This is a genomic window from Cytobacillus spartinae, assembly GCF_042865285.1.
Classification (GTDB): Bacteria; Bacillota; Bacilli; order Bacillales; family Cytobacillaceae; genus Robertmurraya_A; species Robertmurraya_A spartinae.
The window spans coordinates 1-115343 of sequence record NZ_JBIACK010000007.1 but is presented as its reverse complement, the minus strand read 5'-3'; the positions used below and the strand labels follow the sequence as shown (position 1 = coordinate 115343).

Genomic DNA, 115343 nt, shown 5'->3' with positions numbered 1-115343 from the left:
AGAGTGCGAAGAGCTTGTTAAACGCACGGGAATTGACTGTCTTGCACCAGCTCTAGGTTCTGTTCACGGCCCTTACAAAGGGGAACCAAACCTAGGTTTCAAAGAGATGGAAGAAATCGGGAATGCTACTGGTGTACCATTAGTGTTACATGGTGGAACTGGGATCCCAACGAAAGATATCCAAAAAGCGATTTCTTTTGGAACAGCAAAAATTAATGTTAACACAGAGAACCAAATTGCATCTGCAAAGCGTGTTCGTGAAGTGTTAGCAGCTGATACTGAAGTGTATGATCCACGTAAATATTTAGGACCTGCTCGTGAAGCGATTAAAGAAACTGTTATGGGCAAAATGCGCGAGTTTGGTTCATCTAATAAAGCGTAATAACCTGTCGAAAGAAACAGACACATAAGAGAAACCGCCTTTTTAATAGAGGCGGTTTCAATGCATTTTTAACATTTTAAAAAAATGGTCGAAATAACGCGTAAAATAATTTTGCCTCATTCTAACCCAATGGACCGAAATCTTCTGACAGTTAAAACTAAAATTTTTATAAAGAAAGGGATGTACATAATGAAATTTTTTATTGATACAGCGAATATGGAAGAAATCAAAGATGCGTTTGCATTAGGAGTGGTTGCGGGTGTAACAACAAACCCTTCTCTTGTTGCAAAAGAAAAAAACGTTTCTTTCGAAGATCGTCTACGCGAGATTACATCCTTAGTGCCTGGTTCTGTCAGTGCAGAAGTAATTGCCCTTGATGCAGAAGGGATGATTAAGGAAGGGAAGGAATTAGCCTCTATTGCTCCAAACATTACCATCAAAGTTCCTATGACCCCAGATGGATTAAAAGCCGTCCACGCATTTTCTAAAGAAGGTATTAAAACAAATGTCACATTGATATTCAGTGCAAATCAAGCATTACTAGCTGCAAGAGCTGGTGCAACATATGTATCACCATTTGTAGGCCGTCTGGATGATATCGGTCATAATGGATCTGATCTAATTTCGACTATTGCTGAAATGTTTGCGGTTCATAACATTGAAACAGAAATTATTGCTGCTTCTATTCGTCATCCTCAACATGTAACAGATGCTGCGCTTAGAGGTGCCCATATTGCTACCATTCCATATAAGGTGCTCATGCAATTGTTCAATCACCCACTAACAGACAAGGGAATTGCTGCATTCTTAGAAGACTGGAAGAATCGAGATAAGTAATTACTGATAAAAGGTAGTGGTTTTAGTCTTTTTTTCGGAAACTTTGTTGCTTCCTTCGGGTTTGATGATTACTAGTACGGTTCTCTTAAATTCGAATTGAGGCATAATCCATGTGCGAAAAATAGTGTTTTTTCCAATAAAAGGCTTATAGTAAAAATGACTTAATTTAAACTTTTTTTAAATCACATACATGAAATATGTATTTTCGTGTAAACTATATAAATAAGCAAAAAAATGTCGGAATTTGCCTTTCTTTATTGGAAAATATTTCTTCGTATAAAAGTTTATTAGAAGGATACAGTTCAGTAATAAGGCAAACTCTGCCGTAAAATAAGACAAGCCTACTGTTCTACAATCGAAAGCGAGTAGAATCGACATACTTTTGAAATAAGATGCAACTCTACATGTATGGTTTGCACTTAATAACTTCAAGGCTTAGAAGGGAGTCATAAATGGAAAAACTTATGATCGCAGGCGGATATCCTCTCAAAGGAACTGTAAGAATTAGTGGCGCAAAGAATAGTGCAGTTGCATTAATTCCTGCTACCATCCTTGCAGATTCACCTGTTACGATTGAAGGTTTACCCGATATTTCTGATGTTCAGATTTTGAAAGGATTACTAGAAGAAATAGGTGGAACCGTTCAACTGTCAGAAAATGACATGACCGTTGATCCTTCTAGTATGATTTCGATGCCCTTGCCAAATGGAAAAGTAAAAAAGCTTCGTGCATCTTATTATTTAATGGGTGCGATGCTTGGACGTTTCAAAAAAGCTGTTATCGGTCTTCCGGGAGGCTGTCATTTAGGACCTAGACCGATCGACCAACATATTAAAGGTTTTGAGGCGCTAGGAGCAACTGTCACAAATGAACAAGGTGCTATTTATTTGCGTGCAGATGAACTGCGTGGTGCTAGAATTTATTTAGACGTTGTCAGTGTGGGTGCAACCATTAATATCATGCTTGCAGCGGTGCGAGCAAAAGGTCGTACCATCATTGAAAATGCTGCTAAAGAACCAGAAATCATTGATGTAGCAACATTGCTGTCTAATATGGGAGCAAAAATCAAAGGTGCAGGTACAGATGTCATCCGTATTGATGGCGTTGAAGAATTACATGGCTGCCGACATACGATTATCCCAGACAGAATAGAAGCAGGTACGTATTTAATTTTAGGTGCTGCAGTAGGAGAAGGTTTACTTCTAGATAATATCATTCCTCAACATCTGGAATCCCTTATTGCGAAGTTAAGAGAAATGGGAGTAGAAGTAGAAACGAAAGACGATCAAGTATTTGTGGGTAAATCAAGTGGCTTAAAAGCAGTAGATATAAAAACACTTGTTTATCCAGGGTTTCCAACGGACTTACAGCAACCATTTACTTCGTTGTTAACAAAAGCAGAAGGAACGAGTATGGTTACAGATACGATTTATGGCGCTCGTTTTAAACATATCGATGAATTAAGAAGAATGAATGCGAATATTAAAGTTGAGGGTCGCTCTGCTATCATCAATGGTCCTGTAAAATTACAAGGAGCAAAAGTGAAAGCTAGTGACTTACGCGCTGGAGCTGCATTAGTGATTGCAGGTCTTATGTCAGAGGGAATCACAGAAGTTACAGGTCTCGAACATATAGATAGAGGATACAGTCACCTCGTAGAGAAATTAAATGGACTTGGAGCTACGATCTGGAGAGAAGGCTTAACAAAAGAGGAAATTGAGCAATTAAAAAATGCTTAATGGTATAGTGTGGCAAGGCTATTTTTGCATGGGTTGATTTGGCTTTGAATTTTTAGGGAATTTTTTAGAAAAAACATGTTAAAATCAAAGTGCAAAGGGATTCGAAAATAGCCTAGGGCAACTAGATCGATCGGGGGAGGAAAAAAGCGGATGGAAAGAAGTTTATCAATGGAACTTGTCCGTGTAACAGAAGGAGCAGCGTTAGCATCAGCACGCTGGATGGGTAGAGGATTAAAAGATGAAGCAGATGAAGCAGCAACTTCTGCTATGAGAGACGTATTTGACACGGTTCCGATGAAAGGAACGGTTGTGATTGGTGAAGGCGAGATGGACGAGGCACCAATGCTATACATTGGGGAGAAGCTGGGAACAGGATACGGTCCTAGAGTTGACGTAGCTGTTGATCCCCTTGAAGGAACCAATATCGTCGCATCGGGTGGCTGGAATGCTTTAGCTGTACTAGCTGTAGCTGACCACGGTAATCTTCTTCATGCACCTGATATGTATATGGACAAAATTGCAGTAGGTCCAGAAGCGGTTGGAAAGATCGATATCAATGCTTCTGTTCTAGATAATTTAAAGGCTGTAGCGAAAGCAAAAAATAAAGATATTGAAGATGTTGTTGCAACTGTATTAAACCGTGAACGCCATGCTGATATTATTCGTCAATTAAGAGAAGCTGGAGCTAGAATTAAGCTGATCAACGATGGTGATGTTGCAGGCGCTATCAATACAGCTTTCGATCATACTGGGGTTGATATTCTCTTTGGATCGGGTGGAGCACCTGAAGGAGTATTGGCTGCGGTAGCTTTAAAATGTTTAGGTGGAGAGATTCAAGGGAAACTACTTCCACAGAATGATGAAGAAATCCAACGCTGCATAAAAATGGGCTTAGATGTTAACAAAGTACTTCTTATGGAAGACTTGGTTAAAGGTGATGACGCAATTTTTGCGGCAACAGGTGTTACAGACGGTGAACTATTAAGAGGGGTCCAGTTTAAAGGCTCTTACGGTTCTACTCACTCTCTTGTTATGCGAGCTAAATCAGGAACGGTTCGTTTCGTTGAAGGCCGCCATAGCTTGAAAAAGAAACCTAATTTAGTCATTAAATAATTTTTGATAAATGGTTTTGCAAACCCTTACACTGCTCCTATACTTGATCATGTATGGGAGTAGTTATATCCTTCCAAAAAATACACATCCTTATGTGTGAAAAAATCTGTTGATTATTTTTTGTAAAAAGGGGTAAAATAGAGATTGTTTTTGAAATAGTCTTTCATCTTACCTAAGTAACAAGAATGATTACTATATAAAAACTAGAAAAAGAGAAATTGCTTCGTATAATCTTTTATGCCAATTCAACATTCTCTTCTACTACTTCAAGAAACCTCAAATCATATTCTTTCCTTTTTCCAACCATATGCTAAAAATAAATAGATCGTCTATGGTCGGAATAACTTAAACTTTTAAAGAGTGGTGTCAAAATGGATTTAACGATATCGAGTTTAGAAAACATGAAACTAAAGGATTTATACGAGCTTGCAAAAACGTATAAGGTATCCTACTACAGCAAACTAACAAAAAAAGAACTTATTTTTGCGATTTTAAAAGCAAGAGCAGAACAAGAAGGGTACTTCTTCATGGAAGGCGTACTTGAGATTATCCAATCGGAAGGCTTCGGATTCTTAAGACCTATCAACTACTCCCCTAGCTCTGAAGATATCTATATTTCTGCTTCCCAAATTAGAAGATTTGATTTACGTAACGGAGATAAAGTATCAGGTAAAGTTCGCCCTCCAAAAGAGAATGAACGTTATTTTGGACTGCTTCATGTTGAGGCAGTAAACGGTGATGATCCTGAGTCAGCGAAGGAAAGGGTTCACTTTCCAGCATTAACGCCACTATATCCTGACCGTCAAATGAAACTTGAAACAACGCCTAAGCATTTTTCAACAAGAATAATGGATTTGATTGCACCCGTTGGATTTGGACAACGTGGTCTTATCGTTGCGCCTCCAAAGGCTGGTAAAACGATGCTATTGAAGCAGATTGCGAATAGCATAACAACAAATCATCCAGAAGCAGAATTGATTGTGCTTTTAATCGATGAGCGTCCTGAAGAGGTAACCGATATTGAACGTTCGGTTGCTGGAGATGTTGTTAGCTCAACATTTGATGAAGTACCTGAAAATCATATTAAGGTAGCCGAGTTGGTTCTAGAGCGTGCGATGCGTCTAGTAGAGCACAAAAGAGACGTAATCATTCTAATGGATAGTATTACTCGTCTTGCTCGTGCATATAACCTGGTTATTCCGCCAAGTGGTCGTACACTTTCTGGTGGTATTGACCCTGCTGCTTTCCATCGACCAAAGCGATTCTTTGGAGCAGCCCGTAATATCGAAGAGGGTGGTAGCTTAACAATTTTAGCGACTGCACTTGTTGATACAGGTTCGAGAATGGACGATGTCATTTACGAGGAGTTCAAAGGTACTGGTAACATGGAACTTCACCTAGACCGTGCGCTTGCAGAAAGAAGAATCTTCCCTGCATTAGATATTCGCAGATCAGGTACTCGTAAAGAAGAGCTACTCATTCCAAAAGATCATTTAGACAAGCTATGGGCCATTCGTAAATCGATGTCTGACAATCCAGATTTCGGTGAGAAATTCTTGCGTAAGTTAAAACAAACAAAATCAAACGAAGAGTTTTTTGCTCAATTGGCTGAAGAAATGAAAGCAAAAAGAAGCGGGCAAAGCCAGTCTTAAGATGATTGGTTTTTAAAAGGGATAAAATCCCATGTTGCAAAACAAAACCTAGCTTGTTATAATAGCTTCAGTGTGTTTTTTGAATTTTGCAGTGCTGAATAAAGCATTGTAATATATAACTCTGTTTCGAAAGATTCAGGGCGGAAGGAGATGAAAAGAATGAAAGCAGGAATTCATCCAAATTACAAAAAGGTACAAGTTACTTGTGCTTGCGGTAACGTATTTGAAACTGGTTCTGTAAAACAAGAAATACGTATTGAGACTTGTTCAGAGTGTCACCCATTCTATACTGGTCGTCAAAAATTCGCTGAAGCTGGCGGACGTGTTGACCGTTTCAACAAAAAATACGGCATCAAATCAGAACTACAACAATAATTACTATAAAACAGGCAAAAAGCTACCATTCTTTGCCTGTTTTTTAATTTTAACCCCATTGAACTTTCTTTCGGACTTTTAAGATGTCCAGTCTACATAAACGAAGTCCGTTTTATATATATTCTTTTTTGATTCCCTAATAAAAGAGCCCCTAATAGATTTAACGTAAGCGAGAGGAGAGGCCGTTCATGTATGTGATGAAACATCACGGTTGGGTAGAAGTAATCTGTGGCAGCATGTTCTCTGGAAAATCAGAAGAATTGATTCGCCGTGTAAGAAGAGCCCAATTCGCCAAACAAAAAATTTCCGTGTTCAAGCCTAAAATTGATAATCGATACAGCGATGATGCTGTTGTTTCTCATAATGGTACTTCATTTATAGCAATGCCAATATCTCATTCAACAGATATTTTTCAGCATATCGATTCAGATGTAGAAGTAATTGCCATCGATGAGGTACAATTCTTTGATACGGAAGTAGTGAAGGTGATACAGCATCTTGCTAACAGCGGTCACCGGGTAATTGCGGCAGGACTTGATCAAGATTTTAGAGGCGAACCTTTTGGCCAGATGCCTGCGATTATGGCAATAGCTGAGTCGGTCACTAAGCTTCAAGCTGTTTGTGCCGTTTGTGGCTCACCAGCAAGTCGTACACAACGCCTAATTAACGGCAATCCTGCAAGTTATGATGACCCGATTATCCTAGTAGGTGCTTCTGAAGCTTACGAACCACGTTGTCGTCATCACCATGAAGTTCCAAAGTCTCCAAATGTAATTGATGAAGCCATTATTACAGCTACACAAAACTAATTTTGACACCCGCTTTTATGGTAAGGCGGGTTTTTTGTTGTCTTCTAAGAATTGGTTGAATTTCACTCGTACATAATTCACTCCACTGGAAATGATAAAAAGGAAAACTTAATTTAGTCGGAGGTGTAAGTGTGAAAAAACTTTATTCCTTCTTTTGTCTTTCTTTTTTACTATTGGCGGGTTGTGCTCAAAATGAAAATGCAGATGGTTGGTTTGATAATAATCAAGATGTGAGCGGGAAAGATTTTATCCAAAACAAAAATGTTGGTTTTGAAGATGATTATTCGATGGGAAGAACGATGTCAGATCAAAATCCAAACTTTCCTGACTTTGACGGAAATAGAATGGACCAACAAGAATATGTTGATAAAATTAGAACCGTTATAAACGATACTGGAAAATATGAAGCAGATGCCGTTTGGTTTAATGGAAATCACGTGTGGGTGACAGCAGTGAAAAAAGGAGAATTATCTAGACGTGACCGAATTAATGCTGAAGCCGAATTGCACAAAATATTGATGAAGGCAGTACCGGGATTTGATTTAGAAGTAAAAGTTGAAGAGGATAGAAGCTAAAAACATGCTCTCTAAGAGGGCATGTTTTTTTCACTTTGACGCCATGCACGACCTATACTATAATTATAATGTTATGGGTAAAATTTGACCTAAAATCGTTTAACAGAACAAACCTTTTATAATAAATATAGATTAAACCCTTTTACGAATGTTAAAAATGATGATATTGGATAAAAATATGAGGTGAATAACGTGTTTGATCGTCTTCAATCGGTAGAAGATCGTTACGAAAGGCTTAATGAGCTATTGAGCGATCCAGAAATAGTAAATGATTCAAAAAAATTACGTGAGTATTCAAAGGAACAATCAGATATCCAAGAAACGGTTCATACTTATCGCGAATATAAAGAAGTAGTGGAGCAATTCCAGGATGCAAAAGCAATGCTCGAAGAAAAGCTGGATGCTGAAATGCGCGAAATGGTAAAAGAAGAGCTTAATGAGTTAGAAGAAAGAAAAGAAGCACTAGAAGATCGATTAAAAATCTTACTAATTCCTAAAGACCCTAATGATGATAAAAACGTTATTATGGAGATTCGTGGAGCTGCAGGTGGAGATGAAGCGGCACTATTTGCTGGCGACTTATACCGTATGTACAGCCGTTTTGCAGAATCACAAGGTTGGAAAACGGAAGTCATTGAAGCTAGTTCAACTGGTGTAGGTGGCTTTAAAGAGATTATTTTTATGATTAACGGAACAGGTGCCTTCTCAAAATTAAAATATGAAAACGGAGCACATCGTGTTCAACGTGTTCCTGAAACAGAATCTGGTGGACGTATTCATACTTCTACGGCTACGGTTGCTGTACTACCTGAAGCAGAAGAAGTAGAGGTTGAGATTCACGATAAAGATATCCGCTTTGATACGTATGCTTCCTCTGGTGCAGGTGGGCAAAGTGTTAACACGACGATGTCAGCTGTTCGATTAACGCATATTCCTACAGGGATCGTAGTTACGTGTCAGGATGAAAAATCTCAGCATAAAAACAGAGACAAGGCAATGAAAGTATTACGTGCTCGTGTGTACGATAAATTCCAACAAGAAGCACAAGCTGAATACGACCAAAATCGTAAATCAGCCGTTGGTACTGGAGACCGTTCAGAACGTATCCGTACGTATAATTTCCCGCAAAACCGTGTAACGGACCACCGTGTCGGTTTAACGATTCAAAAACTTGACCAAATTCTTCAAGGAAAAATTGACGAAGTAATTGATGTTCTAATTATGGAAGATCAAGCGAGCAAGTTAAAGGATGCAACAGATGAGTAAGAAAGTATATGAAGCCCTCAAATGGGCTTCTTCTTTTTTAACGGAGCGAGAACGTGATGAAAATGCGGGAGAACTATTGTTACGTTACTATTTGAAGATGAGTCGGTCGCAGCTTTTAGCAAGCATGCATGACGTTATTGAACGTAGAGTCTTGGATGATTTTGAAAAAGCAGTCTTACTGCATGGGGAAGGAAAGCCGATTCAGTATATCATGGGCTTCGAAGAATTTTACGGAAGAACGTTTACTGTCAATGAAGAGGTTTTAATTCCACGTCCTGAAACGGAAGAGCTTGTGTATCATGCATTGAAAAAAATGGAGAGACTTTTTGGTGAGAACGATGTACAGCTTGTCGATATCGGAACAGGTAGCGGGGCGATTGCAGTCACGATGAAATTAGAGCGTCCGTCTATGTCTGTAACGGCTACGGATATTGCAGAAGAGTCGTTGTTAGTTGCTAGGAAAAATGCGGAGGAGCTTGGAGCAGACGTTGAGTTCGTTTTAGGTGATCTCTTGCAACCCCTCATTGCAAGCGGAAAAAAGTTCGATGTTGTGTTATCGAATCCGCCCTATATTCCTGATGGAGACATAAAAGAAATGTCCGTCGTGGTTACAGAGCATGAGCCACACCGAGCATTGTTTGCGGGAGTGGATGGGCTAGTGATCTATAAAAGACTAATTAGCGACCTTCCCTTTGTGTTGAAGGAAAAAGCTTTGGTTGGCTTTGAAGTGGGTGCTGGTCAAAGTGAGGCAGTGTCGGAGATTTTGAAACTAACCTTTCCTCAAGCCAGAGTGGAAGTTATATATGATATTAATGGGAAAGACCGAATGGTGTTTGCTGAGATTGGGTAAGGGGCCTTCTGTGGTGTAGAAGGTCTTTTTTTGTTATACGCGGAAATATGGTGGCTTTTCGCGGAAAAAACTCATTAAACGTGGGAATAAAATTTTTAGCGCGGAATTATAGAGTTGAACGCGGAAAAACGGAGCGTAAACACGGAATTCCCAGCTTTAGAAGTCACTGTGGTGGAGATTTTGGTCTCGGCGTAGTATCTATTAAAAAAATTTAAATTTACTAGTTTAAGATTGTAACATTCTGTCCACAATGTTTAGTAGAAAAGGGGCGTGTTACAAATGAACTTAAACAAATTAGCGAAATTATATATTTTAATTCTATCAATCGGTACGATTTTAAGCTTATATATTCCTAAAAACGAAGTTACAGCAAATGATATGATTGTCATTCCAAATGAAGCGATTAGGCTACGAATTTTAGCCAATAGCGATAACCAAAATGATCAAGAGCTGAAGAGAAAAGTTCGAGATGCCGTTAATGCTGAAATCACTGAGTGGGTAGCAGAATTAACATCGGTAGAAGATGCTAGAAAACTGATTCAATCACGTTTACCAGAGATTAAATCCATTGCAGAAGAAGTATTAGAAGGTGAGCAATCTACACAAGAGGTTCAAACAGACTTTGGTAGAGTTGAATTCCCAACTAAGCTTTACGGTGAGTTTTTATACCCGGCAGGAGAATATGAAGCAATCCTCATTACTTTAGGTGAAGGAAAAGGTGCAAACTGGTGGTGTGTATTATTTCCTCCATTATGCTTCCTAGACTTTTCAAATAGTGTTGCAGTAAGCGAAGGTGTAGAAGAAGAGCCTAAAGCAGAAGTTCAGGCCGTAGAAGCAAAGTCAGAAAAAGAAACGAAAAAAGAAAAACAAGACCCAGTCTATGTGGAAAACGATGAAGAGCCTGTAAGAGTGAAATTCTTCATAGTAGAGATTTGGGAGAAAATTTTTGGGTAATGTATTCTTAAAGAACCTTGTATTCATACAGGGTTCTTTTTTTCATAAATTGCCGATGTTATTACTCACTACTGAGATTAGTACAAGGTAATTGAAGCGGAAGGCAAGAGCCTGTGCGGAAATCAACTTTTATCAAATGTGCATTTTCTTTTGAAAGAAAAATCTATCAAATTCAGTTCTACTTTCTCTACTTTTTCATATTAATAGAATTAGAAAATGAAAAAATAGAGGTGGATAACATGGAAAAGATCGTACGTTGTGGACAAGTTGAGGATATCAATAAGTTGGTCGCATTTTTAGAAAAAGCAGGCTTAAGTACTGAAGGTGTTGCAGAATCTATCGATTATTTTTTAATACTTGAGGATGAACAAGGGAATATTAATGCTACTTTGGGAATTGAGCCACTCGGAAACATTGGATTACTAAGATCTCTAGTGATGACAACCAAAGCATCTGAGAATGAGTTGTTCACAATCTTTGAACAAATGCTTTTATTAGCAAGAGAGAAACAAATTCAATCATTATATTTAGCAACCAATAAAGCAGGTTCATTACAATTCTTTGATTTAATGGGATTTGTAAAAGAAGAGAAAGCACAGTTGCCAGAAGAATTACTTCATTCTGAGCATGTGAGACACATTTTAACTGTGGATAACTCGGTATTTATGAAACTAAACATGGAAACTGTGGATATATCCACAAAGTTATCCACTAAATAAGATAGTTTATACACATTTTGTGGATAATACTTGAGTTATCCTCCATCTTCTTTTATACTTTCATACGTAATGGAGTCGAAAGTGGCTAGATTTTAACATATTTCGACACTAATAGTCGTTTTGTTGAAGGTGGATTAAAAATGAATACAAACTATTGGTCTGTGGATAAAGATGTGGGTAATCTTAATGACTATCCACAAATTGCACAAGCTGCAGATCTTTTATCAAAAAATGAAGTAGTCGCATTCCCTACAGAAACCGTTTACGGATTAGGTGGTAATGCTAAATCGGATGAGGCTGTGTTAAAGATTTTTGAAGCAAAAGGGCGTCCCAGTGATAATCCACTAATTATCCACATCGGGCGTGTTGAACATATTAAAGAGTTTGTAACGGAGATTCCCGAAAAAGCTAGAATTTTGATGAATGAATTCTGGCCCGGTCCGCTTACGATTATCTTAAACAAAAAAGAAGGAACTCTTTCAGATAAAGCCACTGCTGGATTATCCACGGTTGCGGTTAGAATGCCTGACCATCCTGTTGCTTTATCCATCATTAATAATGCGGGGGTTCCCATTGCGGCTCCAAGTGCGAATCGCTCAGGAAAGCCTAGTCCCACAACGGCCAAGCATGTTTTTGAGGATTTAAATGAAAGAATTGCTGGCATTGTTGATGGGGGTCCAACAGGAGTAGGAGTAGAGTCAACGGTCATTGACTGTACAGAGGAGATTCCTGTTATTTTAAGACCTGGTGGAGTAACAGAAGAGCAGATTAAAAAAGTAATCGGGGAAATACATCTTGATCCTTCCCTTATAGATGAAGAACATGCACCTAAATCTCCTGGAATGAAGTATACTCATTATGCTCCAGACGCACCACTTTTTTTAGTCGAAGGAAGCCGAGAATACATCCAGCAACTAATCCTAGAAAAACAGAAGGAAGGTAAAGAGGTTGGTGTGTTAACAACAGAAGAAAATGAGTCCTTCTATAAAGCGGATTTTATTTTTACATGTGGAAAAAGACAGGATCTTGATTCAGTCGCAAGTAGTCTATATGAAGCATTAAGGAGTTTCAATCATTCGAACGTTAATATCATCTTTAGTGAAGTATTTCCTTATGAAGGTGTTGGTCAGGCGATTATGAATCGATTATTAAAAGCAGCCGGACACCGAATACTAAGTGAATAATGGAGGGAGCTCCTCTTTTAATGAAGAGGTGCTTTTTTTCGCGAAAAAAGTAATCTTTCTTTGACGAGGAAGTGCTTTTTTTATGGAAAAAAGTAATTTTTCTTTGACGAGGAATACTGTTTTTATGGCAAAAAGTAATCTTTCTTTAACGAGGAAGTACTTTTTTTATACGAAAAGTAATCCATCTTTTAACGAAGAAATGCTTTTTTAAGCAAAAAAGAAACCTAGGTAATGTCTCCATGTGCTTTTTAGTGTTCTTACTTCTAAAGTCTTTTCCCTGTGCATATGCTGAAATAGCAAGTCCAAGGGGGCGAAAATCATTGACAGCAATCATTGGGGAACTACTTACACTGATATTAATGGCGTTTGCACTAGGAATGGATGCATTCTCCGTTGGCTTGGGGATGGGAATGTTTCAACTCAGGCTCAGACAAATTTTTAAAATAGGAATTACAATAGGCCTTTTCCATGTTTGGATGCCGCTGTTAGGAATGATAGCAGGAAGATTCCTATCAGATCAATTTGGGGCAATTGCATCCTACTTAGGAGGCGGACTTTTAATCCTGCTTGGTGTGCAGATGATTTGGTCAAGCTTTAAGGATGATGATAGCACTTTGATTACTCCAGTAGGGATGGGATTAATTATTTTTGCCTTAAGTGTAAGCTTGGATAGTTTTTCTGTGGGGCTTACGTTAGGGATTTATAAGGCAAAAACGATACTAGTTCTTATCTGCTTTGGAGTTGGAGCAACCATTTTAACTTGGTTAGGCTTATTAATTGGAAGGCGAGTTCAAGGAATTTTAGGTACATACAGTGAAGCACTAGGTGGGAGTATATTATTAGCTTTTGGGATAAAATTATTATTACCTTTTTAGAGGCACCTCATCGGAGGATGCTTTTTAAATGGAATAAAGGCTATTTAACTAGAACTATTTTACTGATTTTGTAAAAACTATCGCAACCTTAAAAATTTTGCAACTTTTGTATGACAGGTCTATTGAATCAGTTCGAATTGTCATATAATGTAGAAAGAGGAGGAATCAACCATGACCCGCATTTTATTTGTGTGTACAGGAAATACATGTAGAAGTCCTATGGCAGAAGCGATTTTAAAAAGTAAATCGGTTCCGGGAATCGAAGTTAGATCTGCAGGAGTATTTGCTACAAACGGAGATGAAGCATCACAACATACAAAGAAGGTTTTAGAGGATGAAAAAATAACCCTCTCTCATCAATCTACCCTCCTAACAGAAAAGGAAGTAGACTGGGCAACCTTTATCTTAACGATGACATCCGGTCATAAAGCATCCATCCTGTCTATGTTTCCGTCTGCACATGGAAAAACATTTACGTTAAAAGAGTTTGCAGGGAGTGGTGACAACTTAGATATTATGGATCCATTTGGTGGTCCTCTGGAAGTTTACCAATTTACATACAACGAGATTAATGAAAACATAAATAAAATCTTAGACAAGTTAGAAAAACAAAGAGGCTAACTGGGAAGGGAGAAACATGGAAGGAAAAAAGAAGTACAAATTCGGATTAAGAAAAAAACTTGTATTTTTTACAACGGCTTTAGCAATTATTACGTATACTACTAGTGCATTATTCATTTATATGCTTTACCCGATGATTAAGGATAGCTTACCGTTCGGAGAGTTGGCTTTTTCAGGGATTACATTGGGGCTTGGGGTAATTTGGTCAGGAATCCTAGCATTTATTGCTGCAGGATTTATTATTAAACCGCTTCAGAAGCTAGAAAAAGTCGCTTTAAAAGCAGCTCAAGGCGAAATTGGAGAAGATGCTGAACTATCTAAGTCGGATGACGAGATTCGCTCTCTAGGGATTGCTTTTAATCATATGCTTTTCAATTTAAGAGATATGGTTCAGAAAATAGATGAGAATTTCCGCGAAACGAATGACAAGGTTATTGCCATTTCAAAGGAATCATCCATGGCTTCGGAACAAGCGGAGGCTATTGCAAGAACCATTGGAGAGATTTCACTAGGTGCTGACAATTCAGCAGTATCAATCCAGTCAACAGCAGAATCTGTTGAAGATGTTATTCGTATCGCTGAAGAAGTCCAAGAAACAGCAAAAGACTCAGAAAAAGTCTCTAACGCCATGGTGAATGACTTACAAGAATCTAAGAAGGTTATTCACTCGCTAATTTCTGGAATTCAAAACTTAGCTAGTGATAATCAACAATCTCTACAAACGGTTAAGAGACTTGAAGAGAATGCGGTAAAAGTTGAGCAAATCATCCAACTGGTTGGAGATATTGCAGCTCAAACAAACCTATTAGCATTGAATGCTTCGATTGAGGCGGCGCGCGCAGGTGAACATGGAAAAGGCTTTGCTGTAGTAGCTGAGGAAGTTCGTACACTTGCAGATGAAAGCGGTAAGGCAGTTCAAGGAATTTCGAACCTAATTAAAAATATCCAACAAGAAGTACAAAATGTAGTTCAACAAATCTCTGAGCAAGTGGAAACAGCGAATAAAGAAGCAACAAAAGGCGCTGAGACCAATCATGTCATTGAGGAAATGACAAAAACGGTTCATGAGATGGCAAGCTCTGTCTCTAAGATTACTGGTCTCGTCGATCGTCAAATGGAAAGCATCCACCACACTTCTACCCAATCACAAGAGGTAGCGGCAATCGCAGAAGAAACGTCTGCAGGTGCACAAGAAGTAACAACCGCAACCCATCAACAAGCAGCAGTAATCGAAAATGTCGAGAAGCTAGCATTTGAATTAAAAGATCAAGCCGAGCAGCTTAAGAGTACGATTACTAGGTTTAAATTATAGGTTTTAGTAAGGGAAGGGCCAGATGAGATGTTGTCTGGCTCTTTTATTTTGGGCTTTTTTTGTGGGAAGCTTAGTTTGCGTAAAAGAGTGAGCTTTGGAAAAAAATAGATGGAAAAGGTAATTGATGTTGGAAGGTAGGGTAAGTTCTGACAGTAGAAGCGGAGAAAATTGAGTTAAAGTCAGAAGGTGGGGTAACTTCTGACAGGAGAAGAGGAAGAAGCTGAGCTAGAGTCAGAAGGTGGGGTAACTTCTGACAGGAGAAAGAGGAAGAAGTTGAGCTAGAGTCAGAAGGTGAGGTAAGTTCTGACAGGAGAAGCGAGGAAGATTGAGTTAGAGTCAGAAGGTGAGGTAAGTTCTGACAGGAGAAGCGAAGAAGAAAGAGGTAGAGTCAGAAGACGAGGTAAGTTCTGACAGAAGAAGCGAAGAAGAAAGATGTAGAGTCAGAAGCGAGGTAAGTTCTGACAGTAGAAGCGAACAAGCTAGAGTTTGAGTCAGAAGACGAGTCAACTTCTGACAGTAGAAGAGGAAGAAGCTGAGGTAGAGTCAGAAGGTGAGGTAACTTCTGACAGTAGAAGCGAAGAAGATCGAGCTAGAGTCAGAAGGAGAGGTAAGTTCTGACAGGAGAAGCGAAGAAGAATGAGGTAGAGTCAGAAGACGAGGTAAGTTCTGACAGAAGAAGAGAAGAAGAATGAGGTAGAGTCAGAAGGTGAGGTAAGTTCTGACAGTAGAAGCTAACAAGCAAGAGTTTGAGTCAGAAGACGAGTCAACTTCTGACAGGAGAAGAGGAAGAAGTTGAGCTATAGTCAGAAGGTGAGGTAACTTATGACAGGAGAGGTGAAGAAGCTCGAACTAGAGTCAGAAGACGAGGGAACTTCTGACAGGAGAAGTGAAGAAGATTGAGGTAAGGTGAGGGAACTTCTGACAGGAGAAGAGGAAGAAGCTGAGCTTTAGTCAGAAGGTGAGGTAAGTTCTGAAAGTAGAAGCGAGGAAGATTGAGTTAGAGTCAGAAGACAAGTCAACTTTTGACAGTAGAAGAGGAAGAAGTTGAGCAAGAGTCAGAAGGTGAGGTAACTTCTGACAGTAGAAGCGAAGAAGATTGAGCTAGAGTCAGAAGACGAGTCAACTTCTGACAGGAGAAGAGGAAGAAGTTGAGCTAGAGTCAGAAGGTGAGGGAACTTCTGACAGAAGAAGCGAAGAAGATTGAGTTAAAGTCAGAAGGTGAGGTAAGTTCTGACAGTAGAAGCGGAAAGAGTTGAGTTAGAGTTCGAAGTAGAGGCAACTTCGGACAGGAGAAGCGGAAAGAGTTGAGTTAGAGTTCGAAGTAGAGGCAACTTCGGAGAGGAGAAGCAGGAAGAGTAGAGGTAGAGTCTAAAGTGGAAGCGACTTTTGACAGGAGAATCAGTTAGAATAGTGGGCAGAAGCAGCTGCAGCCTCAAGCTCACTGCTATTTACCCACTTCAAACAAATCATTCTTTATATTTCAACACGAATATGACAAAATAAAATCGAAGAAGAATATCGGATTGGTATAGGAGGAAAAATAATGAAGGTAGCAATTGCGTCTGATCACGGTGGGGTTAACATTCGTGAAGAGATAAAGAAATTAATGGATGAGTTAGGAATTCAGTACGAAGATTTTGGATGTGAGTGTGGGACATCTGTTGATTATCCAGACTATGCTTTACCAGTTGCGGAAAAAGTAGCAAATGGTGAATATGATAAAGGGATTTTAATATGCGGTACTGGAATTGGTATGAGCATTGCAGCTAATAAAGTAAAAGGGATTCGCTGTGCTCTTGTTCATGATGTTTTCAGTGCAAAAGCAACTAGAGAACATAATGATAGCAATATGCTTGCTATGGGAGAGCGTGTGGTCGGTGCAGGACTTGCGCGTGAAATTGCAAAGGCATGGTTAACTACGGAATATGAGGGTGGACGTCACGAGAACCGTGTAGGGAAGATCAAAGAATACGAAAATAAAAACCTTTAATATCACCATTTCGCTTCCAGAAGGAGGTACAGGAATGTCTACCGAAATACAAATTTGGGAGCAACAGCTTAGCACCATTTTAAAAGAGTTTAAAGAGCAAGTAGAATTACATGAACGTAGTCTCTTTGTGATCGGCTGTAGCACGAGTGAAGTCATTGGTAAAAAGATAGGAACCTCTGGGACAGAAGAAGTTGCCGAAATGATTTTCAAGCAACTTGATAAATTTAAAGAAGAAACAGGTGTGCAGCTCGCATTTCAGTGCTGTGAACACTTGAATCGAGCGCTGGTAGTTGAAAAATCAACAGCAATCGAAAAGGGATTTGAGGAAGTGACTGTGATCCCTGTTCGAACAGCTGGTGGGGCAATGGCTACGTACGCGTTCCAGCATTTCAAAAACCCAGTGGTGATAGAACATGTTCGTGCTGATGCAGGCATTGACATCGGTGACACCTTAATTGGGATGCATTTAAAACATGTAGCAGTGCCGATCAGAGTTTCTGAAAAGAATGTAGGAAGTGCCCATGTTACCCTTGCTAAAACTCGACCAAAATTAATTGGTGGAGCAAGAGCAGTCTATGAACATAAGAGAGAAAATGAATCGTGCAGATAGAACGGTAGGCCTTCTTTTCCCAAGAAGGCTTATTCTCTTTTCGACAATCCACATATTTACCCCTCGTACTTTTATATCAATCACCCATAATCTTTAAGTAGAATTCCCCATCCTTTTAGGATTAAAAAAGTCCCTATTAAAGATTTTTCTAAGTGTTCTATGCCCCTAATAAACATTGCTTCGTCATGTTTTGTTTTAGTTCGACAAAATCACAAGTGGTTTTATAAACTCCTTAGTTATATCTACACCCTTTCTATTATTTCTAGACTCGAAATATGTTGGAATGATAGACACTATACCCTATTAAAGACTCCCGCTATTTTCTGTACGATTTTATTAGTAGGAAAAATAATACTATCATTTTTCAAGGAGGAGTCTTATGAAGAAAAAAATTCTCTCTATTTCGTTATCGGGTATGATGGCTCTAGGTACATTTGCAGCGGTTGCTCCAAACGTAGGGGCTGTAGGGGAAGGGCCCAATTATAATGGCAATGAGTCTGTAAGAACGTCGATTCTACATACGTATGAAAGCATGGTAGATTATCTAAAAACTCAGGATGCAAAGCAACAGGCACTTGAGCTTGAAGTAATTGGTCAAACAGTTAAAGGTAGAGATATTTATATGGCAAAGTATATCTCTAATCCTGAGAACCCAACGATTTTATTTTTAACACAACAGCATGGAAACGAACAGCTCGCTACTGAAGGTGCTTTAGAGTTTATTAAACATTTAGGTACAAATAAAACTAAGGGAGTACTAGATAAGGTTAACGTCCTAGTTATTCCGATGTTAAACGCAGATGGTGCGATGGGAGACGTGAATTTCTCACTTGATGACTATCATGCAGATGGTGGGAGACATTTAACTCGTTATAATGCTGATGGTTTTGATATTAATCGTGAGCACGATAAGGATACGAAAGATATGGTTGCTGAAGCACGCGCTTTACATGAGAATGTTTTAGCTAAATATGACATTGATTATATGATTGACCTTCACCACCAAGGTACACAAAGCGAAATTAACGGTGAGTATGTGTCGGGCTCGATCCTTTACCCAACAACACCTAATGTGGACCCAGAAGTACAAGAAAAGTCTAAGAAACTAGGTGCGGTTGTATATAATGCAGTAGATTCTAAAGGCTGGGGGCTACTAGGTAAATATAGAGGTGGTACCGGAGAGAACATCGGTCGGAACGGGATTGCTGTAGAGTACGGAATCTCTACTCTCCTATTCGAAATGAGAGGAATGTCTGATCATTTTTATGAGTCCTATGTTCTTGGTCAGAAGAGTAATGGATATTTGATTAAGCAGTCCGTTGTTACTCTAGATGCATCAGTGAGAGCTATTGCTGATGGCTCTATTGAAACAGTTGATACTAGTTTCTGGGAGACACTACCTTTCCAGACAACTAGAACAGGTGAAGAAGAGGATGAATAAGAAATGAGACGAAGTGTGGTCTGCCAAAAAGGCGGGCCACACTTTTGTATGTTGTTGAAAATTAAAATTATGTCTGTCTATAATAGAAAATAGTGTTTTCACCATACATAACGGAAGGGTGTTTTTTTATGGAATGGCAGCAGGAAGCAAAGGAATTACTAGATGAGCTTTTAAAACCAATCCCAGTCTTTGCTAGACCCATGGCAAAGAAGGGAATTGAAAGAAGTATACTAGGATTTGCAGAAGGTAAAGATTCAGTAGGTAAGGATGAAGTGGTGGAAGGATATATTGCAGCTTCCTCAGGACCCATGCGTGAAAAAGCTTTCAAAATGTTAACAGCAAAAGGAATCGACGTTTCAAAGCTACAAGAAAAATATAGCTAATCAATCCCGCCATAATGGCGGTTCTTTTTTTACAAGAAGCCTTTCGAAAAAGTGATAAAATCTTTTCTTTTTTTAAAAATATAAAGGTGATTGTCACCATATGTGTGTGATAAAATAAAAAAGAATTTTTAAAATCGGAAAAATATTACATAGTTAATTCATCAGTTAAAATATGAGGGGGATTACAATGAAGCATTTAGCACAGCAGGATGAACAAGTTTTTAAAGCCATTCAACAAGAGTTAGGACGTCAAAGAACGAAAATTGAATTGATCGCTTCTGAAAACTTTGTAAGCGAAGCGGTTATGGAAGCTCAAGGATCAGTATTAACGAACAAGTATGCCGAGGGCTATCCTGGAAGACGCTATTACGGTGGCTGTGAATATGTAGATGTGGCCGAAGATCTTGCTCGCGATCGTGCAAAACAAATTTTCGGAGCAGAACACGCGAATGTTCAACCTCACTCTGGTGCACAAGCAAACATGGCGGTTTATTTTACGATCCTAGAGCAAGGTGATACTGTACTTGGGATGAATTTATCACACGGTGGACATTTAACACATGGTAGCCCAGTTAACTTCAGTGGAATTCAATACAATTTCGTAGAGTATGGTGTGGATGAAGTTACACATACTATTAATTATGAAGATGTAGCGGATAAAGCTCGCCAGCATAAGCCTAAGCTAATCGTTGCTGGAGCAAGTGCGTATCCTCGTGAAATTGATTTCAAACGCTTTAGAGAAATTGCTGATGAAGTTGGAGCTTACTTAATGGTGGATATGGCTCATATCGCTGGTCTTGTTGCTGCTGGACTTCATCCGAATCCTGTCCCTTATGCTGATTTTGTAACTACAACAACTCATAAAACTCTTCGTGGACCTCGTGGTGGAATGATTCTATGTAAAGAAGAATTCGCGAAGAAAATTGATAAATCGATCTTCCCCGGAATCCAAGGTGGTCCATTAATGCATGTTATCGCTGCAAAAGCAGTAGCATTTGGCGAAGCTCTTCAAGATAGCTTTAAAGAATATGCAGCTAACATTATTAAAAATGCTAAAGACCTAGCAGAAGGCCTACAAAAGGAAGGCTTAAGTCTAGTTTCAGGTGGTACTGACAACCATTTACTATTAGTAGACTTACGCTCACTTGGTTTAACGGGTAAAGTAGCAGAAAAAGTACTTGATGAAGTCGGAATTACGGTCAATAAAAACACGATTCCATTCGACCCAGAAAGCCCGTTTGTTACAAGCGGTGTTCGTATCGGTACTGCTGCGGTAACTTCTCGTGGTTTCGGAGCTGAAGAAATGGCAGAAATCGCTTCTATTATTGGCTTTACACTTAAAAATCATGAAAATGAAGCGAAGTTAGAAGAAGCTAAACAACGTGTAGAAGCTTTAACAAGCCGTTTCACTTTGTATCCTGAAAGATAATAACTAAGTCAGCTCCTTTTACGGGGCTGATTTTTTGTGTGTAATTGTAAGATTTGACGTTTCCTTTACATTTTCTGTTCTAGGTTGCTCTCTAAATGTTTTTTCTGTAAAATTAGACGAAGTGTAGTTGGGAACTATTTTTTACATACTAATATAGGTAGGATTTTTAGATAAAAAGGAGAGATTATTGATGGCAAAAGTATACGTATTTGACCACCCACTTATTCAGCATAAGCTTACATACATTCGTGAAAAAGACACTGGAACGAAGGAGTTCCGTGAGTTAGTAGATGAAGTGGCAACATTAATGGCATTTGAAATTACTAGAGACATGCCACTAGAAGATATTGAAATTGAAACTCCTGTTAGCAAAACAACGTCTAAAGTTCTATCAGGGAAAAAGTTAGGAATCATTCCAATTCTACGTGCAGGTATCGGAATGGTAGATGGAATTTTAAAATTAATCCCTGCTGCAAAAGTTGGTCACATCGGCTTATACCGCGACCCGGAAACTTTACAGCCTGTTGAATATTACGTAAAACTTCCTAGTGATGTAGAAGAGAGAGACTTTATCGTAGTTGACCCAATGCTAGCAACTGGAGGCTCTGCAGTTGAAGCGATCAACTCTCTGAAAAAACGTGGCGCTAAAAATATCAAATTCATGTGCTTAATTGCAGCTCCAGAAGGTGTTGATGCGGTTAAGGCTGCACACCCGGATGTTGATATCTATATCGCTGCATTAGATGAGAAGCTGAACGAAAAAGGCTACATCGTACCAGGTCTAGGTGATGCTGGTGACCGTTTGTTTGGAACGAAATAATGATTGTGGTAGCTAGCCCTTTGCTGAGGGCTGGCTTTTTATTTGAGGAGTTTAATATCCGCATAAAAGATGAAAACTGCCGCATAAACCTCCCATTTTCCCGCATAAAGGTTAGAAATTGCAGCATAATTCTAGATAATGCCGCAGAAACTTCTGAAACCGCCACATAAAACAAAAATGATATGCTCCTCTTCAAAATGATGCAGGAAAAAATAATATATTGTTGAAGTAAATACTAACTAAAATAGTAGGAGTGATGCGTTTGATCATAAAAGAAAGAAAAATTCCTATAATTATTCACCAATTACAAGCGCTTTTACGAAGGCTTCCTGTAAACCATCCTAAAAGGCCAATGATTGAAGAGGATTTAGCTAAAAGGTTGGCTGGATATCGTGGTGAACAATCGCTAGATTACCACCTTCGATTTTTAGACCAAGATCAATATAAAATCTTTCATGACTTGAGGCTCATTAATCAAGATGCATTCCAAATCGATGTCCTCCTACTTTCCTCGTATTTCGTCCTCCTCTTAGAAGTTAAGAATATATCAGGGACCCTCTTTTTTGATAAGTACTCTAACCAACTAATTAGAACACTTGATGGTATCGAAACTGGTTTTTCAAATCCTGTCAGCCAAGTGAAAAGGCAAACGTTACAATTTCAAAATTGGTTAGAAAAGAATAAGTATAAAAACCTCCCTGTCGAGTATCTTATCATTATTAGTAACCCCAGCACTGTTCTAAAAAAAAACCCTGGCAATCATCAGCTCTTTAAGCGCGTCGTTCATAGTGAATTGTTGATGGATAGAATTAAAGATTTTGAACTCATCTACAAAAATGAACAACTTGAAAAAAAGGATCTTAGAAAACTTAGTAAACTTCTTCTTCAAGCAAATATTCCATTACACCAAGATATTTTCCAATATTACAACCTAACACCAGATCAACTTATTTTAGGAGTTCAATGCCCATCATGCCGATATGCACCTATGGAGCGAGCTTTTGCACGATGGTATTGTACAAAGTGTCAAACCTCAAACAAAGATGCCCATATTCAAGTAATTAATGACTATTTTTACTTAATAAAAAGAACGATAACAAATCGTGAATGTCAGCAATTCTTAAAAATATCATCTCGAAATATAGCCCATACTCTACTTACCTCCATGAACCTCCCCACCACAGGCTCAAAAAAATCAACCCAATACCATCAACAACCCCAATAATGCATACTTTTTCCACTACATGAAAACCCTATTTGAAAGGTAGAAAAATTTAGGTTGTAGAGGGATAAGTATAGCTTAATCAGTTTATATCCAACACAATCATCACTTCCGGGGGTGCACACAACTTGAAAAAAATCCTATTCCTTCTATTAATAATAGCAAATCTTTTTTCATCCTCAGTCTATGGGCAATCCAGGTTAGAACACCCTCCGATTCCAGAAGAGTCACCTGCAGAAGAAAAAGTAGCAATTGTGACTTTGCCAACCAAATTAACCCAATCTGAAATTCAAAGGCTCCTTGAACCATATCCTGACGTAAAGCTTCGCTACATATTTGAACATGCTTTAACTGGTTTTTCAATCAAGGGCTCAAACGAATCCATTCGAGAGCTGAGTAAATCTAATCAAGTAGCTACCATTTCGCCAGTAAACACCTACAAAGTTGAAAAGGTGGAGGAAAATATCCGCATTATTGGAGGAGAAACCGTAAGAGGCTATTTTGACCTAAAGGATCATAGGTTAACCGGGAAAGGAATTAAGGTGGGAGTAATTGATACAGGTATCGATTATACACATCCTGACCTCAGACGTAGTTATGGTGGTGGGCGTGATTTAGTAGATAGTGACGATGATCCGATGGAGACGAAAAGCTATATTGGCCAAAATACACTTCACGGTACCCATGTTGCCGGAGTCATTGCGGCTAACGGAAGAATTACCGGTGTAGCTCCTGATGCAAAAATTATTGCTTACCGAGCGTTAGGGCCTGGAGGGACAGGGACAACGGAGCAAGTGATTGCAGCAATTGATGCGGCTATAAAGGACAAAGTCGATATTCTAAACTTATCACTTGGAAACACGATAAATGGTCCAGACCTGCCCATAAGCTTGGCTTTAAACAAAGCCGTCGACAGTGGGATAGTCGCTGTAACGTCCTCAGGAAATTCTGGACCCAATATGTGGACAGTTGGATCGCCGGGAACAGCAAGCAAAGCTATTTCGGTCGGGGCATCGACTCCACCGCTAAAGATCCCATATGTAAACATCGACGGCGTAGAAGAGGCCATTCGCTTGGAACCGATGCAAGGCGCCATCCTTTGGGATTTAGATCGCTCCTATCAAATTGCTTTTGGTGGATTGGGAAAAAAAGAAGAGTTAAAGAATGTAAAAGGCAAAGTGGCATTAATAGAACGCGGAGAGATTACATTTACTGAAAAAGCAATGAACGCACATGAAGCAGGTGCAAAAGCCGTTATCATCTACAACAATACAAAAGGAAGTTTTATTGGGAATTTGGAGGGAAAAGTAGATATACCGGTCGCAACAGTATCTAAAAATATAGGGCTCAGCATAAAAAAATTAATTAAAAATAGTACCCCATATGTCCGTACCCATTTAATAGAAGAGAAAGATTTAATGGCAGATTTCAGCTCGCGTGGTCCCGTAACCTCAACTTGGGAGATTAAGCCTGACGTTGTCGCACCGGGTGTAGCGATAAATAGCACGATTCCAGGAGGATATTTAGCGTTACAGGGAACTAGTATGGCTGCTCCTCATGTAGCTGGAGCGTGTGCATTAATTAAGCAAGCACATCCTGATTGGGGACCAGATGAAATTAAAGCATCCATCATGAATACAGCCAAACCTATTCGTGATGAAAAAGGAAATCCCTACAGCACATACGTTCAGGGGGCTGGTAGGATACAAGTAGATGCTGCCATAAACACTAACACCCTTGTTAGTCCAGCTTCATTGCAATTTGGAAAGTTCAAGATTTCTGACCAGCAGCACGAGCATACGCAATATATAACGATACGCAATGTTGGTGAAAGGGCAGAGAAATACTCCATATCTGTTCCTAAAAGTGCAAAAGGAATCAAATGGGAGGTTCCGTTATCCTTTACGGTTGGGCCTAACGAAAAAAAGAAAATAGCTATCAATATGTCTGTTGATCCAAGTGTTTTTAATAAAAAAATCCAGGATGGTCATTTGGAACTTCAGGCGGGGTCCCAATCTATTTCAATCCCTTACTTATATGTATTAGAAGAACCAAACTATCCAAGGGTCATGGGGTTTGATTTTGGATTGGGAGATCAGAAGGGGACTTACCGGTATGAAGTATATTTACCAGGTGGGGCTGAAGAATTTGGAATCGCATTATTTGATCCAGACAATTTTCGGTTTATAGGATTTCTAGATTGGAAGAGAAATGTAAGTAAAGGTATGGTTAAAGAGGAAGTAAAGCCGGAAAACTTGCCGATGCCAGGAGTATACTTGGCGAAAGTCTTTGCAATAAAGGCAGGACAAGAGGACACAATTGAAACAGCAATAATGATAATTAACCGTTAAGAAAGCTGAATAGAACAAGTATCTTCACTTTTTCAATATGAAAAAAAAAGAAAAAGTGAAGATATTGTGAACGACTTTCTGATAGAAAAATTTAACGGATTTAATTGTGAACTTTTTCACTCGAAACGCATTGACATTGACATTTGCCTATTGTATGCTTACAAAGGGCATAAATGATAGGGTTTACAAACCTTGTGTAGTGTAAATTACAACATCAGCATATTGCTTATGTTGGGAGTGAAAATCCTACCATTACCTCTAAGGCCCATCACCATTCTCTTATAGAGAGGATGCGTTCAAAATGAAACAAAGAAACCGTCATCCATTGCAAGCAATGGCACTGATGTCCGCGATACTTTCTCAATTAGTCGGGTCTGTCTTAGTGGGAATTTTCCTAGGAAGATGGCTTGACCGAACCGCAGGAACCGAACCACTATTTTTAATTATCGGATTGCTAATGGGGTTAGCAGCAGGTGTTTTCGCTATGATCCGTCTAGTCCAACATTTTTTCTCAGGAGATTAAACAACAATGCCGGAATTAAAAGCAATCTATATCAGGCAACGTAAATACATATTCTTATTGTTGTCACTGTACGTTCTTGGCTGGGGTTTCACTTCATATCAAACTATTTTTTTAGGGCTTATTCTCGGTACAAGCTTAAGCCTATTTAACTTGTGGTTGCTCGCAAGAAAGACGGACAAGTTTGGTGAAGCAGTTGCGAAAGGTGAAAAAGTACGATCACTAGGTATGCTATCAAGGATGGCTACAGCAGTTTTAGCTGTAATGCTTGCGCTTGAATATCCTGATAAGCTTCATTTATATAGTGTTATTTTTGGATTAATGACATCTTATATTGTCATTATGATAGATTTTTTTCTGCAAGCTTTTAATTCACGTAGTAAATAGCGGGAAGAGAGGTGAATACTGTGCATCATAAAGCTCCATTAGTAGATTTTATGGGCTTAACCTTTAACTTATCAAACATATTGATGATTACTGTTGCAAGTGCAATCGTTTTTATCATTGCTGTTCTTTCTACTCGTACGTTGGCCATGAAACCAACAGGATTGCAAAACTTCTTTGAATGGATCATGGACTTTGTAAAGAATATCATCAATAGTACGATGGATTGGAAAGATGGCGGAAGATTTCACATTCTAGGTATAACTTTAATGATGTATATCTTCGTATCAAATATGTTAGGACTACCGTTTGCGGTCGTTTATGACGATTACTTATGGTGGAAATCACCAACAGCCGATCCAGTCGTAACGTTAACTCTAGCGGCGATGGTTGTAGCGTTATCACATTATTATGGTGTGAAACTTAAGGGAGCAAAAGAATACGGTCGAGAGTTTGCAAGACCTATGTGGTTCTTATTCCCGCTTAAAATTATTGAAGAGTTTGCAAACACTTTAACTCTTGGACTTCGTCTTTACGGTAACATCTATGCAGGAGAAATCCTTCTAACGTTACTTGCAGGAAGTCTTGCTGTAGGAATAGGCGGTCATTTAGCAGCCATAATTCCAATGTTAGCTTGGCAAGGATTCTCGATTTTCATCGGGGCAATCCAAGCGTTTATCTTTACCATGTTAACGATGGTTTACTTGGCTCACAAAGTGAGTCATGACCATTAATATATACCTGTTCATTTAATGAACAAACATTTTCAAAAAAATAATTTTTTTATACATTAAGGAGGAACTTTATAATGGGTCTTTTAGCAGCAGCAATCGCAATCGGTTTAGCAGCACTAGGTGCTGGTATCGGTAACGGTCTTATCGTATCAAAAACAGTTGAAGGTATCGCTCGTCAACCAGAAGCACGTGGTATGCTTCAAACTACAATGTTCATCGGGGTAGCGTTAGTTGAGGCGATTCCGATCATTGGAGTAGTTATCGCGTTCATGGTTATTGGTGGATAATTAGTACTGTAACAAGATGACTAAAAATGGCGAAGATCATTTAATGAGTTCCTTCGCCATTCCTTTATGTTCATATTCTAACAATATCGTTTTTCGGTAAATTGTTTTTTTATAAGTGAACGACTCTTGAAGGGAGTGAATCGAGGGTGTTAACAAGCAATCTAGTATTAGGTGCAGCTGGTGGTGGCTTTAATGGAGGAGATATTCTTTTCCAATTAGCAATGTTCATCATCTTGTTAGCATTGTTAAAAAAGTACGCATGGGGTCCATTAATGGGCATCATGAAACAACGTGAAGAACATATTGCAAATGAAATAAATGCGGCTGAACAAAGTCGTGCTGAAACACAAAAACTTTTAGAAGACCAACGTAACCTTCTAAAAGAAGCTCGTACTGAAGCACAAGGATTAATTGAAAACGCGAAAAAGCAAGGCGACGTACAACGTGATGAAATCATTACATTGGCACGTAGCGAAGCTGAGCGTATTAAAGAATCTGCTAAGCTAGAAATCGAGCAACAGAAAGAAAAAGCCGTTGCAGCTATTCGCGAACAAGTGGCTACACTTTCTGTCATGATCGCTTCTAAAGTGATTGAAAAAGAACTTTCAGTACAAGATCAAGAGAAGCTAATTAACGATTATATTCAAGAGGCAGGAGAAGGCCGATGAGCAACTCAACTGTAGGTAAGCGCTATGCGTTGGCTCTTTTCCACCTTGCTAAAGAACATCAGCTTCTTGATCAAATGGAAGGCGAGCTACGTGTAGTTAAAGAAGTAGTAAGCCAAAACAATGAATTAAAGGCAGTCCTTAAATCTCCAAAGCTTACAAGCGTTAAGAAAAAAGAGATTTTAAAAGACTCTTTTGCAGCTTTAAATCCGTATGTGTTAAATACACTTATGATACTAGTTGATCGTCATAGAGAAGATCATATCATCGGTATGGCAGATCACTTTGTAGATCTTGCAAATGATGAAAGAGGAATTGCAGACGCTCTTGTTTACACAACTCGTCCGTTAACGGATGCTGAGAGTGAAGCACTATCTTCTTCGTTTGCAGCTAAAGTTGGAAAAAAATCTCTTCGTATTGAAAATATAGTTGATACCAATTTACTGGGTGGAATCAAGCTTCGAATCGGAAATAGAATTTTCGACGGAAGCTTACGCGGTAAGCTTGATCGCCTTGAAAATCAATTACTAAGCTAAGCTCTTTTCGTAAGGAACGTTCTTTTACGAAAATGAAAATATGCTAAGATTCGTAGATAGGGGTGAAACTCATGAGCATCAAAGCTGAAGAAATTAGTGCGCTGATAAAAAAGCAAATTGAAAACTATCAGTCGGAAATTCAAGTGAGTGATGTAGGTACGGTTATCCAAATTGGTGACGGTATCGCTCGTGCTCATGGCCTCGACAATGTCATGGCTGGAGAACTTGTTGAATTTTCAAACGGCGTTATGGGTATGGCACAAAACCTTGAAGAAAATAACGTCGGTATTATCATTTTAGGACCATATACAGAAATCCGTGAAGGTGACGAAGTTCGCCGTACGGGCCGCATCATGGAGGTTCCAGTTGGGGAAGAGCTTATCGGCCGCGTAGTAAACCCACTAGGACAACCAGTAGATGGCATGGGACCTATCAATACTTCTAAAACTCGTCCAATTGAAAGTCCAGCTCCTGGTGTTATGGATCGTAAATCTGTACACGAGCCACTTCAAACTGGTATTAAAGCGATTGACGCTCTTGTACCAATCGGACGTGGTCAACGTGAGTTAATCATCGGTGACCGTCAAACTGGTAAAACATCTGTTGCAGTAGATACAATCCTTAACCAAAAGGACCAAAACATGGTATGTATCTATGTGGCTATCGGACAAAAAGAATCTACAGTTCGTAATGCTGTTGAAACATTACGTAAAATGGGTGCATTAGATTACACAATCGTTGTAACTGCTTCTGCATCACAACCTGCTCCATTACTATTCTTAGCTCCTTATGCTGGGGTAACAATGGCAGAAGAATTCATGTATAACGGCAAGCACGTTTTAGTTGTGTATGATGACTTAACAAAACAAGCTGCGGCTTATCGTGAGCTTTCATTACTACTTCGTCGTCCTCCAGGTCGTGAAGCATATCCAGGGGATGTATTCTACTTACACAGCCGTCTTTTAGAGCGTGCTGCTAAGTTGAGTGACGCTAAAGGTGCTGGTTCAATCACAGCATTACCATTTATCGAAACACAAGCAGGTGACGTTTCTGCTTATATCCCAACAAACGTTATTTCCATCACTGATGGACAAATCTTCTTACAATCTGACCTATTCTTCTCTGGCGTACGTCCAGCGATCAACGCAGGTCTTTCTGTATCACGTGTAGGTGGATCAGCGCAAATTAAAGCGATGAAGAAGGTATCTGGTACATTACGTCTAGACCTTGCATCTTACCGTGAGCTAGAAGCATTTGCTCAGTTCGGTTCTGATCTTGATAAAGCAACACAAGCAAAACTAAACCGTGGTGCTCGTACAGTAGAAGTTTTAAAACAGGATCTTAACAAGCCGTTAAAAGTAGAAAAGCAAGTAGCGATTCTATATGCATTAACGCGCGGCTTCTTAGATGATATTCCTGTACAGGATATTCGTCGTTTCGAGTCTGAATTCCTTTCATGGTTAGACCACAATCATAAGAGCGTGTTAGACCATATTGCTACTACGAAAGAGCTTCCTTCTGATGATGACATGACGGCGGCAATTAACGAATTTAAAAAATCTTTCGCAGTGTCTGAGTAATCAGGGTCTGACAAGGAAAGCGTAAGTTCCTATTATCCTTTAATATCATAAGACCATCCCTAGATGAAGTACTGCTTCTGCAGGGATTGTCTTATGAATCTAGATAAATAGGTCCTGAAGCTGACAATCTTTGAGAAGGTGGTGAGAACCTGTGGCATCATTACGCGATATAAAAAATAAGATTACTTCTACAAAGAAAACAAGTCAAATTACCAAAGCGATGGAGATGGTATCTGCTGCAAACTTTAACCGTGCAGAGTCAAATGCAAAGGCATTTGTCCCTTACATGGAAAAGATTCAGGAGGTTACGGCTTCTATAGCTTTAGGTAGTAAAGATGTAGCACATCCTATGTTAAGCTCTCGTCCTGTAAAAAAGACTGCTTATTTAGTGATTACAGCTGAGCGTGGTCTTGCTGGAGCTTTTAATAGTAACGTGTTACGTTTAGCATTCCAAACCATTCAAAAGCGCCATAAGTCTAAGGATGAGTATGTCATTATCGCGTTAGGGAAAATGGGTCGTGAATTCTTTAGAAAGCGCGACATGAACGTTGTTCTCGACATTACTGGAATAGCTGATCAACCGTCTTTTGCAGACATTAAGGATACTGTTAGTAAAACAGTAAACATGTTTGCTGACGGTACTTTCGATGAGTTATACATGTACTACAATCACTTTGTTAGTGCAATTCAACAGGATGTTACAGAGAAGAAAGTTCTTCCACTTACCGATATTGCAACATCTAATAAACTTACATCTTATGAGTTTGAGCCATCTGCAGAAGAGATTTTAAACGTATTATTACCTCAATATGCAGAGAGTTTAATCTTTGGTGCTGTTTTAGATAGTAAAGCTAGTGAGCATGCTGCAAGGATGACAGCGATGAGAAACGCTACTGATAATGCAAAAGAGCTCATTAACTCTTACAGCTTAAGCTATAACCGTGCTCGTCAAGCAGCAATCACTCAAGAGATCACTGAGATCGTTGGTGGAGCAGCTGCTCTAGAGTAGAGATAAATTCTAAGTTTATGCCTAAAAAGGTATAAACTGTATTTTTGAAATGCTATGTGTAACATAGCTTCCAGAACAATCTGGAAAAGAGAAAGTTAGGAGGGAAAAAGATGAACAAAGGACGCGTTCTTCAAGTTATGGGTCCGGTAGTTGACGTAAAGTTTGAAAGCGGACATCTACCAGCTATCTATAACGCATTAACGATTCAGAACAATGCGCGTAGCGAATCTGATGTTGAAATCAACTTAACCCTTGAAGTTGCCCTTCACTTAGGTGATGATACAGTTCGTACAATCGCAATGGCTTCTACTGACGGTTTAACTCGTGGTAGTGAAGTTACTGACACTGGTGCTCCTATCTCCGTTCCTGTTGGAGATGTAACACTTGGACGTGTATTCAACGTACTAGGTGAATCAATTGACTTGGATGCTCAGATTCCTGCGGATGCTCGTCGTGATTCAATTCACAGAGAAGCACCAACTTTTGAACAACTTTCTACTGAAGTAGAAATTCTTGAAACTGGTATTAAAGTAGTAGACTTACTTGCTCCATATATTAAAGGTGGAAAAATCGGTCTATTCGGTGGTGCCGGTGTAGGTAAAACCGTTTTAATCCAGGAGTTAATTAACAATATCGCTCAAGAGCACAGTGGTATTTCGGTATTCGCTGGTGTTGGTGAGCGTACACGTGAAGGTAACGACCTTTATCATGAAATGACTGATTCTGGCGTTATTAAACAAACTGCGATGGTATTCGGACAAATGAACGAACCACCTGGAGCACGTATGCGTGTTGCTCTAACTGGTCTTACAATGGCTGAATATTTCCGTGATGAGCAAGGACAAGACGTTCTATTCTTCATGGATAACATCTTCCGTTTCACACAAGCAGGTTCTGAGGTTTCTGCCCTATTAGGTCGTATGCCTTCAGCGGTAGGTTACCAACCAACTCTTGCTACTGAAATGGGTAAATTACAAGAGCGTATCACATCTACTAACGTAGGTTCTGTTACATCTATCCAAGCGATTTACGTACCAGCCGATGACTATACGGATCCGGCTCCTGCTACAACTTTCGCTCACTTAGATGCTACAACAAACCTTGAGCGTAAGCTTTCTGAGATGGGTATCTACCCTGCGGTGGATCCACTTGCTTCAACTTCTCGTGCTTTATCACCTGAAATCGTTGGAGAAGAACACTACTCAGTAGCTCGTCAAGTACAGTCAACGTTACAACGTTATAAAGAATTACAAGATATCATCGCAATCCTAGGTATGGATGAGCTTTCTGACGAAGATAAGCTTGTTGTACACCGTGCGCGTCGTATCCAGTTCTTCTTATCTCAAAACTTCCACGTTGCTGAACAGTTCACTGGACAGGCTGGGTCTTACGTACCTGTTAAAGAAACTGTTAAAGGCTTTAAAGAAATCCTTGAAGGTAAATATGACCATCTTCCAGAAGATGCATTCCGTCTTGTAGGTAAAATCGAAGACGTTATCGAGAGTGCAAAACGTATGGGTGTAGAGGTCTAATTTCGGACCAGGAGGGTAAAAAATGAAGACGATTAAAGTCAGTGTTGTTACTCCTGATGGCCCGGTGTTTGAATCAGATGTGGAAATGGTAAGTACAAAAGCTCAAAGCGGTGAGCTTGGAATTTTACCTGGACACATTCCAATGGTTGCACCGTTGCAAATTGGCGCTGTTCGTTTAAAGAACGGCGGCAAGACAGAATACGTTGCAGTAAGTGGCGGCTTTATTGAAGTTCGTGGCGAACAAGTATCTATTTTAGCTCAATCTGCTGAGGTATCAAACAGTATCGACGTGGATCGTGCTCTACGTGCAAAAGAACGTGCAGAGCAACGCCTTCGCGAGCAGAAACAAGAAAATGTAGATATGAAACGTGCAGAACTTGCCCTACAACGTGCAATTAACCGTATCTCTGTTGCTGGAAACAAATAATACTCTAATACAAGCACCTTTCGATTTTAACCAATAAAGTCGGAGGGTGTTTTTTATGTTTTATTTCGGATAGCCGAGTTCGTTTTGTCGAATAATCGATAAATAGAAAAATTCGATTATAAACCTTGTCGAATAATCGATAAATGGAAAAATTCAATCATAAATCATGTCGAATAATTGATAATGCGTATATTCAATGTGAAATTATGTTAAATGCCCCTCCTAATGAGGCTTTATCGTCAATTTTTCAATTACTTGGTAGCAAAAGATATAAGATCACCTTGCTTTTTCCGTCATGCAAGACCATTTTAATAAAAACAATATCGTTATGTTCTTCTTACGAACAAAACGATTCTATCAATATCTACCAGAAAAACAGTAGAAATAATTTAAAAAGTGAACATTTGTTGACAATTCTCACTTACAAATCATAATTTTTGTTATTTAATGATAGATGGATAAGAGGGAAGTGAGATTTGCCCTCTCTCTTTAATACCGTTGCAAAACCATTGTGAAACAATCTTAAATACTGGCAAACAATTATTTGGAAAAGCAACTACGAGTGTCTTAAGAAGCGAGCGCTCAGTCGACCTAAACAATTTTTCACAAAAGATTAGTGTTTTTCCTTTATTACTCTAGGCTTTGTCGACACAATTTTGTAACAATGGTATAATGTATTCGGTTACAAATAGAAAAAGTATTTAAAAAAATTACTACAATTGGAGGGGATGGACATGGAACTACTAAACTTATACCAGAATAACTATCTGATTGTATTTGTGTTCCTATGTCTAGGGGTATTATTACCTGTGGTGGCACTGTTTTTCGGTAAGCTTTTAAGGCCATATAAGCCTTATGATGCAAAGTACACCACATACGAGAGCGGGATTGAACCATTCCATGATTCAAGGGTGCAGTTCAATGTCCGCTATTATATTTTTGCCCTAATGTTTGTTATTTTTGATGTAGAAACTGTGTTTCTTTACCCATGGGCTGTAGCCTATGAAAAATTAGGTATTTTTGCGTTGATTGAAATGTTAATTTTCGTATTCATGCTTCTTATTGGACTGATCTACGCATGGAAGAAGAAGGTGCTAAAATGGATTTAAAACTAGACTTAGACAATATCTCTCCAGAAGAGATGGAAGAGCTAAGACGAAATGTTTTTTTAACAACTTTAGAACAAATTAAAGCCTGGGCAAGAAGTAACTCATTATGGCCGATGACGTTTGGGCTTGCTTGTTGTGCCATCGAAATGATGGGTGTTGGTTCTTCTCACTACGATTTAGACCGTTTCGGATCATTCTTCCGTACATCTCCACGCCAATCAGACGTCATGATTGTTTCAGGAACAGTGACGAAGAAAATGGCTCCAATTGTACGTCGACTATATGATCAAATGCCTGAACCAAAATGGGTTATTGCAATGGGTTCATGTGCAACAGCTGGTGGCCCTTATGTTAAATCGTACGCAGTTGTTAAAGGGGTTGACCAAATCGTACCTGTTGATGTTTACATTCCTGGATGCCCACCAAACCCGGCAGCTTTAATTTATGGAATCAATAAATTAAAGGAAAAAATCCGTTACGAGGCTAAGACAGGGAAGAAGGTGATTTAATCCATGAGCGGAGAAAAAGACCTTGAACAACTAAAAAAGGAAGCAGCTGAAAAAGCAAAAGCAGCAGCCCTAGCAAAAATGAAGGCAAAAGAGCAAGCAGAATCCTCAACAACTGAAGAACCAGCAGCGGAGGAAGAAAGCTTAGATATAGCCAAACAAAAAGCAGCGGCAGCAGCGAAAGCGAAAGCAGCAGCCCTGGCAAAAATGAAGGCAAAAGAACAGGCAGAATCCTCATCAACCGAAGAACCAGCAGCGGAGGAAGAAAGCCTAGATGTTGCTAAACAAAAAGCAGCGGCAGCAGCGAAGGCGAAAGCGGCAGCCTTAGCAAAAATGAAGGCAAAAGAGCAAGCAGAATCCTCATCGAACGAAGAACCATCAGCAGAGGAAGAAGGCTTAGATTTAGCAAAGGCAAAGGCAGCGGCTGCAGCGAAGGCTAAGGCAGCAGCTCTAGCAAAAATGAAGAGAGATCAGTCAGAATCTTCATCAACAGAAGAACCAGCAGCAGAGGAAGAAAGCCTAGATATCGCCAAACAAAAAGCAGCGGCAGCAGCAAAGGCAAAAGCAGCAGCTGCAGCAAAAGCGAAGGCAGCGGCAATGGCGAAACAATCCGGCGGTGAATCAGGCGATGCTGCAGGTGGAGATGACGAGAAAGCGAAAGCTATCGCAGCAGCAAAGGCAAAAGCGGCAGCAGCAGCGAAAGCAAAGGCAGCAGCTCTAGCGAAACAAGCAGGTGGAGCAGCAGACGGTGATGATGAAAAAGCGAAAGCCATCGCGGCAGCCAAAGCAAAAGCAGCGGCAGCAGCGAAAGCAAAACTAGCAGCTCAAGGAAAAGATACGGGTGGAGCAGGTGACGATGAAAAGGCGAAAGCCATTGCAGCAGCGAAGGCGAAAGCAGCAGCGGCCGCAGCAGCGAAAGCAAAGGCAGGGGCAACAGCTGGTGCAGATGCTCCAGTTGAAGAGAAAAAGCCATCACCGAACCAACCATATCTTGATAAGTATGTGAAAGTTATTGAAGAGCACTTAGGGAAAGAAGTTTTGGAAGACTATTATATTAATAACCTTTCCAAAGATGTTCCTACTTTAGTTGCTAAAAAAGAAACTTACTATAAAATTGCTGAATTCCTGAAGTTCAATGAGCAATTAGGTTTTGATTACTTATCAGAGATCCATGGGGGAGATTTTGAAACTCACATGGAAGTCTATGCTCATCTATACTCATACAAAAATCGACAATCTGTTGCTTTAAAAGTGAAGATTGATCGTGATGAACCAACGATTGATTCATTACAGCCACTTTGGGCAGGTGCAGACTGGCCTGAATGTGAAGCTTACGACTTGTTAGGGATCAAGTTCACAGGACATCCTAACCTCAACCGTATTATGCTTGGTGAAGATTGGGTTGGTCATCCTCTACGCAAAGATTATGAACCATATGATGTGGAGGTGTAACCAATGTTACGAACGGAAGAAATGCTGTTGAACGTAGGACCTCAGCATCCAAGTACCCACGGAGTGTTTCGTATCGTTTTAAAAATTGACGGAGAAATCATTAAAGAAGCGAAGCCAGTAATCGGCTACCTTCACCGTGGAACAGAAAAGCTTGCGGAGGATCTACAGTATACACAAATTATTCCTTACACGGATCGTATGGATTACCTTGCTGCTATGACCAATAACTATGTTCTTGTCCACTCAGTTGAGACAATGATGGGGTTAGAAATACCAGAGCGTGCTGAATACCTGCGTGTTATCGCGATGGAATTAGGTCGTGTTGCCAGCCACTTAGTTTGGTGGGGTACATATCTATTAGATATTGGGGCCGTTTCCCCATTCCTATATGCATTCCGTGAGAGAGAAATGATTATTAACATGCTAAATGAACTTTCTGGTGCCCGCTTAACATTCAACTACATGCGCGTAGGTGGAGTGAAATGGGATGCTCCTGAAGGTTGGATTCAAAAGGTAGAACAGTTCATTCCTTATATGAGAGAGCAGCTTAAAGGTTATCACGACCTTGTAACAGGAAATGAAATTTTCATGAATCGTGTAAAAGGGGTCGGTAAGTACACGAAAGAAGATGCACTTAACTACTCTCTGAGTGGTGCGAATCTTCGTTGTACAGGAGTAAAATGGGATCTTCGTAAAGACGAACCTTACTCAATCTATGACCGCTTTGATTTCGATGTGCCTGTTCAAGAGGGTGGAGATGCTTGGGCTCGTTACCACGTTCGTCTGGCAGAAATCGAGGAATCACTAAAAATACTAGAACAAGCAGTACAACAATTCCCTGCGGAAGGTGAAATACTAGCAAAAGTACCTAAAATAATTAAAGCTCCAAAAGGAGAAGCTTTTGTTCGAATTGAATCACCACGTGGAGAAATTGGTTGCTATATTGCCAGTGACGGTAAAAAAGAACCTTATCGTTTGAAATTTAGAAGACCATCTTTCTATAACCTTCAAATTCTCCCTAAGTTATTAGAAGGCGAGAATATTGCAAACTTAATTGCGATCCTTGGTGCAATTGACATCGTCTTAGGGGAGGTTGATGGTTAATGATACAGGATTTATTGTATTCTCAACCCGGATTATTAAACTTTGGAATTTTCTTTTTACTAGCAACCGTTTTACTATTAGTTGTACTAGGATTCGTAACGTATGGGATTCTAGCAGAACGTAAAGTCATGGGTTTCATGCAGTTGCGTCATGGTCCTAACCAAGTGGGAGGTCCTTGGGGTTTACTTCAAACAGTAGCTGACGTATTAAAGTTACTACTAAAAGAGGATACAATTCCTAAGTTAGCTGACCGACCTCTATATATTTTAGCGCCAGTTATCGCCTTTACACCTGCATTTATGGTACTTGCAACCATACCATTTACCGACAAATTTCAATTTGCGGACATTGGTGTAGGACTGCTATATTACATTGCTATTTCTGGTCTAACAACGATCGGGATTGTAACGGGGGGATGGGCTTCAAATAATAAATATGCCCTTCTTGGTGGAATGCGTGCAGCGGCCCAAATGATTTCTTATGAAATCCCACTCGTTATGTCAGTAATCGGGGTTATCCTTCTTTCTGGAAGCTTAAACCTAAATGAGATCGTAGCTGCACAACAAGATATGGGATGGTTTATTTTATTACAGCCAATTGGTTTTATTATTTTCCTTATCGCTTCTGTAGCCGAACTGAATCGTGCACCATTTGACCTTCCAGAGGCAGAATCTGAGTTAGTAGCAGGTTTCCATGTAGAGTATTCAGGATTCCGCTGGGCATTTTTCATGCTTGCAGAATACGTGTATTTCTTTGCAATGGCATCTCTAACTACAGTTCTATTCCTAGGAGGCTGGTTACCACCATTTGCATTCCTAGACTTTATCCCAGGAGCAGTATGGTTCGCACTTAAATTTACTGCAGTTGTCTTCCTATTAATCTGGTTCCGTGTAACACTACCACGTTTACGCGCCGACCAATTAATGGAATTCGGCTGGAAAGTACTATTACCAGTAGCATTAGGAAACATCTTCTTAACAGCCATTATTAAAGAATTGTTGAAGTTGTTTTAATAAGTGAAGCTTGTTGTTTTTAAATGAGTGCCTTTGAACAAAATTATGGTTGGTTGAAGCGGAAGGTGCGAGACTCCTACGGGAGTAGCGGGACAGATGAGACCCCACAGGCGCTTTGCGCCGAGGAGGCTCAGCGCACGCCCCGTGGAAAGCGAGCATCCTGGAGCGGAAACCAACAATCCCAATACTCGTTATTTAGCAATAAGGTTACGAAGATAGTTTAAATATCAAAGGGTGTTTGGAAAAAACAGCCCTAAATAAGTCCCACTTTTATAAACAAGGGGTGAAAAAACATGCTTGGATTTACGAAAGGTTTAAAATATACCCTAAAACAATTAACAAAAGAAAAAGTTACCTATGATTATCCGAAAAAACCTCTTCCGCTTCCGGATCGTTTTCGAGGAATTCAAAAATTCTATCCTGAAAAATGTATCGTTTGTAATCAGTGTGCCAATATTTGTCCAACAGATTGCATTCAATTAACCGGAAAAAAACATCCAGACCCAACGAAAAAAGGGAAAATCATAGATACGTATGATATTAATTTTGAAATCTGCATTCTTTGTGATTTGTGTACTGAAGTTTGTCCGACAGAAGCCATCATTATGACGAACAACTTCGAGCTAGCCGAATATAGCCGAGATGAATTGTTTAAAAATCTCGAGTGGTTAGATGAGAATGACGAGAATGTGCGGAAGGTGAATAAAGCATGACGTTTTCAGGAGAATTACTAGCGTTTTTTTCTCTCGCTGTTGTAGCTGTGTTGGGCGGCGTCTTGTTATTAAATCTTTCTAAAGTCATGCATATGGTCTTAGCTCTAGTTTTTACATTTGTAAGTATTGCAGGTATCTATGTAATGCTTTCGGCAGAGTTTGTAGCTGCTGTTCAAATTTTAATTTACTCAGGTGCTATCACCATTATCATGTTATTTGGAATTATGTTAACACGCCATGACGACCGAAGTGAACCTGAGAAGGGACGTCTACGAAAATTCCTTCTCTTTCTAGGGGTTCTTGGGTTTGCGTTTGCAGTGTATATTGGGATTTATGATTTAGATCTTGGTGCAGCACCAAACAATCTACATGAAAACAATACAGAACAGATCGGGATTGCTATCTATTCAAAGTTCATAATCCCGTTTGAGCTAACATCCGTTTTATTATTAGTCGCGCTTATCGGATCAATCGTTTTAGCGAAAAAAGACGACGATGAAAAGGAGGCGAATAAGGAATGAGTTCAGTTCCAGTTTCTGCCTACCTTACATTGGCATTAATTTTATTCTGCATTGGTCTTTATGGTGCTTTAACAAAAAGAAATACAGTTATTGTTCTTATTTCAATTGAGTTAATGCTTAATGCAGTCAACATTAACCTAGTAGCTTTTAGTAAGTTTGGGATAGCACCTTCAATCACGGGGCAAGTTTTTGCATTGTTTGCAATTACAGTCGCGGCTGCAGAAGCTGCTGTCGGTTTGGCCATCCTAATCGCACTATACCGGAATAGAAAGTCGGTTAATATTGACGAAATGAATACAATGAAGCATTAAAACATAGAAGGCTAATGGGCCTTTAAACTGTGGGTTAGTGATCATTTTAAAAAGTCTACTCTTTTTAGAAACCGGTGAGGATTCAAGAGTAAACTCTTTTGAATGTTTCTCGAGTTACAACGTCTAAATACATCTTTTACTAGACTCTTCCGAACTTAAGACCTTCATCAGAAGATGTAATACGAAGTATCTCAATCTAACACGCAAGTACAGATGGACGGTATCGCGAATTCGCGCGTTCAAAAAGGGGATTGTGATATTGATGGAAAATGCATGGATCATACCGCTTTTCCCGCTTGTATCATTCTTGTTCCTCCTTCTATTTGGTAAACGGTTGAAAGAAGCTAGTGCGTTCGTAGGGATGTTCTTAACCCTAGCTTCATTAGTCTACTCAGTGTTGGTGCTATTCGATCGATTCTCTTCACCAACATATAAAGCAGAAGGCGTATGGCTTCAAATAGGGGATGTCCAATTAACAGCGGGTTTTGAAGTAAATCAATTAAATGCATTGATGCTAGTAATCGTGTCACTTGTAAGCTTCTTGGTACATACGTATTCCAAGGGTTACATGCACGGTGATGAGCGGATGCCAGTGTTCTATGCCTACCTAGGGTTGTTTACCTTTGCGATGTTAGGGTTGGTGTTATCACCAAACCTACTACAAACGTATATTTTCTGGGAATTAGTAGGGGTAGGTTCATTCCTATTAATTGGATTCTATTTTTATAAAGAAGAAGCAAAAGCTGCAGCTAAAAAAGCATTCATTATGACTCGTATCGGTGACGTCGGTCTTCTTATTGGGATGATTCTTTTATTTTGGCAAGTAGGAAGCTTCGAATACGATGTGATTTTTCAAGCTGTGCAAGATGGGGCTATTTCTGGGGAAATGATTACATTAACAGCGATCCTCATTTTTATTGGGGCAGTCGGTAAATCCGGTCAATTCCCATTACATACGTGGTTACCTGACGCGATGGAAGGTCCAACTCCTGTATCAGCTTTAATCCATGCCGCAACGATGGTTGCAGCGGGTGTTTATTTAGTAGCTGCGATGTTCCCGTTATTTAATGCGAGTGAAACAGCTATGTTAACGGTAGCCATTATTGGAGCAGTTACAGCCATTTTTGCTGCTAGTATTGGTTTAGTACAAACAGATATTAAAAGAGTTCTAGCCTATTCAACTGTCAGCCAGCTTGGTTATATGATGCTTGCTTTAGGTTCAGCTGGATATGTTGCAGGTGTGTTCCACTTAATGACACATGCCTTTTTCAAAGCTTTGCTATTCTTGGCAGCGGGTAGTGTTATTCATGCGGTTCACAACCAAAACATCGAAAAAATGGGTGGATTGTGGAAAAAGTTAAAAATTACTGGTCCACTTTTCTTAATTGGTACATTAGCGATTAGTGGTGTTCCATTGTTCTCTGGTTTCTTCAGTAAAGAAGAAATTTTACTTGCAACTTGGGCACACGGAAATGTCGTGTTATTTTGGTTAGCGGTTATTGCTGCGTTCTTTACAGCATTCTATATGTTCCGTCTATTCTTCATGGTGTTTACTGGTGAGTCAAGAAGCGACATGAAAAACGTTCATGAGTCGCCAAGCATTATGACTTTACCTATGATCGTTCTTGGTGTTCTAGCTGTTTTTGCTGGATATGTAAATACACCTTGGTTTGGAACGTTCTTAGGTGATTGGTTAGTGGATGGTAATGAAGCATTAGGTCATGGTCATATTGAAGGACCAATGTGGATTATGATTGTTGCAACGGTTGTTTCCTTATTAGGAATTTACCTAGCATATCTAATCTACGGAAAACGCTCAATTAAAAGAGACTGGTTATCAAGCGGTGCGCCAGTTACTTACAACATTCTATATAATAAATACTTTATCGATGAGTTCTACCAAATGACTGTTGTTTATGCAACAAGGGTATTTAGTTTATTTTTACGCTACATCGAGCTATTTATTGTCGAAGGCTTAGTAAAGAGTATCGTAGCAATTGTGCAAGGACTTGGAAAAACAGGTTCGAAAGTTCAAAACGGGCAGACTCAAATGTATGGAACGGTTGCATTCCTTGGCCTAGCGGTCTTGGTGGTAATCTTTGCTTTAACAGGGGGGTACTTTGAATGAATTTAGCATATTTCTTATCCATCTTAGTGTTCTCCCCTTTACTTGGGATTATTGTTTTATCTTTAATACCGAAAACGCAAGAATCAACTATTAAACTAGTTGGGTTTTTATCAACATTACCTGCATTGATTCTTTCATTAGTGGCTTACTTCCAATACCGTGGCGGCGCTAATCTTGATCAATACAGTGTAAACTTAGACTGGATTCACTTTGGAAATTATAAAGAAATGGGCTTATTTACGATTCAATATGAGCTAGGGTTAGACGGATTCTCCTTAATCATGATCGTATTAACAGCAGTTCTTTCAACACTTGCAGCCATTGCATCTATTCATATTAAAAAGGAATGGAAAGGCTATTTTATGCTTTTTCTACTTCTAGAAATAGGAATGCTTGGTGTGTTTGCAGCTGAGAACTTAATCCTATTCTTTATTTTCTTTGAGATTACGTTAATTCCAATGTTTTTCCTTATTGGAAAATGGGGTTACCATGAGAAAGAGAAAGCGGCATACAGCTTCCTAATCTACAATGGACTAGGTTCTGCTGTGCTACTAATTGTAATCATGGTCCTATTTGCGCGTACGGGAACTTCGAATATCGAGGCTCTACAGCAGATTATGCTGATGGATAATCCAAGCATTGTGGCGCCAATATCGGATTCATTAAAGTTTGGATTATTAATTGCTTTACTAGTGGCATTTGGTGTAAAGCTTCCGATTTTTCCACTCCATAGCTGGATGTTACGAGTGCACGTACAAGCACCACCATCCATCGTAATGCTTCACTCTGGTATTCTTTTAAAAATTGGGGCATTCGGTTTAATCCGTTTTGGAATGGGAATCTTCCCTGAACAATTCCAATCGCTAGCATTCTTGTTGGCACTTCTTGGGGTTATAAACTTACTGTATGGGGCATTCTTAGCTTTCGTACAAAAAGATTTCAAAATGGTATTAGCTTATTCATCTATTTCACACATGGGGATTGTCCTAATTGGATTAGGTGCTATGAACGAAGCGGGAGTTCAAGGTGCGATTTTCCAAGTCGTTTCACACGGTTTAATCTCAGCACTGCTATTCTTCCTAGTGGGAGTATTCTATGAGCGTTTCCATACGTCTCAGATTACGAAACTTGGCGGAATGGCAAAAGGAATGCCATTAACGGCTGGATTTCTACTAGCAGGAGCGATGGCATCGTTAGGCTTACCAGGAATGTCAGGGTTCGTAAGTGAGTTTATGGCTTTCTTAGGTTTATTTGAAGAAATGCCAGTGCTTGCAGTGATCGGTTGTATCGGTATTATTATGACAGCTGTTTACTTACTAAGAGCTGTTCTAGGCATTACGTACGGAAGAGCAAACCGAGACTTTGAAGGAATTACTGATCTGAAATCAGTCGAATTCATTCCTGTTCTCGTGTTAATAGGTTTCATTGTTTTAATCGGTGTTTACCCAAGTGTACTAAGTGAGCCATTACAAGCAACACTTGAGACTATCATGCTTGGGTTAGGAGGGTGATGAAGGATGGATCTTGAGACATTATTATCTTTTCAGTGGGGCACCATGTGGCCTGAATTCATTATCCTTGGAGTAGCAACGGCTTTATCTTTACTTGACCTGTTTATGCCGAAATCACAGGATCGAAAAATCTTAGGGTGGATTGGATTTGTTGGTATACTAGCTGCGACTGCATCTTTGTTCATGCTAGTTGATCACGAGCTTACAACCATTCTCTATGATACGTTTCGTTTAGATTCTTTTGCAAAAGCATTTAAACTACTATTACTAGTTGGTGCAGCCCTTGTCATGCTTATTGCGGTCAGCTATGAGCCGAAAGAGGGAATGGCAGAGTATAAAGGTGAATTCTACTATTTATTCTTAACTGCCCTACTAGGTGCTATGATTATGTCTTCAAGTGGAGATTTAATCACACTATTCATTGGATTAGAGCTTCTATCCATATCTTCTTATATATTAGCAGGTATGAGGAAAAAGCATCTTCCTTCTAATGAGTCAGCCATGAAATATGTCATCAATGGTGGAATTTCTACGGCTATTACCCTATTTGGTATGAGCTATGTATATGGTTTAACGGGGACTACAAACCTAAAAGGAATGGCAACCGTTCTATCTGGATTATTTGATTCACAACAAGTGTATCTTTTAATCCTTGCTTTCTTAATGGTGTTTGTCGGTCTTGCTTTCAAGCTAGCATCCGTTCCATTCCATATGTGGGCACCAGATGTATATCAAGGTGCACCAACACCAGTTACAGCCTTTTTAAGTGTGGTATCTAAGACAGCTGGATTTGTCCTTTTAGTAAGGATCTTCATTGCTATCTTTGCTGCGACACCAACGGGAGGACCTGGGACAGAGCCAATTCTGTTAAAAATGCAAGATTATATCGCTGTCATTGCGGGTGCAACGATGATTATCGGGAACTTGGTAGCTTTAAGACAGAGAAATATCAAACGTCTTTTCGCTTACTCAAGTATTGCACATGCTGGTTATGTGTTAGTGGCCATTACAGCATTATCGATTTTCATGTTTGATGCAATGTGGTTTTATTTAGGAGCATACTTATTTATGAACCTAGGTGCCTTTGCCATCATTCAAATCATGACAACGAAATCAGACAATGAAGATATCAGCCAATTTGCTGGTCTTTACAAGAGATCACCTTTCCTAGCAGTTGGAATGGGAATATTCATTCTTTCTCTAGCAGGTATCCCAGGAACAGCTGGTTTCATCGGAAAGCTGAATATCTTCATGGGTACATTTGTAAGTGAACCTGCCCATTATGTATTAGCATCTATCATGATCGCAACAACAGTAGTTTCTTACTTCTACTACTTTGGAATATTCACTCAAATGTTCTTTAGACCTGCTGCAAGCGACGAGAAGATTCAAGTTCCGGTTGGACTTGGAATTGTTATCGGAGTATGTTTGGTTGCTACAATCCTGTTCGGTATCTTCCCGAACATCGGATTCGACTTCCTACACAACAACTTCAACGGATTTAGTGATTTCTTTTCCTAAAGGTTGAAGAGTAGATAGTTCTAAAAAGAGAAATAAAGCCTTTATTAGGGTTGGGGGACTCTAGTCTTAGGTTAAAAGGGTTATAAAATAGAGGGGTAAAATATATTGTACGTGTGAAAGAAGGGGAAAAGGGGCCCCTTCTTTTTATTTTGCTCTAGTTCAGACAGTAATGCACGCTTCTCTAGCTGGAACAGTCCGAAGTAGGGTGAAGTTCAGACAGTTATCCATGCTTCTGTTGCTAGAACAGTCTGAAGAGGGGTCAAGTTTGGACAGAGATCAAGCTTGCTAGCTATAACTTGTCCGAAGAGGTATCACGTTCGGACAGAACTCACTCTCTAGTAGCTAAAACTGTCCGAAGAGGAACAAGTTCAAATAGAGGCTCTTTCTTACCAACTACATTTGTTTGAAGTTAACAAAGTTTACGAAAAGCGACTTTTATAAAGATATGGATATCACATTTGGCTAATTTTTTGTAACCTTCCCTGTGCCGGCACCGTCTAATCCATGTGACGCTTTAATAAACAACAGACTAGTGGTAAAATGGAAGGTGGGTTTTGCAAAAAGGAGGGAAATACATGATTTCGGGTTTTGGACAACAAGCAATGCTTAGTATTATTTCACATTTGATTTTTATTACATTAGCTTGGTGGGCACTACAATCTCTTAACTATGAAAAATTTCTTCGAGCTAATCACATTTTTCAAGCTAGAGTCCTTTTTATTATGTTATCCATCGTAATCGGATCAACAGTTAGTAATTTCTTCCTGGATTATCTTCTTTGGTCACAGCAGCTTCCATTAATTTTTCAACATATCTTGTTAAATATATAAAATATAGGTCTTCATACCTTTTTCATTCTTCGCGTTTTTAAGTAAAATTTTCTTTGTGTGATATTGAACAAGGCTCTTTTCGTAAGTTTTTTGCTTTCGGCATGTACGTAGAAAATTATTCTGGCGCTGTTTCTGATGCCACGAAGCAACCTATACGCCGTTTTAAAATCACGATATGGAAAACAACAATCATTCGAAAGCAGCATTGCACAAAATAAGACGAATCGTAGGCATGCAATAGAATTGCTTATTTACATATAGTCGTTTTCAGAATACTCATGTTAATTGTCAAAAAGTGACGAGAATTCCCAAGTATGCTCTCCTGTTCCTTGGTAACAATGGTACTAAGGGGGAGATTTAAATGAAGAAAACGGGGTTGGCACTTTTACTAATTGGTATAACTTGTTTCATGATGATAACTACTGGGAATAAGACAACTATAGCTAAAGGAGAGCTTGATCTACTTAAGATCGCCTCGGTTCTCCACGACGAAGATATTCTTATCAATGGATGGTCTCTGCATGCAAGAGAAAAACTTGAAGATTTTCAGACCTTAGAGGAAGTAAAGAATTACGGATTTTCTCTTAAGGAAAAATTCCCAAATTGGACTTGGGATGAGGAGTCCGAATCTGATATGTGGAATTTATCGGCAGAACATGTAACGAAAGAAGGAAGAACAGAGACAATTCAACTTTTATCTACCCACACAAAAAGCAATCCTCAAACGTATATCATTTATGAGGCAAAAGGTAAAATTTTCAATGAAGAAACAGAACATTTTCTTGAAAAGCAACTTTCTGAAAAGTTCTCTGTCATTTTTCGTCAAGATGCCACAATTTTCTCTTGTATAAAAGGCGAATTCAATGATAATATTAATGAGTCTTTGCCTTTGACTGTAAAAAATTTACTTAAGGCTTTCAAGGCAAAAGAGATCGAAGCCTTAAATGAAGAAACATTTGTCTCTACATCGGCTTATTCTCCATTATTTGCCGAATCAATTACAACCAATGAACAAGACATGAACCTACAACTTGGAGTTAGAAAACAAGGATTGGGCGCAAGGACTACCCTCGTAGTTGGCACACCAATCATTACGATTGAATATTAATATAGAGAAATTGGACGCGGAGGGGAATACACTTGGAAAAAATCATCGTCCGCGGCGGAAATAGGCTTAGCGGTTCCGTTAAAGTAGAAGGAGCAAAGAATGCTGTCTTGCCTGTATTAGCCGCAACACTATTAGCAAGTGATGGAAAAAGCGTAATTCGTGATGTGCCAACTCTCTCCGATGTATACACAATCAATGAAGTATTACGCTATTTAAATGCCGAAGTGGTATTTAAAGATAATGAAGTCACTGTAGATGCATCTAGAGAGTTAAAGATTGAGGCACCTTTTGAATATGTTCGTAAAATGCGTGCTTCTGTATTAGTTATGGGATCTTTACTTGCACGTAATGGTCGTGCACGTGTTGCATTACCTGGTGGATGTGCAATTGGATCTCGTCCGATTGACCAGCACCTTAAAGGCTTTGAAGCTATGGGTGCAACTGTAAAGGTTGGGAATGGATTTATCGAAGCTGAAGCTTCTAATGGGCGCCTCCATGGTGCAAAAATCTATCTAGATTTCCCTAGTGTAGGGGCTACTGAAAATATTATGATGGCCGCTACTCTTGCTCAAGGCACTACAATTATTGAAAACGTTGCTAAAGAACCTGAAATTGTGGATTTAGCTAACTTCCTTAATAAAATGGGTGCAAAGGTAAGAGGAGCAGGAACAGGCACGATTCGCATTGAAGGCGTAGACGTCCTGTTTGGTGTCGAGCACAATATTATTCCTGATCGTATTGAAGCAGGAACATTTATGGTAGCTGCTGCAATCACTGGTGGAAACGTTTTGGTCAAAGGTGCTGTTCCAGAGCATCTAACATCATTAATTGCCAAAATGGAAGAGATGGGTGTTATATTTGAAGAGGAAGCTGAAGGTCTTCGTGTTATCGGACCTGATAAATTAAAGGCTGTTGATATTAAAACTATGCCTCACCCAGGTTTCCCAACAGATATGCAGTCTCAAATGATGGCATTATTACTACGTGCTAAAGGCACTAGTATGATTACAGAGACCGTCTTTGAGAATCGTTTTATGCACGTGGAAGAATTCCGCAGAATGAACGCGGATATTAAAATCGAAGGTCGCTCTGTTATAATGAATGGTCCGTCTGACCTTCAAGGAGCAGAGGTTGCTGCAACCGACCTACGTGCTGCTGCTGCCCTTATTCTAACAGGATTAGTGGCAGATGGAGTTACACGTGTAACGGAGCTTAAACACCTTGACCGTGGCTATGTGGCTTTCCACAACAAGTTAGCTGGTATTGGTGCAGATATTGAACGTATAACTGAAATAGATGAAACAGTAAAAGTTCAAGAAACTTATATTTCAGATATGAATGCTTAATTTTTTATATAAAAACCGTGGAATGGGTTGCCCGTTCTGCGGTTTTTTTTTTTTGCTGTCTAGCTCTCTCCTCTTACAACTCTACGTTCTTAGTTACTTCCTTTTTCGCATGCAAAAGTGTTCCGTTTTTCGAGTGAAAATCACACTTTAGTATTTTTACCTGGCATTTCTGCTTTTCTAATATCACCTAACATAGTGTGCATAGAGAAGAATTAAGTTATACATTGGTAATTCCATGTAATTTATTATGACCTCTAGGTTTGATTTAAATTTTATAGTCTGGATAAACTTTAGGCATAAAAGCTTGTCCATACCCATATGATGAATTGAGGCTGGACTGACTGTCATACCAGTTTTTTCGTACGTTTTTGAAAAAGAACTTACGAACAGCATTGCTTAATTCTTTCTATGGAGGCTCGAACATGTTGAAAATCAAACCAATCGTTGTCATCGCCGCACTACTTTTTACCGTCACCCTCATGATTCCTTCTTTATTAGTTCTTCCTTTTTCTGAGGAAAAGGCTAGTGGAAAGCTAGAAGAAGATGTTAAAGAAGAAGAGGCTCCTGTTGTAAAACCGACTGGGCCTGCTGTAGAAGTCGCTGTTTATCGAACTCAACAAAAGCTGTTAGAAAACATTCCCCTTGAGGACTATATTGTAGGAGTAGTTGCATCTGAAATGCCGGCTGACTTTGAAATGGAAGCACTTAAGGCACAAGCATTAACGGCAAGGACTTATATCGTAAGGCAATTATTAGCGGAAGAGAGAGTAGGAATCCCAGAAGGGGCTCATGTAACCGATACAGTCCATCATCAAGTATACAAAAGTGATGCTGAGCTCAAGGAAATCTGGGGAGCAAAGGATTATAAATGGAAAATCGATAAAATTAAAAAAGCTGTTCAAGCCACGAGTGGTCAGATCTTAACGTATGAAGGAGCACCAATCGATGCCACGTTCTTCTCCACGAGTAATGGATATACGGAAAGTTCTGGAGACATCTGGCCTAATCAATATCCATACTTAAAAAGCGTAGAAAGTCCATGGGATGTGGAATCCCCTAAATATAAAGGGCAAGAGGTTTTTACCGTATCAGAATTTGAGTCAAAACTTGGTGTAAAGCTTTCAAGCAATGGTACAATCGGAACTATTATTGAAAAAACGGATGGAAACCGAGTCGGAAAAGTAGACATCAATGGGAAGGTGCTTACAGGGAAAGAAATCAGAGAATCCCTTGGTCTAAAATCCACGGATTTCACGTGGGAGCGCAAAGGAAATAATATTGTTGTTAATACAAAGGGATACGGTCATGGAGTTGGTATGAGCCAGTATGGAGCTAACTTTATGGCAGTCGAAGGTAAGACGTATCAAGAGATTGTTCAACACTATTACCAAGGAATTCAATTGGCGTCTTCGGCTGATTTCTTAACAAAAATAATGGCACAAAAATAAACCGGGATGTATCCCGGTTTTTTACATGGTAGAGGAAATCTCCATGAGGACTGTTGATCCCCTGTAAGTGACTAAGATAGGTTCTACCCGTTCCCGCTTTAGCCAAATTAACTCAACTTAATTAATAACTTTTTAATAAAAGGATAACGCCCCTGGAAGTAACTTCTTTTAATAATGATATAGGCCACTACAACCCCGATAACGTCCTTTATAACATCAATGATGGATGCTGAGCGGTATGGAACAAATGATTGATGTATTTCATCTACTACCCCGTATAAGCCTGCTACAATGGCGCATATCATACTTATTTTTTCATTAAATGTACCTCTATTCAAAAATAGAAAAACAAACAACAAATAAAGAATTCCAAATTCAACAAGATGAAGGGACTCTTTTATAAACCGATCAACGGCTGAATCAGGAAGCTCCACAACAGCATTATGGGGCAAGCTAGATAAGGTCCAGATTAAGATCATATAGGCAAAAGGAAGAGCGGTAAATATCCACTTTTTTAGTATTTTCATAAAAAAATCTCCTTATCATGAATAATTCATTTCGCTTTGTCGAAAAATAAGCAAAAAAATTTTTTTGAATATGTATATAAATCCCTCTAAGTGTTCAGAATGATTGCTGAGGTGATGTTAAAATGAGAGAGGAAGAAAAGAAACGATCTTCTCAAGATTCAAGTATGAAGCGCTTTTTCAAAAAACGTTGGGCATTCCCAGCAATTTATATTGCGAGCGCTGCAATCATTCTAACCGCGGTTCTTTGGTACCAAAACAGCAACAGTGCAACGGATTCAGATCAGTATGATTATGAAGCAACTGATATTGCAGGTAAAAAATATAACGAGCCTGCAGTTGAAGTTAACCGTTCACTAGAAAATTTCGTCATGCCAGTTGCAGATCCTAATTCAGTTGTCATTCATAAGCAATTCTATGATTATGAAGGTACAACAGAAGAACAAGAAGCAGCATTAGTATTCTACAACAATTCATACCATCCGAACACTGGTATCGACATTACGATGGAAAATGGTGAAGCTTTTGAAGTAGTAGCTGCATTAAGCGGTACAGTAACAAAAGTTGAAGAAGATTCACTATTAGGAAATGTCATCGAAATTGAGCATGATAAAGGCATTGTAACACAATATCAATCCATTAAGGATATGAGTGTTAAAGTTGGTGACCAAGTAGAACAAGGACAAGCTCTTGCTACAGCTGGAGAAAGTCTTTACAACGAAGAAGCAGGTGTACATGTACACTTTGAAATTCGTAAAGACGGTGTTCCTGTAAATCCAATTGACTTCTTCAACAAGCCATTAAGCTCACTACAAGAAGTGAATGTAATGGAAGAAGAAGAAACAGATGACAGTGGCAAAACAGACGTTGAAGAAGGAACTACAGACAGTGACGCTTCAACTGACAAAGAAGCCGAAGATGGCGAATCAGGTGACAAAGAATCTGATAAAACTGACAAAGAAGAAGATGGAACTTCTGAAACTGAAGAAGGAACAGAATCAACTGATTCTTCTAACACATAATATCTAGATCCCGGAACCCGCTAAAAAATGGCGGGTTTTTTTGTTGCGAGGAAAGGAAGTTATTGAGCCGCAACCTTTCCCCAAATTTTAACCAACTTATGTTTTCCTGTGAGGGTATGTCTAGATAGACAGAGCCTTTTCACTGTTTGGAAAGTGGAATTTTAGAAATGGACAGTAAATTTGAAAATCTCGACAGTAAGCCTCGAAGTTTGGACAGTAATTAAATTTTCAATATTTTTTCAGACAATATGAAGATGGTTTGGGCAGTAAATTTTGAATTTCACAAATAGAGATATTGAAAGGGGAAGGAATCTTTATAAATATAGAGATTTTTGCTTATAAAAAACATTACAAACAGCAATTTTACAATGAAAATTCCAAGTTTATAAGAGCTTGCATCATATAGAAGTGAAAAAATGAGTTAACTGACTTCATCCACACCACTTTTAGAAAATTTACATATTTCAATTATATTACAGGTGCCTGTTGTAAAATAATTTGGTATAATACTTCGAAAGGCGAAGTTTTTGCAAAAAGCAAAATTACACAGGTTCAATTACCTGTTTTATAGGAGGAGAAATACATGTCGTATCTTACATATCCTTATTCTTCACAAAGAATGGCGACGATTGCCCGTAACGGAATGGTCGCAACCTCACAGCCTCTAGCTGCACAAGCGGGGCTAGATATTATGAAAAAGGGCGGAAACGCAATTGATGCAGCCATCGCAACGGCAGCTTGCTTAACGGTTGTTGAGCCGACATCAAACGGAATTGGCGGAGACGCATTTGCCCTTGTGTGGGTAAAAGATAAGCTTTATGGCTTAAACGGAAGCGGCCCAGCTCCAAAAAGCATTTCAATTGAAAAAGTAAAAGAATTAGGCCACGAAGAAAAAATGCCTACACATGGGTGGATTCCAGTAACAGTACCAGGTGCACCTTCAGCGTGGGCAGAGCTTTCAAAACGTTTTGGGCGTTTACCATTAACGGAAGTATTAAAGCCTGCAATCGAATACGCACGCAATGGATATCCACTATCTCCAATCCTAGGGAAGTACTGGCAAGGAGCTTATAATATCTATAAGAAGCGCTTTGGTGATCAACCAGAATACCAAGAGTGGTTCCGTGTATTCGCACCAAACGGGAAAGCTCCAGAAATCGGTGAGATGTGGAAATCTGAGGACCATGCCAACACACTGCAGGAGATTGCAGAAACAAATGCAGAAAGCTTTTATAGTGGTCGTATAGCGGATCAAATTCACGAGGCTTCTCAAGCAAATGGTGGCTTCCTAACGAAAGAAGACCTACAAAACTATAAAGCAGAATGGGTTGATCCGATTTCAGTCAACTACCGTGGCTATGACGTTTGGGAGATTCCTCCGAATGGCCAGGGATTAGTAGCGCTAATGGCTTTAAATATTCTAAAAGGCTATGAGTTTAGCCATCGCGAAGACTTAAAGGGGCTTCACCTACAACTAGAGGCTATGAAACAAGCATTTACAGATGGAAAAACATATATTACAGATCCTAACACGATGAAAGCAAAAGTGGCTGATCTTTTATCAGAAGAATTCGCACAAAGTGCTCGTGAAAAGATTACAGATACAGCTAGAACACCAGAGCCAGGAACATTGCCTAAAGGTGGAACGGTTTACCTTGCTACAGCAGACGGTGAAGGAAACATGGTTTCGTTTATTCAAAGTAACTACATGGGCTTTGGTTCTGGAATTGTGGTTCCGAATACGGGTATCGGCTTACAAAACCGTGGACACGATTTCTCACTAGATCAAAACCATGAAAACGCTCTTGCGCCAGGTAAGAAAACATACCATACGATTATCCCTGGGTTCATCACGAAAGGAACTGAAGCCGTTGGACCATTCGGTGTAATGGGTGGCTATATGCAGCCTCAAGGGCATGTTCAAGTGGCAATGAACCTAATTGATTTCAACCTTAATCCTCAAGCGGCATTAGACGCACCAAGATGGCAGTGGGTGGAAGGCAATAAAATTGATATTGAACATGACTTCCCGAACCATCTTGTTCAGCAGCTAGCGGCAAGAGGACATGAGATGAGAGTCGCTCATGATACAGGCGGATTTGGAAGAGGCCAAGTGATCATTCGTAACCCTGAAAATGGCGTTTTATCTGGAGGAACAGAAAAACGTACGGATGGCAGCATTGCAAGCTGGTAAAAAGGAGAAACAATCTATGAAAAAATTACTTCTAACAGGATTTGAACCTTTTTTAGATCATCCTATTAATCCAACCGAAAAAATAGTAGAGCAGCTAAAAGGAAAAACGATTGGTAACTTTGAGGTTATTGGTGAACTTTTACCAGTAGATTTTGAAGAAGGACCGAAGAAAATACTAGAAGTTTTTCATAAACATAAGCCCGATGCAGTTATTTCCCTAGGGTTAGCGGCTGGACGTCAATCTATTACTCCTGAAAGAATCGCGATTAACTGTCGTGACGGAGAAGCAGATAACAAAGGGGTTGCCTTACAGGATCGACCTATCGTAGAACAAGGAGCGGATGGCTACTTCTCTACATTGCCAGTTCGTAGTTTCGTGAATACTTTAAAAGAAAATGGATATCCAGCTGAAATTTCAAATTCAGCTGGTACCTACTTATGTAACAACGTGATGTACACGATTCTCCATGAAGTAAAACAAAGTGGAGATTCTATTCCAGCAGGTTTTATTCACATACCGGCTTCACATGAGCTAGTTGTTCGTGGAAAAAGAAATATGCCGAGCTGGTCAGATTCGGACCTACTAAAAGCAGTTGAACTAATCATACAATCCTTAGATTAAAGAGCCATGAAAGGGTACCGATCCCCAAAAACTAACTTTTGGGGGTCGGTACCAAGTGGCTTTTTTTTGCTGTCTTTTACTAACAGCAAAACGTGTTATTATCACCGCGATAGTGTTTAACTATAAAGGGCTAAAGCGTTTCAGTAAAATTATATTAAATCCTAAGAATTTTTCTGTAATTAAATTTAAAAAACTCCATTAAAATCAGGCGCTACTTATAGCTTTTTCTAAAATCGACAAAATTTTTAGAAATTTGTTTCTCAATGTTACTTGACCAATGATTGGTTTATGTAGATAATAAATATTATTAAAATTTTCATAAAATTTAGTTAATACAATATCTTTTAATGTGCAAAGGATAATTCAACCAGTCTACTAAAATGATAACGCTTCCAGAAAATACCCCAGCTAGATTCTTAAAGAACTTTTCACACCTTCCAACAAGGAGGATCTACTATGACATTTTTAATCCTACTAGCAATTACGATCGTATGCCTTTTTCTAGCATTAAAAAAGAAAAAAACCTTCTTCTTAGTCATTCCATTCATTTCTATCTTTTTCTACTTCCTAGTCCAAATCATCCTAGTTCCAATGCCTTTCATTGATACAATTAAGTTTATTTTCAGCCTGAAATAGCTCCGTGTCTTTCACGATACAGAGTTAATATAAATGTTTTAGATAAGGGGGTAAAAAATTAGAAGAAATAAAGTCATCCATCTTTTTAAGTTAACGTTGCTTAAATGAACACGTTTATACTTTTTTGGCATATGAGGTTTATCCTCAATGCAAGCACAACCTTAATCAAATTATTTCACGGGGGTGGAAGAATGAAGAAAATTGATAAAGAAGTAGCTGACCGTTATTTTCGTGAGCGCACTCGTAACATTATTATTTACTTTATCATTTGGTTCATCGTGTCGTTTGGGGTAGTCATGTTTGCAGAACCATTAAGCAATTTTACGATTAACGGTTTCCCTTTCCATTATTTTATGGGAGCACAGGGAGCAGTCTTGACATTTATCATTCTTTTGTTTGTTAATGCAAAGGTTAGTGACAATATTGATAAGAAGTACGGGATTGATGAAAGTAAAAATGAACAAATCAGTTCAGGAAAAGTATTGGATCACTAATAATTAGAAATCTGTAGTGACTTTTAACTAAACAGTCAGTATGTAGGGAGAAATAGACATTCAGGCTCAAGGATCTAAAGATTTTATTAGGGGGGTTGGCTTTTGGATACACAATTTTTGGTCTCATTATCGATTATACTAGCAACATTTGCTTTATACATTGGGATTGCGGTCTACAATAAGGCGAAGGCTACATCAGACTTTTATGTAGCAGGACGCGGAGTACCACCGATTTTCAACGGGATGGCCATTGGTGCTGACTGGATGAGTGCCGCTTCATTCATTGGTATGGCGGGTACGATCCTACTTTTAGGTTACGACGGACTGGCTTATATCATGGGATGGACAGGTGGTTATTTATTACTAACCTTCTTATTAGCACCGCAATTACGTAAATACGGCCGTTATACTGTTCCTGAATTCATTGGGGACCGTTTTGATAGCCATACAGCTCGTGTTATCGCTGCGATCTGTACCATCATTATCAGTTTCACATATTCCATTGGACAGTTATCTGGTTCAGGGGTTGTAATTGGACGTCTTTTTGAAATCGATGCAAAGCTAGGAACGATGATTGGGGTAGTATTAATTGCGTTCTATGCAGCATTCGGTGGAATGAAAGGGATTACATGGACACAGGTAGCTCAGTACATTATTTTAATCATTGCTTACTTAATTCCAGTTATCTTTATGAGCTTACAAATTACAGGAAACCCAATGCCTTGGCTTTCCTACGGGGAGCTTGTTGGAAAAATGGGTGAGCTCGACCGTGAGCTAGGGATCTCTGAATACTTTGCTCCGTTTACGAACGGTACGAAGTGGCAGTTCTTAGCCCTTATGTTTACTCTAATGTGTGGTACAGCAGGTCTTCCTCACGTAATCGTTCGATTCTATACCGTATCTACGATGAAGGCAGCTCGTTGGTCTGGTGCATGGGCTTTATTATTCATCGGTCTACTATATCTTTCAGCTCCGGCTTATGCAGCTTTCTCAAGATTCATTCTAATGACGAAAGTAGCTGGTAGTAAAATTAGTGAGCTACCTGCATGGACAAAAACATGGGTGGACACTGGAAAACTTCAAGTTGCAGATACAAGTGGAGATGGAATTCTTCAGTGGAATGAATTAATTATTTCAAATGATATCGTCGTTATGGCAACTCCTGAGATTGCGAATCTTGGAGTATTCGTTATCGGTCTAGTAGCTGCAGGTGCAATGGCGGCTGCGTTATCAACAGCAGGTGGATTAATGATTGCTATTTCTTCATCGTTTGCACATGATATCTATTACCGAGTAATGAGACCGAATTCAACAGAGAAAAATCGCTTGGCTGTAGCTCGTTGGTCAATTGTTGTTGCAACATTATTTGCGGGTCTAATTGCATTAAATCCTCCAGGAGCCATTACACAAATCGTTGCGTGGGCATTCGCACTTGCTACCGGAACCTTCTTCCCGGCGCTAGTACTAGGTGTTTGGTGGAAGCGCTCCAATGCAAAAGGGGTTATCGCAGGACTATTAGTAGGTCTAGCTGTCACACTATCGTATATTTTTGCTGCGAAATATGGTGGTTTCACAATCCTAGGTATCATTGATACAGGCGCAGGTGTATTTGGTGCAGCCGCAGCATTCCTAGCAAATATTATTGTTTCCTTATCAACAGCAGCACCATCTCAAAAAATCCAAGAAGAAGTTATTGATCTAAGGTATCCTGAACAAATGGTATACAAAGACGGTGAGGTTTGGATGAATGATGATGGATCAAAAACAGTGTAATAAAGAAATTCTAGAGGCTGTGAGGTTCCACCCCTTTTTTCAAGGGGTGGACTATAACACAGCCCTTTCCCTTATACAAGATTGTGAAATACGTAACTATGAAAAACAAGAGATGATGTTAAAAAAAGATAAGCCTCGAGAGGGACTTTTATTAATCATGGAAGGAACATCCGAGGTATTTGTTAGAAATGATCATAATGAAAGAGAAGAAGTTTTAGAGGTCGTGCAAAAGGGTGAGTTAATTGGATTCTCAAGCTTAGCGGACTTTCTAGGTGTTGCAAAACCTTCAAAAACAGAAGTGATGGTAGAGGTACGTGCGGTTAGCTCGGTAAAAGCCTTATTCATTCCATTTGAAGTCATTACACGACGTTGGGATGATCCAAATGTGCATGATTACTTGCTGACTCAAGTATCTATTCGGTTAAAAGATATCTATGGATCACTAGCGGAACAAGTAAAGCTAGCAAGGGATTTTGGAGAAAATGATGCATTTATGATGAGAGTTCAAGATCTCATGAGTGAATCTGTAGTAGCGGTTAGTCCGGCTACAAGTGTTCAGGAAACTGCACGAAAAATGCATGAGAAAAGAACAAGCTCTGTTCTCGTTACGGATGGGAGTGTGCTGAAAGGGATTATTACAGAGCGTGATATGGTATCTAGGGTGGTTGCAAAAGGCATCCCATTATCAACTGAATCACAGCATATCATGACGAAAAACCCCCACACCATCTCGAAACTAGCTTACTACTATGATGCTATATCTTTAACTCTTCTAAAAGGGGTAAAGCACCTTCCTGTTATGGAAGATTCAAAAGTGATTGGAATCGTCACCCTATCTGATTTGCTAAGGAAAAAGAATGCGAATGTGATGAAGACCATTCAAAAAATTGAACAAGCGGATGAACAGACCTTGCCGACTGTTAAAAATGCCATTTATGAAGTGCTAGACACCTTATTAAAGGACCAAGTTCCAATATTAAAAACACTCGATATCGTGACAAAACTTTATGATCGTTTGGTCATTAGAGCTGTCGAGCTATCTGTTGCGAAGCTTAAGGGTGAAGGGTTAGATCAGCCATGTTCATTTGCTTTTTACCAAATGGGAAGCAGTGGGCGTGGAGAGCAATTTATGTTAACGGACCAAGATCATTTTCTAGTTTATGAAACTTCGAGTGAGTCAGCAGTGAACTACTATACATTGTTAGGAAAAGAGATTACTGCCCATATGGAAGCAGCAGGATATGCTCGATGTAAAGGGCTAATGATGTGTAGTGAGGGAAAATGGAGAGGGTCTGTTACAGAATGGCAGGAACGCTTGAGAAAATGGATGCTTCATTCAACCAATGACAATCTATTGTTGGCTCAAAACTTTTTTTCCTATCGTTTTATTACTGGCAGCCTGACTCTACACGAAGAGTTTGAGGCTTCTTTTGTAGACCTACTCCAGAGATCGAAAATCTTCTTATTTAGATTAGCACAAATAGAAAAGGACTATCAGATTCCAACATTGGATCAACCAATTCGCTCTTTATTTAAGCTTGAAAGAAAAAGCATTGATATGAAAAAAGAGGTTTTGTTCCCATATCACCATAGCTTACAAATTTTATCCATCCTAAATGGAAAGACATCAGGTACCCCGATTGAAAAAATTGAATATCTAGAAGGAAAAGGTACACTTACACATGCCTTTGCACATGATTTAAAAGAAGCGGTAGATCAAATTCTTTCTCTATATGTTAATCAACGCTGGCAGCAGGCTAAAAGAGGCGTTGAATTAAAATCAACGGTTGGGTTCACACAATTATCAACACGAGAAAAAGAAGAATTAATTCTGAGTTTAAAAACTTTGAAGGAGCTTCAGAGTCAAGTGTTTGCTCACTTTTCTGTATAAATTATCCTACACAAGCTATCAAAAACGTTAGGAGGTTGGTAATGTTTTTTCAAAGAAGAAGTGTAGAGGTTCCAATTGTTTATAATCAAATCCCGTTATCAACTCCTATTGAGAAGCTTCGCTTTGTCGTGTTTGATACAGAAACAACCGGGTTTCAAGTGGCGACAACAGATAGACTGATAGAAATTGGGGCGGTTCCAGTTCAAGGCTTTGAGGTAGTGGAAAAGGAAACGTTCCAGACATATATCAACCCAAACCGACAAATTTCTCGGGAAATAACGGAACTTACATCCATTTCAAACGAAAAGGTGGCAGGTGCTCCCAAATCATTAGAAGGAACCTTGAGTTTTTTTGAGTATGTAAAGTCTTGGGAATCTGTTTGCCTAGTTGGTCATTATGTGGGCTTCGATGCTCTCGTTTTAAAGAGTGAATTAAAACGGGAAAAAATGACCCTGAAAAATATGTTCACCATTGATACGCTTGATTTAATAGGGTTCCTCGCTCCTTCCTATGACATGAGGGATTTAGAGAGATACGCAATGGCATTTGGAACAAGAATCTATGAAAGACATAGTGCTGTTGGAGATTCTTTAACGACTGCTTATTTATTTGTTGAGCTGCTCATGCAATTTCGCGATCGAGGTCATAAGACATGGGGAGAACTTATTAAAGCGACGGAGAGTCAGGCGAGGTCGATGCAATTTTAAAAGGGCTGGGAAAGGTTCCAGCCCTGATAAGTTGTAAGCTCTATTGAATGGTAATTAGAGCACCATTTCTATGGGATATAAACACATCTTTACCTGAAAATTGTTGATACAGTTCTGCTGTACCATAAGGAACTCTTAGCGATAAGGCTCCTCTTTTAGTCTGGAATTCTACCGTAAATTTATCAGCAGCTCCAACAACTTTTGCGGAAGATAACAGATGGTCTTCCTTTATAATGAGTTTCTGATTAATAACGACCATCTCATTTTTTAACCGATTTAGACTCTTAATTTCCTCAACGGATACGTTAAAACGCTTTGCGATTCCCCATAGGCTATCCCCAGCCACAACGGTGTAAATCGCTGCTTGTTTTAGATTTTCCTCTGGTTTAGCTTGAGTTGGAATATGAACGACTTGTCCTGGGTAAATGATGTCGGACCGTAATTGGTTATAATCCATTAAATCCTTTTCAGATACCCCGTGTTTTCTCGCAATGCCAAATAAAGTTTCTCCACTTTGGACGATATGAGCCGGTTCTTCCTCATCCATAGGGATATGCTTTTCTGTTGGCACTTCGAGCAATTGTCCTACTTTAATTTTATCAGATGAAAGCCCATTAACAGCTTTAAGTTCTTTTACGGTAGTATGATAATCCTTTGATATTTTGGTTAAAGTATCCCCTTTTTTGACCGTGTAAGTCCCAATCGGAGCTGCGCCTACTTTGTTCTCTATCCCAAACAAAGAACTCGCAGTTACAGCAGTTGCTAATGTTACACCTGCTAATTTCCTAGTATGATGCTTGCGGGCTACACGCTTTACTTCCAAGATTCGTTCTTTTCTCGTTCTGTTGACTGAATTCATGCGATTCCTCTTCCCTCTGTTACAAATTGGTTAAAAACCCATATTTATCCCCAATTCTACGTGTTTCGACAAATGCCCTCAATAGGGACAAAATCGTGAAAATACAAGTAGTAAATCCCCTACTTAATAACCTTATTCCAGTATTCCAATGTGCTATAAGCCCTGTTATTTGGAAGGGAAAAGGAATATAAGGATTATAAACTATTAGTATAGACTTATTATGAGGAGGACATGGTCTCAAGTAACGAGTAGAAAATGTACCCATTTTAGTAGAATGATTAGAAAAAAGTCCCGTGAAAAGAGATAGTTCTAAAGCTATAAATTTGTAGTTTTAATTTAGAGAATTCTCATAGTACCCAATAAAAGAGGCTAATCCAATAACGGATTAGCCTTTTTTTGATCGACTTATAATCTAAACTTTTGAACAAGTTCTCGTAAATCCTGTGCCATATGGCTTAAAGAATCGGAGGATGATGAAATCTCTTCCATCGATGCTAGTTGTTCTTCTGATGAAGAAGCTACGTTCTGTGAATTGGCTGACGTTTGTCTTGCAACGTCTTCGATTAATTCTATTGTTTCTTTTACCTTCATGGCGTTCTCATGCGCAAGTTCTGTTGAAGCGGAAACCTTCTGGATTTGGTCGGTAACATTTTTAACAGACGCTAGTATATTCTCAAATAGCTCTCCGGCTTCGTTCACGATCTCAACTCCTTCATGAACATCGCTCGTCCCTTTAGACATGGCTTCCATGGCCTTTGAAGAATCAAACTGGATTTCTTTAATCAGTTCTGATATTAGAGTTGCTGATTTCTTCGATTCTTCTGCTAGTTTCCTAACCTCATCTGCAACAACGGCAAAACCTTTCCCATGTTCACCAGCTCTAGCAGCTTCTATGGCTGCATTTAATGCTAGTAGATTGGTTTGTTCTGAAATACCAGTGATTACTTGAATAATTTGACCAATCTCTGCTGATCTGCCCTCTAATTTCTTTACTACATCCGATGAGTTGCTAACAGAGTGAGTAATGGTGTTCATTTGGTCAACCACTTTTTGAATAATTTTATGACCATGTTCTGCCTCATTCGCAGCAGAAGTGGAGGACTGTGAAACTGAAGTAGCCATTTCAGCTACCTCACTTATGCCTTTTGCCATATCTTTTAGAGACTTTGTACCATCCTCAATACTTCTTACTTGTGTTTCATTAGAGGAGGCGATTGACTGCATAGCGATTGTTACTTCATTAGTAGCTAGCTTTGTTTGCTCAGCACTAGCAGATAACTGTTCAGATGATGCAGCAACTTGCTCACTGGACACATGTACTTGCTCTAATAATGCACGGATGGTTCGGGCCATTTCTTTAAAGGAAACCGATAGCTCGCCAATCTCATCATTTGATTTATATTCTTGTACTTCTACCGCCAGATTACCATCTGCGATTTCCTTCGCACTCTCATTCAACGATTTTATCTTTCTTAAATAACTACGAATAAAGATATAGTAGATAATAGTTCCTAAAACAAGTGTAACGGCGCTAATTAAAACAGATATAAGCTTTAGTGCGCCTAGGTTTTCATAGAATTCTTCAGTGTAAGCACCAATTCCTACCATCCAGTCCCATGGTTCATAATATGACATATAGGCGATTTTTTCTCGAGTTACCGTTTCTCCCTTATTCATCCAATCATAAATGTGAATTCGATCTTCAGGATTCTCATTTTTAGACATATTAATCATATCTACAATTAAATAGTTTCCAGCTGCATCCTGTACTTTAGAATTATCATTTCCTTCTAATCCCTTTGGATGTGCCGTCCCGATAGCATTGCTATCAAAGGCAAACATATAGCCCTGAGTTTTATATAAAAATGCTGCCTTTGTAAAATCTCTGAGGTTCTCAGTTGTAGGAGGACCTGCTATGTAACTAGCAGCAATCGACTGCGCTTCCTCAAGGCTTATTTCACCACTTTGAACCTGGTTGTCTAATTGACCTAAAATAGCGATTGCACCGTTTACTGAATGTTGTAAATCTGTGATCCCTGCTTCAACGAGCTGATTTTTAGCAAAATTATAACTAATGGTTCCAAAAGAAACGGAAACGAGCAAAAGAATAACAAAGTTTAAGATTAAGATTTTAGCTGTAAGCCCTTTCATTTTAAAAATACGTTTCATCTCTATTTCCCCTTTATCCCTAATTTATTGATGATCTTTTTATAATCTCTTTGGACGTGAAATATAGTACCCTTGTAATAGGGGTATCCCAAGATTTTTGGCTGCTTGCAATTCCTCCTCTTTCTCAATCCCTTCAAGTACAAGCTTCATTTCCTTTTTCATTTTTGCTAGAAGAGAGTGAATTTTATTCTGCTTTTCTGTTGAGTTAGGTAAACCATCTGAAAAGCTACGGTCTAACTTAATATAATTTGGAGAATATTCAGTTATTTTTTTAAGAGATAAATCAGTTAATACAAAGTCGTCAAAAGCAATCTTAAACCCCTTTGCTTTCAAAAACTTTAGCCTTAAACTGAACATATCTAATGTCCAGTATGGTTCTTCATTTGAATCCTCATTAATTTCGAATACTACTCTATTTTTAATGCTTGGATAGTTGTTTAATAAACGTTTTATAAAGATAGGGAAGTCTGGGTGTATGATCGTTGAAGGAAAAATATTTAAGAATAAGAAGTGCTCGTTCAAACAAGTAACGGGAAATTCAGATATAGCATTGGATATGGAACTCGTATCAAGTTCATATAAGCATCTATTGTTTCTAGCTTCCTGAAATAGAGTTACCGGATTAAGTGCTTGTTTAGACCTTATGAAAGCTTCATAAGCAAAAATTGAATTTTTTTCAAGGTCCCAAAGTGGTTGGTACTCATTAAAGAAATTTTTATATCGTACTATATCCCTAATCTCTAAAGCATGCATGGGTACAAATCTCCTAATTTAGTTATGTATATCTAGTTCTAATGTTCTACATTTGACATTGTAAGACAAATTATACCAAAGTAATGGAAATATTCAATCAGTTATTCAAAAAAAGTTCACAAAAATTTCAATATTTTGATTTATGTAGCATATTAGTAGATTAAAGTTGTCATATCATGGTAAATTATGTACAAAAATAATAAATCTTTAGGCAGGTATATATGACAACGACTTTACCTAGACATAACCAAATTGGAGAAAAGATAAGACTAGTTAGAAAAAAGAGACAGATGACTTTAGGTGAACTAGCAGAGGGTATTTGTTCCGTAGGGAAAATGAGTAATATTGAAAATGGACGCCAGCCAATTAAAGATGAAGAATTACAATTGTTTTGCGAAAAACTAGATATGCCGATAAGTTACTTTGCGGATCCTGATATTTCAGAAAAACTTTCTGAACTAGATTATATGAAAGTGAAAATTGGTGACTTAATAGGAATTGAAGATTGGACGTATGCAAAAAGTACGTTAGAGAACTTTAAACTGAAAATCACCGAGTACCAGGTCCCTAATCGGTTCATTGACTATTATTTTCTGTCCGGTTACGTATACATGAAAATGCTAGAGTTTGAACAGGCTATAAATAACTTTGTGAAGGTTATAGAAGAGGAAGAGGAGAATTCCTACAATTTAACTTTAAAAATTAGGGCCTGTAACGCATTAGGTGGGATCTATTTCACTTCCAAAAAGGTAACGAAGAGTCTCTATTACTTAGATAAAGGGTTAGAGCTTTCAAAAGATAGTCCTACAGTAACAAAAGAAGAACGGGATAAAAACTACTATAATCGCTCCATCATCTATTTGTATCTTGGATCAAATTATAATGCGCTAAGAAATATTAACAGTGTAAACCTTACTGCTATTCATTCTATAGAAGTGTTATATATAAAATTTTTAATAAAGCTATTGGAAGAAGAACCTGTTCAAGGGCTAAAAGATGAAATTTTAGCATTAAGAGTTAAGTGGCAGGATGTAGGCGATCCAGACCAAATCCTTCTCGGATGGGCTCTTGCTGTTTATACGATTGGTACAGCAAAGGATCCTATCAATACATCGCTGTTAAAAAAGCTAAAGGAAAGTTCTATAGGTGATTTACAGTTTTTTTTAGAAGGGGATTCTAATAAGGAGAAGAAACTAACCATTCTTCAACTGGCGATTTATCTATGTTTAAAGAATCATGAAGACCAGCCTTATATGGAACAATTATTTAGTGTTTCAAGAGTTTTATTAAGTGGGATTCAACATCATTTATTAGAAGCTCGTAACCTCTTCTTTGAAGGAAAGTACACTCTCCAATACACGCAGGATAAAAATAAGGTATTAGAGTTATTCAAGCTTGCACTTGACACTCTGGATAAAGAGTACGATGGCTTTTTAAAAGCAGATATTATTTATGAGATTAGTAAACTCAATCAAAGTGCTAATATGGAAATGGAAGCTTTAGAGGTGTACCATAATCACCTGCAACACCGATTCTTGTTTACTTACTTCCATGAGCTTGTTTTGCCGACGTTTAAATTTTAAATCGAACCCCTGTCACTCTTGCGGCAGGGGATTTTTTTATATTTTTTTGAAAACCTTCTATAATCCCTAGTTTCCCGTGGAATCTGTCCAATTTTCAAAAAACTTTCGTGATACCTTGTCCCTATTGCGTTTTTCGTGCATATATCGTCCACTCCCCTAATAAAATGTTACAAACCTACAAAGAGAGTGTTTGAGGTGAGGAATCGTTTGGAACATAACGGAGATTTAGTTGGGGACATGTATAATCCTTGTAAGATCAGAAGGCAAATGCTTTCTGCCGCACTGTAACAATACCTATACCTTTATGAATACCATTGTAGATACCATGCGGAATACCAGTATTTCGACGAAGCGAAAAGCGAGTCTCATTTCACACTTCTCACATCCAATTTAGGGAGGGCGAGTGGTGTGCACGATTACATCAAAGAGAGAACTATCAAGATTGGAAAGTATATCGTGGAGACGAAAAAAACAGTTCGCGTAATTGCGAAGGAGTTTGGCGTATCCAAAAGTACAGTCCATAAAGATCTAACAGAAAGGCTTCCTGAAATAAACCCAGAGCTAGCAAATGAAGTGAAGGAAATTTTAGACTACCATAAATCGATCCGCCACTTAAGAGGTGGAGAAGCTACGAAAATGAAATATAAAAAAGAAGAATTAGAAGGTGAGCCTGTCCAATAAATCCAAGATTTAAATCTTTTCTCTTTCCTTTTGGTTATTACGTAAGATTAGTTTGGGAAGGAACACGAAGTTTTTGATGAATGGGTCAAATTCGTGATCCTTCACCATGGTATGTGTCACTCTATTAAGCGAAAAAAGCCTCTCATTAGACAAATTTTGCAAAAAATCCACACTTTTTGACAAAAGATTATTTTATTTTTAACAAGTGTGATAAAATAATCTATTAGGAAACAGCATAGTTCGTAAAGGAAATTGATACTTTCTGTGCGAGTAGCGCTAACACAACAAAAAGTGGATACAGCACTTAACTATAACATTAAACACACTACAAGATGATCTTAGGCCGCTTAAAAGGCGCTTTCGAATAGAACGTGACCATGTCGAGGAGGAAAAGAAGAGAATGTTCGCTAGGGATATTGGAATTGATTTAGGTACAGCAAACGTACTAATTCATGTAAAAGGCCGTGGAATTGTTTTAAATGAGCCATCTGTTGTGGCAATAGATAAGAATACGAACAGGGTTCTAGCAGTAGGTGAGGAAGCAAGACGAATGGTCGGTCGTACGCCAGGAAACATTGTGGCGATCCGTCCATTAAAAGATGGAGTGATTGCTGACTTTGATGTGACAGAAGCGATGTTAAAGCATTTTATTAACAAGTTAAATGTAAAAGGCTTCTTATCAAAGCCACGTATTTTGATATGCTGTCCAACAAACATTACGAGTGTTGAGCAAAAAGCCATTAAGGAAGCTGCTGAAAAAAGCGGTGGTAAAAAAGTGTATTTAGAAGAAGAGCCAAAGGTTGCTGCCATTGGCGCAGGTATGGACATTTTTATGCCAAGTGGAAACATGGTTGTAGATATCGGAGGAGGAACAACCGATGTTGCAGTATTATCAATGGGTGATATCGTAACTTCTTCCTCCATAAAAATGGCCGGCGACAAATTTGATAATGAAATTCTTCATTACATAAAGCGCCAATATAAACTGTTGATTGGGGAGCGTACTGCTGAGAATATTAAAATCAGTATTGCAACGGTGTTCCCAGGATCACGAAATGAAGAAATGGAGATCCGCGGTCGTGACATGGTAACTGGATTACCTAGAACGATTACCGTCGGTTCTGAGGAGATTGAGCTTGCACTACGTGAATCAGTCGCTGTTATTGTACAAGCAGCGAAAAGCGTATTGGAACGAACACCACCAGAACTTTCTGCAGACATCATCGACCGAGGTGTTATCTTAACAGGAGGCGGAGCACTTTTACACGGAATTGACATGCTCCTTTCTGAAGAATTAAAAGTTCCTGTCTTAGTAGCTGAGAATCCAATGGATTGTGTAGCAATCGGAACAGGAATTATGTTAGATAATATCGATAAATTACCTAGACGTAAAATGGGGTAAAAATAGTAAGAGCAGGCACCCGAAGCAGTGGGTGTCTGTTTTTTTGTGTAAAATACTCCATGTTAAGACATAAATCTACAGAAATAGTCCATTTTCTTAAAAAACTTAATGTTTATTCGGCAAATTTTTCTTATAATAGAGTATAGTATGTTTTTTTACATAAAGAATTTATTCATTCATATATAACAGAAAATTGCTTGTTGAAAGAGGTGGTATGATGTTCAGAGGCTTTTATACAGTGGCATCGGGAATGATTACGCAGCAACGCAGAACGGATATGCTAACAAATAATATGGCAAACGCGAATACGCCAGGCTTTAAGGCGGACCAATCTTCCTTAAGAGCGTTTCCTGAAATGTTGCTACAAAGGTTTGAATCGCAATCGGTACCGACAGAAAAGGGATTAAACCTGCCTTTTAATAAAACCATAGGTCCTATCAATACGGGTGTGTACATGCAGGAAGTCATGCCGAATTATATTCAAGGGGCGTTAAACACAACCGATCAACGAACAGATATTGCGTTGATCGATATTAATATGCCACCTAATGAAGAAAATGGAGTGAATGGGTCTGTGTTTTATACGGTTCAAGGCCCAACAGGAGAAGTTCGCTATACTCGAAATGGAGACTTTACCTTAGATGGACAAGGCTTTTTAACAACGGCTAGTGGACACTATGTATTAGATGAACAAGGGAATACGATTCAACTTGCGAATGATCAATTTTCGGTAGGTGAAAATGGTCAGTTAACAGGAGCAAACGGAGAAGTGGCGCGTTTAGGTGTTGGCTTTGCAGCAAATCCTTATCAACTGGTGAAAGAAGGGGATGGCCTGTTCCGAACAGAGGACGGAAACCCACTTGCAAATGCTTATAATGAAGCAGGTATCCAGTTTAGATTACAACAGGGAGCACTAGAACGCTCAAATGTTGATGTAAGCCGAACAATGACCGATATGTTAACAGCGTATCGAGCGTTTGAAGCGAACCAAAAGGTTTTACAAGCCTATGATAAAAGTATGGAAAAAGCCGCAAACGAAATTGGACGTTTATAATAGATAATTAGATTTTTATCAGGAAGGAGGAAATAAATATGAATCGTACGATGATAACGGCAACAAATACGCTTACGCAGCTCCAAAAACAAATGGACATGATTTCGAACAATATGGCCAATATTGACACAAACGGTTTTAAAAGAAGAGAAGCGACGTTTACGGAATTGTTGTATCAGCAATTTAATAATCAGCCGAATGTGAATGATGAAGCGAACCGCTTAACGCCTAATGGAATTCGCCAGGGAACTGGTGCGAAACTTGCTCAAGCACAGCTAGTTATGGCACAAGGAAGTATTAAACAAACCGATAGACCGTTAGACACTTCATTTATCCAAGAAGGCCAATTGTATAAAGTGGTAGTGCAGAGTGAAAACGGAAATGATATATTATATACTAGAGATGGTGCTTTCCATTTATCTCCATTAGGAGAGAATGAGCTTCTTCTAGTCACAGGAGACGGAAACCCAATCTTAGATGAAAATGATAATCCTATTGTCATAAATGGCGAACCAAAGGATTATTCGATTAGTGAAAATGGACAGCTTACGGTTACCATGAGTGACGGAGAAAACCAAGTATATAACCTGGGAGTTGTTCAAGTGAACAAACCTCAGTTTTTAGAGCAAAAAGGAAACAATCTCTATGGCCTTCCAGCAAATTTTGAAGGTTTAAATGTACCGATAGAGGACATTTTTACAGAATTAGTTGGTCCATTACGTGATCAAATTGGTATTCGCCAAGGCGCTCTTGAACAATCCAATGTTGACATGTCAAAGGAAATGACAGAGCTTATTAATGTTCAGCGTTCCTATCAGTTTCAATCAAGGTCCATCACGATTGCAGATCAGATGATGGGGCTAGTTAACGGAATTCGTTAAAAGGGGTATAAACAATGGCTTTAAACAACAATGACAAGGAAGCTGCCCAAACTCGGGAACAGCTAAAAAAACAAAAAGAAGAACAGAAGGAAACGTTGAGCTCAAAAAGAAAACGAATTCGCGTTCGTTTAATTCCAATATGGCTCAAGGTTTTCATTGTTGCTGTTTTATTAGTTGCGAGTGTAATTCTCGGGGCCATGGTCGGCTACAGTGTTATGGGTGAGGGAGAAGCTAAGGATATTTTTGAAAAATCAACTTGGACTCACATTATGGAATTAGTGAATAAGGAAAAATAAGTGTAATGGGCTGGTAACCTTGGGGTTATCGGCTTTTTTTGTTGTCTGTGTTAAGCAGTATTTAGTGATGATTACTTTTTGTATGTTGGCCGTAAGCCGGACAGCAAAGTAATTAGATCAGACTTGACGTTTAATATTACTTCGGACAGTAGAATCCCTTTTTGCAGTTAGTACAGTCCGATAGTGGATTCGCCTTCGGACAGTAATATACTATTCACAGCTAGGTACAGTCCGAAGTGGGCTTGCCTTCGGACAGTAATATACTATTCACAGCTAGGTGCAGTCCGAAGTGGGTTCGCCTTCGAACAGTAATAAACCATTCACAGCTGGTGCAGTCCGAAGTGTGCTTGCCTTCGGACAGTAATACGCTATTCACAGCTAGGTATAATCCGAAGTGTGCTTGCCTTCGGACAGTAAAGCACTATTCACAGCTACTGCAGTCCGAAGTGTGTTCGCCTTCGAACAGTAATAAACCATTCACAGCTGGTGCAGTCCGAAGTGGGCTTGACTTCAGGCAGAAACACACAATTTCACAACTACTCTAGTCCGAAGTTATTCCAACTTCAGACAATCTCCCGCTCTTTTTTCATCTCCCCCCTTTCAAAACTAAGGTAGAGCCCTACGAAATCCCCTATTCCCCAAAATTAACTCATGACAAATGTCACCCCACATTCATGACATCAACCACTAATCCATCATTTTCCACCAACTTATAATAAAAGTAAGAAATCACGGAGGTGGAAACATTGAACGAAATTTTATCACTTCAGAATGTATCCAAACAATTTAAAGATAAAGTAGCGGTTGATCAAGTCTCATTTTCTATTAAGAAAGGGGAGGTTGTTGCCATCCTTGGTCCAAATGGAGCGGGGAAAACGACGACTTTACTTATGATGCTAGGCTTGCTCGAACAAACAAGCGGCGATATTAAACTATTTAACGAAAATCCAAGAACAAAGAGTGTCCGAGAAAAGATAGGCGCCATGCTTCAGGAAGTAAGCGTCATTGATGCCTTAAAGGTCAGTGAAGTCATTCAATTGTTCAGAAGCTATTATCCAAAGCCACTTGGATTTGAAGAACTTGTACAAATTACAGGTTTCCAAGAGGATGAACTGAAAAAGAGAGCAAATAAACTTTCAGGTGGGCAGAAAAGAAGGCTGGCATTTGCGCTTGCACTCGCGGGGAATCCAGATTTACTATTCTTTGATGAACCGACAGTCGGCATGGACATTACATCAAGAAAGATGTTCTGGAATACGATTAGTACCTTAAAGGAACAAGGGAAAACGATTATTTTTACAACACATTATCTACAAGAAGCGGATGATATTGCAGAGCGAATCCTATTATTCCATAAAGGATCAGTCGTGGCTGAAGGGACACCGAAAGAGATTAAGAGAAGGCTTTCTAAACAGTCAGTTAGCTTTCAGTCGAACCAAGAAATTCCTATTGAAGAACTACGAAATCTTAGTGGTGTAACGGAGGTCTTCACAAAGGATCATCGCACACATGTGGTAGCTGAAAATACAGATCTTGTTTTAGCATACCTTTTTGAAAAAAAGCTTCAGATTTCTGCTGTTCAAATTGAACAAGGACGTCTAGACGAAGCGTTTGAGCAATTAACAGAAGCAAGCAAGGAGGCCATATAAAATGAATGCACTTACGATGCAATGTAAAGTAGAAATCATTAGAATCATGAGGAATCCCTATTATGTTTTTTGGTCACTATTTATGCCGATTTTATTTTACGTCATCTTCACAAAAATTTTTAACTCTGGGATGGAGAACGAAACGGAATGGCAAGCACATTACTTAATGTCGATGACGATCTTTAGTGTAATGGGGTCAGCGATTATGACACTTGGGATTAGATTAGTAGAAGAAAGAACCCAAGGATGGTCTATGTTTATGAAGGTCACACCGCTATCCGAGAACGCCTATTTCTTCGCTAAAATGGTCGGGCAAACGTTGATTCATGTTCTATCAATTGTTGTAATTTTTGCTTCAGGAGCTATCATCAATGGGGTAAGTTTATCCCTGTACGAATGGGTGATGAGCGGGTTATGGATTCTTGGTGGATCTTTACCATTTTTAGCTTTAGGAACCCTCGTAGGAACAATGAAAAGAGTCGATACAGCATCCGGAGTGAGCAATGTGATTTACATGCTACTCGCCATAACAGGTGGATTATGGATGCCAATCGAAATCATGCCGAGTATCATTCAAGATATTGCAAAGTGGTTACCATCCTTTAATTTAGGAAATGGCGCATGGGAAATCATTCGTGGTGGAAGTCCTGAATGGATGAATATCCTAATTTTAAGCGCTTATTTAATCCTGTTCATGGTATTATCTAGTTATATTAGGAGAAAACAGGAAGCGACGGTGTAACATGAAAGTTGAGATTTTTCCTAGAAGGTTTGGATTTTTTCCATACGTATTTCTAGTCTATCTATTTATGCCAGGCTATTATATTAGTCTAGAGAATGGAATAAAAATGGCGATTGGATACGCAATGCTACTAGCCTTCTTAGTGACTTATCGCCAGCTTTATTTCTCTTTAGGAGAGAAAAAGTTTACTTATTGGCTAGTACTTCAAGTCGGAATCATCTTATGTCTATCGATTTTTTATAACATAAACAATTTATTTCTAGGATTTTTCCCTGCAAACTTTATTGGCTGGTACGAAGATAAAAAAGTATTTTACCGTGCACTCGGACTGTTTGCCCTAACAATCGTCACCCCATTATTAATTCACCTTGATAATCTTTTACCAAGAAATTTATTCTATTTTGTACCCTTCATCATTATTATGATTGTGTCACCATTTGGGATTCGCTCGATGAATAGTCGGATGGAGCTCGAACGGAAATTAGATGAAGCAAATGAGCAAATAAAAGAACTCGTGAAGCGTGAGGAAAGAATGAGGATAGCCCGCGACCTTCATGATACGTTAGGCCACACTCTGTCTTTACTAACGTTAAAAAGCCAACTTGTTGGAAAGTTGGTAACGAAGAATCCTGAACGCGCAAAGCTTGAAGCGAAGGAGATGGAAAGAACATCACGTTCAGCGTTGGCCCAGGTCAGAGAACTTGTATCCGATATGAGGGCCATTACGATTGCTGAGGAGCTAATTGAGACTCAGAACATCCTACAATCAGCAGGGATTACGCTAGAAATAGTTGGGGATACAAGTCTTCCTAACGTCCCCCATTTGACACAAAACATTTTAAGCATGTGTCTACGGGAGGCAGTTACAAATGTAGTAAAGCATAGCAAGGCATCCCGTTGTCGAATTGAAATCATTCACGAGGTCTCAAATATTAAAATCATTGTAAAAGATGATGGCATCGGGATTGATAAAAATAATAAAGATGGAAACGGATTAAAGGGAATGGGCGAAAGGCTAGATCTGATTGATGGCACGGTAAGTTTATCTGATCAAAAGGGAGCTAAGCTCATCATATCCGTTCCTGTCATTATAAAAGAAAGAGAAGCAGGTGTTGGCTTTTGATAAGAATTATAATTGCCGAAGATCAGAGAATGCTAAGAGGAGCTCTTGGATCTTTGCTTGATTTAGAGGATGACATCGAGGTCATTGCACAGGTAGAGAATGGAGACGAAGCCCTAAAAGCTATTCTTACATTGCAGCCAGATGTTTGTTTAATGGATATAGAGATGCCAGTCAAGTCAGGTTTAGAAGTAGCAGAAATGTTAAAAACAGGAGGATCCTCTTGTAAAATTATCATTCTTACCACGTTTGCTCGTCCCGGATATTTTGAACGGGCTGTAAAAGCTGGTGTTCATGGTTATATGTTAAAGGACGGCTCTAGTGATGATCTAGCTGAGACCATTCGAAATGTCATGAGAGGAAAAAGAGAATTTGCCCCTGAATTAATTTTTGGAAGCTTTAAAGAAGATAATCCTCTCACAGAACGAGAGCAGGAGGTATTAAGGCTTGTGGCAGAAGGAAAGACGGCTAAGGAGATCTCATCACAACTCTATTTATCTTCAGGAACCGTGAGAAACTATATGTCTGAGATTATTAGTAAATTACAGGTGAAAAATCGGATTGAAGCCATTGCCACCGCACAAGAAAAAGGGTGGATCTAATCTAATTCTTGCACACCTATCCTCCTTCCGATACAATATAATAAAACCTAGTATTAGTAGGAGGTACTAATTATAATGATGGACATTAATGAGATTAAAGAAATCATTCCACACCGCTATCCTTTTTTACTTGTTGATAAAATTTTAGAAATTGAAGAAGGCGTTAGAGCGATTGGTATTAAAAATGTAACGGCAAACGAAGAGTTTTTCAACGGACATTTTCCTGATTATCCAGTTATGCCGGGAGTACTGATTATCGAAGCTTTAGCACAGGTCGGTGCTGTTGCCATGCTAAAGAAAGAAGAAAACAGAGGCAGACTTGCTTTCTTCACTGGAATCGACAATTGTCGAATTAAAAGGCAAGTAAAACCAGGGGATCAGCTTCGCTTAGAGGTTGAAATGACCCGTGTCCGTGGCTCATTCGGAAAAGGAAAAGGAATTGCGACGGTTGATGGAGAAGTAGCGGTAGAAACTGAAATTATGTTTGCTTTAGGGGCAAAGAAGGAATAACGTTACTTAAGTTGTTAAATAGTTGTTTCAAAAGGATCCAAGCTAGTCATTCAAGTGACTGGCTTATTCGAATTTCTCGACAAAATTTCTTTTCATTGATTTTTTCATTTTATGCAAATAATTGCTGTATTTGGGCAATATAACATCAGACCCTTTACAGGTCAAAATGAACAATTATTGAAAGGAGTTGTTATTATGAATAAAAAGCTTTTAGCACTAATTTGTGGTTCAGTTCTTTCTGCTATGTTATTAGCTGGATGTGCAACAGATCAAGAGCCGCCTCCAGAGGATGACATGACAGAAGAGAATGGCAACGTCGATGAAGACGGTATGGTAGATGATGATGGTGTGGTTGATGACGAAAATGGTACAAACGGCGGAGATGAAACGGCTGACCAAAACACCGAAAATGATGGTGACATAATGGAAGACGAAAATACTCCTGAAGAAGAAATCGCAGAAGATCAAAACGATATGCAGGACCAAGACAATACAGATAATTAAAAGACAAGGGGCGGGGTAATCCTGTCCAATTAAATTTAGAAACAAAGAAAAGGCTGTAAACAACCCGATTATAGGGGTTTTACAGCCTCTTGTTATTTATTACTAGGTGCCTCAGGTTCTTTATCTTTAAAAACAAGTCTCGGCCTACTAATCATCTTTGATTTAAATTCAGAAAGTAATTCCTCACCGACCAATCCACTTTTAAGAAGCTCGTTCAATAAAAGCTCTGCGTAATCACTCTTTGCTTTTTTTAATGTTCCTTCTAAAAGAATGCTAATATGGCTATTAATCTTCTTAACGGACTTTACTTTCGTTTGAAAGGTCGCCGGGTCATTCTCCTTTTTCGATATGACCACTTGGACAGTGAGTTCAATGTTCTTTTCTAATGCATTTTGAAAAAAGTCAAAGTAGGAGTTTGTTAAGTAAACTTCCATTAACCACGTGTTATGCTCGTCTTCTTTATTAATGATCAGTCCGTCGCTTAATTCAATATCTGTTACATCATCACCTTTGAAAACTTGCATAGAGATTAATTTGAAAGTCTTCATCGTATTACCTCCCGTTCATTCCTTTTTGTAAATTATAACATACTCATAACCCAAAGCAATTTTACAAAGTTTTGTCGAAAAATATTTGTCGAACTATCGACATTAGAAAAATCTATCTATTATTAATCTTGAAAATCCGATTTTCCCCTAGAGAAAAATCCAATTTTCAGGGTGCAAAATGGCTAAAAATTCAATTTTCTCGATTTTACGTGAAGGCTTGCACAAAGTATGATTGGCTTATCAAGTAGAAAGGAGTAAAAAATATGATCAATCAAGTTATACTCGTTGGAAGATTAACGAAGGACCCTGAACTTAAGGTAACCCAAGAGGGAATCTCTGTAGTAAGCGTCACATTAGCGGTTAACCGGAATTTTCGAAATACCCAAGGAGATATTGATGCCGATTTCGTTCACTGTACATTATGGAGAAAAACAGCAGAAAATACCGCGCTATACTGCAAGAAAGGATCTCTGATAGGGATCACAGGGAGAATTCATACAAGGAATTATGAAAACCAAGAAGGCAAGAAAGTCTATGTAACTGAAGTAGTTGCTGAATCAGTCAGATTTATCGGTAAAAAACCAGGGCAAGATACTATTCAAGAAGCTGAAAATAAGGAGGTGGCCATCTCTTGAGTAACCCTTGCGAAAGGGAAAAAAGCATCGAATTGATCGTAGAGCGATTAATAACCCTTGTTGGGAAATCACACGATATGATTGAAAAACTCCAAAGTCGAGTATTCGAACTCGAAAATTATCTTCATGAAAATAGACCTCCTGGGAAAAGCTCCATACATTCAAGCAATCACAGAATAAATTAATTTTAACTATATTCCTCCTTAGCCACGCAGGTACCCTTTATAGAGAGAATCAAATCGGTCCCCCAACCCCCACATTTGGAACGATAAATACGTTCAGAGCTGTCGCATTGTTGGCAGCTTTTTTTGTAGGTGGGAATGGGGACAGCTTTACTCTCTCACCTATAAGAAAAAGGTCAATCCCTTATAAAAGAGATTGACCATCGTACTAAGAAAGAAGAATAAGATCCCGAAGCTCATCTGTTGAAAGTTCAGTTACCCAATTATCACTTTGGATGATTTGATCATTCAATGTTTGCTTTTTTTCAAGCATCGCATCAATTTTCTCTTCAAGCGTACCGGTGCTAATAAATTTGTGAACATGAACAAATCGTTTCTGTCCAATTCGATAAGCCCGGTCAGTAGCTTGATTTTCAACCGCTGGATTCCACCAACGATCATAGTGGATGACGTGGTTGGCAGCTGTTAAGTTGAGTCCTGTTCCTCCAGCCTTCAAGGATAGAAGGAAAACAGGGAACTCGCGATTTTGGAATCGAGTAATCATTTCATCACGTTTACTTTTAGGAACACTTCCATTTAAGAAAGGTACTTCAACATCGTACTTAGCTTTTAAAAGCTTCCGAATCATTTCACCCATCTCAATGTATTGGGTGAATATCAGACAGCTTTCCTCTTGTTCTAGAACTGCCTCCACCAGCTCAGTCAGTTTCTCTAGCTTCACCGAGCGATCCAAAACATTCTTTGGATTACTTTCCTTAAGATAAAGAGCAGGGTGATTACATAGCTGCTTTAATCGACTTAGAAGCTGTAATATAAGTCCCTTTCGCTCCATCCCAGTTAATGTTTCAATTTGTGCAAATGTATCTTGGACAAGCTGTTCATATAAGGAGGCTTGCTCAGCTGTTAGCGGGCAATATTCTTTTTGCTCCTGCTTATCAGGGAGGTTAAGAGCAACGTCCTCGTCCTTTTTCGTCCGGCGCAATAAGAAAGGACGAATTAGCGATTGAAGCTCAGATATTTTATGTTTTTCGTCTTCTTTTTCGATCGGAAGGACAAAACGTTTTTGAAATTGTCCTAAGCTTCCGAGATATCCATGATTGGTAAAATCAAAAATGGACCAAAGCTCGGTTAGGCGATTTTCCATTGGTGTCCCTGTAAGTGCAATATGATGTTTCCCTTTCAGCTTTCTAACGGCACGTGACTGTTTCGTCTGCGCATTTTTAATATTCTGCGCTTCATCAATGGAAATCGAACTCCAAGTGATGGACTCAAACTCGGACAGATCCAAATGTGTTAACCCGTATGAGGTTAGCACCACATCAGCCTTAGAAGCCTTTTCAATGAAAATATCCTCTTTTAATCGGTTAGATCCATAGTGAAGATAGATATTTAAGTTAGGTGCAAACTTTTCGAACTCTTTCTGCCAATTCCCTAGCACCGAGGTTGGACAAATAATAAGAGCCGGACCAGCATCTTCTTGGTCCCGAACGGATAATAAATACGAAATAAGCTGAATCGTTTTTCCAAGTCCCATATCATCCGCAAGACAAGCCCCAAAACCAAATTTTCGTAAAAATAACAGCCAGCTCATCCCCTGTTTCTGATAGGGGCGTAGTTCACCATGAAAGTCACTAGGTACAGGCTCTTCAGGAATGGATTTAATATCCTGTAGTTGCTTCATCATTTGCTTCCATTGACGATTTAAGTCAATTTGAATTTTCGCAAACGCTCTTGGGTCCTCTAATCGATCTTCATCTTCGTCCGCTTTGCCAAGCAGCTCCTGTTCAATTAAATCTCGAACATGTAGCCCTTCCTTTTCAGCCTTTTTCATCAAGTCCTGAATATGCCGTACGAATCCAGGGTCGAGCTTAATCCATCGACCACGAATGAACACAAGGCGCCGTTTCTCTTCTACCAACTGGTGAAACTCTTCCTCTGAAAGCTCTACGCCGTTCATAGAAAATCTCCAGTTATAATCTAGCATCGCCTGGAGACCAACAAAGGATTGTCGATGGCTAGCAGTAGAGCCCTTCAGTTTGGCTTTTACTTTAAGACTCGCATTTTTCATTGCCTGCCACCAAGATGGAAGGAGAATTTCAACTCCTAAGGCAAGCAGGGTCTCACTAGCATCTGTTAAAAACGTCCAAGCCTCATCCTCAGTTAGATTGGTGGAGATCCCTTTGTTCCCTTTTAGCCAAGGGAATAATGTTAACCAGCGCTCTTGCTCCCTCTCCAAATATTCAAGGTGATTATACCAGCTCTTTGGCATATTGGAATCATCCTGCATATCCACCATGAGATCAGGCTCTTTTCTTCCTCGTAAAAAAATTCTTAAATCCCAAGGTCCATCTAAATCAGCAGGTTCTTCTAGTCGAAGTCCGATGGAGAAAGGAACAGGACTTTCTTTAAAGCCAATCCACTCGTTCCAAGTCTCCTCATCAAAATAAGAAGCAAGTGCCCGTGGTGGTAGAGCTTGGTTTCGTAACGCTTCAATTCTTTTCCCAACTGTTTCTTTCCATTCTTTATTTTTTTCAAAAAAAGAGTGGAGGGACGCGTTAAACCAATCGTCCACAAAGGATTTAACGGATGTTTCACCATCGAGAGATTGCTCCCAAAAAGAAGGGTCGAACTCTTCAATTAACCGATTTGGTAATGCCCAGCGGAATTCATCATTTTCCCATGCTTTAAAGTCTGGACGCCAATCCTTTTCCGAAATGGCTTCATATAAGGAGTGAGCGGATGCTAAACAAATATTCGCCGTTTCATCCCAATCCCACTCTATGAGACGGTTAAACTGTTCCTTTGCAAATAACGTCACTAGTTGCCATGGGTCAATCGTGACTCCAGGAATATCTTGATGAGTAGTTTCATCTACAAGGGTTCCATAAAAGCTCTCTTCATGACGGGAGAAGAGGAGATTTTTCCAATTTGTATGAGGAAGAAGTTCGTCCTCTTCATTAGTCGCATAGATGAAAAATTGTTGATTCTCTAGTTGAGTTATATGTACTTTTAACAATCTCGATTTAAGCATGAATCAGCTTGCCCCTTTTGCATTCTTCTTGAAATGCCCTTAATCGCTTTGTACGTTCTAAAAGAATCGTTAAAAATTCCTCAAAATCATCGGATCGCTTCAGTTTTTTATAGAGTGTTTTTAACTTTTTAAGCTCTCTAACAGCCTGTCGATAATTTCCACGGTTCTTTAAATCTATATTCTGCTTAATGGATTGATGATAAAGAGGGAGCAAAATAGCGGGATCCTCTTTTTGTAGTTCCTTAATCTTACTAGAAGGAATAGAGCTAATCCCCATTCCTATATAGGCTTGAAGTTCTCCCCATTTTTCATAGCTTTTTCGATCATAAAGAAAATCCTCATAGTCACGATAGCTGTATGGCAATGTCTGTATAAGCGCTTTTTCATAATAATCAAGCTTATTTGTATCCGCACTATAAGCGGATACAAGTCTCAGAGCCCATCTTGTAAAATCAAAGCATCCGTAAGTGTCCTTTAACTCAGCTAAATAACCTTTAAGCTGACCGATAAATGATTCTATATAAGGTTCCGTCCGCTTCCAATCCTTTTGTGCTTTGAGCATTTCAAGCCAATAAAGCATATACGGTGTCGCATCTGTTTTCATAATATCAATCATAGAAAGAGCATCAGAGTCTAGTTTCAGTAAAAGGTTTTGATGTGACTTCGCAACAAAAACAGGTAAAGTCTTCTCACCATCATGATACATGCTGTTGAGCTTTTCTTTTTCCTGTTCACGCCAAGCCTTCTTCTGAAAAAGCTGAGCCCACAAAATAATATACAAATGAGTTCGCTCAAATTCCAACACACGATAGCTCTTTAAAAGCCCTGTTGAGGTGTCTTTCAATTTTTCAATAAACTCATCAAAAGCAAATGGGAGGGCATGAACGCTCAAACGATCAACAAGCTCCTCAATTTCATCAATCAGGGAAAAAAAGATTTGCCTATAATAACGGTCGATATCCTCATGTTTATATTCTTCACTTAGTTCAAGTAGCTTTTGAAATGAGTGAACTGAACCAATCAATAGGTAAAGTTGCTTCCATTCTTGCTCAAATGGTGCACCTGCTCTTAATTTTCTTGTGAAAACCTGGAATAGTTCGGGGACCAGATAAGGTTTTGGAATCCCATGCCCTTTCAGGATAGATTCAAAACTTTCCTCAAACATTTGGGCCCATCGTTCATAATTCGGTTTCAATGTACCACTTGCTTTTAATAAATCCTTCGCTTTTTGAACACCCCAAGCTTGCATATTCTTTTTCTCTTGAATGGGCTGTCTCCACTCCTCAACCCACTCGGAAACACTACCTACTTGAGAGTACACATGAAAAAAAGTAGCTAGCTGATGGCGGCAAATGATTTCACCGGGACATGAGCAAGTACTCATCTGAATAAAGTTAAGGTCTAACGTCACATGAGCAAGGGTAACATCTTGAATGGTAGCATGAATGGAATCTTCATCAAACCGGATTTTTGTAACTAATCCTTGTCTATAGAGAAGAAGTCCTTTTTGTACAAGTCTTCCATGCTCCTCTACTTCTGGTCGTAGCATGGATTTTATATCTACTGAAGCAGCCTTAATCAGTTCAGCATATTTATCAGGGATGGCTGACATTTTTTTTATAAAGCCTCCTAACGCAACAAAAACTATATTTCTTCATTATACCTAATTTTTGGGGAAATATGGAGTGGGGGAGAAAGGAATTTGTGGGAGAGGATTTAAGAGCGTAAGTTTTTAAAAAATGAAAGTATGCTTAGAGTTATATTTTTGTTCAATCAACTGATTATAATGTACAAAAACAACCATATTTCCCTTAAAAACGTCGTAAATCGACAATCTCCAACAATGTGAGATATGGTTAAATGGAATTAGAAAGTTTATAGGGATTATGGTCCTTATCTTTCCTATTGTTTACTAGTTTACTATTCGCAAATCTCCATTTTGACACCTCAGGGTTTTCTGGGGTGTACTTTTTTATTAAACCCTACAAAAAAGACCGCATGGGAGCGGTCTTCAACTTATCTCAGTAAATAGACTCTTGCTTCATAAGGCTTTAATACAACACTTGAGATATCTTCTTCATCTGAAACTTCATAATTTGAGATTAGCACTTCTTTTGAAGTAAATCCTAAAGTACTTGGCAAAGTAAACACAGGAGTTCCGTCCATAAAATTCGCCATGACTAAAAGTTTGTTCTCACCTAATGTTCTCATATAAGCATAGATCTCCTCGCTGTCTTTCATTACGCTTTCATATGTTCCGTATACAATGACCTCATGCTTTTTGCGGAGTTGAATTAATTTCTTGTAATAATAGAAAATCGAAGTATTATCCTCCAAGGCACTCTTTACGTTAATCTTTTTGTAATTCGGATTAACCTGAATCCAAGGCGTGCCTGTCGTAAATCCACCATGCTCACGGTCATCCCATTGAATAGGAGTACGGGAATTGTCACGGCCTCTTTCATGAATCCCTTTCATCATTTTATCGTAGGTTAATTTTCCTTCCTTATAAAGGTCGCGATAAGCATTTAGGGTTTCTACATCACGATAATCGTCAATGCTGTCAAAATACACATTCGTCATCCCAATTTCTTCACCTTGGTAGATATAAGGGGAGCCTTGTAAGTTATGAAGTAGAGTTGCGAGCATTTTGGCTGCTTTTTCACGGTACTTTTCTTCAGCACCAGGAGTCCAACGGCTAACGGCTCGAGGCTGGTCATGATTGCTCCAATATAAACTGTTCCATCCACCAGTTGCTAAGCCTTCTTGCCAGCGGTCTAAAATTTGTTTTAAATCAGTCAGTTTCCATGGTCCCGGAGTCCATTTACCATACTTCCCATTTCCAAGATCGACGTGCTCAAATTGAAACACCATGTTTAACTCATTTCTTTCTTCACCTGTATAGAGCTTGGCTTGATCAATGTTTACTCCCGGCATCTCACCAACGGTAATGGTGTCATATTTACTAAATGTTTCTCGATTCATCTCTTGTAAAAATTCATGAATCCTAGGTCCATTCAAGAAATATGGACTACCATCGCCGAATTTTTCTCCTTCACGCATTGGACCATCTGGGAAACCGGGCACCTTAGAAATAAAATTAATAACATCCATGCGGAACCCATCAATTCCTTTATCTAGCCAATAACGCATCATTTTATAAACTTCTTCACGAAGCGTAGGGTTTTCCCAATTTAGATCTGGTTGTTTTTCATGAAATAAGTGGAGGTAATATTCACCTGAAACTTCATCATATTTCCACGCACTGTCACCCCACATAGCTCCCCAATTCGAAGGTGGTTCACCGTTTTCCTTCCCTGGATGCCAAATATAATAATCACGGTAAGGATTGTCTTTAGATTGTCGAGATTCTATAAACCACTTATGCTCATCACTAGAGTGATTCACGACTAAATCCAGCATAATTTTAATCCCTCTATGGTGAGCTTCCTCAAGCATCTCATCAAAATCTTCCATCGTACCGAATTCATCCATAATATCTTGGTAGTCACTTACATCGTACCCATTGTCAGCATTCGGCGACTTGAAAATGGGAGATAGCCAAATAACATCAATCCCAAGCTCCTTCAGATAATCAAGCTTAGCGGTTATCCCTTTGATATCTCCAATCCCATCCCCATTGGAATCGTAAAAGCTTCGAGGATAGATTTGATAGATCACACTTTCTTTCCACCATGTCTTGTTCATATGTAGCACTCCAAACTCTATGTATTTCCTTCCCTTTATATTTTACATGAATTTATTGAATTTACACCCTTCGTTCATTTCGACATTTTTTTACGAAATATGGTAAAATTAATTAACAGAATATTTAGAGAGAGGTGAGGAGTATGTCTAGTTTAAACAGTATTTTAATTGTTTCCTATACAAGGAACACGCTGACGATGTTAATAGAGCAATTGAATGAAATTGGCCTACCAGAATTCTTTGAAATAGACGGGCGTACTGTAGATGATTTAGATCGTTTATCTATGAAAGATTACTCCTTGGTCCTTGTTTCAAGTGAAATTGTTTATTCAATGGTTAAGCCGTACTTACCGGCAAAAACTCCTTATCTGATATGTAAAAGAACGGTAAATTACGCGAATATTAGAGAATTACTAGACGTTCCAAAAGGGACAAAGGTATATTTAGTTAGTGATCTAAAGCAATCGACAGAAGAAAGTATCCGCATTTTAAAAGACGCGGGGATTGATTTAGACTTTTACCCTTACTATACACAGGAAACACCAAGAGAAGACATCACCATTGCGATTACTCCAGGAGAACCTCAACTAGTTCCAAAGCATATTAAAAGGGTTATTAATATTGGCAGTAGATTAATAGATATTTCTACATTGGTGGAAATTTTTAATCATTTTGGTATATCACCCTTTTCACCAACCACACATTTATCCGCACGATTTATGCAGTCTCTCGTGGATATTACACAAGAGCTGAGTGATGAAATTTTCCGATCACGCCTATTGCAAAAAAGCCTAGACAGTATTGTCCAAAACATGGATGAAGCTGTGTTGGTGTATAACAACCAGGATGAAATTCAAGTGTGTAATAAAAATGCAGCCGATATTTTAAACCTACCCACCCAGTTTGAAAAAGAATCCATTCATTTGATTCAGGAGTCATTCTTGACTGCGATGAGGAATCTTCAAGTGGGACAAGAAAACTTCGTTGAAATAGATGGTACAACTTTTTATATGAGAAAAAAGAGAATCACCATAGGCGAACAGGTTCATTCCACGCTTATTGTTTTTCGAAAAGCAGAGGATTATCGAAAAATTGAGCACGATTACCGTTCAAAGGCAAAACAACGAAACTTGTATGCTCGGTACCGTTTTGATGACATCAGAACGGTAAGTCTACCAGTAATTGAAATGATAAAAATAGCAGGAAGGCTTGCTAAAAGCAATTCGACGATATTGATCCTTGGTGAGACGGGTACTGGTAAGGAAGTGTTAGCTCAAGCGATTCATCATGCTTCACCTAGAAATCACAATCCATTTATTGGCGTCAATTTTGCAGCCATTTCTGAAAGCTTAATGGAGAGTGAGCTATTTGGTTATGAACCCGGTGCCTTTACGGGGGCTAGAAAAAACGGTCATATTGGGATGTTTGAACAAGCCCATATGGGCAGTATCTTCCTAGATGAAATTGGAGACGCTTCACCGGTTATTCAAAATCGATTACTTCGTGTCCTCCAAGAGAGACAGATTATGAGAGTAGGTGGGGACAAGCTTATTCCTCTAGATGTTCGCGTAATCGCAGCAACGAATAAGGATTTGAAAAAGTTAATTGAAGAGGGGACATTCCGAGAAGATCTCTACTATCGTCTTAATGTCCTACCACTTAAAATGCTCCCGCTCAGAGAACGGAAGCAGGATATCTCCCTATTAATCAATATTTTTTCAAAAGAATTTGAGGAGAAGCTTGGTAGAGAGCCGTTGGTTTTTTCAAAAGAAGCATTAAAGCTTTGTGAAAGCTATCACTGGCCAGGGAATGTTAGGGAGCTTCGGAATATCGTTGAATATGTAGCACACATCTGTAATGAAACGGTCTACAAAGAAGACCTACCAATTCTAGATAATGAGCTTTCTTATTTTAGCCATGAGCCGGAGAATGATCATTTATATGAGATAGAAGAAGAGTTTAGAGAAAAAGGGTTCTTTGAAGAAGCTTTACTCATCCTTGAGTACTTAAATAGCGAGGAAATTGAATCAGCAGGCCGTTCTGCCATGATCAACCATCTCCTTCAAAAAGGATACTTTTTATCCGATCAGCAACTTAGATACCGACAAAAGCTATTAAGCAATCACGACCTAATTACTATAGAAAAGGGAAGAAAAGGCAGTCAGATTACAGATAAAGGTAAGAAATTTATATATCTATATGAAAAAAGCATGGGACTTTAGTTTCTATGTTTTTTCTTTTTTTACGAATATTATGAAATATTCCTAGAGTTATATTTTATAATAAAACAAAGAGTAATCCGTTCAATGTACAGTCTAATGAATCATTAACAACTATTTATAGGAAAAATTATTCTTGTATAAATATTTTATAATTAAGTCAAATGTCCTATAACAGGGAGGAGAACTCTTGGAAGAAGTTATTTATCAGGATGAAATATACTTAGTATTATATAAATATAGCTCTGGTTATTGGGAAATTCAGAAGAAAGATTCACCTTATATTAAGATATTAGTACATGAGTCAGAAGTTGATAAACATAAACAAGACTCTTAATAGGTCAGGATTCCTTATCTAATTAGGGAATATCGGCGATTCTTGAAAACACATCGGTCAGTTTTAAATATATCGGCGACTCTTTCAAACATATCGGTCAGTTTTCAAATATATCGGCGACTCTTTCGAACATATCGGTCAGTTTTTAAGATATATCGGCGGCTTCTCCCAATATATTTGCTAGAAGCCTGTTCAGGCATACATCTTATAGTAGTATATATGAATTTATTAAGAATGAAAGAGCAACTTCAAAATTGAAGTTGCTCTTTACAATGAGACCTATAAATTTGCTAAATCATATATCGCTCTAGCATATACAGCAGTTGCCTTAAACAGATCCCCTAACTCAATGTATTCATTCTTCTGATGTGCAGTATTAACCTTCCCTGGGAAGACAGCTCCGAATGCTACTCCGTTTTCAATGAAGCGGGCGTAGGTGGCTCCTCCTGTTGTTAGAAGAGTAGGTTCGAGTCCTGTCTCTGTTTCATAGGCGTTTTGCAGTACTTTGATAACAGGAGATTCCTTTTCAACGTGATGTGGCTTCTTTTCTCTGACCTCTTCTACCTCAAAACCGTATTCTTGAACCTTTTCGCTTAACTTCTCAATCGTTCTTAAATAAGGAGTTTCTACAGGGCAGCGGATATTTAGTGCCACATATGCATCTTCATTTTGTGTATATCGGAAAATACCAGGGTTTACCGTTAATGGCCCTGTAACATCATCCTCAAAGGAGATATTTAGACTTTTTCCAATGTGATCTCCCTCTAAGCAAGTAGCAACCAGCTCTACGTATGCTCCGTTAGACAGTTCCCCATTAAAAAACTTTGCTAGCTTCGTCCCAGCGTTTACTCCTTTATGAGGTTCCATCCCGTGTGCTGACCTGCCGAACAAAGTGAAGAGATACCCATCTTCTTTTTCTTCCACCGAGTGCTGTAGATTTTCATGAAAACTAAAGTACGTGAACTTTTCTTTTAATTTATTGAGCCCTTTTCCACGTACGAAAGCCTCAGCTCGATCAGGCACCATATTTCCTTTTTCACCAGCATAAAAAGAAACTAGTTCGTATGGTCCCGCTTTTACCTTGTCATCTTTTAATTTTAAAATAGCATTAATCTGCCCTTTTTCAGCATGAATAATCGGGAACTCCGCATCAGGGGCAAATCCTGTTAAAGCCGCTGGTTCATCCTGAACATATCTCTTCATGCAAGTCATGCCGCTTTCTTCGTCGGTTCCAAAAATGATTCTTACACGGTGCTTTAATGATAAAGAGCTTTCTTTCACGATTTTTAGAGCATAGTAGGCAGCCATCGTTGGTCCTTTATCATCGATGGCTCCTCTCGCAAAAAGCTTCCCGTCGCGAATGGTTGGAGTAAAAGGATCGCTTTCCCACTCTCCGGTTGCAGGAACCACATCTAAGTGACACAAAAGCGCAATATAATCTGAAGCATCCTCAGGGCCCGTTTCTGCATAGCCAACATAACCATCTATGTTCTTTGTACGGAATCCATCCTTTTCGGCTAACGTTAGCATAAACTCTAGGGCATCCTTAATATTCTCTCCCATTGGAGCCCCTGGGCCCTTCGTTGATAAATCTTTTACACTTTTAATTTTTAATAGGTTACTTAAATCTTCTATTAATAAATCTTCATTTTTTGAAACAGCGTCTCTCCAGCTCATACGAACCCCCCTATAAACCTTTCTATTCTTTATTCATGCAAGTACTATACCAACAAAGGTATTCTATTAAACTCCTATTTAAAAAAATAAATGGGGTAACCAATTAAATGGAAAACAACCAATTTTACAAGAAATGGGTTAACCAATTATTTTCTAAATAGAGTGATAATTTAAATTTTTCAACAAATTTAAAGTTGGCACACTAATTGCATTTAGTATTTACGAGTAAAAAAATTAGGGGGTAATACAATGAGAAAAGCATGGCCAAAAATGATGTCGGTGCTGTTACTCAGTCTAATGGTTTTCTTAGCAGGCTGTAACTTCAGTGGCAACACGTCATCAGAACCAGAGAAAAAAGATGATGGAGAAAAAGGAACAGAAGAAACAGAAACTCCAAAAGAAAGTGTCTTGAACTTAAGCTTGGATAACGATATCCCTGACTTAAACCAGGTTAAAACAACAGATGCTATTTCTTTTGGTATCTTAAATAACGTAATGGAAGGTCTATATCGTTTAGACGAAAACAATGAACCTACTCCTGCAATGGCAGAAAGCGTTCAAGAGTCTGAAGATGGTTTAACGTATACATTCACGTTAAAAGATGGAGTGAAATGGAGCAATGGTGATCCTGTTACTGCCAATGACTTCAAATATTCTTGGTTAAGAGCGATGCACCCAGATACTTCTGGATCCTATGCATTTATTATTTCTGATTTCGTTAAAGGTGGAGCTGCTTTTGCTGCAGGTGAAGCAGACGCTGAAGCAGTTGGAATTGAAGTGAAGGACGACAAAACTCTTGTTGTAACCCTTGAGCAACCAACACCATTCTTCTTAGGATTAACAGCATTTGCTACGTACTTCCCATTAAATGAGAAGTTTGTAACTGAAAAAGGTGACGACTTCGCTTTAAATCAAGATTCAATTCTTTACAATGGTCCATATGTAATTTCTAAGTATGACCAAGCTGCTGGAGTAACACTTACAAAGAACCCAGAATACTGGGATAAAGATAATGTTGCAATTGAAACAGTTAATATGAAGGTTGTTAAAGAAACAAGTACAGCCCTTAACTTATATGAAGCTGGAGAGCTTGATAAAGTATACCTAGCTTCTGCTGATGTAAACACGTACAAAGATAGTGAAGATTTCGCTACAGAAACTGAATTCAGAACGTACTTTATCCAATTTAACCTTGGTAAAGCTCCATTCGATAATGAAAACATTCGTAAGGCACTACAATTAGCTTATGATCCATCTGTATTAACTAGCGTTATTTTAAATAACGGATCAGCACCAGCTTACGGACTTGTTCCTGAAAACATGGCTGGAGTAGATGGAAAATTATATGGAGAGCTTGAAGGTGCTCAATTAAAACAAGATATCGAATTAGCAAAAGAACTTTGGGCTAAAGGTGTAGAAGAATTAGGTGGAGAAGTTCCACAAATTGAACTTTTAACATCTGATGACACTATTTCTAAAGATTCTGGTACATTCCTACAAAGTGAATTTAAAAAGAACTTAGGTGTAGATGTAACACTTGTTACTCAACCATATAGTGGTCGTCTAGATACGATGCGTGCTGGTGACTACCAAATGGTTATTAACAGATGGGGTGCTGACTACAACGACCCAATGACATTCATCGAGCTTTGGGAAAACCCATCTAACCCACACTTCCGTGGAAACTGGTTAAATGAAGAGTTTAATAACTTAGTAATCGCTGCTAAATCTGAAAGCGATGACCAAGTTCGTATGGATAACCTAATGAAAGCTGAAAAAATTCTATTAGAAGAAGATGCAGTATTAGGACCACTTTACTATGATGGTTTATCTTACTTACAAAAGCCTCACGTAAAAGGAATCGTGACTCACCCATACGGTGCTTCACCAGACTTAAAGTGGGCTACAATCGAATAATAGTCTAATTGGTAGGGAGAGAAGAGGTTCTCTCCCTGCTTTTTCAAATCATTTATGTGGCTTTCGCGGAAAAAAGTCGGATTTTCGCGGATAAATGGAAAAAATCGCGGATATATTTAAAAATTCGCGGAAATAACTCAGGAAACCGCGATTATATGTAAAAAGCACACGTAAATGATCTAACTTTGCAAATAAAATAAGGCACAAAAACCTTATTTGCCACTATAAAAAACGCCACATAAAACGGGGGTGTGAGACTTGACCAAATATATATTTATGAGGGTTATAAATATCATCGTAACGTTGTTCATTATTGCAACGGCTACGTTTTTTCTAATGAAGCAGTTACCGGGTTCCCCTTTTGATGAAGAAAAGCTATCTAATCTTTCTGAAGAACAAAGGATGGAATTCTATGCAAGGTACGGATTAGACAAACCGTTATCTACGCAATACGTTCTTTATCTAAAAAGCCTAGTTCAAGGGGATTTTGGAGAATCGTTCTACTTTAAAGGTCAAGATGTTGGAACACTAATCTCAAGTAGAATAGGGCCATCTGCCTTACTTGGAGTACAAGCAGTTTTACTAGGATTTACGATTGGAATTGTCTTAGGGATTATTGCAGCATTTAGACACAACACCATGTGGGATTTTACGACCATGTTAGTGGCCGTATTAGGGGTGTCTGTACCGAACTTCGTATTCGCAGCACTTTTACAATATTACGTTGGTCTAAAATGGGGAATCCTTCCGGTTGCTTTCTGGGAGTCCTATTCAAGCTCAATCATGCCAACGATTGCACTATCACTTATGGTAATCGCATTGATTGCGAGATTCACAAGAAACGAAATGCTTGAGGTTCTACAACAAGACTTCATGTTAACAGCAAGAGCAAAAGGGGTACCTCAAATTAAAGTGATTTATAAGCACGCAATCCGCAATGCGCTTATTCCAGTTGTAACAATTTTAGGACCTATCGTTGTAAGCTTACTGACAGGTTCTCTAGTAATTGAAAATATTTTCGGCGTACCTGGTATAGGTAGCTTATTCGTAGATTCTATTAAAGTAAATGATTACACAACGATTATGGGATTAACTCTTTTCTACAGTGCATTTTTTGTATTAACGATGTTAGTGGTCGATCTTTTATACGGAGTGATCGATCCGAGAATTCGTATTAGCGGGGCAAAGGAGTGAGGATGAATGAAAAATGCTGAACCGCTTTTAGATGAAGAATTAACAGATGACTTGTTTGAAATAGCTGGCAGAAGAACCGAGGATAGCGAGAAAATTCAGCGACCTCCTTTGTCAGCCTTTAAAGACAGTTGGATTCGATTATCAAAGAATAAAGGTGCAGTCATTAGCTTGATTGCCTTAATCATCATTCTGTTCTTGGCCGTTTTTGGACCAGGCATGAATGAGTATAAATACGATCAAACTGACTATGCTGCTGTATACCAGCCTCCAAGCAGTGAGCATTGGTTAGGAACAGATAAATTCGGACGTGACCAGTGGACGAGAATCTGGGAAGGAACTCGTATATCCCTATACATTGCTGTTTTAGCAGCATTCCTTGACCTTCTAATTGGGGTCCTATATGGTGCAATTTCTGCACTAATTGGCGGAAAAGTTGATAACGGAATGCAACGTGTCATTGAAATTCTAGTGGGGATACCAAACTTAATCATTATTATTCTACTAATCATGATCATGAAGCCAGGGATCATGACGATAACCATTGCAATGGTTATAACCGGTTGGGTCAGCATGGCGAGATTAGTAAGGGCACAGATCTTCAAATTAAAAGAACAAGAATTTGTCCTAGCGGCTAGATCACTAGGTTCCAATAATAAACGATTAATCTTACATCACTTAATTCCAAATACGATGGGCCTAATCGTTATTAACATGATGTTTACGATTCCTTCTGCTATTTTTACAGAAGCATTCTTAAGCTTTATCGGTCTAGGATTACAAGAACCACTTGCATCACTTGGGGTATTAATTAATGACGGATTCCAAGGAATGAGAAACCAATTCTATCTACTTCTATTCCCTGCAATTGTCATTGTAGCCATCATGGTTAGCTTCAATATTCTAGCCGACGGATTACGCGATGCGTTGGATCCGAAGATGAGAAAATAAGTCAGACATAAGTGAGGTAATACAATGGAAAGACCAATCAAAGTTTATCGTGGAGAGTATCTAGAAAGCTCTCATCATATACATGTAGCCGTTGTGAACGGTTCTGGAGAATTACTATATTCATATGGAAATCCAGACATGCGCACGTTTCCGCGTTCTTCTATGAAACCATTTCAAGCGGTAGCGGTAGTGGAAACAGGCGCGGATGAAGCTTTCAACTATGAAAAAGCAGATCTTTCATTGATTTGTGCATCACATAGTGGGGAGGCTATGCACCGTGATCGTGTAGCAAGTATTTTAGAAAGAATTCGTCTCCAAGAAGAGGCACTTCAATGTGGGACGCATATCCCGAGAGACATTAAAAGCTATAATGAATTAATTCGAAACGGTGGGGAGCTAACTCCAGTTTTTAGTAACTGTTCTGGCAAGCATTCGGGAATGCTGTCTGCTGTTGTTTATATGGGGGAAGATGTTAAAACATATCGCGAGGTTGAACACCCTCATCAACAGAGAATCCTTAATGTAATTGAACATGTTTGTGATATTCCAAAGGCAGATATTGAGCTAAGTGTTGATGGCTGTGGTGTTCCTGTACACCGCGTACCATTAAAAAATGCAGCATTAGGATTTGCTCGTTTAGCAAAACCGTTTGACTGGGAAAATAGTGAGCGTGCTGGACACTTAGATAAAGTTCGTGAAGCTATGACTGCAGCTCCAGAAATGGTCGGAGGCACGGACCGTTTTGACACAGATCTAATGAGAGTATTTGCTGGTCGATTAGTAGCAAAAGCTGGTGCTGAAGGTGTTCAATGTATTGGTGACGTTGAAACTGGACTTGGCATTTGCATTAAAGTTGAGGACGGAAACGGGCGTGCGGTAAGTGTTGCGGCAATGGAAGTTTTAAAGCAGCTAAGGATTGGTACGGAAGAGCAGTTTGCACAATTAGCAGAATACGTGACAGCACCAGTGCTGAATGCACGTAAGGATAAAATTGGTCGTATTGAGGCGGAGTTTAAGTTGGTTGCTGGTGCTGCTTGTGATGTGGCTGTTGCGGGGAGATAGTTTATAGGTAACTTCAGCCACTCTGGGAGTTGTCATTGTGACAAATGAGTGACAAGTGTGCATAAATCATCAAAATTCGTGCATATATTTCAAATTTAGGCGCATAATTCAAAAAAATGAAGCATAAGTCGCTAAATTCGGGGCATAAACCATATCGAGGCTCACTAAATAGTAGCAAAACATTCAAAAACAACAAACTTTAAACCAATTTTCAAAAAATCAATCAAAATATCCACTCAATCTATGAAAAAATAAATACATTTTTCTACTAAAAAGCAAAGGAAGTGAGACGATGTGGAAAAATTGCTAGAAATCAATAACCTACATGTTTCCTTTAGTACCTATGCAGGGAAAGTTCAGGCTGTTAGGGGTGTGAATCTGCACTTGAACAAAGGGGAGACACTTGCCATCGTGGGCGAGTCCGGATCAGGTAAATCAGTAACTTCGAAAACGATTATGAAGCTGCTACCAAGCAACTCCGCGAAAATAGATCAAGGAGAAATCCTTTTTGATGGAAAAGATCTTGTCAACCTTTCTGAAAAAGAGATGGAGAAGGTAAGAGGGTCGGAAATTTCAATGATTTTTCAGGATCCAATGACAGCTCTGAACCCAACGATGACGGTTGGTAACCAGATAACGGAAAGTGTGTTGACTCATCAAAAGGTAACGAAAAAACAGGCGGAACAACGAGCGGTTGAACTATTAAAACTAGTAGGAATCCCAAATGCGGAAGCACGTATCAAGCAATATCCACACCAATTCTCTGGTGGGATGAGACAGCGTGTGGTCATTGCAATTGCTCTTGCGTGTAATCCAAGGATTTTAATTGCGGACGAACCAACCACTGCACTTGATGTAACCATTCAAGCGCAAATCCTAGATTTAATGAAAGACATTCAAAAGAAGACCGAAACTTCAATTATTATCATTACCCATGACCTTGGGGTGGTAGCGAATATTGCGGACCGAGTAGCCGTCATGTACGCTGGTAAAATTGTAGAGACAGGAACAGTTGAGGAAGTATTTTATAACCCTCAGCATCCATACACATGGGGGCTTCTTGGTTCCATGCCGAATATGGAAACGAGAGAAGAGCTTGTGGCCATTCCAGGAACGCCACCAGATCTTATCAACCCACCTATCGGAGATCCGTTTGCAGAGCGAAATGAGTATGCATTAAAAGTCGACTACTTACGTGAACCACCTATGTTCAAGCTTTCAGAAACACACTATGCGGCGACTTGGCTTCTTCACGGAAAGGCTCCAAAGATCGAACGGCCAACCGCATTAACGAAAAAGCAACTATCCGTTGCAACTCTTGAAAAACCGGAAACCAAAGAGCCCACAACAACACATAAAGAGCCACTCTTAGAAATTCGAAACCTGAAAAAGTACTTCAAATCAGGAAAAAATGAAGTCCTTAAGGCGGTAGATGATATTTCCTTTGATATTTTTAAAGGGGAAACATTGGGACTTGTAGGAGAATCGGGCTGCGGGAAGTCCACAACAGGCCGTACGTTAATGCGATTATACGAAGCAACGGAAGGTCAAGTCCTTTACGAAAAAGAAGAAGTACACGGTAAGAAAAATGCAGCACAGTTAAAACAATTTAACCGTAAGATTCAGATGATTTTCCAAGATCCATATGCATCGCTTAACCCGAGAAAAACCGTTTCCGATATCATTGCTGAAGGTATTGATATCCACGGTCTAGCAAAAACAAAAGAAGAGAGATTGCAAAAGGTATATGAGCTATTAGAAACAGTAGGGTTAAATAAGGACCATGCCAACCGTTATCCACATGAGTTTTCCGGTGGACAGCGTCAAAGAATAGGGATTGCTAGAGCACTAGCGGTTGAACCTGAGTTTATTATTGCTGATGAGCCGATTTCAGCGTTAGACGTTTCCATTCAAGCTCAGGTCGTAAACCTTATGAAAAAGCTGCAAAAAGAAAGAGGATTAACGTATCTGTTCATTGCGCATGATCTTTCCATGGTAAAACATATTAGTGACCGGGTAGGGGTTATGTATTTAGGTAGTATGGTAGAGCTAGCAAGTTCAGATGATCTATATGCTGAACCATTACATCCGTACACTCAAGCACTTCTATCAGCGGTTCCGGTTCCGGATCCAGATAGAGAAAAAACAAGAGAACGGATCATCCTAGAGGGAGATCTACCAAGCCCAAGTAACCCACCAAGCGGATGTCGTTTCCGCACACGTTGCCAATTTGCAACAGAAACATGTGCACAAGTCGTTCCTCAGTGGAAGGAAGCAAAACCCAACCATTGGGTGGCGTGTCATCTTTTCTAAAAAATAACAGGTGCGATGGGCACCTGTTATTTTTTATGGAAATATTCCTAGAGTTATATTTTTGCTAAGATAGTGGAGAAAAAGAGGATAGCAACTGTATTTCTCACCACAAACCAGGATAGACGGATTTTTAGCCAAAATAAAAAGTATGTTTTAATATTGATAAAGGTTTAGGCCTTTATCCCTAATTTTATTTAACACTATTCTTAAATCTCCATTTTGGCACCTCAAACACTTGAGGTGTACTTTTTTATCCAACATTGGCTCTCAATTTCTCAATCTTTCCATCAATGAACTTCAAAAACCTCTCATCATTCTGAAGTTCAAAAATTAATCTAGCTTTTTCAAGTAATTGCTGAGCGCATGATAGACTACCTTGCAATTCATAGTTATACCCTTTGTGGTAGTGAAGTTCCCCTAACAAATACAAACTCTCGCGTTTAATACACCAATCTATACCCTCTTTACAATATTTAATCGACTCATCATACTTTTTCAATCTAGTTAGTACTCGGGCGATATTATAATAAATCCGAGTTTGAATCGATATTTCATTCAGGTAAGGGATTTGTCTAATAGCATCAAGAGCAGATTTATATGTAGCCAGTGCGTTCTCCAGATCATTCTCTTCAAAATAAATCACACCAATTGAAAGCATAAGCTCAAGCTCACGTTCAGAGTAGAACTTCTCTGTTGCCTGAGTAAGAGCAATAGCCTCTTGCAGAATTCCAATAGCTTTCTCAATATTTCGATTCATGGCATGCTCATAGATACCTTTATGCCACAATAAAAGCTGATAATTTCGTTTGTTTTGGAAAAAGAGCGGATTTTTTTGCTCCATTTCCACAATCTCTTTCATTTCTTGATAATTCATGCTTCTTCTAGCAATTCGAAGTTGTTTTGCAACCTCTTGTACATAATCCAACCGAGGTGTTAATCCAATATCAAAGAAGTAGTTCACATCAACTCCGAGTCGCTCGGAAATCAAATATAGAGTCGAAGCATAAGGATACACATCTCCACTTTCAATCTTACTAATTTGCGCTTGTGTGCAAATCCCGTTTGCTAGCTCTCCTTGAGACAGACCAATTTCTTTCCTCAACTCTTTGATCTTTTTTCCAACTGCAGAGAAATCCATCATTCGTCCCTCCAAATATGCGTAGAATTATATTTTGTAGATATATAGTATGTATATAGGACTTTAAACGATAAAAACTAGCAATAATCTCTCAATATAAGGAAATTACAATTTTTGTATGTATGGTTAAATTTAACTAGTAACTTAACTTTATCATATTTTAGGAGGTAATATCGATGAAAAAAGGAATTTTTATGCTAGTGGTTGCATTATTAGTAGCACTAAGTGTGGGGGGTTCAGCTTCAGCTGCAAAACCAGAAAAAGTAACAACATACGAATTACCTTCAGAATATTAAAATTAGATTTTGGCATCTCAATCACTGAGGTGCCTTTTCTTTATTCTTATAGGCATATTTCTATAGTTATAAACTTATATTTCAATAATATTTGCCGTATGAATCCTACTATTATCATTTTCCAAAAATTAGCTAATGCGTTAAAATGAATAAGTAACCCACAAATAACGACAAATTGTTGGAGGATTCTTATGCTTTTTAACGTTCGACTTCTATCTGGACTAACAGATCCTAATACATGTTCATACCAAATCAGTAAGGCAGAGAAAATTACGGGTATATGGAAACAAGCATGTATACTCCTAGTTTTAAGTGCGATACTAGCTTCTATTGCTGCTTTATTGGGCATTGGAAATGAAATGATCTCCAAACAAATCTATGAACTCTCTGCAAACGAATATGAAGTTGCGAAAGCACTATTTGGCTTAGGAAATGTTATGCAAGAGACGGTTATTACACTATTAACCATTCTCTTTCCTTCCCTAGTATTTTGGATATTCTCCGACAGTGAATATAGAAAACTAATAATCATTCAACTGTATGTCGCAGTCATCTATTTAATAGATAGAGCAGTCAGTATCCCATTTCAATTATGGGTTGGAGTGGATCAACACTCTTCACCTTTTTCATTGGGAGTATTTGCACAATACCTGACTGAAGCTGAGATTATCATATTCTTCTTCTCAAATATCTCTTTGTTCTCTATCTGGGCAATCGTCATTCAGTATAAATATTTAACAACCATCGCTGAAAAAAGCAAAAAGTTAATTCTGGCTGTAATTCTTTCTACCAATCTATTTATTTGGATAGTGTCGGCCATATTTTCATATATAAAATTTGAAAAACTATTTTAATAGGAGGGGTTATGAGAATGAACTGGAAAAAGTGGACAATTACTCTTTTAATATGTTTGTTTGTTGCAATCAACCTCTTCTTAATTCTTAAAAAGGATACTAAAATTGCGAGATCATCTTATATTAAAGAGTGGACAACGGTTGTCAAACAAGATATAACTCAAACAAAAAATTCCCAAGGGGTAGTGGCACCAGCAGAGATCGGTTTTTCGTACTATGATAATGCCAATGGTCCTTTTAAACAATTTATGGTCAAAGAAGGAGATCAAGTGGATATCGGCACTCCATTGTTTGAATATTCTCCAGATAATATAGACCAAGCTATATCTTTAATTGAAGCAGAGATTACAAAGCTTGAGAACGACCTAGATGGTCTTGAGACTAACATTGATAATTTAGAGGACTTACATAGCAGTCTTTTGGCAGAAGAGGACAATGAAGAAAAGCATCTTTTAAATGCCATTAGTTCCGTGGAAGCTCAAATTTTTGAAAAAGAATCACAAAAGGCAAAGCTCGAAGCAGAAATTGAGAAGAATGAAGAATTACTCTCTTCTAATGAAACTATGTTTGACACATTAACGGTTAGCAGCAATATATCAGGTGTGGTCAAAGAGATTAATCATGCATTACAAAATCCCTTGATTACGATTGCTTCTAATGAGATTCATGTAGAAGGAATTGCAGGGGAAAATGAAGTGTTAAAGATTGCTGAGGGCATGAAGGTTAGAGTCTATACTGAATCTATGAGGAAACCTATTGAAGGAATGATTTCAACCATTTCCTCGCTGCCATTAGAAAAACCGACTGTTAAAACGGAAACAGAATATGGTTTTACCGTTCAACTAGCCGAAATGGAAACCCAAATCCTCCAGGGCACTCATGTAAATTTAACTATTGTTACTCAAGAAATTGAGGATGCTTTAACAGTACCATCAAGAGCCTTGCATAAGTCTTCCCTATATGTTCTAAGAGATAATGGGGAGGTCGAAAAACAAGACGTCCAGTTAGGGAACCTATTGAACAATACCCAGGAGATCACCAGTGGAGTTGAGGAAGGAAACATCATTGCTATAGCAGCAAAACGAGCAAATAATAAAGCATATTTTACCCCTGTAAAAATACAAAAATTGAATAAGTCTGCCCTAAGCAAAATGGGCAAAAAAGAATCTGCTAAATATGTGGCTAAAGGAATTTTAAGTAGATAACTAGAGGCACCTCTTTACGGGGTGTATTTTTTACAGTTAATACCAATAGAAAAAAATGACAGCTCAGAATATAATCTAGTAGAAAATAAACTCTGGGGGATAAACATGAAGTCCATCTTAAGTAAAACGATACTAAGTTTGTTGCTAATGGTTACGGTAGCTGCTCCTACGCAAGCGAGTGTCTCCTATTCAAGTGCTGAAAAGCTTGTGAGGCAGGCGGAGAGCTACGCTGGTTCATTGAAATGGGCGATTTCAATTGAAGGAACGGGTGACGGGAAGAGTATTCCTTGGAAATACTATAATGGAACGAAGGATACTTATAAGAAAGCGAAAGCAGCCGTTTCTCAGTTGCCAAAAGGATTTAAAAAATCTGAATTAGAAAAACGGCTAGAAGAAAAGGTAAACCTTTATATTAGTACCCAACCCGGAAAAGTTGGGCGTGCCGTTGCTTATATTGATGCAATTAATGCGGGTAAAAAGATCGAAAACGCTAAATTAGCACTAATAAATCGTCTTGACGCTGGTCTAATTGATGATGAAACAGAAAGACTATACCATAACCTATCATGGGAGCTTAAAAAGCAATCATTTCTGTTAGATCGAGTATATGGACAAACAACACGTGATTTAATTCGACAGAACTTTAAAAGGTCAGCAGAAAACGTTAAACAACAGGCCTTATACCCAGTGTCCATTAAAATGGCATTAGATAAAACAGAAGGATACATCGATCATAACCAATTATATGAAGCGAGTAACATGCTGTTTGAGTCGAAGTCTCTGTTTGTGTCAGGAGAAAAACTGGGACTGTTAGACCCTAGCTCAACAGTAGCTCTAGTATTGCAAAACCGTTATAGCCAATATGAAACTAAAGTGAACAAGTTAAGTCAGGAACTTTTAGAGATTGAATCGGTTTTTGTTCAACATGCTACAGGTGGAACATCTTTAAGGACATCACCCAATCATTATGTGAATATAGGATTAATAGACGCACATCCACTGAAAGAGCTTTCTATCAGACACTCGGACATAGCTGCTAAAACGGAAGTGTCTGTCACCAGAACGATTAATGGTGAGCAAATGACGGAAGAGTTAGCGACGGTTTCTAATGAGAAATATGTGAATGTAGATTTATCTAATTCACTATTTAATCTACCTGACCCTAGATTAAAAGAGACAAATGGATTTGAAGGTATCTTATATACGTTTACCATTAAAGTAACCAATCAGTTAGGTCAAGTTCAAACTGCTACGTCCCATTTACAAATAGGACCGTATGAGTATGGAGTTGGATTTCATAGTGGAACCTTTATAAGTGATTTTGGGTACAGTGTTTTCGTGCCAGCTAACTATAAATCTTACCAATATGACAACAACCAAAGTATAACGTTATTTAGAAATGAGGCTTGCTTAATTGATGATCCAATAGAAGGGACTCTAATGTGTGACCCGAGCGGAGAAATAACCATTAAGGTGCTAGACGGAACCACTGAAGTAAGTGAATGGGAAAAGAAAGCATTGATAGAGCATGGGCAACCTGTGCAGGATGTAGCACAATCAATCCTATCTAATGAAAAATATCATGTGTTCACACACACAAGCTCAAAGTCTACTTATCTGTATGAGTTGGTGGCAGAAATTGACGGACATCTAATTAAAATAAATTACCAAGCCGACCGCAATTCGGAATATGTCTTGTCAGAATTAGCAGAGATTATGAAAAGTATAAAGTTTTAACGAACAATGGAGACTAGTGTTGAAAAGTACTAGTCTCCTATTTTTGTAATTTTGAAAGCGCGGATAAACCTAACAATCTATTATAGGTTGCCGATAAAAACAGTACATCATACATAAGCACAGGAGGGAACATCATTGTTAAACGTAAGGAATCTATTTGGAGTTTTTCTAGCCTTTACACTTCTCTTTAATGTGACAACTGCCTCTGCAGCTGAGCCTATCGAAGAAGTCAGAGATCTTGTGAAAAACTATTATGTCGAAGAAGTACCAGAGTGGGTTTTGGAGAAGCCGACAATCAATCAACTGGTTGACTATCTTGATCAATATTCAGTATACATGTCTGCGGAGGAGTTTGAAGAGTTTGCCAATGCCATTGATCAGCAGCTTGTCGGAATAGGGGTTGTATTAGAAGAAGAAACAAAAGGGATAAAAATTATATCTGTTATCCCAGGTGGCCCAGCAGAGAAAGCAGGAATCCAAGCGGGAGATATTATCACTCAAGTAGATGGAACGAGTTTAGTAGGTCAATCTGTACAGCACGCAATTACGTTAATAAGTGGGAAAGAAAATACTTCTGTAACGATTACTTTCTTGAAACCATCAGGGCAACAAGTGTCAACAACGATTACGAGACAAATCATACAGCTTCCAAATGTTGAATATGAGATGCTAGGTGGCCAAATTGGCTATGTACGTTTAAACAGCTTTGCACAGGATTCTGCAAAGGATATAAAGAATGCCATTCAACAGCTACAAGGTGCTAAGGGTTGGATATTTGATTTGCGTGATAATGGAGGAGGGTATGTGTCTGTTGCTCAAGAGGTAGCGGGATTCTTTCCTAAGGTCACAAAAGCTTTTCAATTAAGAGATAAAACAAATAAACCTTCTATATATAGTGCCATTAATCAACCAGTAAAATTTACAGATCCTACTCATATTCTAATCAATGACTACAGTGCAAGTGCATCGGAAATGGTAGCCGCATCTGTAAAGGAGCAAAAGGGTGCGACGTTATATGGACAAACATCCTATGGAAAAGGCTCCATGCAATCTTTATTTACGTTAAGTGATGATAGCGTCCTTAAACTCACCACTGCAAAGTTCTTTTCGCCAAAAGGGTCTCCCGTCCACGAGGTGGGGGTAGTGCCAAATATCACAACACCAATTGGGGAAGAATTAACAAAGTCACATTGGGATCAGCTTATTCATGGACTAGTGGGGTATAAACAGCTCACTACTTTAAACAATGTTCCAGTGACAAAGACGTTTACCATTAAAATGAATATGAAAATGAACTGGTCAGGAGTTGGTCCTCAGGATGTTCAACTTACTCATTTAGGAGGAAAAGACGTACCAGTCGATGTAACCGTGTCGGGTGACAGAAGCATTAAAGTGATTCCGAAACAAAAGCTAGAGTCAAAAGGTAAATATATATTAATTGTAAACCCAAAATGGAAATCCCATAACAGCAAGCAAATGAGACAAGGGATCTATTTAGAAGTAACGGTCAAGTAATCGTAGAGAAGTACCAAAATAGCCATGCATTTTCCAGCATTATCATAATTGTAAGACAACCATTTTACGATTATGATTAGTTTGTCGATTTAATGACATACTATACACCTAAAGGGGAACAATGATGAATAAACATCTAAAAAAAGCAATTAAATTGGCTACTATCACTTCTATTGCTGCATCAGCAGTTATAGCAGTAAATCCTACACTATCAGAGGCTGCTTCTACAGCTGAAACGCTTGTTTTAAAAGCTGAAGCAAACAAAGTCCCATTAATTCGTGCTATTTCAGTAGATTATTATGCGGATGCTGTAAAACAGCCATGGACAGAATATAACAAAGCAAAGAAAGATTATGCTGCTGCGAAGAGTGCAGTTAACAAGCTTTCTGGAAAACAAAAAGAAGTACTTAACGCTAGACTAGACATCGTTAAGCTTTGGATCGACCGCACTGCTGTGTACATCGACTCTATTACTTCTGGTAAAAAGCTAATTGTTGCTCAAGAAGCAATGGAAAAATACTTAACTGAAGGCAAAATGGCCGAAGCAACTAAAGCTTACCATGCCCTTTCCTATGAAATTAAGAAACAAGCAGCATTCTTATATCGTGTATATGGACAATCTACACGTCAAGCAATCTTAGAAACTTACAAATTACCAGCAGAAACAGCGAAGAACGATGCGATATATCCGGTTAGCATTCACATTGAGCTTGGGCGATTAGAAGCTGCTATTGATAATGGGAACGATGCAAAAATGGAACAGCATATGGCGAATATTGAGGATTGGTTCCAATATATCGAGGATCCTGAATTATTTGAAGTATTAGGATCTCGATATGATCAGGTTCTTTCTTTATACTTCCCAGTTATTGAAGAAGTGGCAGTTTATGAAGGTAGTCTAATTCCTACAGAGTTTCCCTGGTTAAATGCTTTTGATTTGTTCGGTTTTTATGATGCTGATGGGTATGAAGTATATCCAGACCCAACCGAGTATGGATTTATTGTAAAAGATGATAAAGGTTTTTTTAATGAAGATGGATCATTTACTAGTGCATACGAAGAAAACGGTTTAACTGAAACAGGTACGGTTAACATTCAGTTAATTGACAGCACAACGAATGAAGTCATTATTGAACATACATTTGATATTGTAGATGGAAATCAAATTTACTACCTTGAAGATGGTAAGCTAGTGGATGCTCAAGGAGCAGATGCAGAAGCGTTAACACTTGGTCAGACATATCAATTTGTTCCGACAGAAGCAGGAACACTTAACGGCTGGTATGTAGTTGGAGATTTAGGGCAAGACATTTCATTAGCGGATTTTGAGGGTATAACATTTGATTCATTAGATCCTTCTGTATTTACAGTAGATGCTAACGGTGTGGTAACACCAGTAGCGGCTGGAGAATCAGAGTTAGTGGTTACTTGGAATGATTTTGAGACGTGGATTACTGTTATAGTAGAATAAACATGATTGGACTGGGCTTATAGCTCAGTTCTTTTTTTTATCCAAATTTATGAAACTTTTGTATCTATAATACCGTCGTATATATGGAGGGAATTGCTAAACTATAACCTGAATAACCCACATAAAAAGTTGGTATATTCCTAATGTTATAGCATATAATCAGAAAGTGTGTGAAATATGCTAAGTATGGGTTTTTGGGAAACAATTACCAAGGCAAAACTGTTAAAAAACCTAAGAAAAACCTAGAATTTCCTCAGAAAATGTATTATTATAGGAAATGTGAAAGAGAATTGGTAAAAAAATTACTGAAATTATCCTCTTTTACAAATCTACTAAAGCTTTTAGGAAATCATAGAGTTATAGGTTGATATTTCCAAAGAACTTTAGTACAATTATCGTTAAGTTTGATAGGCAATGATCGCAAGCCTAATAAGCTTACCAACCAAGCAATCATTGTACTACTTTTATATCAAAAGGAGAGAAGAAACATTATGGCAAAGAAAAAAGCTATTAAACTAGCTGCTGCTACAGCAGTTGCTGCATCTGCATTCGTTGCTGCTGCTCCAGCACAAACTGACGCTGCTAGCAGTGTTGCAGTTGAAGTTAGTAAAGCAGTAACACAAATGAAGAAAGCGTACCACACTTACAGCGACGTAACTGCTACTGGGTCTTTCCAAGACATCACTGAAGTTTACAAGCAATACAACGCTGCAAAAACTGCTTACAACAATGCAAAAGCATTAGTTAACAAGTCTGGCGGAGCTTCTAAAGACGCTCTATTAGCAGAATTAGAAACTACATATGCTGATTTCATTGCTAAGCGCGTAGTAACTTACATCGACGCTTACAACTATGCTACTACTCTACAAGCTAAAGAATTAGATCTTAAAGCTGCTTTAGAAGATAACGAGTGGGATCTTGCTGAAGAACTATACCACGCAATCTCTTATGAGTTAAAAACTCGTACAGTAATCCTTGATCGCGTATATGGTGAATCAACTCGTGAACTATTAAGAGGTTCTTTCAAAGCTGATGCTCAAGCTGCACGTGATAGCATCACTAACGAAGTTACTGTTAAAATGGCTTACGATGCTGCTGAAGGTTTCCTTGCTGAAGGCGATCTAGAAAGCGCACAAGCTCAATTTGATAAAGTTGCTGACTACGTTGCAGAATTAAACGAAGACACTGACTTTGGTGCTGCTCTTCTTGCGAAAGTAACTGAAGTTCAAGCTGCTTATGATGAGTTAGCTGTACCACAAGTACAAAGTGTAAGTGTAAATAACCTTAAAACTGTGGTAATCAACTTCAATAAAGCAGTGGATTCAAAAACAGTTACATCTAGCACGGTTAAAGTTTATGAAGGTTCAAACACTACTGCAACAACTGTAGACACTGATTCAACTTTCTCTGAAGGTGTTCGTTACATCTTAAGTGAAGACAAAAAGACTTTAACTGTTGAGTTCTTTACTCAGAATTCTCAAAGTGAAAACATTAAAGTTTTAGTTGACGGTGTAAAAGCTGTTGATGGAACTGCTGTAGCTAAATTCGAGGAAACAAAGTCTGTATTAGACAATGTAGTGCCTGAATTATCAAGTGCAGTATCATTAAACAAAAAGCAAATTGAACTTCAGTTTAGCGAGCCAGTTAACTTAACTAAAACTGCATTTGAAGTACTAAACAATATTAAACTTGACGGTGTTGCTGCAATTGCAAAAGTAACTCCTAATCATGCTGAAAATACTTTAGTTCTTGAGTTTGCTTCAAACTTAAAAACTGGAACACTTAAATTAGATGTTGCTGATATTTCTGACTTTGCAGGGTTTAAAATTGCTGCTAAATCATTTGATGTAACAGTTGCTGAGGACACTACTGCTCCAGAATTAACGGGTGTAGAAGTAGTAAATAAAAACAAAGTACGTGTAACTTTCAACGAAAAAGTTGCTACTTTAGGTTCTTTCGAAGTGAATGACGAAACAATCGAAGGCGATGATATTGCTGAAGTTACAGGCTCAAATGGTACTAAGTTCGATTTAACTTTAGACACAGCTCTAAACTTAGGTGCTGTAGTTGAAGCGAAAGTTGAATATAAAGGTCAAAAAGACGTAGCTGATAATGAAGTTAAAGACTGGAAAACATACACATTTAAAGTAGCTGATGATACAAGTCTACCTACAGTAACCTCTTCATTAGCAGATGGTAACAAGCTAACTTTAACTTTCTCTAAATCAATGAGAACAGATCTTGGAACAATTAAAGTTCTAGATAAAGATGGTAAAGAGGTTAGATCTTTAAATGTTTCTGGATTAGGTTTCAAAGCTAATACAGACAACAAAGTATTAGAATTAACTGGTGCACAATTAGGTTTAAGTAACGTTGACGCTGCTCAATACACAGTGAAAATTAAGGATATGAAAGATAACTCTATCCGTGAAAACTTACTTCCTGAGCAAACTTTAACTATTGACGCTAAAGATACGAAAAAGCCGCTAGTTAGTGGTGGTTACCTAGTATCTGCGGGTGCTCTTACTTCAGGTGACGATCATGAAGATGATGATACATTCACATTATTCTTTAATGAAAAAATGGATGAAGGTACATTACGTAACTTAAGTAACTATAATGTATCTGGAGTTGGAACATTAGCAACAGTTTCTGGTGTATCAATTAAATCAATTGCTGCTGATGGTAAGAGTGTAGTAATTACTTATCCAAATGCTGCTTCACTAACTGCAAACATTACAGTTTCAGCTCTTAAAGATGCTGCCGGAAATATGATTGATACAGTAGTAGTTGGAAAAGAAACTGGTACAGAACTAGATGTAGTTGCAACTGAAGCTACTAAGAAAAATGAAGTTTTAGTTCAATTCAACACTGCAATTAAATCTGTAGATCCAAGTGCTATTAAAATCCAAAGATCAACTGATAGTGGTGTAACTTGGACTGATTACGCTCTACCTGTTAGTGCAACAGTTCAATCTGACAACACAAAAGTTAAATTTGTATTAAATAAAGATATGGGTACAGCTGCTTCTGAATACCGCATTGTAGATAATAATTCACAACTTGTGAAAAACATCTATAATGATACATTCAAGGTAGTATCTGGTACGGCTGATGCTACTGATACAATTGCTGCTAGTATTACTGCTGGATCTGTTGCTTTTACAGATAAAATCGCTCCTGAAATGGTAAGCGTAAAACGTCATGCATCTGAAACTGACAAGATTGTTGTTACTTTCTCGGAAGCTCTAAATGACACAACTGCAACTGCTCTAGAGTATGATTTACGAGTTAAAGATTTAACTAGTGATACTGATTTAGCTATTAATGAGTTTACAACTGCGATCAGTGGTACTACTGTAACTATTGATATTACAAAAGCAAATGTTGCAGGTCATAAGTTCTCTGTAGCCCTATTAAATGGCCGTTCTTTAGTAGATGCAGCTAACTCAAACGAGGCTGTAACATTCACAGCAACAACTGTTAAGAACGACGCAGGTACTGAAGATGCATTAATCTCTGAGAATGTAGCGCCTTCTGCTGCAGATAATACTAAGCTTACTTTAAACAATGGTGGTATCACTGGTGCTGCTGGTGCTGTTGAAGGTGGAGCAACTGTTAAAGTATTTGCTGATGGTGCAGTTGTAACTACTGCTACACCAGTTGCTACATTTACTGCTGCAGCTAATGGATCATTTGCTAAACAAGTACTAGCTGCTAATGATTATGATGTATACGTAGTAGATGCTGCTGGTAACATTTCTGCTAAATTAGATGTAACAGTTACTGTTACTCCTTAATAGAAAATCAGGCAAACAGCAATAAAGTGTAATTATTTAAAAGAAGAAAGGCCCTGTAGGATGTTCTACGGGGCCTTTTCTATATGCGCCCGGCATAGGTGCAGTCTTATAGGGAGCAATTCCCTGAGGGCTGGTGCCTGTCACCACCCGATTTTTTTCGAAAGATTAATAGATTTGAAGGAAAAGCTCTTTGGAGAGAAATATCTCTACTGGGCTTTTCTTTTGCTAATAACCGAATCAGCTTAGCCTTGGTGCCTGTCATTCCCCGAGAAAATCTTGTTCCACAGAATCGTTTCTGGATTTAAAAAACATCTTTAATCATCTCAATTTTTTATTTGTTAATCTCTCCCGACTTATACTTGTACTTAGTTTGATAGGTATACATATCGTCGTTTCCAAAGGATTAGGGTCCTGAGGGCTGGTGCCTGTCACCACCAGAATTTTGTCGAAAGATTAATAGATTTGAAGGAAAAGCTCTTTGGAGAGAAATATCTCTACAGGGCTTTTCTTTTGCTAATCGAATCAGCTTAGTCTTGGTGCCTGTGCGTTGCGATCCCTAAAGTAGACAAAATAAATTTGGATTCACTTTATGGAATTAGGGTTAATAAGCTCTGGTTCCTTTTTTCCTTCTCATCATCATGAAGTGTCTTAGATAGATGAGAACGAGAAAAAGTGGCATTTGCCCTCAATTTAACCTGCCTTGGCGTAATCTGCTGGAGTCTCGTAATCTAAGGCACCTTGAATTCGATTAAAATTATAATAGGATATATATTTGTCTATGAGGACTGGTGCCTGTCACTACCCGAAAAATCTTGCTCTAGGGAATTGTTTCATATATTTGGTATAAGGTTTAATATCCAAAGAGAATAACATAAGATTAGACTTGGCGCTTGATATTGAGGTCAGACTTCTGCTTCTCTATACCCAGAAGAGAAAAACTCGGGAAGGCCCGAGTCAAAAGGAGAGAAGTCACACAGAACTTCTAACTATAGTTTGGCCGGAAAGAAGCCACTTTATTCAAAGCGACGTTACTATGCAATAAATTTCCTCTGTTCAAATTCCTCCAAGTTTTGGTGCCTGTTACTTCATGAGAAAATCTTGTTCCACAGAATCGTTTCATGGATTTAAAAACCATCTTTAATTATCTCAATTTTTATTGTTAAGGAATCTCTCCCGACTAATACTTGTACTCAGTTTGATAAGAATATATATCAGTCGTTTCCAATGGATTAGGGATCCTAAAAGTTAAGTTACATATTATATCTTGGAGACCTACTACCGCATTGTTAATACTATCAAGGTTACTTGCTATAATATCCATTAAGCAAAAAAATAGCCCTTCCAAAGAGAAGGGTTAAAAATTAAAGATTTCTTAATTTGTAAACTTCAGTTCTGTAATTTTATCTGTTTCTGAATTATAACAAATTACATAATTTGAAGAGAATCCAATAATACTACCGGCTGAGCTAGTCAAGATTTTTTCGGCTTTACCTTGGCTGTTTAAGATATACAATTCATTATTATTATTCCCACTAGTATAATAAAACTTATGGTTATAAATGGTGTAATCATGTACTGCTGGACCGACAATATTAAAAGATTGGTTTGTCTTAGGGTCAAAGACAAAGTAATCCGTACGATCTTTGGAACTAGTATGGAAGAAATAGCCTTCTCTGCTTTCAGTACTGTCGTAATCTGATGACTTCACCTCACCAATTACCTTTTCTTCTGCTCCATTAAGTGATGTTTGCACGATCTCCGCACCATCCACAAAGTTAAAGATGCTGGTATAGAGGGAGCCGTTATTCACGGTGAAATATGGATTATAACCACCTTCTATTCTTTTCAAAAGAACTTTTCCATTCCCAAGTAAATCAGTCTTATATATTTCTAGTGTCCAAGTGTTTCCTTCGACTACTTCCTTGCTATAATAAATATTTTGACCATCCGTAGTTGCATAAGCCACATGTTCATCTAATACTTTTGTGAGATTATATGGTTTCTTTAGATCTACTTTATAGAATTGATGAGAGTTCATGGTGCTTCGATTAGCGTTTTCATCATAGACATTCACATAAATGGCATCACTGGTATGAGTATAAAGTCCAGCTGTATTTAGTTTATAAGGAATGTGATCATGCTTTTTGGTTTCCTTATCATAAGCTAGGAACCCATTTGGTGTCCCCATGAATCTGGTAACACTATTCAAACCATCAGAGATTTCCCCGTGATCATTTTGCTTCTCACTACTAGTAGGCTTAGGTTTAGTTGGACTATTAATGCACTTTACAGCATTTAACTTTGTTTTACTTGGAGTTTGATAGGTAACTTTGTTATCTCGGTCGACAAAGTATCCTCCGCCGACACTTAACATTCCTGGTTTAAAGGCATATATACGATAGAATTCTCCAGCCTTTAATGTTCGAGAAAAAGTCTTCTTTTCTCCTTCTAGTTTAAATAAAGATGTGTCTTTTACAATTGTTAAGCGTCCTATCTGTCCACTTTTTAATTCAATTCCGTCCCACCAAATTTTCTTCACATTTTTAAATTGGGTACAGAAATTGTCCTCTGCTGCTCTTATATCAGTTGCACTTAATCCTGATAGCATAAAAAATGATAATAAAATAATGCTAAACTTCTTCAATGTATGTTCCCCTCCTGATAGATATAAGTATATTGTATTAAATAGTTAACCATGTTTAAAGTACTAGTTACCATAATATCTATTAATTTAATATTAGGACCCATTTAAAAATACCAGACTTTTATACTATAATGTTAATGTAGAAAACATCTAGGAGGAATGACAGAGTGAAGAAGATTAGTATTTTAGTTATGTCCATTCTACTAGTATTGGGAATTTATACTTCTAATACAAATGCTGCAACAAATTGTGCTCAACTAAATGGCCAAACAAAAGTTTGGTGGGATGGGATAGAACTGAAGCCAGGTCAGATTGGGCGTCTAACGATCAAAAAGGACACACCTTTGTTTAAGCTTGATGGGAACAAACGTATTAACAGTAGAACGTTAAAAGCAGGAGAGTTTTATCGAATCTATGCGTTTAAGCCTGGATTATTGAGTGTAGGTGGGGGCTATTACGTAGAGCGAGATACTCGAATTACATATCAAACACCGAGCAAATCAAAATTACAGTTGGTACAGCAACTTCAAGTTTGTACAATTGTTAATAAAAGCAGGGCAACTTTCTCTTTAAAAGATTCTCAGGGGACTTCTTATAATGCATATATCGTTAGCGCTAACGAACAAAAAGCGTTTGGCTCTTTTTCACTTTCTGCCACCTGGAACATGGTATGGGCCGGTATCAGCGAAGGTGACGCATTGTATAGAGGTAATTATAAGATCTATCTTCAAAAAGCAGGTTCTAGCACCATTACAGATACAGGAATTAAATTAGATGATTATATCTATAACGCTACTAGAAAAACGATTTATGAAATTCCATCTACTGATCAAGGTCAACCAGATCTATTTGCCGTTGCAAGTACTGAGAGTTCTAATTTTGAATCTGCCAATATGTATTATGTGAATAATGGCCAATTGTTCCGTGTTAAAGTTGGCTTTGAAGATGAATGGTATTCAACGATTTTTTATTCTGTAAGACCATATTCGGTAGGAGAGTTAACCTATAAAACAAAAGAATATAATAATGCTGAAGGAGTTTGGAGTATTTATACATGGCTGCTAAATCCGAATAATGCGGAGTTACAACTAATTGATTCCCAAGAGGAATATAACTATTAATCATATAGTTTACAATTTATTACTAAGGCGTGATTAGACCAAAAGTCTAGTCACGCTTTATTTATGTTTGCTAGTGATAAAAAAGTGACCATGACTGAGAAAAAGATTTTTAATCTAAAATGGATAATATGAGTTGTAGTGGCATGTCACTCCTCGGAATAGTTTCACAGATAATTTCAGTTGATTGTGAGAGTATATATTCCCACTTATTTTAGACTCTGTTATTCACTTAGTAATGATATCCTAGAAATCTCTCGAAACACAGCCACAGCAACCTTGATTTAGTTGTAGTTAGTTTTATTGCCTGTCACTCCTCGAATAATTATGTTCCGTAGTTTCACGCATAGATCACAGGGTAAAATTCATTCCCACTGCTTGAGACTCTGTCCTTCACTTATTGATAATTATCCTAGTGTGCCTTAAAGTAACTTCATCTCGTTTAAAAGAAAATAGTATCAAAAGGATCAGCAGATTCTTATTAGATGAATAATGGAACCTGTAATTTCATGGATTCATTTTCTGCGGGGATGACATATTAGGATAAATAAATTTTCTTTTAATTAATAGAAGAATATATTTCTAATTAAGGTATAATATGCTAATTTTAGTAGAGGGAGTGTTGAAAAAGGAGGACTATTTTCTTAGTGGGAACATATCACTACTGGAGAAATCAATTCGAATGACATATACTTTTCATCCCATAATTGTCGAAAATTAACAAATTTGAGTTACTTTAATAATTAGATAACTTAGTAGAAAAATTATATTAATTATTACTAGAAAGGAGTATAAATATGAAAAAATTTTTTGGGAAAATAGCTACGATGATTTTGTGTATTTTTTTATTTAGTAATAACTTTATATTAGGCTTACCTTCAGCTAAAGCTGCTAATACATCAATTACAGTACCAGCAGGTCAGGAAGTTTCATTATTTTCAAGTGATTTAGGTTATGAAGGTAGCTATGCCGCTGTTTATTTTGAATCCGTACCTAGTAATGGTGGTCAACTAGGCTATGTGAATTATTCTAATGCTATTTGTGCGGGTTGTAGTTATTTTAAGAGTGATGTAGACAATGGAATGATAAAGTTTAGGGCACCTGCTGAGGGGGTTTTTCATTTTAAAGTTCGTTGGCAATCTGGTCGGAATGTCCCAGGAACTAAAGTGGCACCCTATACCGAAGAAATTATTATTACTATCACAGCACTAAATCCAGCACCAACAGATATTAGTCTTAATAATACAAAAGCACCAGGTGGATTTTCAGGATTCAGAATAGCTAACCTTAGAAGTACAGATTATAATAATGATCATAATACTTTTAGTATCCACAATGATCCTGATAGTTTATTTGAAATTGTTACGGTTAATTCAATTCAACAATTACGTTTAATGTCTGGTAAATTTCTAGCAGCTGGAGAAACAGCAACAGTAGGGGTTAGAGCAACAGACAGTGCAAATAATACGTATGATGAAACATTCACCATTAAGGGTGTAATGGCTGAAGCCTTTACGGTAGCTCCTAATGAAACCTATTCCTTTACATGGACTGGTGATATAGTTCCTGAAAGTGAAACTCTTCCAGCGGAGTTGGGATATGTCGTCATCCCTTATGAAGGTACAGATTACCCACTTCCAATAGAGGTTTGGAAAGATGACACGGTGAAATATACTACGCCGAGTACTTCAGGAACTGATACATTTATTATAGGAGATAAGTATTATGTTGTGACGATAGAAAATACCACACCAACTGATTCTATCCTTCCAGTAGTAGGCAATAGTGGAACTATAACTAATTCCAATCTAAGTACAGTAGGAGTAACGTTAAGCTGGACCAAAGCAACGGATAATGCAACATCTGAGGGAGATTTAGAGTATCAAGTTTATCAGTCTAGTAGCAATAATATAAGTAACCTTAGTGACATTGAAGTTGGTAATGGTACAGCTTTAGGCACTGGGTTTGTTAAGGATATTACTAGTTTTAATGTAACAGGGTTAAATCCGGGAGAAACCTATTATTTTAACGTAATTGTTAGAGACGCAGCGGGAAATAAGAGCACGTACACAATGCAATCTATAACAACACCCACACTAAACCAAGCTCCAACGGATATTAGCTTATCAAACTCAACTGTAAATCAGAGTAGTGGAACAAATGCAGTTGTGGGAACTTTTTCAACAACCGATGACAGTGGTTCTTATACATATAGTTTAGTTAATGGTGATGGAGATACCAATAACTCTCTATTTAATATTAGTAATAGTGACTTACGAACAAACAATACAACCGCTATGACACCTGGGACGTATTCAGTACGAGTACGGACTACAGATAACAGTGGTTTGACATTCGAGAAAGATTTCACTATTACTTTAATAAGTTCAAATACCGCTCCAATGATTAAATCGGGTGATATTTCATTACCTTTGTTTACGTCGGAAGATGTAACTAGTAATCCTATTCTTATTAGATCTATACTGTTAGGTGCTGATTATGCAGATGAAGACAGTGGTGCCTTCAGTGGAGTAGCCATCTCCTCATCCCAAGGAGCAGGTACATGGGAATATTCAATGCAGGATGGAACCGTGTGGAATGAGTTGGGAACACTTAGTGAGACACATGCATTACTTCTAAGTGGAAATAGTTATTTACGATATGTTCCAAACGGTAAATTTGGCGAAACAGCAACTGTCGAGTTTAGAGCTTGGGATCAAACAGATGGCAGTTCAGAAGGCTCTTATCAAAATATAACAACAAATGGTGGTCAAACAGCATTCAGTGCAAATCAAGCTTTAGCTAAAATAGTTGTAAGTGATGTCAATGATGCGCCTGTTTTAGTTAGTTCAAACCCTACACTGACGTCCATCCGAGAAGATGATAGAAACAACTCGGGTCAATCTGTCTTTTCTTTTTTAGGTTTAAGTGTGACGGATGTAGATAGTGGTGCACAAAAAGGAATTGCTATTACTTCTAAAAGTGGAACAGGAACATGGCAGTTTTCAACAGACGGAGGAGCAGTTTGGACGAATATTGGCCAAGCGAACAACAATGCTGCCTTATTATTGTATGATACAAACTTAGTACGATTTATTCCGGGAAGTGGAAGTGGTGGATCTACAGCTTCTTTAGGATATAGAGCTTGGGATCGAACAGTTGGAAGTGTTGGTGGAACTATGGATATTAGTGTTAATGGTGGTAACACACCATTTAGCGTTGCTAGCGATACAGCCACTATTCATATCCAAAATATATATACGATAACTTTTGATAAAAATGGAGGGGACGTAGATACAAACCCGGTTAGTAAAACAGCTCTCCCAGGGGGGAGTGTTGGGACCCTGCCTTCTGAGCCTACTAGGGTAGGATATAAGTTCATGAGTTGGAATACTGAGTCGAACGGCTCAGGAGATACATTTACTCCAAGTACAGAAGTAATGGGTGACCAAACGGTCTATGCCCAATGGACACCGAACACATACGAAGTGACATTCAATCCAATAGGAGGCCAAGTGACTTCCTCATCTCAAATAAAACTATATGATTCAATATATGGCAAAGGGGCGAATGGGACAAGCAGTGACTCCTTACCAATCCCAACAAGAGTAGGCTATGATTTCTCTGGATGGTTTACGCAAACTGGAGGGGCAGGAGTAGAAGTAACTAATACAACTCTTGTAAATACAGCATCCGACCATACGTTGTATGCACATTGGACAGCCAAACAATATACCGTCACCTTTGATGCAGGAGATGGAGAAATCACTACTACATCCCAATCGAAGTTATTTGGCTCAATGTATGGTAAAGGGTCAAATGGAACAACGGACGATACTTTACCAACACCAACTAGGCATGGATATAACTTTGCTGGCTGGTATTCACAGGCAGATGGGGCAGGAGTAGAAGTAACTAATACAACTCCTGTAAACATGGCGTCCGACCATACATTGTATGCTCATTGGACAGCTAAACCGTATACGGTTACCTTTGATGCGGGGGATGGAACGGTCACAACCACAACCCAAACGAAGCTATTTGGCTCAACATATGGCAAAGGATCGGATGGGACAAGTAATGAATCCTTGCCAGTACCAACTAGAACAGGTTATGCGTTTGTAGGTTGGTATGATAACAATGGATTTACAGGCTCAGCGATTACAAATCAATCTGAAGTTACAATAGCTAACAATCATACCTTGTATGCAAAGTGGGAAGTGAATTACTACAATGTAACTTATAATGCGAATGGTTCAACAGGAGGATTTCCTCCAAATGTAACAAGTCATGCTTACGGTTCGGTTGTAACTGTATCAGGAAAAGGCGATTTAGAAAAAACAGGATACACGTTTACTGGTTGGAATGCAGAGGCAAATGGAAGTGGTACACCGTATGCGGCAAGTACTGCGTTCCCGATGGGAACGAACCATGTAACTCTCTATGCTCAGTGGATAGCGAATACCTATGATGTTACGTTTGATGCAGGTGGAGGAAACGTAACACCGACAATTCAAACGAAACTATATGATTCCACTTATGGTAAACAGTCAGATGGAAGCGAAGAAGTGTTACCGATTCCAACAAAAGTAGGATATGATTTTGTTGGCTGGTATTCACAGGCAGATGGGGCAGGAGTAGAAGTAACTAATATAACTCCTGTAAATATACCATCCGACCATACACTGTATGCTCATTGGACAGCTAAACCATATACAGTAACCTTTGATGCAGGAGATGGAACCGTCACAACCACAACCCAAACGAAGTTATTTGGCTCAACATATGGTAAAGGATCGGATGGGACAAGTAACGAATCCTTGCCAACACCAACTAGAACAGGTTATGCGTTTGCAGGCTGGTATGATAACGATGGATTTACAGGCTCAGCGATTACAAATCAATCTGAAGTTACGATAGCTAACAATCATACCTTGTATGCAAAGTGGGAAGTGAATTCCTACAATGTAACTTATAATGCGAATGGTTCAACAGGAGGATTTCCTCCAAATGTAACAAGTCATGCTTACGGTTCGGTTGTAACTGTATCAGGAAAAGGCGATTTAGAAAAAACAGGATACACGTTTACTGGTTGGAATGCAGAGGCAAATGGAAGTGGTACACCGTATGCGGCAAGTACTGCGTTCCCGATGGGAACGAACCATGTAACTCTCTATGCTCAGTGGATAGCGAATACCTATGATGTTACGTTTGATGCAGGTGGAGGAAACGTAACACCGACAATTCAAACGAAACTATATGATTCCACTTATGGTAAACAGTCAGATGGAAGCGAAGAAGTGTTACCGATTCCAACAAAAG

The 115343-nt window shown here is 38.6% G+C and carries 97 protein-coding genes (1 of these 97 running past the window's edge); 85 read left to right on the top strand and 12 right to left on the bottom strand.

The window, feature by feature from the left end; translation table 11 throughout:
- The 49 genes from ACFYKX_RS14840 to spoIID all read left to right on the top strand — a co-directional run.
- Positions 1–382, top strand: partial view of a class II fructose-bisphosphate aldolase gene (locus ACFYKX_RS14840; protein WP_389361843.1) — the final stretch only. 476 nt of this gene lie to the left of the window's left edge; only the last 382 of its 858 coding nucleotides appear in the window; its start codon lies beyond the left edge, outside the window; its stop codon occupies positions 380–382.
- A gap of 189 nt (positions 383–571) precedes the next feature.
- The gene (gene fsa / locus ACFYKX_RS14835; RefSeq protein ID WP_389361842.1) at positions 572–1219 is read left to right on the top strand and encodes a fructose-6-phosphate aldolase; all 648 of its coding nucleotides are present in this window, start codon (positions 572–574) and stop codon (positions 1217–1219) included.
- A gap of 452 nt (positions 1220–1671) precedes the next feature.
- Positions 1672–2958, top strand: a complete 1287-nt coding sequence (locus ACFYKX_RS14830; protein ID WP_389361841.1) for a UDP-N-acetylglucosamine 1-carboxyvinyltransferase — start codon at positions 1672–1674, stop codon at positions 2956–2958.
- A gap of 150 nt (positions 2959–3108) precedes the next feature.
- Positions 3109–4071: a class II fructose-bisphosphatase gene (gene glpX / locus ACFYKX_RS14825; RefSeq protein WP_389361840.1), complete on the top strand. Its 963-nt coding sequence runs from the start codon at positions 3109–3111 to the stop codon at positions 4069–4071.
- Positions 4072–4442: 371 nt separating this feature from the next.
- Complete coding sequence (gene rho, locus ACFYKX_RS14820; RefSeq protein WP_389361839.1) at positions 4443–5723, top strand: transcription termination factor Rho; 1281 nt, start codon at positions 4443–4445, stop codon at positions 5721–5723.
- Positions 5724–5882: 159 nt separating this feature from the next.
- Positions 5883–6098, top strand: coding sequence for a 50S ribosomal protein L31 (gene rpmE / locus ACFYKX_RS14815; RefSeq protein WP_389361838.1), 216 nt, complete (start codon positions 5883–5885; stop codon positions 6096–6098).
- A 188-nt stretch (positions 6099–6286) separates the two neighbouring features.
- On the top strand, positions 6287–6907 hold the full coding sequence (locus tag ACFYKX_RS14810; RefSeq protein ID WP_389361837.1) for a thymidine kinase: 621 nt from the start codon (positions 6287–6289) through the stop codon (positions 6905–6907).
- Between the two features lie 131 nt (positions 6908–7038).
- On the top strand, positions 7039–7482 hold the full coding sequence (locus ACFYKX_RS14805; protein WP_389361836.1) for a hypothetical protein: 444 nt from the start codon (positions 7039–7041) through the stop codon (positions 7480–7482).
- A gap of 192 nt (positions 7483–7674) precedes the next feature.
- Positions 7675–8748: a peptide chain release factor 1 gene (gene prfA, locus ACFYKX_RS14800; RefSeq protein WP_389361835.1), complete on the top strand. Its 1074-nt coding sequence runs from the start codon at positions 7675–7677 to the stop codon at positions 8746–8748.
- The gene (gene prmC / locus ACFYKX_RS14795) at positions 8741–9598 is read left to right on the top strand and encodes a peptide chain release factor N(5)-glutamine methyltransferase (protein WP_389361834.1); all 858 of its coding nucleotides are present in this window, start codon (positions 8741–8743) and stop codon (positions 9596–9598) included. Before prfA ends, prmC begins: the two co-directional genes overlap by 8 nt.
- 279 nt (positions 9599–9877) lie before the next feature.
- A complete protein-coding gene (spoIIR, locus tag ACFYKX_RS14790; RefSeq protein WP_389361833.1) occupies positions 9878–10552 on the top strand; it encodes a stage II sporulation protein R in 675 nt (224 codons plus the stop codon).
- 239 nt (positions 10553–10791) lie between these two features.
- Positions 10792–11271, top strand: coding sequence for a hypothetical protein (locus ACFYKX_RS14785; RefSeq protein WP_389361832.1), 480 nt, complete (start codon positions 10792–10794; stop codon positions 11269–11271).
- Positions 11272–11411: 140 nt separating this feature from the next.
- Positions 11412–12455: an L-threonylcarbamoyladenylate synthase gene (locus ACFYKX_RS14780; RefSeq protein WP_389361831.1), complete on the top strand. Its 1044-nt coding sequence runs from the start codon at positions 11412–11414 to the stop codon at positions 12453–12455.
- Between the two features lie 320 nt (positions 12456–12775).
- Positions 12776–13330: a manganese efflux pump MntP gene (locus tag ACFYKX_RS14775; RefSeq protein ID WP_389361830.1), complete on the top strand. Its 555-nt coding sequence runs from the start codon at positions 12776–12778 to the stop codon at positions 13328–13330.
- Between the two features lie 171 nt (positions 13331–13501).
- Complete coding sequence (locus tag ACFYKX_RS14770) at positions 13502–13951, top strand: low molecular weight protein arginine phosphatase (RefSeq protein WP_389361829.1); 450 nt, start codon at positions 13502–13504, stop codon at positions 13949–13951.
- A gap of 16 nt (positions 13952–13967) precedes the next feature.
- Entirely contained in the window at positions 13968–15263 is a 1296-nt protein-coding gene (locus tag ACFYKX_RS14765) for a methyl-accepting chemotaxis protein (RefSeq protein WP_389361828.1), read from the top strand.
- Between the two features lie 1543 nt (positions 15264–16806).
- On the top strand, positions 16807–17253 hold the full coding sequence (gene rpiB / locus ACFYKX_RS14760) for a ribose 5-phosphate isomerase B (protein WP_389361827.1): 447 nt from the start codon (positions 16807–16809) through the stop codon (positions 17251–17253).
- Between the two features lie 34 nt (positions 17254–17287).
- Positions 17288–17863 carry a TIGR01440 family protein gene (locus tag ACFYKX_RS14755; RefSeq protein WP_389361826.1) on the top strand — a complete coding sequence of 192 codons (576 nt, stop codon included), beginning with the start codon at positions 17288–17290 and terminating at the stop codon, positions 17861–17863.
- A 379-nt stretch (positions 17864–18242) separates the two neighbouring features.
- Positions 18243–19304 carry a M14 family zinc carboxypeptidase gene (locus ACFYKX_RS14750; protein ID WP_389361825.1) on the top strand — a complete coding sequence of 354 codons (1062 nt, stop codon included), beginning with the start codon at positions 18243–18245 and terminating at the stop codon, positions 19302–19304.
- A gap of 128 nt (positions 19305–19432) precedes the next feature.
- A complete protein-coding gene (locus ACFYKX_RS14745; RefSeq protein ID WP_389361824.1) occupies positions 19433–19687 on the top strand; it encodes a DUF2621 family protein in 255 nt (84 codons plus the stop codon).
- Positions 19688–19874: 187 nt separating this feature from the next.
- Positions 19875–21116, top strand: a complete 1242-nt coding sequence (locus tag ACFYKX_RS14740; protein ID WP_389361823.1) for a serine hydroxymethyltransferase — start codon at positions 19875–19877, stop codon at positions 21114–21116.
- Between the two features lie 190 nt (positions 21117–21306).
- Complete coding sequence (gene upp / locus ACFYKX_RS14735) at positions 21307–21936, top strand: uracil phosphoribosyltransferase (protein ID WP_389361822.1); 630 nt, start codon at positions 21307–21309, stop codon at positions 21934–21936.
- A 256-nt stretch (positions 21937–22192) separates the two neighbouring features.
- Positions 22193–23161 carry a nuclease-related domain-containing protein gene (locus ACFYKX_RS14730; RefSeq protein ID WP_389361821.1) on the top strand — a complete coding sequence of 323 codons (969 nt, stop codon included), beginning with the start codon at positions 22193–22195 and terminating at the stop codon, positions 23159–23161.
- Between the two features lie 125 nt (positions 23162–23286).
- Positions 23287–25509: a S8 family serine peptidase gene (locus ACFYKX_RS14725; protein ID WP_389361820.1), complete on the top strand. Its 2223-nt coding sequence runs from the start codon at positions 23287–23289 to the stop codon at positions 25507–25509.
- 301 nt (positions 25510–25810) lie between these two features.
- Positions 25811–26032 carry an AtpZ/AtpI family protein gene (locus ACFYKX_RS14720; protein ID WP_389361819.1) on the top strand — a complete coding sequence of 74 codons (222 nt, stop codon included), beginning with the start codon at positions 25811–25813 and terminating at the stop codon, positions 26030–26032.
- 6 nt (positions 26033–26038) lie between these two features.
- The gene (locus ACFYKX_RS14715; protein WP_389361818.1) at positions 26039–26416 is read left to right on the top strand and encodes an ATP synthase subunit I; all 378 of its coding nucleotides are present in this window, start codon (positions 26039–26041) and stop codon (positions 26414–26416) included.
- A gap of 20 nt (positions 26417–26436) precedes the next feature.
- Positions 26437–27147: a F0F1 ATP synthase subunit A gene (atpB, locus tag ACFYKX_RS14710; protein ID WP_389361817.1), complete on the top strand. Its 711-nt coding sequence runs from the start codon at positions 26437–26439 to the stop codon at positions 27145–27147.
- A 74-nt stretch (positions 27148–27221) separates the two neighbouring features.
- Positions 27222–27434 carry a F0F1 ATP synthase subunit C gene (gene atpE / locus ACFYKX_RS14705; protein ID WP_389361816.1) on the top strand — a complete coding sequence of 71 codons (213 nt, stop codon included), beginning with the start codon at positions 27222–27224 and terminating at the stop codon, positions 27432–27434.
- 146 nt (positions 27435–27580) lie between these two features.
- Entirely contained in the window at positions 27581–28102 is a 522-nt protein-coding gene (locus ACFYKX_RS14700; protein ID WP_389361815.1) for a F0F1 ATP synthase subunit B, read from the top strand.
- Positions 28099–28635: a F0F1 ATP synthase subunit delta gene (locus ACFYKX_RS14695; RefSeq protein ID WP_389361814.1), complete on the top strand. Its 537-nt coding sequence runs from the start codon at positions 28099–28101 to the stop codon at positions 28633–28635. Before ACFYKX_RS14700 ends, ACFYKX_RS14695 begins: the two co-directional genes overlap by 4 nt.
- Positions 28636–28706: 71 nt before the next feature.
- Complete coding sequence (atpA, locus tag ACFYKX_RS14690; protein WP_389361813.1) at positions 28707–30215, top strand: F0F1 ATP synthase subunit alpha; 1509 nt, start codon at positions 28707–28709, stop codon at positions 30213–30215.
- Between the two features lie 151 nt (positions 30216–30366).
- Complete coding sequence (gene atpG / locus ACFYKX_RS14685) at positions 30367–31224, top strand: ATP synthase F1 subunit gamma (protein WP_389361812.1); 858 nt, start codon at positions 30367–30369, stop codon at positions 31222–31224.
- Between the two features lie 110 nt (positions 31225–31334).
- Positions 31335–32756: a F0F1 ATP synthase subunit beta gene (gene atpD, locus ACFYKX_RS14680; RefSeq protein ID WP_389361811.1), complete on the top strand. Its 1422-nt coding sequence runs from the start codon at positions 31335–31337 to the stop codon at positions 32754–32756.
- Between the two features lie 22 nt (positions 32757–32778).
- Entirely contained in the window at positions 32779–33183 is a 405-nt protein-coding gene (locus ACFYKX_RS14675) for a F0F1 ATP synthase subunit epsilon (RefSeq protein WP_389361810.1), read from the top strand.
- Positions 33184–33917: 734 nt separating this feature from the next.
- Entirely contained in the window at positions 33918–34292 is a 375-nt protein-coding gene (locus ACFYKX_RS14670; RefSeq protein ID WP_389361809.1) for an NADH-quinone oxidoreductase subunit A, read from the top strand.
- Positions 34283–34801 (top strand): NuoB/complex I 20 kDa subunit family protein, encoded by a 519-nt coding sequence (locus tag ACFYKX_RS14665; RefSeq protein WP_389361808.1) that lies wholly within the window; start codon positions 34283–34285, stop codon positions 34799–34801. The genes ACFYKX_RS14670 and ACFYKX_RS14665 overlap by 10 nt, the downstream gene beginning before the upstream one ends.
- A 3-nt stretch (positions 34802–34804) precedes the next feature.
- Positions 34805–36250, top strand: a complete 1446-nt coding sequence (locus ACFYKX_RS14660; protein ID WP_389361807.1) for an NADH-quinone oxidoreductase subunit C — start codon at positions 34805–34807, stop codon at positions 36248–36250.
- 3 nt (positions 36251–36253) lie between these two features.
- Complete coding sequence (locus ACFYKX_RS14655; RefSeq protein ID WP_389361806.1) at positions 36254–37354, top strand: NADH-quinone oxidoreductase subunit D; 1101 nt, start codon at positions 36254–36256, stop codon at positions 37352–37354.
- On the top strand, positions 37354–38367 hold the full coding sequence (gene nuoH / locus ACFYKX_RS14650) for an NADH-quinone oxidoreductase subunit NuoH (RefSeq protein ID WP_389361805.1): 1014 nt from the start codon (positions 37354–37356) through the stop codon (positions 38365–38367). Before ACFYKX_RS14655 ends, nuoH begins: the two co-directional genes overlap by 1 nt.
- A gap of 293 nt (positions 38368–38660) precedes the next feature.
- A complete protein-coding gene (nuoI, locus tag ACFYKX_RS14645) occupies positions 38661–39080 on the top strand; it encodes an NADH-quinone oxidoreductase subunit NuoI (RefSeq protein ID WP_389361804.1) in 420 nt (139 codons plus the stop codon).
- The gene (locus tag ACFYKX_RS14640; RefSeq protein ID WP_389361803.1) at positions 39077–39601 is read left to right on the top strand and encodes an NADH-quinone oxidoreductase subunit J; all 525 of its coding nucleotides are present in this window, start codon (positions 39077–39079) and stop codon (positions 39599–39601) included. Before nuoI ends, ACFYKX_RS14640 begins: the two co-directional genes overlap by 4 nt.
- Entirely contained in the window at positions 39598–39912 is a 315-nt protein-coding gene (gene nuoK, locus ACFYKX_RS14635; protein ID WP_389361802.1) for an NADH-quinone oxidoreductase subunit NuoK, read from the top strand. The genes ACFYKX_RS14640 and nuoK overlap by 4 nt, the downstream gene beginning before the upstream one ends.
- A gap of 259 nt (positions 39913–40171) precedes the next feature.
- Positions 40172–42040, top strand: coding sequence for an NADH-quinone oxidoreductase subunit L (nuoL, locus tag ACFYKX_RS14630; RefSeq protein WP_389361801.1), 1869 nt, complete (start codon positions 40172–40174; stop codon positions 42038–42040).
- Positions 42037–43551 (top strand): NADH-quinone oxidoreductase subunit M, encoded by a 1515-nt coding sequence (locus tag ACFYKX_RS14625; RefSeq protein WP_389361800.1) that lies wholly within the window; start codon positions 42037–42039, stop codon positions 43549–43551. The genes nuoL and ACFYKX_RS14625 overlap by 4 nt, the downstream gene beginning before the upstream one ends.
- A 6-nt stretch (positions 43552–43557) precedes the next feature.
- Complete coding sequence (gene nuoN / locus ACFYKX_RS14620; RefSeq protein WP_389361799.1) at positions 43558–45072, top strand: NADH-quinone oxidoreductase subunit NuoN; 1515 nt, start codon at positions 43558–43560, stop codon at positions 45070–45072.
- A 575-nt stretch (positions 45073–45647) separates the two neighbouring features.
- On the top strand, positions 45648–45902 hold the full coding sequence (locus ACFYKX_RS14615; protein WP_389361798.1) for a DUF1146 family protein: 255 nt from the start codon (positions 45648–45650) through the stop codon (positions 45900–45902).
- Positions 45903–46263: 361 nt separating this feature from the next.
- Complete coding sequence (locus ACFYKX_RS14610) at positions 46264–47010, top strand: YwmB family TATA-box binding protein (RefSeq protein ID WP_389361797.1); 747 nt, start codon at positions 46264–46266, stop codon at positions 47008–47010.
- Between the two features lie 32 nt (positions 47011–47042).
- Positions 47043–48356: a UDP-N-acetylglucosamine 1-carboxyvinyltransferase gene (murA, locus tag ACFYKX_RS14605; protein ID WP_389361796.1), complete on the top strand. Its 1314-nt coding sequence runs from the start codon at positions 47043–47045 to the stop codon at positions 48354–48356.
- A gap of 422 nt (positions 48357–48778) precedes the next feature.
- Positions 48779–49804 carry a stage II sporulation protein D gene (gene spoIID / locus ACFYKX_RS14600; RefSeq protein WP_389361795.1) on the top strand — a complete coding sequence of 342 codons (1026 nt, stop codon included), beginning with the start codon at positions 48779–48781 and terminating at the stop codon, positions 49802–49804.
- A gap of 107 nt (positions 49805–49911) precedes the next feature.
- On the opposite strand, the gene ACFYKX_RS14595 is transcribed toward spoIID, so the two are convergent.
- Positions 49912–50331: a VanZ family protein gene (locus ACFYKX_RS14595; RefSeq protein ID WP_389361794.1), complete on the bottom strand. Its 420-nt coding sequence runs from the start codon at positions 50329–50331 to the stop codon at positions 49912–49914.
- A gap of 122 nt (positions 50332–50453) precedes the next feature.
- Here ACFYKX_RS14595 and ACFYKX_RS14590 point away from each other — a divergent pair, with 122 nt between their 5' ends.
- From ACFYKX_RS14590 to ACFYKX_RS14555, 8 genes are all read left to right on the top strand, one after another.
- Positions 50454–51350 carry a peptidoglycan DD-metalloendopeptidase family protein gene (locus ACFYKX_RS14590; protein WP_389361793.1) on the top strand — a complete coding sequence of 299 codons (897 nt, stop codon included), beginning with the start codon at positions 50454–50456 and terminating at the stop codon, positions 51348–51350.
- A gap of 583 nt (positions 51351–51933) precedes the next feature.
- On the top strand, positions 51934–53544 hold the full coding sequence (gene ggt, locus ACFYKX_RS14585) for a gamma-glutamyltransferase (RefSeq protein WP_389361792.1): 1611 nt from the start codon (positions 51934–51936) through the stop codon (positions 53542–53544).
- Positions 53545–53560: 16 nt separating this feature from the next.
- On the top strand, positions 53561–54166 hold the full coding sequence (locus ACFYKX_RS14580) for a pyroglutamyl-peptidase I (RefSeq protein WP_389361791.1): 606 nt from the start codon (positions 53561–53563) through the stop codon (positions 54164–54166).
- A gap of 456 nt (positions 54167–54622) precedes the next feature.
- On the top strand, positions 54623–54802 hold the full coding sequence (locus tag ACFYKX_RS14575) for a hypothetical protein (protein WP_389361790.1): 180 nt from the start codon (positions 54623–54625) through the stop codon (positions 54800–54802).
- A gap of 191 nt (positions 54803–54993) precedes the next feature.
- Positions 54994–55296 (top strand): DUF4212 domain-containing protein, encoded by a 303-nt coding sequence (locus ACFYKX_RS14570; RefSeq protein WP_389361789.1) that lies wholly within the window; start codon positions 54994–54996, stop codon positions 55294–55296.
- 102 nt (positions 55297–55398) lie between these two features.
- Positions 55399–57069: a sodium:solute symporter family protein gene (locus ACFYKX_RS14565; RefSeq protein WP_389361788.1), complete on the top strand. Its 1671-nt coding sequence runs from the start codon at positions 55399–55401 to the stop codon at positions 57067–57069.
- Entirely contained in the window at positions 57050–58960 is a 1911-nt protein-coding gene (locus ACFYKX_RS14560) for a DUF294 nucleotidyltransferase-like domain-containing protein (RefSeq protein WP_389361968.1), read from the top strand. Before ACFYKX_RS14565 ends, ACFYKX_RS14560 begins: the two co-directional genes overlap by 20 nt.
- Before the next feature lie 41 nt (positions 58961–59001).
- Entirely contained in the window at positions 59002–59667 is a 666-nt protein-coding gene (locus ACFYKX_RS14555) for a 3'-5' exonuclease (RefSeq protein WP_389361787.1), read from the top strand.
- A gap of 40 nt (positions 59668–59707) precedes the next feature.
- Here the strand turns inward: ACFYKX_RS14555 and ACFYKX_RS14550 are convergent, their stop codons facing one another.
- The 3 genes from ACFYKX_RS14550 to ACFYKX_RS14540 form a co-directional block, all read right to left on the bottom strand.
- Positions 59708–60526 carry a LysM peptidoglycan-binding domain-containing protein gene (locus tag ACFYKX_RS14550; protein WP_389361786.1) on the bottom strand — a complete coding sequence of 273 codons (819 nt, stop codon included), beginning with the start codon at positions 60524–60526 and terminating at the stop codon, positions 59708–59710.
- Positions 60527–60931: 405 nt separating this feature from the next.
- Positions 60932–62695: a methyl-accepting chemotaxis protein gene (locus tag ACFYKX_RS14545; RefSeq protein WP_389361785.1), complete on the bottom strand. Its 1764-nt coding sequence runs from the start codon at positions 62693–62695 to the stop codon at positions 60932–60934.
- A gap of 39 nt (positions 62696–62734) precedes the next feature.
- Positions 62735–63448 carry an EAL domain-containing protein gene (locus ACFYKX_RS14540; protein WP_389361784.1) on the bottom strand — a complete coding sequence of 238 codons (714 nt, stop codon included), beginning with the start codon at positions 63446–63448 and terminating at the stop codon, positions 62735–62737.
- A 221-nt stretch (positions 63449–63669) separates the two neighbouring features.
- On the opposite strand from ACFYKX_RS14540, the gene ACFYKX_RS14535 reads away from it, so the two are divergent.
- The 12 genes from ACFYKX_RS14535 (at position 63670) to ACFYKX_RS14480 (ending at position 74472) form a co-directional block, all read left to right on the top strand.
- Entirely contained in the window at positions 63670–65031 is a 1362-nt protein-coding gene (locus ACFYKX_RS14535; RefSeq protein WP_389361783.1) for a hypothetical protein, read from the top strand.
- A 408-nt stretch (positions 65032–65439) separates the two neighbouring features.
- Complete coding sequence (spoIIID, locus tag ACFYKX_RS14530) at positions 65440–65712, top strand: sporulation transcriptional regulator SpoIIID (protein WP_389361782.1); 273 nt, start codon at positions 65440–65442, stop codon at positions 65710–65712.
- Positions 65713–66112: 400 nt separating this feature from the next.
- A complete protein-coding gene (gene mreB / locus ACFYKX_RS14525) occupies positions 66113–67114 on the top strand; it encodes a rod shape-determining protein (RefSeq protein ID WP_389361781.1) in 1002 nt (333 codons plus the stop codon).
- Between the two features lie 217 nt (positions 67115–67331).
- Positions 67332–68168 carry a flagellar hook-basal body protein gene (locus ACFYKX_RS14520; RefSeq protein ID WP_389361967.1) on the top strand — a complete coding sequence of 279 codons (837 nt, stop codon included), beginning with the start codon at positions 67332–67334 and terminating at the stop codon, positions 68166–68168.
- A gap of 38 nt (positions 68169–68206) precedes the next feature.
- Complete coding sequence (locus tag ACFYKX_RS14515; protein ID WP_389361780.1) at positions 68207–69049, top strand: flagellar hook-basal body protein; 843 nt, start codon at positions 68207–68209, stop codon at positions 69047–69049.
- Positions 69050–69063: 14 nt separating this feature from the next.
- On the top strand, positions 69064–69345 hold the full coding sequence (locus ACFYKX_RS14510; protein ID WP_389361779.1) for a DNA-directed RNA polymerase subunit beta: 282 nt from the start codon (positions 69064–69066) through the stop codon (positions 69343–69345).
- A gap of 746 nt (positions 69346–70091) precedes the next feature.
- On the top strand, positions 70092–70994 hold the full coding sequence (locus tag ACFYKX_RS14505; protein WP_389361778.1) for an ABC transporter ATP-binding protein: 903 nt from the start codon (positions 70092–70094) through the stop codon (positions 70992–70994).
- 1 nt (position 70995) lies between these two features.
- A complete protein-coding gene (locus ACFYKX_RS14500) occupies positions 70996–71736 on the top strand; it encodes an ABC transporter permease (RefSeq protein WP_389361777.1) in 741 nt (246 codons plus the stop codon).
- Position 71737: 1 nt separating this feature from the next.
- Complete coding sequence (locus ACFYKX_RS14495; protein ID WP_389361776.1) at positions 71738–72859, top strand: sensor histidine kinase; 1122 nt, start codon at positions 71738–71740, stop codon at positions 72857–72859.
- Entirely contained in the window at positions 72856–73458 is a 603-nt protein-coding gene (locus tag ACFYKX_RS14490) for a response regulator (RefSeq protein WP_389361775.1), read from the top strand. The genes ACFYKX_RS14495 and ACFYKX_RS14490 overlap by 4 nt, the downstream gene beginning before the upstream one ends.
- A 75-nt stretch (positions 73459–73533) precedes the next feature.
- Positions 73534–73968, top strand: a complete 435-nt coding sequence (fabZ, locus tag ACFYKX_RS14485) for a 3-hydroxyacyl-ACP dehydratase FabZ (protein ID WP_389361774.1) — start codon at positions 73534–73536, stop codon at positions 73966–73968.
- A 195-nt stretch (positions 73969–74163) separates the two neighbouring features.
- The gene (locus ACFYKX_RS14480; protein ID WP_389361773.1) at positions 74164–74472 is read left to right on the top strand and encodes a hypothetical protein; all 309 of its coding nucleotides are present in this window, start codon (positions 74164–74166) and stop codon (positions 74470–74472) included.
- A gap of 92 nt (positions 74473–74564) precedes the next feature.
- On the opposite strand, the gene ACFYKX_RS14475 is transcribed toward ACFYKX_RS14480, so the two are convergent.
- On the bottom strand, positions 74565–75020 hold the full coding sequence (locus tag ACFYKX_RS14475) for a YwpF-like family protein (protein ID WP_389361772.1): 456 nt from the start codon (positions 75018–75020) through the stop codon (positions 74565–74567).
- 263 nt (positions 75021–75283) lie between these two features.
- Here ACFYKX_RS14475 and ssb point away from each other — a divergent pair, with 263 nt between their 5' ends.
- Positions 75284–75655: a single-stranded DNA-binding protein gene (ssb, locus tag ACFYKX_RS14470; protein ID WP_389361771.1), complete on the top strand. Its 372-nt coding sequence runs from the start codon at positions 75284–75286 to the stop codon at positions 75653–75655.
- 390 nt (positions 75656–76045) lie between these two features.
- Here the strand turns inward: ssb and ACFYKX_RS14465 are convergent, their stop codons facing one another.
- The 3 genes from ACFYKX_RS14465 to ACFYKX_RS14455 all read right to left on the bottom strand — a co-directional run bounded on the left by ACFYKX_RS14465 (position 76046) and on the right by ACFYKX_RS14455 (position 82576).
- Entirely contained in the window at positions 76046–78868 is a 2823-nt protein-coding gene (locus ACFYKX_RS14465; protein WP_389361770.1) for a DEAD/DEAH box helicase, read from the bottom strand.
- Positions 78861–80480, bottom strand: coding sequence for an SWIM zinc finger family protein (locus ACFYKX_RS14460; RefSeq protein WP_389361769.1), 1620 nt, complete (start codon positions 80478–80480; stop codon positions 78861–78863). Before ACFYKX_RS14460 ends, ACFYKX_RS14465 begins: the two co-directional genes overlap by 8 nt.
- 404 nt (positions 80481–80884) lie before the next feature.
- The gene (locus ACFYKX_RS14455) at positions 80885–82576 is read right to left on the bottom strand and encodes a glycoside hydrolase family 13 protein (RefSeq protein ID WP_389361768.1); all 1692 of its coding nucleotides are present in this window, start codon (positions 82574–82576) and stop codon (positions 80885–80887) included.
- A gap of 143 nt (positions 82577–82719) precedes the next feature.
- Here ACFYKX_RS14455 and ACFYKX_RS14450 point away from each other — a divergent pair, with 143 nt between their 5' ends.
- Together ACFYKX_RS14450 and ACFYKX_RS14445 are read left to right on the top strand one after the other, a co-directional pair.
- Positions 82720–84798, top strand: a complete 2079-nt coding sequence (locus ACFYKX_RS14450; RefSeq protein WP_389361767.1) for a sigma-54 interaction domain-containing protein — start codon at positions 82720–82722, stop codon at positions 84796–84798.
- A gap of 187 nt (positions 84799–84985) precedes the next feature.
- Positions 84986–85132 carry a hypothetical protein gene (locus ACFYKX_RS14445; protein ID WP_389361766.1) on the top strand — a complete coding sequence of 49 codons (147 nt, stop codon included), beginning with the start codon at positions 84986–84988 and terminating at the stop codon, positions 85130–85132.
- Positions 85133–85411: 279 nt separating this feature from the next.
- On the opposite strand, the gene pepV is transcribed toward ACFYKX_RS14445, so the two are convergent.
- Positions 85412–86809: a dipeptidase PepV gene (pepV, locus tag ACFYKX_RS14440; RefSeq protein WP_389361765.1), complete on the bottom strand. Its 1398-nt coding sequence runs from the start codon at positions 86807–86809 to the stop codon at positions 85412–85414.
- Between the two features lie 249 nt (positions 86810–87058).
- Between pepV and ACFYKX_RS14435 the strand changes: the two genes are divergently transcribed.
- The 5 genes from ACFYKX_RS14435 (at position 87059) to ACFYKX_RS14415 (ending at position 94243) form a co-directional block, all read left to right on the top strand.
- Positions 87059–88726 (top strand): peptide ABC transporter substrate-binding protein, encoded by a 1668-nt coding sequence (locus ACFYKX_RS14435; RefSeq protein ID WP_389361764.1) that lies wholly within the window; start codon positions 87059–87061, stop codon positions 88724–88726.
- 258 nt (positions 88727–88984) lie between these two features.
- Positions 88985–89920, top strand: coding sequence for an ABC transporter permease (locus ACFYKX_RS14430; RefSeq protein ID WP_389361763.1), 936 nt, complete (start codon positions 88985–88987; stop codon positions 89918–89920).
- Positions 89921–89926: 6 nt separating this feature from the next.
- A complete protein-coding gene (locus tag ACFYKX_RS14425; protein WP_389361762.1) occupies positions 89927–90868 on the top strand; it encodes an ABC transporter permease in 942 nt (313 codons plus the stop codon).
- A gap of 24 nt (positions 90869–90892) precedes the next feature.
- A complete protein-coding gene (locus ACFYKX_RS14420) occupies positions 90893–91930 on the top strand; it encodes an asparaginase (protein ID WP_389361761.1) in 1038 nt (345 codons plus the stop codon).
- Between the two features lie 294 nt (positions 91931–92224).
- Positions 92225–94243: an ABC transporter ATP-binding protein gene (locus tag ACFYKX_RS14415; RefSeq protein ID WP_389361760.1), complete on the top strand. Its 2019-nt coding sequence runs from the start codon at positions 92225–92227 to the stop codon at positions 94241–94243.
- Between the two features lie 250 nt (positions 94244–94493).
- On the opposite strand, the gene ACFYKX_RS14410 is transcribed toward ACFYKX_RS14415, so the two are convergent.
- On the bottom strand, positions 94494–95384 hold the full coding sequence (locus tag ACFYKX_RS14410; RefSeq protein WP_389361759.1) for a helix-turn-helix domain-containing protein: 891 nt from the start codon (positions 95382–95384) through the stop codon (positions 94494–94496).
- A 484-nt stretch (positions 95385–95868) separates the two neighbouring features.
- Between ACFYKX_RS14410 and ACFYKX_RS14405 the strand changes: the two genes are divergently transcribed.
- The 6 genes from ACFYKX_RS14405 (at position 95869) to ACFYKX_RS14380 (ending at position 106259) form a co-directional block, all read left to right on the top strand.
- On the top strand, positions 95869–96531 hold the full coding sequence (locus ACFYKX_RS14405) for a hypothetical protein (protein WP_389361758.1): 663 nt from the start codon (positions 95869–95871) through the stop codon (positions 96529–96531).
- Between the two features lie 17 nt (positions 96532–96548).
- On the top strand, positions 96549–97736 hold the full coding sequence (locus ACFYKX_RS14400; protein ID WP_389361757.1) for an efflux RND transporter periplasmic adaptor subunit: 1188 nt from the start codon (positions 96549–96551) through the stop codon (positions 97734–97736).
- Between the two features lie 105 nt (positions 97737–97841).
- A complete protein-coding gene (locus tag ACFYKX_RS14395) occupies positions 97842–99473 on the top strand; it encodes a hypothetical protein (protein WP_389361756.1) in 1632 nt (543 codons plus the stop codon).
- A gap of 135 nt (positions 99474–99608) precedes the next feature.
- A complete protein-coding gene (locus ACFYKX_RS14390; RefSeq protein ID WP_389361755.1) occupies positions 99609–100988 on the top strand; it encodes a S41 family peptidase in 1380 nt (459 codons plus the stop codon).
- Between the two features lie 124 nt (positions 100989–101112).
- Positions 101113–102459, top strand: a complete 1347-nt coding sequence (locus ACFYKX_RS14385; protein ID WP_389361754.1) for a hypothetical protein — start codon at positions 101113–101115, stop codon at positions 102457–102459.
- Between the two features lie 491 nt (positions 102460–102950).
- Complete coding sequence (locus tag ACFYKX_RS14380; RefSeq protein WP_389361753.1) at positions 102951–106259, top strand: hypothetical protein; 3309 nt, start codon at positions 102951–102953, stop codon at positions 106257–106259.
- A 690-nt stretch (positions 106260–106949) separates the two neighbouring features.
- On the opposite strand, the gene ACFYKX_RS14375 is transcribed toward ACFYKX_RS14380, so the two are convergent.
- Both ACFYKX_RS14375 and ACFYKX_RS14370 read right to left on the bottom strand, forming a co-directional pair.
- Positions 106950–107027 carry a hypothetical protein gene (locus tag ACFYKX_RS14375; RefSeq protein ID WP_389361966.1) on the bottom strand — a complete coding sequence of 26 codons (78 nt, stop codon included), beginning with the start codon at positions 107025–107027 and terminating at the stop codon, positions 106950–106952.
- A gap of 604 nt (positions 107028–107631) precedes the next feature.
- Entirely contained in the window at positions 107632–108903 is a 1272-nt protein-coding gene (locus tag ACFYKX_RS14370) for a DUF5050 domain-containing protein (protein ID WP_389361752.1), read from the bottom strand.
- 167 nt (positions 108904–109070) lie between these two features.
- On the opposite strand from ACFYKX_RS14370, the gene ACFYKX_RS14365 reads away from it, so the two are divergent.
- Both ACFYKX_RS14365 and ACFYKX_RS14360 read left to right on the top strand, forming a co-directional pair.
- Positions 109071–110024 carry a hypothetical protein gene (locus tag ACFYKX_RS14365; protein WP_389361751.1) on the top strand — a complete coding sequence of 318 codons (954 nt, stop codon included), beginning with the start codon at positions 109071–109073 and terminating at the stop codon, positions 110022–110024.
- 794 nt (positions 110025–110818) lie between these two features.
- A partial coding sequence (locus ACFYKX_RS14360; protein WP_389361750.1) for an InlB B-repeat-containing protein occupies positions 110819–115343 on the top strand: 4525 nt, incomplete at its 3' end.

Coding starts and splice junctions, on each gene's coding strand:
- fsa (WP_389361842.1), top strand. CDS start 572: ATGAAATTTTTTATTGATACAGCGAATATGGAAGAAATCAAAGATGCG.
- ACFYKX_RS14830 (WP_389361841.1), top strand. CDS start 1,672: ATGGAAAAACTTATGATCGCAGGCGGATATCCTCTCAAAGGAACTGTA.
- glpX (WP_389361840.1), top strand. CDS start 3,109: ATGGAAAGAAGTTTATCAATGGAACTTGTCCGTGTAACAGAAGGAGCA.
- rho (WP_389361839.1), top strand. CDS start 4,443: ATGGATTTAACGATATCGAGTTTAGAAAACATGAAACTAAAGGATTTA.
- rpmE (WP_389361838.1), top strand. CDS start 5,883: ATGAAAGCAGGAATTCATCCAAATTACAAAAAGGTACAAGTTACTTGT.
- ACFYKX_RS14810 (WP_389361837.1), top strand. CDS start 6,287: ATGTATGTGATGAAACATCACGGTTGGGTAGAAGTAATCTGTGGCAGC.
- prmC (WP_389361834.1), top strand. CDS start 8,741: ATGAGTAAGAAAGTATATGAAGCCCTCAAATGGGCTTCTTCTTTTTTA.
- spoIIR (WP_389361833.1), top strand. CDS start 9,878: ATGAACTTAAACAAATTAGCGAAATTATATATTTTAATTCTATCAATC.
- ACFYKX_RS14785 (WP_389361832.1), top strand. CDS start 10,792: ATGGAAAAGATCGTACGTTGTGGACAAGTTGAGGATATCAATAAGTTG.
- ACFYKX_RS14780 (WP_389361831.1), top strand. CDS start 11,412: ATGAATACAAACTATTGGTCTGTGGATAAAGATGTGGGTAATCTTAAT.
- ACFYKX_RS14770 (WP_389361829.1), top strand. CDS start 13,502: ATGACCCGCATTTTATTTGTGTGTACAGGAAATACATGTAGAAGTCCT.
- ACFYKX_RS14765 (WP_389361828.1), top strand. CDS start 13,968: ATGGAAGGAAAAAAGAAGTACAAATTCGGATTAAGAAAAAAACTTGTA.
- rpiB (WP_389361827.1), top strand. CDS start 16,807: ATGAAGGTAGCAATTGCGTCTGATCACGGTGGGGTTAACATTCGTGAA.
- ACFYKX_RS14755 (WP_389361826.1), top strand. CDS start 17,288: ATGTCTACCGAAATACAAATTTGGGAGCAACAGCTTAGCACCATTTTA.
- ACFYKX_RS14750 (WP_389361825.1), top strand. CDS start 18,243: ATGAAGAAAAAAATTCTCTCTATTTCGTTATCGGGTATGATGGCTCTA.
- ACFYKX_RS14745 (WP_389361824.1), top strand. CDS start 19,433: ATGGAATGGCAGCAGGAAGCAAAGGAATTACTAGATGAGCTTTTAAAA.
- ACFYKX_RS14740 (WP_389361823.1), top strand. CDS start 19,875: ATGAAGCATTTAGCACAGCAGGATGAACAAGTTTTTAAAGCCATTCAA.
- upp (WP_389361822.1), top strand. CDS start 21,307: ATGGCAAAAGTATACGTATTTGACCACCCACTTATTCAGCATAAGCTT.
- ACFYKX_RS14730 (WP_389361821.1), top strand. CDS start 22,193: ATGCGTTTGATCATAAAAGAAAGAAAAATTCCTATAATTATTCACCAA.
- ACFYKX_RS14720 (WP_389361819.1), top strand. CDS start 25,811: ATGAAACAAAGAAACCGTCATCCATTGCAAGCAATGGCACTGATGTCC.
- ACFYKX_RS14715 (WP_389361818.1), top strand. CDS start 26,039: ATGCCGGAATTAAAAGCAATCTATATCAGGCAACGTAAATACATATTC.
- atpE (WP_389361816.1), top strand. CDS start 27,222: ATGGGTCTTTTAGCAGCAGCAATCGCAATCGGTTTAGCAGCACTAGGT.
- ACFYKX_RS14695 (WP_389361814.1), top strand. CDS start 28,099: ATGAGCAACTCAACTGTAGGTAAGCGCTATGCGTTGGCTCTTTTCCAC.
- atpA (WP_389361813.1), top strand. CDS start 28,707: ATGAGCATCAAAGCTGAAGAAATTAGTGCGCTGATAAAAAAGCAAATT.
- atpD (WP_389361811.1), top strand. CDS start 31,335: ATGAACAAAGGACGCGTTCTTCAAGTTATGGGTCCGGTAGTTGACGTA.
- ACFYKX_RS14675 (WP_389361810.1), top strand. CDS start 32,779: ATGAAGACGATTAAAGTCAGTGTTGTTACTCCTGATGGCCCGGTGTTT.
- ACFYKX_RS14670 (WP_389361809.1), top strand. CDS start 33,918: ATGGAACTACTAAACTTATACCAGAATAACTATCTGATTGTATTTGTG.
- ACFYKX_RS14665 (WP_389361808.1), top strand. CDS start 34,283: ATGGATTTAAAACTAGACTTAGACAATATCTCTCCAGAAGAGATGGAA.
- ACFYKX_RS14660 (WP_389361807.1), top strand. CDS start 34,805: ATGAGCGGAGAAAAAGACCTTGAACAACTAAAAAAGGAAGCAGCTGAA.
- ACFYKX_RS14655 (WP_389361806.1), top strand. CDS start 36,254: ATGTTACGAACGGAAGAAATGCTGTTGAACGTAGGACCTCAGCATCCA.
- nuoH (WP_389361805.1), top strand. CDS start 37,354: ATGATACAGGATTTATTGTATTCTCAACCCGGATTATTAAACTTTGGA.
- nuoI (WP_389361804.1), top strand. CDS start 38,661: ATGCTTGGATTTACGAAAGGTTTAAAATATACCCTAAAACAATTAACA.
- ACFYKX_RS14640 (WP_389361803.1), top strand. CDS start 39,077: ATGACGTTTTCAGGAGAATTACTAGCGTTTTTTTCTCTCGCTGTTGTA.
- nuoK (WP_389361802.1), top strand. CDS start 39,598: ATGAGTTCAGTTCCAGTTTCTGCCTACCTTACATTGGCATTAATTTTA.
- ACFYKX_RS14625 (WP_389361800.1), top strand. CDS start 42,037: ATGAATTTAGCATATTTCTTATCCATCTTAGTGTTCTCCCCTTTACTT.
- nuoN (WP_389361799.1), top strand. CDS start 43,558: ATGGATCTTGAGACATTATTATCTTTTCAGTGGGGCACCATGTGGCCT.
- ACFYKX_RS14615 (WP_389361798.1), top strand. CDS start 45,648: ATGATTTCGGGTTTTGGACAACAAGCAATGCTTAGTATTATTTCACAT.
- ACFYKX_RS14610 (WP_389361797.1), top strand. CDS start 46,264: ATGAAGAAAACGGGGTTGGCACTTTTACTAATTGGTATAACTTGTTTC.
- spoIID (WP_389361795.1), top strand. CDS start 48,779: ATGTTGAAAATCAAACCAATCGTTGTCATCGCCGCACTACTTTTTACC.
- ACFYKX_RS14595 (WP_389361794.1), bottom strand. CDS start 50,331: ATGAAAATACTAAAAAAGTGGATATTTACCGCTCTTCCTTTTGCCTAT.
- ACFYKX_RS14590 (WP_389361793.1), top strand. CDS start 50,454: ATGAGAGAGGAAGAAAAGAAACGATCTTCTCAAGATTCAAGTATGAAG.
- ggt (WP_389361792.1), top strand. CDS start 51,934: ATGTCGTATCTTACATATCCTTATTCTTCACAAAGAATGGCGACGATT.
- ACFYKX_RS14580 (WP_389361791.1), top strand. CDS start 53,561: ATGAAAAAATTACTTCTAACAGGATTTGAACCTTTTTTAGATCATCCT.
- ACFYKX_RS14575 (WP_389361790.1), top strand. CDS start 54,623: ATGACATTTTTAATCCTACTAGCAATTACGATCGTATGCCTTTTTCTA.
- ACFYKX_RS14570 (WP_389361789.1), top strand. CDS start 54,994: ATGAAGAAAATTGATAAAGAAGTAGCTGACCGTTATTTTCGTGAGCGC.
- ACFYKX_RS14560 (WP_389361968.1), top strand. CDS start 57,050: ATGGATCAAAAACAGTGTAATAAAGAAATTCTAGAGGCTGTGAGGTTC.
- ACFYKX_RS14555 (WP_389361787.1), top strand. CDS start 59,002: ATGTTTTTTCAAAGAAGAAGTGTAGAGGTTCCAATTGTTTATAATCAA.
- ACFYKX_RS14550 (WP_389361786.1), bottom strand. CDS start 60,526: ATGAATTCAGTCAACAGAACGAGAAAAGAACGAATCTTGGAAGTAAAG.
- ACFYKX_RS14545 (WP_389361785.1), bottom strand. CDS start 62,695: ATGAAACGTATTTTTAAAATGAAAGGGCTTACAGCTAAAATCTTAATC.
- ACFYKX_RS14540 (WP_389361784.1), bottom strand. CDS start 63,448: ATGCATGCTTTAGAGATTAGGGATATAGTACGATATAAAAATTTCTTT.
- ACFYKX_RS14535 (WP_389361783.1), top strand. CDS start 63,670: ATGACAACGACTTTACCTAGACATAACCAAATTGGAGAAAAGATAAGA.
- mreB (WP_389361781.1), top strand. CDS start 66,113: ATGTTCGCTAGGGATATTGGAATTGATTTAGGTACAGCAAACGTACTA.
- ACFYKX_RS14520 (WP_389361967.1), top strand. CDS start 67,332: ATGTTCAGAGGCTTTTATACAGTGGCATCGGGAATGATTACGCAGCAA.
- ACFYKX_RS14515 (WP_389361780.1), top strand. CDS start 68,207: ATGAATCGTACGATGATAACGGCAACAAATACGCTTACGCAGCTCCAA.
- ACFYKX_RS14510 (WP_389361779.1), top strand. CDS start 69,064: ATGGCTTTAAACAACAATGACAAGGAAGCTGCCCAAACTCGGGAACAG.
- ACFYKX_RS14500 (WP_389361777.1), top strand. CDS start 70,996: ATGAATGCACTTACGATGCAATGTAAAGTAGAAATCATTAGAATCATG.
- ACFYKX_RS14495 (WP_389361776.1), top strand. CDS start 71,738: ATGAAAGTTGAGATTTTTCCTAGAAGGTTTGGATTTTTTCCATACGTA.
- fabZ (WP_389361774.1), top strand. CDS start 73,534: ATGATGGACATTAATGAGATTAAAGAAATCATTCCACACCGCTATCCT.
- ACFYKX_RS14480 (WP_389361773.1), top strand. CDS start 74,164: ATGAATAAAAAGCTTTTAGCACTAATTTGTGGTTCAGTTCTTTCTGCT.
- ACFYKX_RS14475 (WP_389361772.1), bottom strand. CDS start 75,020: ATGAAGACTTTCAAATTAATCTCTATGCAAGTTTTCAAAGGTGATGAT.
- ssb (WP_389361771.1), top strand. CDS start 75,284: ATGATCAATCAAGTTATACTCGTTGGAAGATTAACGAAGGACCCTGAA.
- ACFYKX_RS14465 (WP_389361770.1), bottom strand. CDS start 78,868: ATGCTTAAATCGAGATTGTTAAAAGTACATATAACTCAACTAGAGAAT.
- ACFYKX_RS14460 (WP_389361769.1), bottom strand. CDS start 80,480: ATGTCAGCCATCCCTGATAAATATGCTGAACTGATTAAGGCTGCTTCA.
- ACFYKX_RS14455 (WP_389361768.1), bottom strand. CDS start 82,576: ATGAACAAGACATGGTGGAAAGAAAGTGTGATCTATCAAATCTATCCT.
- ACFYKX_RS14450 (WP_389361767.1), top strand. CDS start 82,720: ATGTCTAGTTTAAACAGTATTTTAATTGTTTCCTATACAAGGAACACG.
- pepV (WP_389361765.1), bottom strand. CDS start 86,809: ATGAGCTGGAGAGACGCTGTTTCAAAAAATGAAGATTTATTAATAGAA.
- ACFYKX_RS14435 (WP_389361764.1), top strand. CDS start 87,059: ATGAGAAAAGCATGGCCAAAAATGATGTCGGTGCTGTTACTCAGTCTA.
- ACFYKX_RS14425 (WP_389361762.1), top strand. CDS start 89,927: ATGAAAAATGCTGAACCGCTTTTAGATGAAGAATTAACAGATGACTTG.
- ACFYKX_RS14420 (WP_389361761.1), top strand. CDS start 90,893: ATGGAAAGACCAATCAAAGTTTATCGTGGAGAGTATCTAGAAAGCTCT.
- ACFYKX_RS14410 (WP_389361759.1), bottom strand. CDS start 95,384: ATGATGGATTTCTCTGCAGTTGGAAAAAAGATCAAAGAGTTGAGGAAA.
- ACFYKX_RS14405 (WP_389361758.1), top strand. CDS start 95,869: ATGCTTTTTAACGTTCGACTTCTATCTGGACTAACAGATCCTAATACA.
- ACFYKX_RS14400 (WP_389361757.1), top strand. CDS start 96,549: ATGAACTGGAAAAAGTGGACAATTACTCTTTTAATATGTTTGTTTGTT.
- ACFYKX_RS14395 (WP_389361756.1), top strand. CDS start 97,842: ATGAAGTCCATCTTAAGTAAAACGATACTAAGTTTGTTGCTAATGGTT.
- ACFYKX_RS14385 (WP_389361754.1), top strand. CDS start 101,113: ATGAATAAACATCTAAAAAAAGCAATTAAATTGGCTACTATCACTTCT.
- ACFYKX_RS14380 (WP_389361753.1), top strand. CDS start 102,951: ATGGCAAAGAAAAAAGCTATTAAACTAGCTGCTGCTACAGCAGTTGCT.